At 70.2% G+C, this 115,343-nt stretch carries 98 protein-coding genes, 1 tRNA gene and 1 pseudogene (2 of these 100 cut by a window edge); 31 read left to right on the top strand and 69 right to left on the bottom strand.

Annotated elements, in window-relative coordinates; genetic code table 11:
- From fusA to GV015_RS08535, 25 genes and pseudogenes are all read right to left on the bottom strand, one after another.
- A protein-coding gene (gene fusA, locus GV015_RS08655) for an elongation factor G (protein ID WP_079705261.1) crosses the window boundary here: on the bottom strand, nt 1–2,010 show its 5' portion. Its footprint begins 105 nt before the window's first position; only the first 2,010 of its 2,115 coding nucleotides appear in the window; the start codon lies at nt 2,008–2,010; the stop codon falls past the left edge of the window.
- Nucleotides 2,011–2,097: 87 nt separating this feature from the next.
- Nucleotides 2,098–2,568, bottom strand: a complete 471-nt coding sequence (gene rpsG, locus GV015_RS08650; RefSeq protein WP_064296707.1) for a 30S ribosomal protein S7 — start codon at nt 2,566–2,568, stop codon at nt 2,098–2,100.
- Nucleotides 2,568–2,942 (bottom strand): 30S ribosomal protein S12, encoded by a 375-nt coding sequence (gene rpsL, locus GV015_RS08645; protein WP_056008169.1) that lies wholly within the window; start codon nt 2,940–2,942, stop codon nt 2,568–2,570. The genes rpsG and rpsL overlap by 1 nt, the downstream gene beginning before the upstream one ends.
- 347 nt (nt 2,943–3,289) lie before the next feature.
- Nucleotides 3,290–4,765 carry a hypothetical protein gene (locus tag GV015_RS08640; protein ID WP_159877951.1) on the bottom strand — a complete coding sequence of 492 codons (1,476 nt, stop codon included), beginning with the start codon at nt 4,763–4,765 and terminating at the stop codon, nt 3,290–3,292.
- A 120-nt stretch (nt 4,766–4,885) separates the two neighbouring features.
- On the bottom strand, nt 4,886–5,527 hold the full coding sequence (locus GV015_RS08635) for a spermidine/putrescine ABC transporter substrate-binding protein (protein WP_159877949.1): 642 nt from the start codon (nt 5,525–5,527) through the stop codon (nt 4,886–4,888).
- 37 nt (nt 5,528–5,564) lie between these two features.
- Complete coding sequence (locus GV015_RS08630; RefSeq protein ID WP_159877947.1) at nt 5,565–8,018, bottom strand: transglutaminase domain-containing protein; 2,454 nt, start codon at nt 8,016–8,018, stop codon at nt 5,565–5,567.
- The gene (locus GV015_RS08625; RefSeq protein WP_079705257.1) at nt 8,015–9,394 is read right to left on the bottom strand and encodes a DUF58 domain-containing protein; all 1,380 of its coding nucleotides are present in this window, start codon (nt 9,392–9,394) and stop codon (nt 8,015–8,017) included. The genes GV015_RS08630 and GV015_RS08625 overlap by 4 nt, the downstream gene beginning before the upstream one ends.
- On the bottom strand, nt 9,391–10,359 hold the full coding sequence (locus GV015_RS08620) for a MoxR family ATPase (RefSeq protein WP_079001701.1): 969 nt from the start codon (nt 10,357–10,359) through the stop codon (nt 9,391–9,393). Before GV015_RS08620 ends, GV015_RS08625 begins: the two co-directional genes overlap by 4 nt.
- Nucleotides 10,360–10,405: 46 nt before the next feature.
- Nucleotides 10,406–15,664, bottom strand: a complete 5,259-nt coding sequence (locus tag GV015_RS08615; protein ID WP_159877945.1) for an Ig-like domain-containing protein — start codon at nt 15,662–15,664, stop codon at nt 10,406–10,408.
- 102 nt (nt 15,665–15,766) lie between these two features.
- A complete protein-coding gene (locus GV015_RS08610; RefSeq protein ID WP_079705255.1) occupies nt 15,767–16,528 on the bottom strand; it encodes a hypothetical protein in 762 nt (253 codons plus the stop codon).
- Nucleotides 16,529–16,567: 39 nt separating this feature from the next.
- Complete coding sequence (locus GV015_RS08605; RefSeq protein ID WP_159877943.1) at nt 16,568–18,211, bottom strand: serine/threonine-protein kinase; 1,644 nt, start codon at nt 18,209–18,211, stop codon at nt 16,568–16,570.
- A gap of 1 nt (nt 18,212) precedes the next feature.
- Nucleotides 18,213–19,571 (bottom strand): FHA domain-containing protein, encoded by a 1,359-nt coding sequence (locus GV015_RS08600; RefSeq protein ID WP_159877940.1) that lies wholly within the window; start codon nt 19,569–19,571, stop codon nt 18,213–18,215.
- Between the two features lie 10 nt (nt 19,572–19,581).
- A complete protein-coding gene (locus GV015_RS08595; protein ID WP_159877938.1) occupies nt 19,582–20,403 on the bottom strand; it encodes a PP2C family serine/threonine-protein phosphatase in 822 nt (273 codons plus the stop codon).
- Nucleotides 20,400–20,912, bottom strand: coding sequence for a hypothetical protein (locus tag GV015_RS08590; RefSeq protein WP_137242169.1), 513 nt, complete (start codon nt 20,910–20,912; stop codon nt 20,400–20,402). Before GV015_RS08590 ends, GV015_RS08595 begins: the two co-directional genes overlap by 4 nt.
- A gap of 61 nt (nt 20,913–20,973) precedes the next feature.
- Nucleotides 20,974–22,623: a hypothetical protein gene (locus GV015_RS08585; protein ID WP_159877936.1), complete on the bottom strand. Its 1,650-nt coding sequence runs from the start codon at nt 22,621–22,623 to the stop codon at nt 20,974–20,976.
- Nucleotides 22,620–23,564 (bottom strand): hypothetical protein, encoded by a 945-nt coding sequence (locus GV015_RS08580; protein ID WP_159877934.1) that lies wholly within the window; start codon nt 23,562–23,564, stop codon nt 22,620–22,622. The genes GV015_RS08585 and GV015_RS08580 overlap by 4 nt, the downstream gene beginning before the upstream one ends.
- Nucleotides 23,564–24,061 (bottom strand): annotated as a pseudogene (locus tag GV015_RS08575) (hypothetical protein); the annotation flags it as partial. The gene GV015_RS08580 and the pseudogene GV015_RS08575, both read right to left, overlap by 1 nt.
- Before the next feature lie 119 nt (nt 24,062–24,180).
- Nucleotides 24,181–24,477 (bottom strand): WXG100 family type VII secretion target, encoded by a 297-nt coding sequence (locus tag GV015_RS08570; protein ID WP_056008215.1) that lies wholly within the window; start codon nt 24,475–24,477, stop codon nt 24,181–24,183.
- Between the two features lie 121 nt (nt 24,478–24,598).
- Entirely contained in the window at nt 24,599–29,119 is a 4,521-nt protein-coding gene (locus tag GV015_RS08565) for an FtsK/SpoIIIE domain-containing protein (RefSeq protein ID WP_159877932.1), read from the bottom strand.
- A 92-nt stretch (nt 29,120–29,211) separates the two neighbouring features.
- Nucleotides 29,212–29,820 carry a hypothetical protein gene (locus tag GV015_RS08560; protein ID WP_159877930.1) on the bottom strand — a complete coding sequence of 203 codons (609 nt, stop codon included), beginning with the start codon at nt 29,818–29,820 and terminating at the stop codon, nt 29,212–29,214.
- 7 nt (nt 29,821–29,827) lie between these two features.
- Nucleotides 29,828–32,221, bottom strand: coding sequence for a hypothetical protein (locus GV015_RS08555; protein WP_159877928.1), 2,394 nt, complete (start codon nt 32,219–32,221; stop codon nt 29,828–29,830).
- Nucleotides 32,221–32,499: a hypothetical protein gene (locus tag GV015_RS08550; protein ID WP_124768801.1), complete on the bottom strand. Its 279-nt coding sequence runs from the start codon at nt 32,497–32,499 to the stop codon at nt 32,221–32,223. Before GV015_RS08550 ends, GV015_RS08555 begins: the two co-directional genes overlap by 1 nt.
- Before the next feature lie 131 nt (nt 32,500–32,630).
- Nucleotides 32,631–33,953: an FHA domain-containing protein gene (locus GV015_RS08545; protein ID WP_159877926.1), complete on the bottom strand. Its 1,323-nt coding sequence runs from the start codon at nt 33,951–33,953 to the stop codon at nt 32,631–32,633.
- 129 nt (nt 33,954–34,082) lie between these two features.
- On the bottom strand, nt 34,083–34,571 hold the full coding sequence (locus tag GV015_RS08540) for a DUF6121 family protein (RefSeq protein WP_159877924.1): 489 nt from the start codon (nt 34,569–34,571) through the stop codon (nt 34,083–34,085).
- A 2-nt stretch (nt 34,572–34,573) separates the two neighbouring features.
- On the bottom strand, nt 34,574–35,608 hold the full coding sequence (locus GV015_RS08535) for a hypothetical protein (protein WP_124768798.1): 1,035 nt from the start codon (nt 35,606–35,608) through the stop codon (nt 34,574–34,576).
- A gap of 261 nt (nt 35,609–35,869) precedes the next feature.
- On the opposite strand from GV015_RS08535, the gene GV015_RS08530 reads away from it, so the two are divergent.
- Entirely contained in the window at nt 35,870–36,865 is a 996-nt protein-coding gene (locus tag GV015_RS08530) for an amidase domain-containing protein (RefSeq protein ID WP_159877922.1), read from the top strand.
- 14 nt (nt 36,866–36,879) lie between these two features.
- Here GV015_RS08530 and GV015_RS08525 read toward each other — a convergent pair whose 3' ends face one another.
- The 6 genes from GV015_RS08525 to GV015_RS08500 all read right to left on the bottom strand — a co-directional run bounded on the left by GV015_RS08525 (nt 36,880) and on the right by GV015_RS08500 (nt 47,788).
- Nucleotides 36,880–37,647: a hypothetical protein gene (locus GV015_RS08525; RefSeq protein ID WP_159877920.1), complete on the bottom strand. Its 768-nt coding sequence runs from the start codon at nt 37,645–37,647 to the stop codon at nt 36,880–36,882.
- A gap of 142 nt (nt 37,648–37,789) precedes the next feature.
- The gene (locus tag GV015_RS08520; RefSeq protein WP_079705238.1) at nt 37,790–41,671 is read right to left on the bottom strand and encodes a DNA-directed RNA polymerase subunit beta'; all 3,882 of its coding nucleotides are present in this window, start codon (nt 41,669–41,671) and stop codon (nt 37,790–37,792) included.
- 45 nt (nt 41,672–41,716) lie between these two features.
- Nucleotides 41,717–45,208, bottom strand: coding sequence for a DNA-directed RNA polymerase subunit beta (rpoB, locus tag GV015_RS08515; protein ID WP_079705237.1), 3,492 nt, complete (start codon nt 45,206–45,208; stop codon nt 41,717–41,719).
- Between the two features lie 236 nt (nt 45,209–45,444).
- Nucleotides 45,445–46,311 carry a biotin-dependent carboxyltransferase family protein gene (locus GV015_RS08510; RefSeq protein WP_159877918.1) on the bottom strand — a complete coding sequence of 289 codons (867 nt, stop codon included), beginning with the start codon at nt 46,309–46,311 and terminating at the stop codon, nt 45,445–45,447.
- On the bottom strand, nt 46,311–47,003 hold the full coding sequence (locus GV015_RS08505; protein WP_236555380.1) for an allophanate hydrolase subunit 1: 693 nt from the start codon (nt 47,001–47,003) through the stop codon (nt 46,311–46,313). The genes GV015_RS08510 and GV015_RS08505 overlap by 1 nt, the downstream gene beginning before the upstream one ends.
- Nucleotides 47,000–47,788, bottom strand: a complete 789-nt coding sequence (locus GV015_RS08500; RefSeq protein ID WP_159877916.1) for a LamB/YcsF family protein — start codon at nt 47,786–47,788, stop codon at nt 47,000–47,002. The genes GV015_RS08505 and GV015_RS08500 overlap by 4 nt, the downstream gene beginning before the upstream one ends.
- Before the next feature lie 56 nt (nt 47,789–47,844).
- Between GV015_RS08500 and GV015_RS08495 the strand changes: the two genes are divergently transcribed.
- From GV015_RS08495 to GV015_RS08475, 5 genes are all read left to right on the top strand, one after another.
- Nucleotides 47,845–48,699 (top strand): spermidine synthase, encoded by an 855-nt coding sequence (locus GV015_RS08495; protein ID WP_159877914.1) that lies wholly within the window; start codon nt 47,845–47,847, stop codon nt 48,697–48,699.
- A gap of 2 nt (nt 48,700–48,701) precedes the next feature.
- Nucleotides 48,702–49,934, top strand: coding sequence for a sorbosone dehydrogenase family protein (locus tag GV015_RS08490; protein WP_159877912.1), 1,233 nt, complete (start codon nt 48,702–48,704; stop codon nt 49,932–49,934).
- Nucleotides 49,935–50,007: 73 nt separating this feature from the next.
- Nucleotides 50,008–50,532: a SprT-like domain-containing protein gene (locus GV015_RS08485; RefSeq protein ID WP_064296385.1), complete on the top strand. Its 525-nt coding sequence runs from the start codon at nt 50,008–50,010 to the stop codon at nt 50,530–50,532.
- Nucleotides 50,529–51,095 (top strand): DUF1697 domain-containing protein, encoded by a 567-nt coding sequence (locus GV015_RS08480; RefSeq protein ID WP_201299378.1) that lies wholly within the window; start codon nt 50,529–50,531, stop codon nt 51,093–51,095. Before GV015_RS08485 ends, GV015_RS08480 begins: the two co-directional genes overlap by 4 nt.
- Before the next feature lie 100 nt (nt 51,096–51,195).
- Entirely contained in the window at nt 51,196–52,017 is an 822-nt protein-coding gene (locus tag GV015_RS08475; RefSeq protein WP_159877910.1) for a TspO/MBR family protein, read from the top strand.
- 27 nt (nt 52,018–52,044) lie between these two features.
- Here the strand turns inward: GV015_RS08475 and GV015_RS08470 are convergent, their stop codons facing one another.
- The 4 genes from GV015_RS08470 to GV015_RS08455 form a co-directional block, all read right to left on the bottom strand.
- Nucleotides 52,045–52,548 (bottom strand): DinB family protein, encoded by a 504-nt coding sequence (locus tag GV015_RS08470; protein ID WP_159877908.1) that lies wholly within the window; start codon nt 52,546–52,548, stop codon nt 52,045–52,047.
- Nucleotides 52,548–52,850, bottom strand: a complete 303-nt coding sequence (locus tag GV015_RS08465) for a DUF427 domain-containing protein (protein ID WP_124768789.1) — start codon at nt 52,848–52,850, stop codon at nt 52,548–52,550. Before GV015_RS08465 ends, GV015_RS08470 begins: the two co-directional genes overlap by 1 nt.
- A 9-nt stretch (nt 52,851–52,859) precedes the next feature.
- Nucleotides 52,860–53,510: a 2-phosphosulfolactate phosphatase gene (locus GV015_RS08460; protein ID WP_236555378.1), complete on the bottom strand. Its 651-nt coding sequence runs from the start codon at nt 53,508–53,510 to the stop codon at nt 52,860–52,862.
- Between the two features lie 196 nt (nt 53,511–53,706).
- Nucleotides 53,707–54,165 (bottom strand): EVE domain-containing protein, encoded by a 459-nt coding sequence (locus GV015_RS08455; RefSeq protein WP_159877904.1) that lies wholly within the window; start codon nt 54,163–54,165, stop codon nt 53,707–53,709.
- Between the two features lie 73 nt (nt 54,166–54,238).
- Here GV015_RS08455 and GV015_RS08450 point away from each other — a divergent pair, with 73 nt between their 5' ends.
- Nucleotides 54,239–54,766 (top strand): hypothetical protein, encoded by a 528-nt coding sequence (locus GV015_RS08450; protein ID WP_236555376.1) that lies wholly within the window; start codon nt 54,239–54,241, stop codon nt 54,764–54,766.
- 34 nt (nt 54,767–54,800) lie between these two features.
- Here GV015_RS08450 and GV015_RS08445 read toward each other — a convergent pair whose 3' ends face one another.
- The 15 genes from GV015_RS08445 to GV015_RS08375 all read right to left on the bottom strand — a co-directional run bounded on the left by GV015_RS08445 (nt 54,801) and on the right by GV015_RS08375 (nt 72,582).
- A complete protein-coding gene (locus tag GV015_RS08445) occupies nt 54,801–56,330 on the bottom strand; it encodes an aldehyde dehydrogenase (NADP(+)) (protein WP_159877900.1) in 1,530 nt (509 codons plus the stop codon).
- 26 nt (nt 56,331–56,356) lie between these two features.
- The gene (locus tag GV015_RS08440) at nt 56,357–57,358 is read right to left on the bottom strand and encodes a proline racemase family protein (protein WP_159877898.1); all 1,002 of its coding nucleotides are present in this window, start codon (nt 57,356–57,358) and stop codon (nt 56,357–56,359) included.
- 55 nt (nt 57,359–57,413) lie between these two features.
- Nucleotides 57,414–58,328 carry a dihydrodipicolinate synthase family protein gene (locus GV015_RS08435; RefSeq protein WP_064294275.1) on the bottom strand — a complete coding sequence of 305 codons (915 nt, stop codon included), beginning with the start codon at nt 58,326–58,328 and terminating at the stop codon, nt 57,414–57,416.
- A 41-nt stretch (nt 58,329–58,369) separates the two neighbouring features.
- The gene (locus tag GV015_RS08430) at nt 58,370–59,887 is read right to left on the bottom strand and encodes an FAD-dependent oxidoreductase (protein WP_159877896.1); all 1,518 of its coding nucleotides are present in this window, start codon (nt 59,885–59,887) and stop codon (nt 58,370–58,372) included.
- The gene (locus tag GV015_RS08425; RefSeq protein WP_159877894.1) at nt 59,884–60,234 is read right to left on the bottom strand and encodes a (2Fe-2S)-binding protein; all 351 of its coding nucleotides are present in this window, start codon (nt 60,232–60,234) and stop codon (nt 59,884–59,886) included. Before GV015_RS08425 ends, GV015_RS08430 begins: the two co-directional genes overlap by 4 nt.
- Nucleotides 60,234–61,430, bottom strand: coding sequence for an FAD-binding oxidoreductase (locus GV015_RS08420; protein WP_159877892.1), 1,197 nt, complete (start codon nt 61,428–61,430; stop codon nt 60,234–60,236). The genes GV015_RS08425 and GV015_RS08420 overlap by 1 nt, the downstream gene beginning before the upstream one ends.
- 118 nt (nt 61,431–61,548) lie before the next feature.
- Nucleotides 61,549–62,226 carry a GntR family transcriptional regulator gene (locus GV015_RS08415; RefSeq protein WP_064294279.1) on the bottom strand — a complete coding sequence of 226 codons (678 nt, stop codon included), beginning with the start codon at nt 62,224–62,226 and terminating at the stop codon, nt 61,549–61,551.
- 41 nt (nt 62,227–62,267) lie between these two features.
- Nucleotides 62,268–63,758 (bottom strand): aminopeptidase P family protein, encoded by a 1,491-nt coding sequence (locus GV015_RS08410; protein WP_371416549.1) that lies wholly within the window; start codon nt 63,756–63,758, stop codon nt 62,268–62,270.
- Nucleotides 63,755–65,068, bottom strand: coding sequence for an alpha/beta fold hydrolase (locus GV015_RS08405; RefSeq protein ID WP_159877890.1), 1,314 nt, complete (start codon nt 65,066–65,068; stop codon nt 63,755–63,757). The genes GV015_RS08410 and GV015_RS08405 overlap by 4 nt, the downstream gene beginning before the upstream one ends.
- Nucleotides 65,065–65,943 (bottom strand): ABC transporter ATP-binding protein, encoded by an 879-nt coding sequence (locus tag GV015_RS08400; RefSeq protein ID WP_159877888.1) that lies wholly within the window; start codon nt 65,941–65,943, stop codon nt 65,065–65,067. The genes GV015_RS08405 and GV015_RS08400 overlap by 4 nt, the downstream gene beginning before the upstream one ends.
- Entirely contained in the window at nt 65,940–66,821 is an 882-nt protein-coding gene (locus tag GV015_RS08395) for an ABC transporter ATP-binding protein (protein WP_079705219.1), read from the bottom strand. Before GV015_RS08395 ends, GV015_RS08400 begins: the two co-directional genes overlap by 4 nt.
- Entirely contained in the window at nt 66,818–67,813 is a 996-nt protein-coding gene (locus tag GV015_RS08390) for an ABC transporter permease (RefSeq protein ID WP_079705218.1), read from the bottom strand. Before GV015_RS08390 ends, GV015_RS08395 begins: the two co-directional genes overlap by 4 nt.
- Nucleotides 67,810–68,745: an ABC transporter permease gene (locus GV015_RS08385; RefSeq protein ID WP_064294392.1), complete on the bottom strand. Its 936-nt coding sequence runs from the start codon at nt 68,743–68,745 to the stop codon at nt 67,810–67,812. The genes GV015_RS08390 and GV015_RS08385 overlap by 4 nt, the downstream gene beginning before the upstream one ends.
- 45 nt (nt 68,746–68,790) lie before the next feature.
- On the bottom strand, nt 68,791–70,485 hold the full coding sequence (locus tag GV015_RS08380; RefSeq protein ID WP_159877886.1) for an ABC transporter substrate-binding protein: 1,695 nt from the start codon (nt 70,483–70,485) through the stop codon (nt 68,791–68,793).
- A gap of 78 nt (nt 70,486–70,563) precedes the next feature.
- Complete coding sequence (locus GV015_RS08375; RefSeq protein WP_159877884.1) at nt 70,564–72,582, bottom strand: glycoside hydrolase family 127 protein; 2,019 nt, start codon at nt 72,580–72,582, stop codon at nt 70,564–70,566.
- A 478-nt stretch (nt 72,583–73,060) separates the two neighbouring features.
- Here GV015_RS08375 and GV015_RS08370 point away from each other — a divergent pair, with 478 nt between their 5' ends.
- Both GV015_RS08370 and GV015_RS08365 read left to right on the top strand, forming a co-directional pair.
- The gene (locus tag GV015_RS08370) at nt 73,061–74,650 is read left to right on the top strand and encodes a DEAD/DEAH box helicase (protein WP_079705214.1); all 1,590 of its coding nucleotides are present in this window, start codon (nt 73,061–73,063) and stop codon (nt 74,648–74,650) included.
- A 109-nt stretch (nt 74,651–74,759) separates the two neighbouring features.
- On the top strand, nt 74,760–75,254 hold the full coding sequence (locus GV015_RS08365; protein WP_079705213.1) for a GNAT family N-acetyltransferase: 495 nt from the start codon (nt 74,760–74,762) through the stop codon (nt 75,252–75,254).
- A gap of 155 nt (nt 75,255–75,409) precedes the next feature.
- Here the strand turns inward: GV015_RS08365 and GV015_RS08360 are convergent, their stop codons facing one another.
- Nucleotides 75,410–75,979, bottom strand: a complete 570-nt coding sequence (locus GV015_RS08360; RefSeq protein WP_064294286.1) for an NUDIX hydrolase family protein — start codon at nt 75,977–75,979, stop codon at nt 75,410–75,412.
- Between the two features lie 152 nt (nt 75,980–76,131).
- Here GV015_RS08360 and GV015_RS08355 point away from each other — a divergent pair, with 152 nt between their 5' ends.
- Together GV015_RS08355 and GV015_RS08350 are read left to right on the top strand one after the other, a co-directional pair.
- Nucleotides 76,132–80,976 (top strand): ATP-dependent helicase, encoded by a 4,845-nt coding sequence (locus GV015_RS08355; protein ID WP_159877882.1) that lies wholly within the window; start codon nt 76,132–76,134, stop codon nt 80,974–80,976.
- Nucleotides 80,977–81,056: 80 nt separating this feature from the next.
- Nucleotides 81,057–81,830 (top strand): DNA-formamidopyrimidine glycosylase family protein, encoded by a 774-nt coding sequence (locus tag GV015_RS08350; RefSeq protein WP_138946489.1) that lies wholly within the window; start codon nt 81,057–81,059, stop codon nt 81,828–81,830.
- Nucleotides 81,831–82,062: 232 nt separating this feature from the next.
- Here GV015_RS08350 and GV015_RS08345 read toward each other — a convergent pair whose 3' ends face one another.
- Both GV015_RS08345 and GV015_RS08340 read right to left on the bottom strand, forming a co-directional pair.
- Entirely contained in the window at nt 82,063–82,755 is a 693-nt protein-coding gene (locus GV015_RS08345) for a TMEM175 family protein (protein ID WP_159877880.1), read from the bottom strand.
- Nucleotides 82,756–82,757: 2 nt separating this feature from the next.
- Nucleotides 82,758–83,660 (bottom strand): hypothetical protein, encoded by a 903-nt coding sequence (locus GV015_RS08340; protein WP_124768774.1) that lies wholly within the window; start codon nt 83,658–83,660, stop codon nt 82,758–82,760.
- A 72-nt stretch (nt 83,661–83,732) separates the two neighbouring features.
- Here GV015_RS08340 and GV015_RS08335 point away from each other — a divergent pair, with 72 nt between their 5' ends.
- Nucleotides 83,733–85,337, top strand: a complete 1,605-nt coding sequence (locus GV015_RS08335; RefSeq protein WP_201299377.1) for an AMP-binding protein — start codon at nt 83,733–83,735, stop codon at nt 85,335–85,337.
- A 103-nt stretch (nt 85,338–85,440) separates the two neighbouring features.
- Here GV015_RS08335 and GV015_RS08330 read toward each other — a convergent pair whose 3' ends face one another.
- From GV015_RS08330 to GV015_RS08315, 4 genes are all read right to left on the bottom strand, one after another.
- Nucleotides 85,441–86,430, bottom strand: coding sequence for an SDR family oxidoreductase (locus GV015_RS08330; protein ID WP_159877878.1), 990 nt, complete (start codon nt 86,428–86,430; stop codon nt 85,441–85,443).
- 112 nt (nt 86,431–86,542) lie between these two features.
- On the bottom strand, nt 86,543–86,716 hold the full coding sequence (locus GV015_RS08325; protein ID WP_159877876.1) for a hypothetical protein: 174 nt from the start codon (nt 86,714–86,716) through the stop codon (nt 86,543–86,545).
- 71 nt (nt 86,717–86,787) lie between these two features.
- Nucleotides 86,788–87,621 carry an SDR family NAD(P)-dependent oxidoreductase gene (locus tag GV015_RS08320; protein ID WP_159877874.1) on the bottom strand — a complete coding sequence of 278 codons (834 nt, stop codon included), beginning with the start codon at nt 87,619–87,621 and terminating at the stop codon, nt 86,788–86,790.
- On the bottom strand, nt 87,618–87,980 hold the full coding sequence (locus GV015_RS08315) for a hypothetical protein (RefSeq protein WP_079705204.1): 363 nt from the start codon (nt 87,978–87,980) through the stop codon (nt 87,618–87,620). Before GV015_RS08315 ends, GV015_RS08320 begins: the two co-directional genes overlap by 4 nt.
- Before the next feature lie 296 nt (nt 87,981–88,276).
- Between GV015_RS08315 and GV015_RS08310 the strand changes: the two genes are divergently transcribed.
- The 9 genes from GV015_RS08310 (at nt 88,277) to GV015_RS08270 (ending at nt 97,558) form a co-directional block, all read left to right on the top strand.
- On the top strand, nt 88,277–88,942 hold the full coding sequence (locus tag GV015_RS08310; protein WP_159877872.1) for a GtrA family protein: 666 nt from the start codon (nt 88,277–88,279) through the stop codon (nt 88,940–88,942).
- Complete coding sequence (locus tag GV015_RS08305; protein ID WP_236555375.1) at nt 88,942–90,462, top strand: glycosyltransferase family 2 protein; 1,521 nt, start codon at nt 88,942–88,944, stop codon at nt 90,460–90,462. Before GV015_RS08310 ends, GV015_RS08305 begins: the two co-directional genes overlap by 1 nt.
- Nucleotides 90,459–92,489 carry a glycosyltransferase family 39 protein gene (locus GV015_RS08300; protein WP_159877870.1) on the top strand — a complete coding sequence of 677 codons (2,031 nt, stop codon included), beginning with the start codon at nt 90,459–90,461 and terminating at the stop codon, nt 92,487–92,489. The genes GV015_RS08305 and GV015_RS08300 overlap by 4 nt, the downstream gene beginning before the upstream one ends.
- An 80-nt stretch (nt 92,490–92,569) precedes the next feature.
- Nucleotides 92,570–93,418, top strand: a complete 849-nt coding sequence (locus tag GV015_RS08295; protein WP_159877868.1) for a DUF4397 domain-containing protein — start codon at nt 92,570–92,572, stop codon at nt 93,416–93,418.
- 2 nt (nt 93,419–93,420) lie between these two features.
- The gene (locus GV015_RS08290; protein ID WP_159877866.1) at nt 93,421–94,605 is read left to right on the top strand and encodes a glycosyl hydrolase family 8; all 1,185 of its coding nucleotides are present in this window, start codon (nt 93,421–93,423) and stop codon (nt 94,603–94,605) included.
- Nucleotides 94,602–95,273: a class F sortase gene (locus GV015_RS08285; protein WP_159877864.1), complete on the top strand. Its 672-nt coding sequence runs from the start codon at nt 94,602–94,604 to the stop codon at nt 95,271–95,273. The genes GV015_RS08290 and GV015_RS08285 overlap by 4 nt, the downstream gene beginning before the upstream one ends.
- Before the next feature lie 77 nt (nt 95,274–95,350).
- Nucleotides 95,351–96,118 carry a polyprenol monophosphomannose synthase gene (locus tag GV015_RS08280; RefSeq protein WP_159877862.1) on the top strand — a complete coding sequence of 256 codons (768 nt, stop codon included), beginning with the start codon at nt 95,351–95,353 and terminating at the stop codon, nt 96,116–96,118.
- A gap of 103 nt (nt 96,119–96,221) precedes the next feature.
- Nucleotides 96,222–97,205, top strand: coding sequence for an SDR family NAD(P)-dependent oxidoreductase (locus GV015_RS08275; RefSeq protein WP_159877860.1), 984 nt, complete (start codon nt 96,222–96,224; stop codon nt 97,203–97,205).
- A gap of 113 nt (nt 97,206–97,318) precedes the next feature.
- Nucleotides 97,319–97,558, top strand: a complete 240-nt coding sequence (locus GV015_RS08270; protein ID WP_086474520.1) for a hypothetical protein — start codon at nt 97,319–97,321, stop codon at nt 97,556–97,558.
- A 395-nt stretch (nt 97,559–97,953) separates the two neighbouring features.
- On the opposite strand, the gene GV015_RS08265 is transcribed toward GV015_RS08270, so the two are convergent.
- Both GV015_RS08265 and GV015_RS08260 read right to left on the bottom strand, forming a co-directional pair.
- Nucleotides 97,954–99,690, bottom strand: coding sequence for a sodium:proton antiporter (locus GV015_RS08265; RefSeq protein WP_079705195.1), 1,737 nt, complete (start codon nt 99,688–99,690; stop codon nt 97,954–97,956).
- A gap of 62 nt (nt 99,691–99,752) precedes the next feature.
- The gene (locus GV015_RS08260; protein ID WP_159877858.1) at nt 99,753–103,376 is read right to left on the bottom strand and encodes a DEAD/DEAH box helicase; all 3,624 of its coding nucleotides are present in this window, start codon (nt 103,374–103,376) and stop codon (nt 99,753–99,755) included.
- Between the two features lie 193 nt (nt 103,377–103,569).
- On the opposite strand from GV015_RS08260, the gene GV015_RS08255 reads away from it, so the two are divergent.
- The 4 genes from GV015_RS08255 (at nt 103,570) to GV015_RS08240 (ending at nt 106,409) form a co-directional block, all read left to right on the top strand.
- Complete coding sequence (locus GV015_RS08255) at nt 103,570–105,063, top strand: SDR family NAD(P)-dependent oxidoreductase (protein ID WP_064294305.1); 1,494 nt, start codon at nt 103,570–103,572, stop codon at nt 105,061–105,063.
- A 34-nt stretch (nt 105,064–105,097) separates the two neighbouring features.
- A complete protein-coding gene (locus GV015_RS08250) occupies nt 105,098–105,349 on the top strand; it encodes a ferrous iron transport protein A (RefSeq protein ID WP_159877856.1) in 252 nt (83 codons plus the stop codon).
- A 9-nt stretch (nt 105,350–105,358) separates the two neighbouring features.
- The gene (locus tag GV015_RS08245; protein WP_159877855.1) at nt 105,359–105,664 is read left to right on the top strand and encodes a hypothetical protein; all 306 of its coding nucleotides are present in this window, start codon (nt 105,359–105,361) and stop codon (nt 105,662–105,664) included.
- 82 nt (nt 105,665–105,746) lie between these two features.
- The gene (locus GV015_RS08240) at nt 105,747–106,409 is read left to right on the top strand and encodes a pentapeptide repeat-containing protein (protein WP_159877854.1); all 663 of its coding nucleotides are present in this window, start codon (nt 105,747–105,749) and stop codon (nt 106,407–106,409) included.
- 194 nt (nt 106,410–106,603) lie between these two features.
- On the opposite strand, the gene GV015_RS08235 is transcribed toward GV015_RS08240, so the two are convergent.
- Nucleotides 106,604–107,887, bottom strand: a complete 1,284-nt coding sequence (locus GV015_RS08235) for an FAD-binding protein (protein WP_159877853.1) — start codon at nt 107,885–107,887, stop codon at nt 106,604–106,606.
- A 56-nt stretch (nt 107,888–107,943) separates the two neighbouring features.
- Nucleotides 107,944–108,294 carry a DUF6804 family protein gene (locus GV015_RS08230; RefSeq protein ID WP_159877852.1) on the bottom strand — a complete coding sequence of 117 codons (351 nt, stop codon included), beginning with the start codon at nt 108,292–108,294 and terminating at the stop codon, nt 107,944–107,946.
- Between the two features lie 71 nt (nt 108,295–108,365).
- Between GV015_RS08230 and GV015_RS08225 the strand changes: the two genes are divergently transcribed.
- Nucleotides 108,366–108,683, top strand: a complete 318-nt coding sequence (locus GV015_RS08225) for a hypothetical protein (RefSeq protein ID WP_124768759.1) — start codon at nt 108,366–108,368, stop codon at nt 108,681–108,683.
- 13 nt (nt 108,684–108,696) lie between these two features.
- Here GV015_RS08225 and GV015_RS08220 read toward each other — a convergent pair whose 3' ends face one another.
- The 4 genes from GV015_RS08220 to GV015_RS08205 are packed head-to-tail and all read right to left on the bottom strand — an operon-like array spanning nt 108,697 to nt 110,853.
- The gene (locus tag GV015_RS08220; protein ID WP_124768758.1) at nt 108,697–109,188 is read right to left on the bottom strand and encodes an SRPBCC family protein; all 492 of its coding nucleotides are present in this window, start codon (nt 109,186–109,188) and stop codon (nt 108,697–108,699) included.
- Between the two features lie 17 nt (nt 109,189–109,205).
- A complete protein-coding gene (locus GV015_RS08215; protein WP_086474529.1) occupies nt 109,206–109,469 on the bottom strand; it encodes a DUF1653 domain-containing protein in 264 nt (87 codons plus the stop codon).
- 9 nt (nt 109,470–109,478) lie between these two features.
- Nucleotides 109,479–109,847 (bottom strand): nucleotide pyrophosphohydrolase, encoded by a 369-nt coding sequence (locus GV015_RS08210; protein ID WP_236555374.1) that lies wholly within the window; start codon nt 109,845–109,847, stop codon nt 109,479–109,481.
- Nucleotides 109,848–109,887: 40 nt separating this feature from the next.
- Nucleotides 109,888–110,853 carry a nuclear transport factor 2 family protein gene (locus GV015_RS08205; RefSeq protein ID WP_159877851.1) on the bottom strand — a complete coding sequence of 322 codons (966 nt, stop codon included), beginning with the start codon at nt 110,851–110,853 and terminating at the stop codon, nt 109,888–109,890.
- A 180-nt stretch (nt 110,854–111,033) separates the two neighbouring features.
- Between GV015_RS08205 and GV015_RS08200 the strand changes: the two genes are divergently transcribed.
- The 4 genes from GV015_RS08200 (at nt 111,034) to GV015_RS19235 (ending at nt 112,167) form a co-directional block, all read left to right on the top strand.
- Nucleotides 111,034–111,294, top strand: a complete 261-nt coding sequence (locus tag GV015_RS08200) for a hypothetical protein (protein ID WP_137242223.1) — start codon at nt 111,034–111,036, stop codon at nt 111,292–111,294.
- Nucleotides 111,287–111,643: a hypothetical protein gene (locus GV015_RS08195; protein WP_159877850.1), complete on the top strand. Its 357-nt coding sequence runs from the start codon at nt 111,287–111,289 to the stop codon at nt 111,641–111,643. Before GV015_RS08200 ends, GV015_RS08195 begins: the two co-directional genes overlap by 8 nt.
- 210 nt (nt 111,644–111,853) lie before the next feature.
- Entirely contained in the window at nt 111,854–112,033 is a 180-nt protein-coding gene (locus GV015_RS08190; protein WP_159877849.1) for a hypothetical protein, read from the top strand.
- Nucleotides 112,033–112,167, top strand: coding sequence for a hypothetical protein (locus GV015_RS19235; protein ID WP_256377199.1), 135 nt, complete (start codon nt 112,033–112,035; stop codon nt 112,165–112,167). The genes GV015_RS08190 and GV015_RS19235 overlap by 1 nt, the downstream gene beginning before the upstream one ends.
- Before the next feature lie 142 nt (nt 112,168–112,309).
- Here the strand turns inward: GV015_RS19235 and GV015_RS08185 are convergent.
- Nucleotides 112,310–112,399: transfer RNA gene (locus GV015_RS08185), tRNA-Ser, on the bottom strand.
- 109 nt (nt 112,400–112,508) lie between these two features.
- On the opposite strand from GV015_RS08185, the gene radA reads away from it, so the two are divergent.
- Nucleotides 112,509–113,885 carry a DNA repair protein RadA gene (gene radA / locus GV015_RS08180; RefSeq protein ID WP_159877848.1) on the top strand — a complete coding sequence of 459 codons (1,377 nt, stop codon included), beginning with the start codon at nt 112,509–112,511 and terminating at the stop codon, nt 113,883–113,885.
- A 171-nt stretch (nt 113,886–114,056) separates the two neighbouring features.
- On the opposite strand, the gene GV015_RS08175 is transcribed toward radA, so the two are convergent.
- From GV015_RS08175 to GV015_RS08165, 3 genes are all read right to left on the bottom strand, one after another.
- Nucleotides 114,057–114,464, bottom strand: coding sequence for an SseB family protein (locus tag GV015_RS08175; protein ID WP_079705172.1), 408 nt, complete (start codon nt 114,462–114,464; stop codon nt 114,057–114,059).
- Nucleotides 114,465–114,551: 87 nt separating this feature from the next.
- Complete coding sequence (locus GV015_RS08170) at nt 114,552–115,217, bottom strand: hypothetical protein (RefSeq protein ID WP_124768751.1); 666 nt, start codon at nt 115,215–115,217, stop codon at nt 114,552–114,554.
- A gap of 110 nt (nt 115,218–115,327) precedes the next feature.
- Nucleotides 115,328–115,343 carry the final stretch of an ExeM/NucH family extracellular endonuclease gene (locus GV015_RS08165; protein ID WP_159877847.1) on the bottom strand. 4,898 nt of this gene lie beyond the right edge of the window, so 16 of the gene's 4,914 nt are visible here — the last part of the coding sequence; its start codon lies beyond the right edge, outside the window; it ends in the stop codon at nt 115,328–115,330.

Below are 115,343 nucleotides of genomic sequence, written 5' to 3'. Positions count from 1 at the left end.
CCGGAGGTCGCCGATGTAGCCGAACATCTCGGAGAGCGGCACGTTGGCACGGATGACCTTGACGCCGGTGGCGTCGTCCATGGACTGGATCTGTCCACGGCGCGAGTTGAGGTCTCCGATGACGTCGCCCATGTACTCCTCAGGAGTACGCACCTCGACCGCCATGAGCGGCTCGAGGAGGACGGGGTTGGCACGCGAGTAGGCCTCCTTGAGACCCATCGAGCCGGCGATCTTGAACGCCATCTCCGAGGAGTCGACGTCGTGCGCCGCACCATCGGTGATGATCGCCTTGACACCCACGACCGGGTAGCCCGCGAGGCCACCGACCTGCAGGGCGTCCTGGAAACCGGCGTCGATCGACGGGATGTACTCGCGCGGGATGCGACCACCGGTCACGGCGTTCACGAACTCGTAGGTCGTCTCCGGAGTGACGTCCATCGGCTCCAGATCGAACTGGATCTTCGCGAACTGACCCGAACCACCGGTCTGCTTCTTGTGCGTGTAGCCGTACTTCTCGACCTTGCGCTTGATGGTCTCGCGGTACGCGACCTGCGGCTTGCCGACGTTGGCCTCGACGTTGAACTCGCGCTTCATGCGGTCGACGAGGATGTCGAGGTGGAGCTCGCCCATGCCCTTGATGACCGTCTGGCCGGTCTCGGTGTTCTGCTCGGTGCGGAACGTCGGGTCCTCTTCGGCCAGCTTCTGGATCGCGGTGCCCAGCTTCTCCTGGTCGGCCTTGGTCTTCGGCTCGATCGCGACCTCGATGACGGGCTCCGGGAAGCTCATCGACTCGAGGACGACCTGGTTCTGCGGGTCGGACAGGGTGTCACCGGTGGTGGTGTCCTTCAGGCCGATGACCGCGTAGATGTGACCGGCGGTGACGAAGTCGACCGGGTTCTCCTTGTTGGCGTGCATCTGGAAGATCTTCCCGATGCGCTCCTTCTTGCCCTTGGTCGAGTTGATGATCTGCGCACCGGAGTCGAGACGACCCGAGTAGACGCGGACGTAGGTCAGGCGACCGAAGAACGGGTGCACCGCGACCTTGAACGCGAGCGCGGTGAAGGGCTCGGTCGAGTCGGGGTGACGCTCCACAACCTTCTCCTCGTCGCGCGCGTCGTGGGCCTCGATGGCCGGGACGTCGAGCGGGGAGGGGAGGTAGTCGATGACGGCGTCGAGCATTGGCTGGACGCCGCGGTTCTTGAACGCGGAGCCACAGAGGACCGGGTACATGGTGCTCGTGATGGTGAGGTGACGGATCGCGGCCTTGATCTCCGCGACGGTCAGCTCTTCGCCACCGAAGTACTTCTCCATGAGTGCGTCGTCGGTCTCGGCGACGGCCTCGAGGAGCGCGGTGCGGTACTCGGCCGCCTTCTCCTTGAGGTCTTCCGGGATCTCCTCGATGGCGTACTTGGCGCCCATCTCGACGTCACCCTTGGCGTCTCCGCGCCAGGTGAGCGCACGCATCTCGACGAGGTCGACGACGCCCTCGAAGTTGGACTCGGCACCGATCGGCAGCTGGATGACCAGCGGCTTCGCGCCGAGGCGGCTGATGATCGTGTCGACGGTGAAGTAGAAGTCGGCGCCGAGCTTGTCCATCTTGTTGACGAAGCAGATGCGCGGGACGTCGTACTTGTCGGCCTGACGCCAGACGGTCTCGGACTGGGGCTCGACGCCCTCCTTGCCGTCGAACACCGCGACCGCGCCGTCGAGCACGCGGAGCGAACGCTCGACCTCGACCGTGAAGTCGACGTGGCCGGGGGTGTCGATGATGTTGATCTGGTTCTTGTTCCAGAAACAGGTCGTCGCGGCGGACGTGATGGTGATGCCGCGCTCCTGCTCCTGCGCCATCCAGTCCATCGTCGACGCACCGTCGTGGGTCTCGCCGATCTTGTGGTTGACGCCCGTGTAGAACAGGATGCGCTCGGTGGTGGTGGTCTTGCCGGCATCGATGTGGGCCATGATGCCGATGTTGCGGACCTTGTTCAGGTCGGTGAGCACGTCTTGTGCCACGGGGTCCTCCGGGGATAGGTAGGGGTGAGCTGATTCACTCGGTGACGCGAGGGCGGGCGGATCGCCCGCCCTCGCATCGGGCGGCGACTACCAGCGGTAGTGCGCGAACGCCTTGTTCGACTCGGCCATCTTGTGCGTGTCTTCACGACGCTTGACAGCTGCACCGAGACCGTTCGATGCGTCGAGGATCTCGTTCTGGAGACGCTCGGTCATCGTCTTCTCGCGGCGGCCCTTCGCGTAGCTCACGAGCCAGCGCAGGGCGAGGGTGTTGGCGCGGTGAGGCTTGACCTCGACCGGCACCTGGTAGGTGGAACCACCGACGCGGCGCGAACGAACCTCGAGGGTCGGGCGGACGTTGTCGAGCGCCTTCTTGAGCGTGACGACGGCGTCGCCCTGGTTCTTGGCGGTGACGCCTTCGAGTGCGTCGTAGACGATGCGCTCAGCGAGGCCCTTCTTGCCGTCCAGCAGGATCTTGTTGACGAGCTGGCTGACGATGGGGGCGCCGTAGACGGGATCGGCGACGACGGGACGCTTCGGAGCTGGACCCTTGCGAGGCATTACTTCTTCTCCATCTTCGCGCCGTAGCGGCTGCGAGCCTGCTTGCGGTTCTTGACGGCCTGCGTGTCGAGGGCGCCACGGACGATCTTGTAACGGACACCCGGGAGGTCCTTCACACGACCACCACGGACCAGGACCAGCGAGTGCTCCTGGAGGTTGTGGCCCTCACCGGGGATGTACGCGGTGACCTCGGTGCCGTTGCGCAGCTTCACGCGGGCGACCTTGCGCATCGCCGAGTTCGGCTTCTTCGGGGTGGTGGTGTACACGCGGGTGCACACGCCGGCCTGCTGGGGGTTGCTCTTCAGGGCGGGCGCCTTGGTCTTGACGACCTTGGGGCTGCGGCCCTTCCGAACCAACTGCTGAATGGTTGGCACTACTTGCTCCTTGATGATGACTGCACGGTGACAGTGGTACTGCAGCATTCGTGGACCGGTCTCCCGGATCACGAGGTCGTATGGACCCACCGGCGCCGCGCGAGTGCGCGTCGCTTTCGTGGTGGGTATGCCGTGGGGGCGATCGGCAACCGGGACCAGCCCGGCGGGGATCAACCCGATGGTGCAAGACTGCTGTCCACTCCCCCGAGCCAGGCTCCGGAGAACGTGGACAGCACGAGAGCGCACGACAGCGCGCACACCCAAACAAGACTAGCCCGCCGACAGGCTGTGGTCAAACGACGACGGCCCCTGGGAGCATCGCTCCCAGGGGCCGTACAGCTCGGCGTCTACGGGGACGGGACGAAGGTCGCGCCCTCGTCGGTGAAGCCCTCGATCGTGCCGCCGACGACGAAGTCGACGGGGTTGATGCTGTAGCCCGGACCTGTCTGGCCGGTGGCCGGGTCGGTCAGCGTGCAGGTCATCGACATGCGTCCGACGGTCTCGGAGTCGACGGCCCAGCCGCCTCCCGCGAAGTCACCGATCGTGAAGGTCGGGCGCGTGTCGAACTTCCAGGTCACACCGGAGGGGGTGAAGCCGGTGTCGTTGCGGATCTCGAAGGGGCACCCCTCCGGGGCGAGCTCCGTCGCCGCACCGCAGCCGTCGATGTACGCGTTGACGGCCTCCTCGACGGCGGTCGTCCCGGCGTCGGTGAGGGCGACGGCGAGCGTCGCGGGTTCCGCGGCCTGACCGAAGCCCACGGCCGTCGTGGTCGTCGCCTCGGCGGTGTACCAGTCGCTCTCGCTGAGGGCGACGTCGTAGGTGCCCGGGAGGGCACGCAGCTGGTACGAACCCTCGGCGATCGGTTCGACGTCGGTGAGGTCGACGCCGCCGACCGTCGCGACCGCGTCCTCAGGGGCGACCACGTCGACCTGGACCGTGCTGAGTTCGGGAGCCTCGAGCTTCCACTTGTCGAAGAGCACGGCGTCCTTACCGACCTTGGTGAGCGTGAACTCCTGGTCGACGCTCTCGCCACCCTGAGTGAGACGGGCCTCGACGGTCGCGGTGTTCCCACTGGTCGTCGTCTTCCCGATCGTGTAGCCGGAGACCTTGCCGGACGCCGCCTTGTACGCGTCGTCGGTCAGCAGCACGTCGGCCGCCGACACCTCGGTACCGGAGAGCTTGAGCGCCTGTTCGGCGTCGCCCGACTTGAGGGCGTCGAGGTAGCTCTTGACCGTCACCTCCGGGGCGTGGAGGGCGTTGCCGACGCTGACGCCGACGATGCCACCGACGATGATGAGGAGGAGGGCGCTCCCGCCGGCGATGATGCCGGTGAGCCCCTTCTTCGAGAGCTTCTTCTTGGGCGGCTGCTGGCCGCCGCCGTACCCGCCGGCGCCCTGCGCGTAGGGCGCCTGGCCGTACTGCTCGGTGGGCTGCTGGCCGTACTGCCCCGTGGGCTGCTGGCCGTACTGACCGGTTCCCTGCTGACCGAACTGCTCGGTCGGCTGCTGGCCGTACTGCGCCGTCTGACCGTACTGACCGGTCTGCTGGCTGTACTGACCGGTCTGCTGGTCGTACTGGCCCGTCTGCTGGTTCTGCTGGCCGGACGACTGCTCACCGTACTGGCCGGACTGCTGCCCGTACTGCCCAGACGGCTGCGTCGGCGACTGCCCGTACGGCGACTGCTGTCCGTACTGACCCGTCTGCTGCTGGCCTGAGCCCGACTGCTGCGGGCCGTTGCCCTGCCACCCCTGCTGCGGGTCGGGCTGAGCGGGTGGTCGCTGCCACTGGGGCTGCTGCGGGTTCTGATCTCCGGGATCGGTCATGGTGTTGCGCCCCCAATGAGCATGGATCGTGCTGATGACAAGTGCTCGAAAGTATAGTGACGGGTGTCGGACAGCACGATGGGGAGATCTCCCCTCCTGCGTCCGGGTGAACCCCGACGGCTACCAGGGCGAGGTGGGGGAATCCAGCTCCAGCGCGAGGTCGTCGAGGAGCGCGGTGACCTGCGGTTCGACGTACCGCTCCACGGCGTCATGGATGGCGAGGCGGTGCCCGACGAGGAGTTCGCAGATGCGGCGCCCGGTCTCGTTCGCGCACTGGTCGGCGAGGGCGATCTCGGTGCGCAGCGCCTCCTTCGCGTCGTCCGACAACGGCGGGGGTGGCGGGACGGCCCTCGCCTGGGATTCGCCGAGCTCCGCGAGGGTGAAGAGGTAGGGCTGCTCGGGATCCGGGTCGGGGTCGAGCTGCAACCCGTCGAACTCCGGGTCGAGCCCCTCCCCCGGGCGGTAGGAGCGCTGCGCCTCGCGCAGGTCCGCCGCGCGCAGTTCGGCGCGGAGGACGGGGAGGTTCCGCTCGGTGTACTCCGCCACCGCGTGGTCGACGAGGGCCTTCATCCGGGTGGCCAGGCCGTGCTGCACCTGGTGCGGGACGTCGTCGACGAGGCCGGCCGCCCGGAGGATCGGCGACCCGATGCACCGGCGGCAGATCCGGGTGCGTCCACGGTGGGCGGCGGGGTGCCAGCGCGGCAGCCACCGGAGCCAGGCGTCGACGGCCTGGCTCACGCTGGTCTCGAGCGAGCGCTCCATACTCACCGAGGGTAGCGCCTCGGCGGTCGTATCGGCCTCAGCGCCGCCCGGCGGCGCGCTGGTCCCGTGCTGCTCGACGGGCGAGCGAACCGGACGGCTGCAGCCGACTCACGAGACTGCGCTTCGCGCGGTAGCGGAACCGGCTCCGCTGGCGGGCGAACCAGCCGAGCGCTCCCTGTGCCCGGGAGGCCTCGGCCTCCGACCGCTGCCACAGCTCGTCGGCCGTCGTGTCGTCCACGTCACGACCGGAGAAGACGACATCGTCGGTCGTCCCCGCGAGCACGGTGAGCGTGGTCGCGCCCTCTGGTTCCTGGGCACCGAGCATGGACGCCGTGGCCGACCGCGTGGCGGCCGGGGGCACCGTGTACCCGAGCTCGGCGTAGCGGTCGATCAGCTCGTCCCACGCACCGGCGGCGCTGCGGTCACCACTGCCCGCGCGGCGACGCTTCGTCCGCCGACGCTTCGCGCCGGAGATGGCGAGGAGCGGGATGAAGTACAGCGACACCGGGACACCCACGATCAGCGCGAGCCACCAGACCCACTCCGGGATCACGAGTCCGTCGTTCTTGTCCTTGTCGTCGCCATCGTCGATCGAGGCCTCGGTGAGGAGGCTGTCGTCGAGGTTGTCGCTGCGCGGCGGCTGACGCACCTGCGGCTGCGGCTCGGTCTTGGGCTTCGGGTCCTGGTCCTGCGGGATCTCGGTCTCATCGGGGGTCGGTGAGAACGCCACCCAGCCGTAGCCCTCGAAGGGCACCTCGACCCACGCCGTCACGTCGTCTCCGACGACCTGCACCGAACCCTGGCCCTCGGTCACCTCGGGCGCGAAGCCCATGACGACCCGCGCGGGGTAGCCGAGCGAGCGGGCCATGAGCGCGAACGCCGACGCGTACTGCTCCTCGTCGCCGACCATCGGTGTGCGGGTGAACAGCTCCGACATCCGGTCGGCACCGTGGCCGGCGCGTGACGGAGAGCTGTCCGAGGCGAGCCCGTGGCTGAGGAACCCGGTGGTGCGGAGGGTCTGCTCGATCGCGCGCAGCTGCCCCATGGGCGTCGTCTCGGTTCCGACGAACTCCGAGGCCTTCGCGACGACGATGTCGGGGATGTTCGTGACGGGCGGCAGCTCGACCGCTGCGGTCGGTGTCGTCGCGAGGGCCGTGTCGCTCGGGACGGCCTGCGTCGTGGTCCGCTCCTCGTAGTCGTCGCCCGTGCCGATGCCCGAGGTGATGACGGCCGCGCCGCTCTCGGCGTTGTAGCGGATGTCCTCGGATCGCTCGGACGCCTTACCGTCGAGGGTGAGCGCGCTCGGATATCCGACACTGGGCACCCAGATGTCGTCGTAGCCGGTGATGTCGATCGACACCCGACGGTCGCTACCGGCCGTGATGAGCTTCGGTCCGGGCAGGTGGTCGCCGACGAGTTCGAAGGCACCGGAGCCGTCGGTCGCCGTGGACGGTCCCGAGACGGTCCACAGGCGTCCGTCGTAGCTGTCCATGGCCGCCAGACGGATCCGATCCCCCGGCTTGAGGCCGGTGGCGGTGAAGAGCTTCGTCTCGGCGAGGTCCTTCGTGTACTCGCGGAACCCGGCGAGCGGGCTCGGGTACTCCAGGGGGTCGAACGGCGGGGTGACGACCTCGCGGAGGACGAACCGGGAGTCCGTGGGCGGTGAGGCGACCACGGCCGCGCCGCCGCCGACGACGACCGCGACCGCGGCGAGGACGGCCGTGCCGATGATCTTCTTGCGACGGAGGACGGCGGTGGTCGACGCCGCCGCGTTCTCGCCACGACCGGCACCCGGCCGCCACCCGAGCCAGAGGAGGGCGATCAGCGCGAACGCGATCCCGCGGACGGCCGCCAGGAAGGGCGTCTGCGTGCCGAGGAGGACGCCGAGCGCGTACAGTACGGCCGGGCCGACGAGCAGGACGGCGCAGCGCACGGCGACCTGCGGACGGCGCGGCAGCCAGCGGACGGCGAGCACGGCGGAGACCACCCCGACGAGCATCCCCGCGACGTAGGGCAGGGTCATGATGTAGGCGGGCGCGCTCAGCGGGGTCTGCAGGGTGACGAAGTCCTTCCACCCGAACACCGCCCCGATGCTGATCCCACCGAGGGTCCGCAGGTTCGGGAGGATCGCGAACGTCGCGACCGACGGCATCGCCAGGGCACTGCCGAAGACGTAGAAGACCAGGACGGTCGAGAGACCGGTCAGGAGGGCGTTCAGCCGGAGCGCGTGGGAGGCGACACCGACCCCCATACCGAGCGCGAGACCGCCGAGGCCGGCGAGGAGGAAGCCGGTGCCGCTGAGCGCCGCACCGAAGCCGAGCAGGCCGAGGGCCGCGAGGACGAAGACGACCACGAGGTCGATCCAGGAGCGGCCGGGCAACGGCCACGGCGCGACGAAGGTCGGGACGATGCCCTGGACGTCGACTTCCGCGGCCGAGCCGGCGGGAACGCGTCCGGGGCGCACGGTCGTGCGCTCGTCGACCCCGCTCACAGGGCCCTCGACATGACCTTGGCGAGGTCGCTCAGTGCCCCGACCGTCATGACGTTCATCCCGGCGACGTCCTTGATGCCGGCCCGTGCACCGCGTTCGACGCGGATGCCGAACACGTTGACGTCGGGACCGAAGAGGCGTTGGATCCCCCGGTACTCCTGTGCCTCGAGCCGCGAACCGGCGACGATGATGACGACACTCGGTGCAGGCAGACGCTTCGTGGTCTCCCGGGCGAAGGTGCGTGGGGTGTCGAAGGTGCCCTCGGCGAGCTGCAGCCTGCAGCTGTCGTCGAGGAAGGAGGTCACGGTGTGGGTCCGCAGCGCGAGCCGGTCGGTCACGACGCTGATCGGCACCTGGTCGAGGATCACCTGGGTCGCGATCGACGCGGTGAGCGACACCGCCAACTCGAACTCGTCCTCATCGTCGGCGTAGTAGCGGGAGTCGGTCGTCATCACCATGGTGAGCTGCGACCGCCGAGTCTCCTCGAACTGCCGCACCATGAGCTGGCCCGTCTTCGCGGAGGACTTCCAGTGGATGTAGCGGCGGTCATCACCGGGGACGTACCCGCGGAGCGCGTGGAAGGAGATGTCGTTGTTCGTGATGGTCTTCGTGACGAGGCCCTCGAGGTCGCGGATGAGACCGGCGGCCGTCGGGTGGAGCCGCGTGGTCTCAGGGTGCACGAAGAGCTCGACCGGTTCCGTCCAGCGCACCTCGCGGCGCAGCAGACCGAGCTGATCGCCGCGGACCGACACGGCAGGCCCGGCCGGGATGACGGCTCGCCGGTTCGTCGGGACGGCGAACAGCTCCTCGTGCTCGCCGTCCTTCGGGATCGCCGGGATGGCGAACTCCGCGAGGCCGTAGCCCACGGGGACCTCGAGGCGCGTGGGCGTCGTGGCGCGGTTGCCGGGGTTGGCGATGAGGACCTGCCCGATCGCGCGCTCCCCGACGGTGACGCGGCTGGGGTTCAAGTGGATGGAGATGCGGAAGGTCGACCGCCCGAAGAGGTACGCGACGGAGGCCAGCAACGCGGCCAGCGGCACGAAGCCGAGGAAGACGAGCTCCGCCCACCCCAGGATGAAGCCGGCGACGGTCGCGATGACGCCGATCGCGAGCACGACCCAGCCGAGGCCGCTGACGACAGCGAGCACGGGCTGCGCAGCCGACCAGACGACCCTGGCCCAGGGCACGACGACGGCACCGACGCCGTCGAGCGCGCTGCGGAACGGGTTCGGCCGTCGAGCGGGAGCCGGCGCGCCATCGATGTGCGCATCGGGACCCTCGGGCCCCGCCTCGGCAGGCGCGCCGACCGTCGCCGTGCGGACCGGCTCGGATCCGTCCGGCGCGGTGTCGGCGCGCTGCTCGAGGGTCTCGCTCATGCTGCGCGGTACGCCGGCGGAGCGATGCTGACGAGGACCCGGGCGACGACGTCCTGCGCGGTCACGCCGGCGAAGTCGGACTCGGGGTCGATGATGATACGGTGCGCGAGGACGGCCTGCGCGAGGTCGTTGACGTCGTCGGGGGTGACATACGTGCGCCCCTGCGAGATCGCCCAGGTCTTGACGGCGCGCACGAGGGCGAGCGCACCACGCATGCTCACGCCGAGCGCGACGTCCTGGTCGTCCCGCGTCGCCGCGACGACGTCGGCGACGTACTCGAGGATGCTGCCGTCGACGTGCACCTCGGTGGCGAGCTGCGCCATGGTGATGACCGCGCTGGAGGCGATGATCGGTTGGACCTTCGTCGCGCGCGCGCGGTTCGAGGCGTCGAGGAGCAGGTTCACCGAGGTCTGGCGGTCGGGGTAGCCGAGCGTGGTCTTGATGAGGAAGCGGTCGAGCTGCGCCTCGGGCAGTTTGTACGTCCCTGCCTGCTCGATCGGGTTCTGCGTCGCGATGACCATGAACGGCTTGCCGGCCTCGTAACTCGTGCCGTCGATCGTGACGATGCCCTCCTCCATCACCTCGAGGAGCGCCGACTGCGTCTTCGGCGAGGCGCGGTTGATCTCGTCCGCGAGCACGATGGAGGCGAAGATCGGTCCCTTGTGGAACTCGAAGATCCCCTTGCCCTGGTCGTAGATCGTCACACCGGTGACGTCGGACGGCAGGAGGTCGGGCGTGAACTGGATCCGCGAGCTCGTGCCGTCGAGCGTGTTCGCGAGCGCCTTGGCGAGCACGGTCTTGCCCGTGCCCGGGTAGTCCTCGAGGAGCACGTGGCCCTCCGAGAGCATGGCGGTGACGACGAGCTTGATGACGTGCTCCTTGCCGAGGATGGCCTGCTCGACGTTGCCGACGAGCTTGCCGAACGCGTCGGCGAACCAGGTGGCCTGTTCCTGCGTGACAGTCATAGAAGTGCGTGCTTTCCGTGGAAGTGGCGTATTGAGTCGAGGAAGATCATGGTCTACAGCCGGTGGAGTTGCAGCTGTCCCAGTTCTGGGCAGAAGAGGTGAAGGTACCTCCTGGACCGGTCATGGTGAACGTGAACGATCGGTTCTGGATGCCCATGATGTTCTGGGTCGTCGCACTTCCGTTGCCCGACGAATCCACAGTCACGGTCGTCGAACTGAGATTGTTCTCGTTGATTCGCGCCGTGTAGGTGCCTGCGGGCACATTCTTCCAGTTGAAGACGACCAATCGGCAGATCGAGGTGTCGGTGCAGTTGCCGTTGCCCGGCCCCGTCGCCTGTCCCGGACCCTTCGTCATCCACAGTTCAGGATCCGGAGCCTTGACACTCGTCTCGGACGGCCCGGCTTCCGGGCTGGTGCCGCCGGTACCGTTCGCCGTGACATACAGCTGATAGGTGCCCTCGCCGACGTTCTGGACACTCGCGCTCGTCCCGATCACGGTGCCCCCATCGATCTGACTCGAGCCCTTCATGACCCGCCAGGTATAGCTTTCGATCCGGCCACCATCGTCACTCGGAACGTTCCACGATGCGCTCAAGGTTGTCGGCGCCCGGCCTCCGGCAGTCAGGCTCGGATTGCGCGGGGCCGTCGGCACGCCGTATGCCGTCGCGGAGACGGGCGCGGAGCTCGCACTGTTGCCGACCGCATTGGTCGCGTAGGCACTGAAGGTGTAGTTCTGGCCGTTCGTGACGTCGAAGGAGCAGTCGTTGCCGGGGGCGCACTCACGTTTTCCGCCGTCCCAGACGACGGTGTGCGACTCGATCGGCGAACCGTTGCTCGCCGGCGAACCGCCGACCACGACGACGATCTTGCCGCTCTTCGCGCTCTTGACCGCGATCGTCGGCGGATCGGGCACGTCCTTCACGATCACCGTGATGCGACCCTGGACCTTTCGGTTGGGGTCGTTCGTCGCGTCCTGGACCGTGTAGATGACGCTGACGGTCCCGCTCTTCGACGAGCCGGGGGTCACCGTCACCGTGCTCCCGGAGAAGGTCGCCGTCGCTCCGCCGGCCGGCGCGCTCTCCACGGTGGCGTCGACGATCTTGAGGGGGGTGTCGGGGAACGGGTTGTAGTCGTTCGCGAGCACGCTGATCGACTCGGCCTTGTTCTTGCGGCCCTCTTCGACGCGGTCGTCGATGGCACGTGGGAGCGGCCTCGTCGAGGAGACGACGCGGACGTTGATCGACCCCGGGACGGAGTACTCCTTGTAGTTCACGGTGAACGTCAGCGTGGCCGAGGTGCCGGGTTGCGTCCCCTGCGGAGCGGAGATCGAGACCTGCGAACCGGAGAGGCTGCCCTGGACGCCCGCGGTCGTGCCGCCGAATCCCTGGTAGGTGAGCGCCGCGAGGATCTTCGGGTTCGGGTGGTCGCTCGACGCCCGCAGGTCGACGGTGATCGGCGCCTCACCGGCCTCGATCGTCACCGTCGGCGGGGTGAACGTCGGCGGGACGTCCTCGAGGTTCGGGTCGCCCACCGTGATCGGCAGCGTGAGCAGCTTGCTCTCGCGGCCGTCCGTGGCCTCGAAGCTCACCGAGGCGGGTCCGCGGTAGTCCTTCGCCGGGGTGAAGGTGATCGTGGCGTCGTCGACGTAGCTGGAGGTGCCGTTGCTCCGGAAGTTGACGACACTGCCCTCGGAGGCGATCGTGACGGGCTTGCCCGAGGGCGCCTCGGTGATGTCGGAGAGCTTCCAGGTGCGCGTCTCGTTGACCTTGACGATCTGCTCCGGCAACGGACTCTTCATCCGCGGTGGCTCGCCGTCGGTCGCGGCCGGCACGATGATGAACGCGGCACCGCTCAGCTGCGTGACCGGGTCCGTCAGGCGGTAGGCGATCGCCTGGCGTCGGTCGGTGAGGGTCACCCGGATGGTGCCACCGTCGCGGACCTCGCCGGAGGCGGCGTTCACTCCTTCGAGGCTCGGCTGCAGGTCGTCGATCAGCCCACCGGGGTTCTGCGCGCCGTCGAGCACGTCGATGTCGATGGTCTTCTTGCCGACGATGTCGGCGTCCTCGAGGACGTGGTCATCCGCCTCGGGGAACTGCGGCTTCGCGTCCTTCGTGACCTTGACCTGGATGTAGGCGCTGTCGATGCCACCCTTGCCGTTGGTGATCTGGTACCGGACCGTGAAGAACGCCTCCTCCTCCGGCACTTCGATGACGACACGGCTCTTGCTGACCTCGGCGGTGAGGCCGTCGTCCACCGAGAGCAGCTTCGGTTCGAGTTTGAGCTTGTACCCGTTCGGGTCGGAGTCGTTCGAGAGCACCGGCACGGACGCCACCTTGCCCGGCAGGACCTCGATGTAGTCGTCGACCGCGTTCGGCTGGCCGTCGACCTCCGGGCGTCCGATGACCCCGATCTTGATCGTGCCGACCGCGACCGCGCCGTAGGTGTCCTTGACCCGGTACTGGAAGGTGTCGGTGCCGGAGGAGTCCGGAGCCGCCTCGTAGACGAACCAGGTGCTCCCCTGATCGATGACGCGACCGAGCAACGGTGCCGAGGCGATGTCGTCGACGACGACGGAGTCACCGTTCGGGTCCAGGCCGTCGAGCGGGACGTCCACACGGACCGTCGCACCCGCGAACACGCGCGAGGTGAGCAGCTGCGGCACAGGCGGCTGGTTGTTCTTCTTGTCCTCGCCGACCACGTTGAAGGTGACCGTCGCCGTGTCGGCCTCGCCGAAGGTGTCGTACACACGGTACGTCGTCGTGTAGGTGCCCGGTTCGCTCGGCGCCTGGAAGCGGACCTCGTCGTCGTCGACGAAGGCGAGGCCGGCGGTCGGATCGTCGACGAGCTGGCGGTCGACGAGCATGACCGCCGCGTCCGGGTGGTAGTCGTTCTCGAGCACCGCGACGTTGGCGATGTCGCCCGCGCGGACGACGACGGCATCGTCGGTCGCGACCGGTGCCTGATGCTTCGGCAGCGGTGGCACCGGGACGACCGTCACGGCCGCCTGAGCCGACGAGGTGCCGTCGGACACGACGTAGGTGAACTGCAGCTGCTGCTCGATCGGCGCGGAGGAGGACACGCGGATGACCGCGCTGTCGAGGACCTCGACGGACAACGAGGTGGACTCGTCGGGAACGGAGACGGACTGCACGGCGAGCACCTGCCCACCCGGCGACTCGTCGTTCGCGAGGACCGGGATCGTGATCGTCTCGTTCGGACGCAGATAGCCTTCGTCCTTCACAGCGACCGGCGGACGCACGTCGGTCGGCTTCTCGAGGACGTCGACGCGGATGAGCCCGATGCTCGAGGCGATACCGGCGCCGAGCGTGTACTTCAGGTAGTAGGTGCCGGGCTCGTTCGAGGAAACGGTGACCGACTGCTTCTCGAGGCTCGGCGAGGACACGAGACCGCCCTGCAACGCTTCGACGCCGATGAGACCGAGCGGGGCCCCACTCGGTGACTGGTCGTTCGCCAACGGCTGGACGAGCGCGGACTCGCCGACGAAGGTCGAGACGAAGTCGGGTGTGCCGATCGGGCTCAAGGCTCCGGCGGGCTGGACATCGACCTTGAGGGTGCCCTCCGCCGAGTTGACCCCGTCGGACACGACGAACTTGACGTCGCGCGGGCCCATTTCGGGCGAGGCGTGCGTGAACGTGACGAAGCCGTCCGGGGTGAACCGGACGAGGTCGCTGGACGCCGGTGAGGCCGACTGGAGGAAGATGTCGTCGCCGTCGGGATCACGCCAGTCGGCGAGCACGTTGTAGGTGACCGTCTGCCCGGCCTCGACCGACACTGCGGCCTCGCGATGCGACGTCGGCGGCTCGTTGACCTCGGGTGGCTTGATGGCGATGCTCACGTTCGCTTCGGCCACGCCGCCTGGGCGGCCGTCGTTGACGGAGTATCGGAACGACGTCGTCCCGGCCACGAAGCCCTCGGCCGGGGTGAACTGGAGCGCGCGCCCGCCGTCGATGTACTCCAGCTTGCCGGTCTCGGCCGCGACGTCGCTCGTGTTCTGGATCGTCAGGACGTCGCCGTCGGCGTCGGAATCGTTGTCGAGCAGTGGCAGGACGGTCGCGCGACCCGGGCGGACGCCGAACGCGTCGTCGCGGGCGATGGGGGGACGGTTCTCCTCGGTGCGCTCGGCGAGCGTGTCCTCGAAGGACTGCTCGGAGGCCTTCTCATCGCCGTCCTCGCCGTCCTCCTCCTGCGGGGGCGTCACCTCGTCCCAGTTGTCGACGAGACGCATGTTCGCCTGCACGAGCCAGGAGTTGCCGGTCTGGACGTTGTTGAGGGCGATGACCGAGCGGTTGACCCGGAAGACGAGCTGCTGGCCGATGGTCTCCGGGTTGATGTCCTCGATGACGGGCTTCTTGTCGGCGCACTCGGCTGCGTAGCGGCTCGATGAGGCCCAGGCTCCGTGCATGCAGCCGTCGAGGTTGACCGGTGCCGTCACCTCGGCAGCGCTCGTCGCCGCCGTCGTGACATCGGCGTCGAGCACCTCGGGGTCGCCGCCGCCGAGCGGGACGCGGACGAGCGAGTCACCGGTGGCGATGACGGCGGCGTCGTCCGATGCCGACGGCTCCTGGATCTTCAGCGGTTTGCCCGGCAGCTCGACGACGGAGCCGTCCTGCTTCACGAGGTCGCCGGACTTCACGTCGAGGATGACGGCCTGCTCACCGGCCGCACTCAACTGGTAGTCGTCGAGCTTCGGGAGCTTCGACTCGGTCTTCGTGCCGTCGGGCAGGATGCGGTAGAGGCGCCCCTTCGCGGGTGCGACCGCGAGGATGGTGCCCGTCGAGGTGACGACCGCTTGACCGGCCTTGCCGATGGACACGATCGGCTTCGTCTCCGTGGGGTCGAAGCGGAGCTCGCCCGCGGCGTCGACGGACCAGAGCTTGCCGGTCTCCCCCGCCACGACCGAGAGTCGGTCGCCGCCGTAGTGCACCGTCGCGCCGGTCGGCAGCGAGACACGCTGGATGAGGCTCGTGAAGGCCGGGTCGATGCGCTCGAGCGAGGACAGCGCCTTGTCCTGGAGGAAGACGTCGTCACCGTCCTGCAGCACGTCGGCGTTGTTCGACGCCGTCGACACCGCACCGTCGAGTTCGGAGATCTGATCGTTGAGACGCCCCGCGAGGAGCGACTCGCCGTTGGTGACCCAGACGTCGCGGGACTCGAGGTCGACCTCCGTGACCGGGAAGCCCTGGTGGATGAGTGCGGCGGTCACCGGTACGGCGACGAGGACCGACAGGGCCGTGATGGACGCCGCCGTCTTGCGTTTGCGCAGCCAGGCACTCCAGTTGCTCACGGTCCCCCAGGTGATGTTCGGTCAAGCATCGGTCGATGCGCCACGCTGCAAACGCGGAGTCACTCTAACAAAGAAGTCCGTCATGGAAAACGGTTGCGAGCGTCAACCACGAACCGGTTGTCCCCCGCCGACGTCCGCCTGATCGGCGTGGTCGAGGAGCGGGAGGTCACTGGCGTCCACGAGTCGGGTCGAGACCGCGTACTCGACCAGCCGTGCACGACGACCGGTCGCGAGCTTCCCCGGCCCACCGCGGAGCCCCTGCACCCCGAACTTGTCGAGCTTGTCGCAGACGTTGTCGAGCTTGCGGTTGAAGGTGGTCTGGCTCCAGCCGAGGCGGGCGGCAGCGGCGGCCGACGCCGGGATCTCGCCGCGACCGGGCGACGCCTGGCGCAGGACGTCCTCCGCCAGGGCGACGATGAGGAGGCGCTGGCTGCTCGTCAGGTGGATCGGCCCGACCGTCGTGGTTCCGGCGGTGGTCGTCGAGAGCTGCGACGGACTGAAGTACTCGAGGTCCGAGGTGATCGTGAAGTCGTAGGTCGTCGTCCCGGCACTGAACAACACCTGCAGCTCGGGGAACACGATCGGGAGCCGGGCACCGGGCGCGAGCCACGCCTGCACGTTGCCGGTCGTGTCCGTCACCGTCGCGGAGAGGGTGTTCCCGATGTTCGTGAGCCACCAGAGCCCGGCATCGAAGGTGACACTGAGGAAGGTGCGATGCAGGAAGGGGTTCTCGTCGACGACGAGGTCGCCCTCGCGCCCGATCAGGAACGGCTTGCGTGCGTCCACGGCGTACTCCTCGCCGCAGAACTCGACGCGCACCGCCGTCTTCGTCGTCGCCGTGTCCGTCGCCTCGTCCGTGGTCATCGTCTGGTCCCCCTGTGGTCGGTCATCGTCTCGCTCCAGCTACTGCTGCGAGCACATCTCGAGTGGATCCGGTGAGGTGACGCCGCCTCGGACGATCACCACCTCGATGCACAGCTGCGCACCCGGAGCGCTCGGCTTCAGGTCGACCGCGTACGTCGAGGTCGGTACCTTCGGCGAGTTCTTGCCGCTGCTCGTCACCTGGTAGATGTACGAGTCGCCGTCCTGCGGATCCGGGTTGTCCCAGATGAACGTCACGACGCTGCCGTCCTCGCTGATGTTCACCCCGAACGGCTTCGGCGAGGGGACGTCGCTCAGTTGGATGGGCGCCCCGGTCGCCGCGGCCGTCGGCTTCGGGTCGGCGGCGGCGCCCTGCCAGATGATCCCGGCCGCGATACCGCCGACCGCGAGCACCGCGACGCCGCCCGCGACGAGGAGGCGGGTCAGTCGGCGACGTCTGGCCCGTCCGGCGGCGTCGGCATCGGGATCCTCCGTGGGAACTGCAGCCGCGGTCTCGAGGCGGTCGCGGCGTATCGTCTCGGAGGGCACCGAGGCCGCTCCGACGGTGATCGGCGCCGACGGCTGGATCGGTTGGACGAGCGGTCCGGCCGAGCGCACGACCGTCTCGTCTCCGATGGACGGCTGCACACTCGGCACGCCGGGTCGGGGCTGGGCCTCGACCGTCGGGACCTGCCGGACCCGCGTCTCGTCCGACGCACTGCTGGACGTGTCCGGTCGGGGGGCCTGCGACTGCGGCTGTACGAGGTTCGGGATGTCGATGGGCGTCGGCGCGTAGGCCAGCTCCATCTCGACACGCTGCAGCGCCCGCGCGAAGTCGACGGCGCTCTCGAAACGGTTGGCGCGGTCCTTCGCGAGGCCCTTCTGCAGCGTCGCGACGAGGGACGCCGGTGCGTCGTCGCGCCCGAGCGGGGTGACGGTCCCGCGCTCGATCCGGCTGATGAGGTCGGCCGCACCGTTCGACTGCCCGGGGATCTCGAACGGCGTGCGTCCGGCGAGCAGCGTGTAGACCGTCGCGGCCAGGGAGAAGACGTCGGATCGGACGTCGGGATGCGGCTCGTCCTCGAACATCTCGGGCGGTGACCAGGGGATGGAGAGACCCACCGTCTGGGTACCCGAGGCGCCTGTCGAGCCGACGTCGCCCGGCCGCCCGGGGCCGGCCGTCGACGGCACCTCGAGTTCGACGGCCTGCGAGATGCCGAAGTCGGTCAGCGCCGGCCAACCGTACGCGTTCGTGAGCACGTTGGCCGGCTTGATGTCGCGGTGGAGGATGCCGGCGGCGTGTGCGGTCGCCACCGCACTGGCCAGGCGGACGCCGGTCCGCAGCGCGTCGGCGACGGCGAACCGCCGCAGCTTCGCCTGCTCGGCGAGGCTCGGCCCCGCGCAGTACTCCATCGCGAGGTACGGTCGGCCGTCCGGGGCGACGTCCGCCGTGTAGATCGTGACGATGTACGGGTGCGCGGAGAGCTGCGCCATGAGGTTCGCCTCGGCGACGAAGGCCTCGCGGGTCTGCTCACTGAGGTGCTCGGCGAGAAGCACCTTGACGGCGACCTGACGCCGCGGCAACTGCTGCTCGTACAGGAAGACGTCGGAGAACCCACCGGCTCCGAGCTGTCGTTCGAACCGCAGCCCGGGGATGGCCGGCGGTTGCGAAGGTGAGCGGCGCACGTCAGCCCTCTCGGACGCGCAGCGCGACGCCGCCGCCGAGGTCGATGACGGTCCCGACGATCACCGGTGTCGGCTCCCCCGGTCGCAGGGACTGCGGCGCCTGACCGGGCAGGACGACCTGCGTGCCGTTCCGCGAGTGGAGGTCGGTGACGACGACCGTGCCGCCCTCGACCGCGACGCGCACGTGGCTCCGCGAGATGTCGTCTCCCGTGAGCGTGACGAGCGTCGGGACGACCGACGCCGGGACCTGCGAGACGCTCGGCGCCCGGCCGAGCACGACGGGTGAGGCGAGCGACTGGCGAGTGCCGCCGGGGAGCTCGAGGTAGGTGAGCGGCGTGGCCGACGGGGTGGTCGATCGAGCAGGCGGGGTCTCGGCCGCGCGACGCGCACGCAATGCGGCGAGATCCTCGGCGAGGATCGTGTGGCCGTCGTGGTCGCCGAGGTCCGATGGTCCGGCTGCTGCGGGTTCCGGCGCGGCGACTGCGGTGGGGGCCGCCTGCTGGTGGGCCGACGCCTCGGCCGCCGCGCGTTCGGCGTCGCCGGCCTCGTCGACCGCCGCCGCACCGACCGGACGGAGCACGGTCTGGCCGAACAGGAAGTCGTAACCCTCGTCGACGGGCTCCTCCGGGGTCGTCGGGGTCTCGTCCGGGTCGTCCTCGTCGTGGAAGAACTGGGTGTCGGAGACGGACGGCACGACGTGGAGCGGTTGAACGGGCTCGACGTGCGCAACCGGGGTCGCCTCATCGCCGTCCGCCCCGGCGTCCGCGTCGTCCGAGGTCGCCGCGGATGCAGCGGGCTCGGCGGGGGCCGGGACGGGCGGGGCCGCGAGCTGCTCCGCCGCAGTCGGCGTGCTCGTGGACGACTCGGTCGGCCGGCGCTCGTCGGTGGTCGGAGTGGCGAGGGAAGCCGTGGCCTCCTCGTCGAGGGTCGCCGTGATGGAGGTCGTCCAGACGGCTCCCGACCCGAGCGGGAGGCGCACGCCGGACGGGTTCGGCTGGTCGCTCCGGAGCGTGACGCTCACCGCGTCGGCGTGGTGTTCCTCGACCCAGGTGGTCGCGCGGGCGCCCAGGACCGTCTCGGTCCCGGCGGCGCTCGTCACGACGGCGGCCGCGAGCCCGCGCACGATGACCGTCGCGCCCGATTCGTCCCAGACGGCCGCGGCGAACGCGGGCGTGTTCGAGAGACCGCCGGCCGCGAGGCGGTCGACGATCAGCGACAGCGACGCGTCGCCCGGGAGGTCCGCGGCGAATGCGGCAGCGGCGGTGTCGTCGCCCTGGGCGTCGACCAGCACCAGTCTGCCGGGCCCCGCCACAGCGAGCCAACGGCGGACCTCGGCCGGTTCCATTTCGTACGAGTACACGGCCACTCCTCTAGCCTCGCGGCATCGTCTCTTCAAGATACCCGAGACCACCCGCGTCATCGTAGCCGGGGCCGCTGGACATCAGCGAGGTCGACACGACGTCGACGACGAGCGCGGTCACGTTGTCCCGTCCGCCGGCGGCCAGCGCGAGCTCCACGAGGCGGTCGGCGGCACCCTCGAAGCCCTGCGACAGGACCTCGGCGATCCGTTCGTCGGACAGCTCACCGGTGAGCCCGTCGGAGCAGAGGAGGAACCGCTGCCGCCCGGCGACGGGGAGGAGCCAGACGTCCGGGTCGATGCCGGCCTCGACACCGATCGCCTTCGTCACGATGTTGCGGTCGGGGTGTTCGCGCGCCTCCTCCTCCGTGATGGAACCGGCGTCGACGAGTTCCTGCACGGCCGAGTGGTCGACGGTGATCCGACGGAGTGCGCCATCGGCCCAGGTGTACACGCGAGAGTCGCCGACGTTGAACACCATCCAGTGCAGATCGGTCTGCGGCGACAGCGCCACGAGCGCGAGACCCGCGACGGTCGTGCCGATGACCCCGTTCGGCGTGGGGATGCTGCGGATGACCGCGTTGGCGGCGACGATCGTGGTCACGACCGCCTCGGTCGTCGTCGGCATGCCGATCGGGATGCCGCGTTCGAGCGCCGCCGCGACCTCACGGCTCGCGACCTCGCCGCGTTCGTGCCCGCCCATGCCGTCGGCGACCACGAAGGCGGGCGCGCCGGCGTAGAACGCGTCCTCGTTCAGGCGTCGGACCAGCCCGGTGTCGGTCCGGCCCTCGCTGCGCAGGGTGTGCGTGGACCGCGCGGTCTCGATCGTCGTCATCCCGCACCGCCCAACGCGGCGGGAAGGGTCGGTACCTCGCCCGGCCAGCTTCCGTACCTCGCGTCGAGGTCGGAGCTCGAGAGCTCCACGGAATCGCCACCGGCGTACTGCTCGGAGGCGATGTCCAACGTGGCGAGGATGGCGATCGTCGACTCGACGGTCTGTCCGGGCGCGTCGAAGGCGAATCGCACGAAGCGCCCACGGTCGACCTCGTCCTGGGAAGCGAGCTGCGCGAGGGAGTAGTCCACGAGGGCACCGGGGTCGCCGGTGAAGGCGTCGGTCGCCGAGAGCGTCGCGGTGACGTACGCCGTCGTGCCGTCCCAGGCGCGGGCGGCCCTGAAGTCGGCCCCGGGGATCTCGGCGACCGCTTCCTCGACGGCGGCCAGTGTCCGGTCCGGGGTGCGGGCCGGGGTGCGTTGCGCCGTCGGCGCTGCCGTCCCGCAGGCGGTGAGGAGCCCCAACAGGACGACCGACACGGCGCCGGATCGGACGATGGTGCTGATGCGCATGGAAGGCCTCACGGTCGGGAACGGGCTGTGGACGGGCGACCCGGTGTCGGGCCGCGGTCGATCATCTCCGCGTAGGACTGTAGTCGGTCACCTGTTGATCACCGCTGAAGAAGCCGCTCGCCGAGTCCAGGTAGGCGTCGACGCTCGGGTCTCCCGACGACGACGTCTCGTCCGCCATCATCTCGTACCGCTGCGCGTTGTGGGCACTCGCGATCCCCGGATCCTGCTGTTCCGGGTTGACGCCGCCCAGTCGCGGGGCGTCACCCTGGACCGTCGTCCAGTTGGCCGAGTCCGGGTTCCCCTGTCCGTCGAGCCGGGCGACCGGATCCTCGTTGAACTCCATCGAGAGGACCTGCACGTCGTCGGGGATGTCGAACCGTGCGATCGGCGAGCCCGCCGTGACGACGTGCGTGACGTTGTAGCCGAAGTCCGGGTCCGAGGCCAGCGACCCGGCGGTGATCCCGCCGAGGCTGAAGCCCTCGAGCATCACCGGGTCCGTCGGCGAGATGCCGGCGGCGGCCATCGCGTCCTTCACCGCCTGGCCGAGCGCCGTCTGTTCACCCTGCATGGCAGCGATGTCCGAGGTGAGGTCGTTCGAGATCGCGCCACCGTGCGGATCCCAGACCTGCGTGCTCGGGATCTGCACGATCCAGCTCGGCGGCGGTCCGGCCGACTGGATCACGCGGATGTTGCTGAGCTCGTCCTCACCCTTGTCGATGTCCGCCGAACCCTGCAGGAGGTCGCCGAGGTCGGTGACGGTTCGGTCTCGAGACACGGCGAGCGGCTGTGAGGGGTCGTCGGGATCCATGGCGAGTCCGCCCCGCCCGTCGTCGAAGAGGCCGAACCGGCCGCCACCGGTGGCGATGGCGTCGATCGCCTGCTCATAGGTGAGCGGCGGCCAGCCCTGGCCGGTCACGACCGACATGAGTCCGTTGAAGCCGGGCAACAACCCGGGGAGGAAGGTGAGGCCGGCCAGCAGGCCTGGAGCGCCGTCCGTGAGGATGTCCTCGATCCACGCGTTGTCGCCCAACCATTCGTTGGCCGCCTGACCTGCGATCGGAGCGAGTTCCTGCAGTCTCGCGAGTGCGTCCGCATACGTCGCGGCGGTCCGGTCGATGACCTCCTGCGGTGAGTAGGCGGCGATCGAGTTGGCGGTGAACAGTCCCGCGACGCCGGCCGGCGAGAGCAGCAGCCAGGGGTTGTCGCCGATCTGGTCCAGCGTCTGCTGGGCGCCCTCGACCAGCGAGTCGACACCCTCGACGACGACGTTGACACCTGCCACGGTGAGCATCCACGCCCCGCCCACCACCGCCACGCCCGCCGCTGCGACGAGGCCGACCGGCACCGCGAGGACGCCGATGACGAAGGCGACCCCGTTGTGGAGGGCGACGGTCGCCGCGGCGATCAGCTGGTCGGCGGTCTCATAGGCGACCACGGCGCCCTCGAGGAAGACGGCGGAGACGCCGGTCTCGGTCGCCACGAGGAGCAGGGAACCGGAGGCGAGGACGATGGCGCCTTCCGCAGCCGCCCCCGTCACCGGCGACAGGATCATGGATTCGAGCAGGTCGCCGTCGACCGCTTTCGCAGCGGCCGTGCCCGAACGCCCGATCAGCTCGGTCGACAACGTGGCGAGTTGCTGCGCCTGCAGTCGCATGTCGTCGAGCTTCGCGCCGACGCCTCCGGCTCCACCGGAGACCGTGATGCCGCTCATGCCCGTGCTCCCTGGATGGTCGCGGCGATCGCCAACACCTCGGCGACGATGTCCGCGCGACGGACGGCCCGGAGCGAGACCCGGGTCCCCTCGGCGACGGTGGACGGGTCCATACCCGCCGCTTCGACGTCCGGAGTGTCGACCGACACGGCGACCCAGCCGTCGGCACCACGGAGCCACGTGTCCGTCCACCGTCTCATGGGCTCCCCGCTCCGGGAGAGTGCGTCGAGCCGGAAGCCGCCGTCGATCCGCTGGGCGACGCCGCCGAGGAGCACTGCGGCCTGCGGGCTGTGGAGCTGTTCGACGACCGCGCCGACGACGTCCGGTCGGTCCTGTCGGAGCGCGAGGACGAGCGCCTCGGCGTCCGCGAGCGGGAGGACGACCACCTCGGTCGAACGACCCCGCGTGTCGGGGACGTCGTGGAGCGCGGAGAGGGGTCGCAGGAGTTGCTGCGCCAGGCCGGCGGTGTCGAAGGCGCGGATCTCGACGGCGTCCTCGTCGCGCGCGGCCGTGCCGTGGTCGGCGACGGACGCGTCCGAGTGGTCGACCCGCTGCGTCCGCAACAGCGCCAGAGCGTGCGCGCCGATCACGGAGACGGACTGGATCGCCGTCCGGTCGAGGGTCCAGCAGGAGGCGTCGACGGCCGCCGTCGCGAACTGCGGCATCGACAGGAAGGCGGCGAAATCGGGATCGACGTCAGCGGTGAGGTCGTCCGGGAGGGTGTCGTCGCCACGGGCGAGGAGTCGCCGCTCCCGGAGCCGCGCGACGGCTCGCTGCTCGCGCTCCCGGACCTCGGCGGGCTGCACGTCCGAACCCCATTCGGTGTGGAAGGCGGGTGGCAGCACGATGTGCGGGGTGCGGTGCTCCAGGACGTGGAGTTCGTCAGCGGTCAGCAGGAAGGCTGCCGCTGCCGGAGCCGGGCGGGTACGGGTCATGGGCATCAGGGGGTCCATCCTCGGCTGCGGTAGAGGTCTGCCAGGTCCAGCCAGCTGCGGTCACCGGGTGTCGGAAGCGATGGCGTGGAGGCGACGATGTCCTTGGCCTGGTGCACGAGGAAGTCCGGGACCTCCTGGCCGAAGAACTCGAACACCTTCGCGGCACCGTCCTTGACGGTCTCGACCGCGCCGGAGACGAGGTTCACCGCGTCGTTCCAGCGGTCGCCCACCCAACGCGCGGCATCTTCGATGAGCTGCTTCACGTGTTCGACGGCGGTCGCGTGCGCGTCGAGCTTGTCGGCCGCGTCGTCGAGCTGCGTCGCCGAGTTCTCGAGCGAGACCGCCCGGGTGCCGAGCTGCTCGATGAAGGTCTCCGCCGCGGTGGAGGTCCACGCGAGCTCGGCGGCCGAGCGGAGGTCTCCGGCACGGCTACGGACCTCGGTCGCGAGGGTTCGTAGCTCCGTCGCGCGGAGGCGGATCTGTTGGGTGTCGCCGTACACTGCTCGCTCCTCGTCGCGTGGTGCTGCGTCGCTGTCGCCGTGGGTCGCCTTCGCCGGAAAACCCGCGCGCCCTCACCGACACCTGGTCGGGAGGGCGCGCAGAGCGAAGCCGACGGTGGTGACTACTGACCGGCGCCGGCAGCGAGCGCTGCGTCGGTCTGCTCGAGCGTGGTCACAGCGTTGTTGAGGTAGCCCGACAGCTTGTCGAGGTGCTGGATCGTGACCGTCGCGCTCTGCGTGAAGGCCGTGTAGGTCTCGTTGAAGGTGCCGGACGCGGTGTCGGTCTGGAACCCGGAGGACACGAGGTTGTTGATGAGGGTCTGGAGGCGGTTGAGCGTGGTCTCGACCTCGCCCTTACCCGTCGTCAGGTTGACGGCGGCCTGCTTGATCTCGCTGTAGTTGACGTTGATGTTGGCCATGAGTCTTGCTCCTTCGTTGTGGTCACCGGCACCGTCGGTGCCTTCATCATGTAACCACAACGCCTCGCGGGAGCACATGGGGAGCACTCCCCATGCAGTCCCCACCCAGGGACGACGCCGCTCAGGCGACGGGGAACTCGGGCGCGATCGGCAGCTGCACGCGCGACAGTGCACCGCGGTTCGCGTAGATCCCGCGCCCCTGCGGGAAGTCCTTGCGCGCGAGCCTGGGGAAGGTCGTCCGGAGGACGAGGTCGCCCTCCATCTGCTCCGGCTGCAGCAGGATGCCCCGCCTGGCGCTCTTGATCTCGCCCATGAGCGGCCAGGACGACGACCAGCCCGACACCTCGTTCTCGGCGATCACGAGATGGTCGCTGCGTTTGATGGCCTTGATGAGCTCCACGAGCGGCGGGTCGGCGATGCCGTTGAGGTAGTCCGACAGCGTCTCGATGACGACGACCGTCCGGCCGGTCACCGTCTCGGCCGCGATCGCGGCGGACAGCGCCTTCGCCTGCTCGGCGATCGTCTCGGGGGTGACGGCCGACTCGTCGAAGCGCAGCTCCCGCAGCAGTTCCGAGCGCTTGGAGCCGAAGTAGACGAAGCGCGTCGCCGGATCGAAGCGTCGCATGGCGCCGACCAGGGATGCGACGGCGTTCGTCCGACCGCTGCCGGGAGGGCCGCCGACGAGGAACGCGCCGGACGGGTCGAACCCGATCGGTGCGAGGTCGGCGTCGCCGATGCCGAGTACGGGGCGGTCGCCGACCCGCTCGGGCAGTTCGCGCGCCTCGATCTCCTTCGGCAGTGCGCCGATCGGCGGGGCCGTGATCGTGGCTCCCGCGCGGGACATGGCCTCCGCGAGCCGGACTGTCGCGACCGACTGGTCCGAGAGCACCGGCGAACCACCGAGGATCGCGACCTGGACCTCGAGTCCGTCGACGATCGCCCGGCCGGCGGGCGACTCGGGGCCGAGGATGTCCTTCGGCACGCCGAGGAGCTGGTAGCCGGTCTCGTCCGCGAGGCGCAGCACCACGCGTCGCTGCACACCGGAGCTGATGTTCGTCGGGACGGAGCCCGGGCGGTCGGCCGAGAACGCGATGTTCACGCCGAGCTGCCGGCCGTCGGTGATGAGCTGCTGGAACAGCGTGTACCACGAGGACAGGCCGAGCGTCGTCTCGTACTCCTGCCGGAAGGACTGGAAGCCGTCGACGAGCAACAGGATGCGGCGCTCGTCGTTGCGACCCGAGACGCGGCGGTAGTCGGTGATGGAGGACGCGTTCGCCTCGGCGTACCGGACGCTGCGCTCGTCGACGATCTCCTTGATCCGGCGGAGCAGTCGGATGACGCGCTCCTGGTCGTCGCCGGGGATGATCGAGCCGACGTGCGGCAAGGCCTCCAGCATGCGGAGGCTGCCCGCGCCGAAGTCGAGGCCGTACACCTCGACCGGACCGCCACGCGGCGTGATGCCCGCCGCGGTGGCGAGGGTCCGCAGGACGGTGCTCTTGCCCGATCCGCCGGTGCCGAACACGGCGATGTGGCCGTCGACGTCAGGCCGGAAGTAGACCGGGCGCTGCTCCTGCGAGTCCGGGAGGTCGGCGACACCGATGAGCAGTTCGGCGTCGGACCGTTGACGGAGCTTGCTGAGGTCGTAGACGGGCGCCAGCTCGTCGAGCCAGGGCCGTCGCGGCGCCGGGATGGATGCGCGGTCGGCTGCGGCGATGATGCTCGCGACGAGCCGCTGCTGGTCGGTGGGGCCGAGGTCGCGCTCCTCCTCGGCGTCGGCCGCGCGGGGCTCCTCCCAGCGCGTCTCACCGCCGAACCGCAGCTCCCGGACCTCGATGTCGGAACGCTTGGGCTCGTCGCTCGTCCAGCCGCCCGCATAGCCGGACTGGAAGATGCTCAGGCGCCCTGGACCCGTCTTCGCGATGCCGCGGCCGGGGACGCCCGGGTCGAAGTGCGCCGCGTCCTTGACGCCGACCACGTCCTGGCTGTCGGACTCGTCGGCCATGCGCAGCGCGACGCGGAGGTTGGTGTTCGCGCGCAGGTTGTCCTTGATGACACCGGCGGGTCGCTGGGTCGCCATGATGAGGTGGATCCCGAGCGAGCGACCGCGCTGGGCGATGTCGACGACGCCGTCGACGAACTCCGGGACCTCGCCGACGAGCGCCGCGAACTCGTCGATGACGAGGACCAGGGCGGGTGGTGAGTCGGGGTCGCCCCGCTTCTCGAGCTCGAGGAGGTCCTTGGCCTTCTTCCGGTTGAGCAGGTGCTCGCGGAAGTGCAGCTCGGCGCGGAGGCTCGTGAGCGCCCGGCGGACGAGGTGCGGGCTGAGGTCGGTGACGAGTCCGACGCAGTGCGGGAGCGTCACGCAGTCCGCGAAGGCCGAACCGCCCTTGTAGTCGACGAAGAGGAACGAGACGCGGTCGGGGCTGTACTCGGCCGCCATCCCGAGCACCCAGGCCTGCAGGAACTCGCTCTTACCGGCACCCGTCGTCCCGCCCACGAGGGCGTGGGGGCCCTGGGCGCGGAGGTCGAGATGCATGGCGTCGACACCGCCCGATCCGACGGTCGCGCGCAGCTGGCCGGCCCGGCGGGGCTTCGGCGGGAGCCCGGGCGTGCGGTCGTGGATCGAGGAGTTCTGCCGCCAGCGGTCGACCACGGCGTCGCTCGAAGTCGTGAGCTCCGGCCCGAGCAGCGTCACCATCGACACCGACCGCGGGAGGTCGCTCGAGTCCTCGACGAGGGCGCCGGCGTCGATCACGGATGCCATACGTCGCGCGTAGTCGAGGGCCGTCACCGGGTCGACGAACTCCGGGCGGGCGTCGTCGACGGAGTAGCCGAGGCGGACCATGCCGACCGTCGCCGGCGCGTCGACGCCGGCCCCGGCCTCCGGGACCTGCAGGAAGGTGCGGCAGGCGGCGGGGAGCGAGACGACGTCGTCGGCGATCCAGATCGGGAAGACCCCCGCGTCCGCCGCGATCTCGGCGAGCTGGACGAGGCGTGCGCGGTCGACGCCGACGTCGTCGGAGATGAGCAGGACGATCGCGGGGATCGGGGACTTCGTGCCGGTGTCGTTGGAACTCTTCGTCCCGATCTCCGCGCCGCGCTCCTGGGCTGCCTGCTTCTCGGAGATGGCTCCGCGTCGGGCGTCGCCGGCCCGGGCCGCCTGCAGGCGGGTCTGGACGAGCTCCTCGATCGCGGCCAGCAGCAGGTTGCCGCTCGACACGCTGTCGGCGAGGTGGCCGACGTCGAGCGGGCTGTTCGGCGAGGACGCGTGCGGGAGCCACTTGACCCACGAGAGGGCGTTCGACCACGCGGGCGAGACGATCGCCGAGACGACGACCTCGGCCGGCGAGTGGAGGGCGGTGAGCTGGACGAGGATGCCGTTCACCGCGCCCCCGGCCGTCTGCGGTGAACCGGCGATGCCGAGCGCGCCGGCGTCGTAGAGGTTGTCGATGATCGGCACGTCGGCGACGGTCGCGTACTGGTCCTTGAGCTTCTCGAGTCGTTCCTGGAACTCCGGCAGGAAGCTGTCGCGGGCCTTCGCCGAGACCTCGTTGCGCGACGGCATCGTGCCGACGCCGAGTCGGAGGTTCAGGAAGGACCAGTGCTCGGGGCGCCTGGTCCACAGCAGCGGCCCCCGTGTGAGCGCGTGCTTGAGCGCCTCGGAGGTGGACGGTGCCTCACGCATGCGGACGTCGTGCTCGATCTCCCGCTCGGCCGCGAGCTGCTTGCCGAGGGACTCGAGCCGCTCGTCGAAGATCTTGATCTGCTGCTTGAGCTTGCGCTTGTTGCGCCCGCGACCGGTGAAGTAGTTGCCGATGAGCATGAGCGGCGTCATGGCGATGAAGATCAGTGACAGCGGATTCTTCGTGAAGAAGTACATCGCGCCACCGAGGAGCATGGGCGTGAGCATGCCGAGGAGCGGGAACGGCTGGTTCTCGCGCTCGGTCGGCGGCTCGGGAGCGGGGAAGGTCTCCCCCGCGTAGCGCTGTTCGACGCGCGGCGAGCGGTTGAAGTACACCGGCCCGGCCTTCGGGACGACACCCGCGCGGCCGACGGTCCCGGCGAAGCCGATCTCGACCTCGGTGTCGCCGATGAGCACGCGCTCCGGCTCGATGACCTTGAGTCGAGGCACGATGCCGCCGTCGACGACGATGCCGTTGGCCGCGCCGAGGTCGACGAGTTCGATCTCGCCGCCGACTTCGAGGCGTGCGTGACGCTTCGAGACGAGCGGGTCGTCGAGGACGATGTCGCAGCTCGCCTCACGTCCGATGGTCCAGCTGCCGGCGGGCAGGGTGAACTCACGGCCGGCGTCGTCGCCGGAGAGGACCCGCACGACGGCGACGGCGGGCGCCTGGCCGGTGCGCGCCGCGGAGTAGTAGACGCCCGCGTCGGCGAGCTCGATGACGGCACCCGAGCCGACCCACGCCTCGCCGATGGGGGCCTCCGGCGGGAGCGGGAGGGTCTCGGTCGAGCCCGGCAGGCGCGCGTGCAGCGTGAAGTCGGCGTTCGCGGAGTCCGGCCCCTGCGGGTCGACGCGCGCGATGGTCGACGCGACCTCCGCGATGCTCGCCGCCGCGTCCGTCGTCACGACGATGTCGGCGGACGACCCGGACGGCCTGGTCAACGTCAGCTTGATGCGCATGCAGGATCCCCTTGGAAGTGCGGGCCGCTCGACGCGACCTCGATCAGCCTAGCGACGGAAGCGGTACCGGCCTCGATCTCGGACCGGCCGGATCAGTCTCGGGTCGGCCGGACGATCCGCTCGACGTCGTCGACGGTCGACGGTTCCGGTGCGGGGTCGAACAGGGCGACGGGCGGGTCGACGGTCGAGCAGTCGAGGTCCGGGACGTTGACCGTCGACGTGACAGTCCTGGACCCGTCCTCCTGGGCGAGCCGGTACTCGATTCCGCGCGCACCGGGCACGGCCGGCGGGGTGCCGCCCTCGCTCGCCCATTGCTCGGCGACGCACCCGCGGACGGACGCTGTCGCGTCCTCCGGGACGCCGGTCACCTCGACGGGGGCGAACGGGAGTGGTCCCGGCAGGACCTCGGTGCTCCCACCGCTGGTCACCTGGTCACGGGCGGCGCTGTAGAGCCTCGACCGCAGGTCGTAGGAGGTCGTCTCCGTGAGCGACGCCAGCGAGAAGTCGTTGCGGTTCACGGCGATCGCCTGCGCCTCCAGGGATGCGCGGACGGTCTCCACCCACGGGTCGCCTTCGAGGGGACCCTCCGGTGCCGCGGACGTCCAGACGGTCGTCGGCATGGGCGCCGGTCCGTCGTCCGTCGGCGTGCAGGCCACCAGCGAGCCGAGGACCAGGGTTGCGAGGGCGACCGGACCGATCACCCGCACATCAACCCTCCGCATCCGCCTGATACGCGTCGAAGGCGTTCGAGGCGTTCGTGGCGATGGAGGCGAGGGTGCGGGTGCTCCCGGAAGCCGGGTCGATGATGTCGTCGAGCGCATCCCGGTTGTCCTGCACCCAGTCCCACCAGACCTCGGCGTCGTTCGTGGTCGGCGGGACGAGACCCTCCGGCGGCGAGAGCTCCATGAGCGTCTGGGCGACACCGATCTGCGTCGCACGCAGACGGGCGTCACCGCCGTCCTCGAGCTGGGTGAGCAGATCGTCGTGCGAGCCGGCCCAGGCGTCGCCGGCCGCGCCGGTCGCCGCGTCCGTCAACTGCCCGCGCACGTAACCGATCCCCTCGCTCGCGATTTTCTCGGCGACCGCGTCACCGAGCGTCCCGACCAGCTTGTCGAGCCCCGGGATCGGGAGCATCCCGACGCCGGTCTCGACGACACCGATGGCCGACTGGACGGCCTCGTCGTGACGCGTGGCCTCGCCGAGGTCGACACCGGCCGTGCTGCCGTCGAGCACGGACTGCAGCATGGAGACACGGGTGGCCGCGTCCACAGGGCTGTACAGGCCGAGCTCCGCTGCGCCGAGGACCGTGTTCTGGTAGTCGGTGACGACGGCGTGCAACGCTTCGGCACCGCCGCCGTTGCTCCCGGCGATCCCGAGGATCCGAGCGAGCGCCTCGGGTGAGAGGTTTGCGTAGACGCGCGGATCGCCCTCGACGCCGTACGGGTCGATCGACGTCGTGGGGTCGGAGGCACCATCCGGGTTCTGGCCCACCATCGGGTGCTCGACGAGCCCCGGGATCTGCGGCGCCAGGGCGTCGACCAGCTTGACGCTCCCCAAGTCGCTGATGTTCTCACTCGTGAAGTGCGGGTTGCCCGCGACGTAGCCCTCGGCGTCCTCGGTGGCACGCGGCTCGCCGATGAGCCGCGAGATGACGTCGTGGCTGAGGGTCGACGCACGGTCCCAGGCTTCGGGGCTGTACGCGGTGCCGTCGGTCGGCCCGCCCGGGATGGACTGGGCACCGTCCCAGAGGGCGAGGACGCCCTCGAACCCGTCGAGGCCCGAGTCCCGGCGTCCGTACCAGTACTCGATCCGGTTCGCACCCAGATCGTCCGAGGCGTACGGCTCGTCCGGATACATGGGGGCGTCACGGTACGGGTCATCCTCGGTGGAGGTCAGCCAGTCCATCGCCGCCTCGGGATACTCCCCGAGGGTGCTGAAGACGCGCGAAGTCCAGTCGCCGAGCCGGTTGACGTCGTACCCGGCCTGCTCGGCCTCGGCGAGACTCAGGAACCCGCCCGGGCCCATGATGCCCTGGCCCGGACCGTACAGGCCCTCGCTGGCGCCCGGGAACCCTCGTTCCATCTCGTCGGCGATGTTCGCCAGGCCGACCGTCGTCGACTCGCCGATCGGGCTGTCTTGCTCATCGCCGAAGAGGAACGCAAGGCTCGTCCAGCTGTCGGTACCGTGGACGGAGGCGGAGCCGTTGTACAGCTCCTGGGCGAACCCCTGCCCCACCCCGTCTGTCCAACGCTGCGACCCGACGGACAGACCACTCCGCACGGACTGCGCGAGGAGGAGGGCTGCACCGGCCTCCATCCAGCCGTTTGCTCCAGCGTCGTCGATCCGGCTGATGAGCGAGATGAGGTCCTCGCCGCCGAGAGCGAGGTTCATCTGCGCCATCACCGACGGGTCGTTGCCGTAGAGGGCGTACAGCGACTGGAGCTGCGTCGCCAGTTCGGATTCGAACGTGCCGTTGCCGAGCTCGGAGGCCATCTCGGCCATGCCCTGCGCGATCGCGGTCGGCGTGAGGTCGCCGGCCGAGGTGATGCCGATCGCGGCGAGTGCGGCCTGCTGCCGATCCCAGTTGTCGCCACCGGGCGAGGACAGCGCCGAGACGAGCGCGGCGTCGGCGGCTTCGCGTTCCTCGGACAGCGCGTCGAGGAGCCGCTGCGCGCTCGCGCGGTCGGAGACGGCCGTCTGGTGCACCTGATCGCGCTGGGCCTGCTCGAGTGGGCTGGGGCCGCCCTGGGGGTCCAGGTACTGCTGGTTCGCGGTGATGTTGGCCTGGAAGATCATCTCCGTGTAGGTCGCCGCACGCGACTTGATGCCGTCCACGGTCGTCGTGTACGTCGAGATCGCCGCACGAACCGCCGCCAGCTCCGGCACGACCGCGTCGATCTTCCCCATCGGCGTCGACAGGGAGGACACCCACGTGGTCGCGGCGTCGCCCGTCCAGATCGCGTCCGAGATCCCGCCCTGCGCGGCGAGCGCAACGGCGCGTGCATCGGTCAGGGCCGTCTCCGTCGTCTGGATGGTGGTCGCGGTGGTGCCGAGCGCACCCGAATCGATCCGCCCGGGATCATCTGCAGTCCAGTTCGCCATCAGCCCTGTGCCTCCTCCGCGATCGCCGCTTCCGTCTGCTGCCAGACGCTCACCGTCTCGCTTGCGACCCGGCCGGCCTCCACCATCGCTCCGCCGGCGAGGGAGACGTGCACGGACACCCACATCGCGAAGCTCTCCGCGGCCGTCGTCACTGCACTGCTGCAGCTGCCGGAGAAGTCGAGGGGGACGTTCTGTGGAAGCCCGGATCCGCTGGGTGTCAGTGGCGCGGCGACGGCCAGGATCTGGTCCCCGTCGACGACGAGTGGTTGCTCGCTCATCATTCCCCTTCGTAGCCCCGGCACCGGTGGTCTGCACCGCAGTACCGGACAGTGGTCCGGCGTGTACGTCGTTCAGCGTAACCGAGCGAGGACGACGCGACGATGGGGAGCACTCCCCATGCACGAAGTGGTCAGCCCGCGACCACCCGGATCGGGAACTCGCCGATCCCGATCGTCGAACCGGCCTCCACGACGTAGGCCTCGCCGGGTTGGCACACGGTGACGGCGCCGGACGCGTCCGTGATCGTCGTGCCGTTCGTGGAGTGCAGATCCGTCACGCGGAGCGACCGCCGACCGGGTACGACGACCGTGTGCGTCTTCGAGACGGACATGCGCGGGTCGACGAGTGAGCGCAGCTCGGCGTCGGGCTGTTCCGGCCGCGCCGCAGGGTTGCGGCCGAGCAGGATCGGCCCGCGGAGCGGGATGCGCTCGCCGTCGGGCAGCTCGAGCGCGAAGTCCCCCGCTCGCAGCGACGCCGAGACGACGGTGGCACCGAGATCCGCTCCCGGTGTCGGGACCACGGTGTCCGCTGCTGGCCGGACCGGTCCCGGCACGTTCGGCTCAGGCGCACCCGGGGATACCGGCGCACCGGCGAACAGTCCCGGCGGAACAGTGATCTGCAGCTCCGGCGGGACCGAGGACGTCGATGTGGCCGGAGCGCGCGTCTGAGCGGGTGCGACCGGTGGCTCACGGAACTGCGGCTCAGGAGCGGGTGGCTCGACGACGAGCGGCGTCGGTTCAGGCGCGGACCCCGCGGGAGCCCACATCGGTTCGGGAGCCGGAGCTGCGGTCCCCGGGGCCCCAGTGACCGGAGTCTCGGGCACGGCACGTTCGGGAGCCGTCACCTGGGCAGCCGGAGCCTCGAAGACCGGAGCCGGCTCGGCGGACGTCGGGGTCGATACGGCAGGGGACGGTGTCGACACATCGGCCGTCGCCGGAGTCCAGCCCGGGGCGACCGACCCGTCCGTGACCGGGACGTGTGCGGATGCACCCGTAGGAGACACTTCTGCGCTGCCCGGCGCCGCTGCTGGACGCGGAGCGAGGACGGTCCGAGCGCCGTGCACCCGCAGGGTGGCGGAGGCGTCGGGGTCGGACTCGGTCACCAGCTCGGCGAGCGCGCGCAGGAAGCTCAGGAACGGCTCCTGCCCGAGCAACGAGCGCTGACGCCGACGCTTCTGGACGCCGTGCTGCATGATGAACGTCGCGGCGGCCGTTCCCCGTGCGGACGGGGCGGTCGTGATCGCGAACGCGAGCAGCGGAGCCGGATCGTCGACCGAGACGAGCCGCAGGCGGATGTCCGCGCTCGTCCCACCGTCGATCGCGACGTAATGCCTGGTCTGCTGCGCATCCTCACCGGAGGCGGCGACCGCACGTTGGACGAGCGCGACGACGTCGTCAGCGGTCCCCGCGAGGTCGAGATCCAGACCGGTGTCGGTCAGGTCGGGTGATCTCATCGGTGGTTCCTCCCCAAGCGCCGTCGGCCGACGACGGCAACGGATCGATTATCGCCTACGCCGTCGCCCTCATGGGGAGGGTCGAGCAGCGCACCGCGCGGGCGGGCCCGGGGTGGACGTCGCATCGGCTCACCGCGCGTCGTGCTCCCACGGCCAGCGCGGGGTCGGACGCCGCCCGGTCGACGACGTGGCGACGGCGGCGGCCGCGAGGACGATGACGAGCGCCAGCACACCGACGGTGACCGAGAACGGCCCGGTCAGTGTCGTCACGGCGAAGGCGGCGGCGTCCGGTCCGTCCCGGCTGGCGATCGCGTCGAACACGCCGCCGCTCACGCCGTACGCGAGCCAGGCGAGGAGCCCTGCGAGGACCGCGGAGCCGACCGAGACGCGCAGCGGGGTGCGGCGCGTCTCACGGATGATCCCCCAGAGGACCACGATCGTTGCGACCACGACCATGAGCGGACCGGTCAGTGGGCCGGCGTCCGGGTCGGTCACGACGTCGAGGTCTGCCAGCAGGCTGATGAACCCGAAGGCGCAGACGACGAGTGCCACGTAGGTGACCGCTGCGAACGGGGCGATCCACCAGGGACCGCGTTCTCCGTCCGCGTCACCGGTCATGCTCAGCGGGCGGTCGTCGGTCCGGCTTCGAGGACGCGCTCGTACTCGGCACGCGCCTCGAGGTTCGCCTCGCGCACCTTGCGGCCGCGGGCGGCGATCCAGCCACCGAACCAGACGGGGATCTCGCGGGCGACGACGAAGGCGAGGACCGGCCCGAACGTGAAGGCGACTCCGGTGACCTCGGCGAGGATCTCGTCGATGCTGAGCGTCCAAGCGCGCTCCTGGATCAGGAACCCACCGACCCACGCGAGGAAGACGACCAGGCCGATGATGAAACCGCCGAGCACCCAGTGCACCCAGCCGGAACGGTTCACGATGGTCGCGGTCACGACCCAGGCCAGGAAGAAGCCTGCGGCGGCCATGAGGAACGGCCAGCTGGTGGCGATCTGGATGAGGTTCTCGACGAACGTACCGTCGCCTTCCAGCACCAGCTGGAGGCCCGCGACGGCCGCCGCGTAGAGGCCGGCGAAGATGATGGTGCCGAGGAGACCGATGAGGATGCCGAAGCCGCGGTTGCCGCGGACCTCCGGCTCGGAGGGTGCCTGGACGTACAGCGGGAAGGCCTGCTGCTGTTCGGTCTCGGCGGCGGTGGCGGTCTCGGTCGCGCCGGAGCGGGCGACCGGCTCGTAGGCCGCGGCGGGGTACGGGTGGGCACCGGTGTCGGCCTGCCGGGTGGCCGCCGTCGACGTCGGGGTGCCGGCGGTGTCGTCGTCGTCGAAGTCGATGTTCGAGTACGCGCGCTGCGGCGTGTGCGGCTGGTACGGACGCGTCTCGCGCACCCCGGCGTCCGAGGCCGTGTCGGCGCGGTCTGCGACCCGACGGTCGTCGACGACCGGGTCCGCGCCGACGCCGTCCGCCGTGGTGATGGTGTCCTGCTGCACGGTGTCCTCGGAGAGGATGTCCCGCTCAGCCACGGGCCGCTCGGCCGCGGGCTGCTCGGATGCGGTCGTGGGACGCGCGGAGCCAGACGCGGTCTGGGCAGCCGCCGGAGTGCTCGGGTCGGTCGGCGATCCGGGCTCGGGGTTCTGGGTGCTCATCGCGTACTCCTTCGGCGGAAGCCAGTTCAGGAGAGCCCTCACGGCACTCCGCTCGCCACGGTAGCAAGCCGGGGCACGGATGCTCGGCAACCTCGCCGGGACTCGCTCACTCCCGTCGACCCGATTCAGGTCTGATTCATATCCGGAGGAAACGGTCTCCTCAGCTCCGCGCAGTTGAGTGGGACTTCTACCAGACATCTGTCGGATCACTGCCGATCCCGCGACGCCGACCCCCCACGGCGCATCCCCCGGAAAGGCCCCATGCCCGAGCAACTCCCCCACGACCGTCACGCCGACGCCCGTTCCCCGTTCAGGCGGCTCTCCTCCCGCTACCGCGCCCTTCCCCTGCGCGGGCGACGCGTGGTCGCCGGTACCGCTGCCGGAGCCGTCCTGCTCCTCGCCACCGCGGTCATCACCCCGATCGCGCTGCAGCAGTCCGACACGACCTCCTCTACACCGGCCGCGCAGGCGGTGGACGACACGACGTCCACGGTCCCGGCCTCCACGGTCAACGCCACGGCGGTCACCGCGATCTCCGCGACGACCGGTTCCGTCGCGGGTGGCAGCACCCTCACGGTGAGCGGTGTCGACGTGGACGGCGTGACCCGCGTCGTCTTCGGTGAGCAGGAGGCCCGGATCCTGTCGGCGACGAGCACCGAGGTGACCGTCGCGGTACCGGCAGCCACCGGCTTCTCCCCCGCCGACGTCGGCATCGCCGTCTACGCGGACGAACTCCGGGTCGACGGCGACGCGCTGAGCTACAGCTACGACATCACGAGCCCCGTCGACGCGCAGATGGCCTACGTGTTCACGCACTGGAACGACTACAACCTGGCTGAATACGGCTCGCTGGTCGACACCGACTGCGCGAACTTCGCCAGCCAGAGTCTGCTGGAACGCGGGTGGACGATGGACGAGGACTGGTGGGCCGAGGGAACCGGCGACGACTTCGACTTCTCGAAGGCCTGGGTCAGCTCGACGTTCTTCATGAACTACGTCGAGGAGCACCCCGAGCTCGCCACCGCTCTCGACGACACGCAGCGCGACCAGGTCAAGGTCGGTGACATCGTGCAGTTCGACTGGGACAACAGCGGGGACCGCGACCACACGGGCATCGTGTCGAAGGTCGAGACCACCGACGCTGGCACCCAGGTGTACTACGCGGGGCACACCGACGACACCGACTACCGAACCGTCGACGAGGCGATCACCGTCATCCACCCCGGCGCCTCCGTGTACTACTGGAGTATCGCCTAGCCCGCTGTTCGGTGTCAGGCGGGGAACAGCGTCGAGACGATGGTCTGCGTCCAACCGGTGATGGCGACATTCGCCCAGCGGGTGGCCACCCAGGTGCCCTCACGCAGGAAATGGCGCTCACCGACGGTGTTCCCTGAGGGGTCGGCACGTTCCGTGAAACACATCGTCCCGCCGGTCTCCTCGGAACAGGTGAACCCGGCTTCGGACATCCTGGCCACCGCCGCCGCTTGGACGTCCCCCTCCACCTGGGCCACGTTCGTGAGGATGAAGACCTCACCGGCACCACTCGCCTTCGTGAGGTCACACGTGAGTCGGTCCGTCGGGGTGAGCAAGGCCACCAGGGCCTCGTCGTTCGACCCGAAACTCTCGGACAACAGCGGCTGCGACCAGGCGGGATTCAACTCGAGGAAACCGTCAGCGGTCAGTGACTCGATGTAGCCGGCGGGGAAGAGCTGCGTGCATTCGGTCGGACGCACCGGTGCAGCAGGGGTCTCAGCGGTGTCCGTCGTGGTCGGAGCAGGAGTGGAGCCGGCGGTCGCCGTCGCACTCGGTGTACGGGTCGAGTCGGCGGCGGGGGTGCCGCCCGGGCCGACGACCAGGAGCCCGATGACGACGATGAGCGCGATCGCCAGCACGCCGGCGAGCACGCTCAAGCCGATCACGACCGGATTGCGCTTCCGCTTGGGTGCCGGAGCTCCGTAGCGGCCGTCTGGCTGCACCGGGGTCGCGTCCGGCTCCAGCGGCTGGAACTGGCCGGTGGGCTGCTCGGGCTGATCACTCATCGGACCAGCATGTCGTGCAGAGGCCCGCCACACAACTCACCGATGCCTGGTTCGTTCGCCCAGGAATGGGCGAACGAACGACGGAGGGCCCGTCCCGATCGAGAAACGATCGGGACGGGCCCTCCGGGTGAGTCGTTCAGCCCTAGTTGTAGTTACCGGGGGTGAAGTCGTCGGAGCTGAAGCTGTCGAAGTCGACGAAGCTCAGGTCGGACTCGTTGAACGCGCCGTCCTCACCGAAGATGCGGTTCGGGTAACGCTCCGCCTTCGCCTCCTCGGTCGCCTCGACCGTCACGTTGCGGTAGCGCGCCAGGCCGGTACCGGCCGGGATGAGCTTACCGATGATGACGTTCTCCTTGAGGCCGACCAGCGGGTCGCTCTTGCCTTCCATGGCGGCCTGCGTGAGGACACGCGTGGTCTCCTGGAAGGAAGCGGCCGACAGCCACGACTCGGTCGCGAGGGACGCCTTGGTGATACCCATGACCTCCTGGCGAGCCGATGCGGTGCGACGACCCTCCGACACGGCCGAGCGGTTGAGCTCGGCGTAGCGCAGGCGGTCGACGAGCTCACCGGGCAGCAGGTCGGTGTCGCCGTGGTCGACGACGGTCACCTTCCGCAGCATCTGGCGCACGATGACCTCGATGTGCTTGTCGTGGATCGGGACACCCTGCGAGCGGTACACGCCCTGGACGCCACCGACGAGGTGCTTCTGGACCTCGCGGACGCCCTGCACGCGCAGGACCTCCTTGGGGTCGACCGCACCGACGTGGATCTTCTGACCGAGCTCGACGTGCTGTCCGTCCTCGACGAGGAGGACCGCACGCTTCAGCACCGGGTAGACGACCGGCTCGTCGCCGTTGTCGGGCGTCAGGATGACCTTACGAGCCTTGTCGTTCTCGTCGATCGTGATGCGACCGGCGGCCTCGGCGATCGGGGTCGCACCCTTGGGGGTACGAGCCTCGAACAGCTCCTGCACGCGGGGCAGACCCTGCGTGATGTCGTCCGCCGATGCCGAACCACCCGTGTGGAAGGTACGCATCGTCAGCTGGGTACCGGGCTCACCGATCGACTGGGCCGCGATGATGCCGACGGCCTCGCCGATGTCGACGAGCTTGCCCGTGGCGAGCGAGCGGCCGTAGCAGGCTGCACACACACCGACGGTCGACTCGCAGGTCAGGACCGAGCGCACCTTGATGTTCTCGACACCCGCGGAGACGAGCTTGTCGATGAGCACGTCACCGACGTCCTCGCCGGCCTCGGCGACGACCTCACCCTTCGGGTTGACCGCGGCAGCGGCCAGCGAACGGGCGAACACGGAGTTCTCCACGTTCGGGTCGCGCACGAGCTCACCCGAGCTGTCGGCATTCGCGATCGCGAGCTCGAGACCCTTGGTCGTGCCGCAGTCGTCTTCGCGGATGATGACATCCTGCGAGACGTCGACGAGACGACGCGTGAGGTATCCCGAGTCGGCGGTACGGAGCGCCGTGTCGGCCAGACCCTTACGAGCACCGTGGGTCGCGATGAAGTACTCCGCGACCGACAGGCCCTCACGGTAGGAGGAGATGATCGGGCGAGGGATGATCTCACCCTTCGGGTTGTTCACCAGGCCTCGCATACCCGCGATGTTGCGGATCTGCAGCCAGTTACCACGAGCACCCGACGACACCATGCGGTTGATGGTGTTGTCCGCCGGGAAGTTCGCGCGCATGGCCTCGGCGACCTTCTCGGTGGCCTCCGTCCAGATCTTGATGAGCTCCTGACGACGCTCGGCATCCGTGGTCAGACCCTTGTCGAACTGGCTCTGGACCTTGGCGGCCTGCTTCTCGTAGCCCTGCACGATCTCGCGCTTGTTCGGCGGGGTCAGGACGTCGCTGAGCGCAACGGTCACACCGGAACGCGTCGCCCAGTGGAAACCGGCGTCCTTGATGTTGTCGAGCGTGGCGGCGACGACCGTCTTCGGGTACCGCTCCGCGAGGTCGTTGACGATCGAGGACAGCTTGCCCTTGTCCGCCACGTCTTCCACGTAGGGGTAGTCCGCCGGCAGCGCCTCGTTGAAGAGTGCGCGACCGAGGGTCGTCTCGACGAGTGCGACACCCGAGCCCTCGTAGCCCTCGGGACCCGTGCCCTCGGCGAACGTCACGTCGGTCAGACGGATGCGCACCTTGGCGTTGAGGTCGAGCGAGCCCTGGTCCTTCGCGAGGATGGCCTCGGCGACGGACGAGAAGGCACGGCCCTCACCCTCGACACCCTCCTTGAGGGTGGTCAGGTGGTGGAGGCCGATGATCATGTCCTGCGTGGGCAGGGTGACCGGGCGACCGTCGGACGGCTTCAGGATGTTGTTCGACGCGAGCATCAGGATGCGCGCCTCGGCCTGGGCCTCGACGGAGAGCGGGAGGTGGACAGCCATCTGGTCGCCGTCGAAGTCCGCGTTGAACGCGGCACAGACGAGCGGGTGCAGCTGGATGGCCTTGCCCTCGACGAGCTGAGGCTCGAACGCCTGGATGCCGAGACGGTGCAGCGTTGGCGCACGGTTCAGCAGCACGGGACGCTCGCGGATGATCTCCTCCAGCACGTCCCAGACCTCGGGACGGCTGCGCTCGACCATGCGCTTCGCGGCCTTGATGTTCTGAGCGTGGCTCAGGTCGATCAGGCGCTTGATGACGAACGGCTTGAAGAGCTCCAGCGCCATCTGCTTGGGCAGACCACACTGGTGCAGCTTCAGCTGCGGGCCGACGATGATGACCGAACGGCCCGAGTAGTCGACGCGCTTGCCGAGCAGGTTCTGGCGGAATCGACCCTGCTTCCCCTTCAGCATGTCGCTGAGGGACTTCAGGGCACGGTTGCCGGTACCGGTGACGGGGCGACCACGACGACCGTTGTCGAACAGTGCGTCGACGGCCTCCTGCAGCATCCGCTTCTCGTTGTTGACGATGATCTCGGGAGCCCCGAGGTCGAGCAGACGACGCAGACGGTTGTTGCGGTTGATCACACGACGGTAGAGGTCGTTGAGGTCGGAGGTCGCGAAACGGCCACCGTCGAGCTGCACCATCGGGCGGAGCTCCGGCGGGATGACCGGGACCACGTCGAGGACCATCGCGGCCGGCGAGTTGCCGGTGATGAGGAACGAGTTGACCACGCGCAGACGCTTGATGGCGCGGATCTTCTTCTGACCCTTGCCCTCCGCGATCTGGTGGTGGAGCAGCTCGGACTCGGCCGCGAGGTCGAAGGACAGCAGGCGCTTCTTGACCGCCTCGGCACCCATGTAGGCCTCGAAGTACAGGCCGAAGCGGTCCTGCAGCTCGTGGAACACGGAGTCCTCGGGCTTGAGGTCGCCGACCTTGAGGTTGCGGAAGTCCTCCCAGACGCGCTCGAGGTGAGCGATCTGCTCGTCGTAGGACTTGCGGGTCTGGCTCATCTCCTTCTCGGCGGCGTCCTTGGTGCGACGCTTCTGCTCGCTCTTGGCGCCTTCCTCCTCGAGGGCGACGAGGTCGTCCTCGAGCTTCTTCAGGCGGTCTGCGATGCGCGAGTCGCGCTGGTCGCCGAGCGTCTTGATCTCGAGACGGAGCTCGTTCTCAAGGCCGGGCATGTCCTGGTGACGTGCGTCCTCGTCCACATCGATGACCATGTAGGCCGCGAAGTAGATGACCTTCTCGAGGTCCTTGGGCGCCATGTCCAGCAGGTAGCCGAGGCGCGAGGGGACACCCTTGAAGTACCAGATGTGCGTGACCGGGGCGGCGAGTTCGATGTGGCCCATGCGCTCACGGCGCACCGACGACTTCGTGACCTCGACACCGCAGCGCTCGCACACGATGCCCTTGAAGCGGACCCGCTTGTACTTGCCGCAGGCGCACTCCCAGTCGCGGGAAGGACCGAAGATCTGCTCACCGAACAGACCGTCCTTCTCGGGCTTGAGGGTGCGGTAGTTGATGGTCTCGGGCTTCTTGACCTCTCCGTGCGACCAGGCACGGATGTCGTCTGCGGTGGCCAGACCAATGCGAAGCTCGTCAAAAGTTGTGACGTCGAGCAATGTATCTCCTATGAAAGGTTTCGTCAGTCTCTACAGTGGTCAGGCTTAGATCTCGTCGATGGACGACGACTCGAACCTGGAGGAAATGTTGATCCCGAGCTCCTCGGCGGCGCGGAACGCGTCGTCGTCGGTGTCGCGCAGGCTCACCGCGGTGCCGTCGGCCGAGAGGACCTCGACGTTCAAGCACAGCGACTGCATCTCCTTGATGAGCACCTTGAAGCTCTCGGGGATACCCGGCTCCTGGATGTTCTCGCCCTTGACGATGGCCTCGTACACCTTGACGCGGCCGAGGATGTCGTCGGACTTGATGGTCAGGAGCTCCTGGAGCGCGTACGCGGCTCCATAGGCCTCGAGGGCCCAGACCTCCATCTCACCGAAGCGCTGTCCACCGAACTGAGCCTTACCACCGAGCGGCTGCTGCGTGATCATCGAGTACGGACCCGTCGAACGCGCGTGGATCTTGTCGTCCACGAGGTGGTGCAGCTTGAGGATGTACATGTAGCCGACCGAGACCGGCGCCGGGAACGGCTCGCCGGAGCGGCCGTCGAACAGACGGGCCTTTCCGGAGGAACCGATGAGGCGGTCGCCGTCGCGGGTGACGTTGGTCGAGTCGAGCAGACCGGCGATCTCCTCCTCGGAGGCGCCGTCGAACACCGGGGTCGCGACCTTGGTGTTCGGCTCGGCCGAGTGCGCGGCAGCCGGGAGCTTCTTGGCCCAGCTGGGCTTGCCCTCGACGTTCCAGCCCTGCTTCGCGATCCACCCCAGGTGGATCTCGAGGACCTGACCGAAGTTCATTCGACCGGGGATACCGAGCGGGTTGAGGATGACGTCGACCGGCGTGCCGTCCTCGAGGAACGGCATGTCCTCGACGGGCAGGATCTTCGCGATGACACCCTTGTTGCCGTGACGGCCGGCGAGCTTGTCGCCCTCGGTGATCTTGCGCTTCTGGGCGATGTAGACGACCACACGCTGGTTGACGCCCGAGCCGAGCTCGTCGTCGCCGTCCTGTGCGTCGAACACCTTGACGGCGATGATCGTGCCGGCTTCACCGTGGGGAACCTTCAGCGAGGTGTCGCGGACTTCGCGGCTCTTCTCGTTGAAGATGGCGCGGAGCAGGCGCTCCTCGGCGGAGAGCTCGGTCTCACCCTTCGGCGTGACCTTGCCGACGAGGATGTCGCCGGGGCGGACCTCGGCACCGATGCGGATGATGCCGCGCTCGTCGAGGTCCTTGAGCAGCTCCGGGCTGACGTTCGGGAGATCACGGGTGATCTCCTCCTTGCCGAGCTTGGTGTCGCGGGCGTCGACCTCGTACTCCTCGATGTGGATCGAGGAGAGGACGTCGTCCTTCACCAGGTTCTGGCTGAGGATGATCGCGTCCTCGAAGTTGTGACCCTCCCACGTCATGAAGGCGACGAGGAGGTTCTTGCCGAGCGCGAGCTCGCCGTTCTCCGTGGCGGGGCCGTCGGCGATGACCTCGCCGGCCTCGATGCGTGCACCCTCGGAGACGATGACGCGGTTGTTGTAGCTCGTGCCCTGGTTGGAGCGGTCGAACTTGCGCAGGTAGTAGGTCTGCGTGCCACCCTCGTCGAGCTGGATGGTGACGGACTCTGCCGATACCTCCTGGACGACGCCGGCCTTGTCGGCGGTGACGACGTCACCCGCGTCGATGGCTGCGTAGCCCTCCATACCGGTACCGACGAGCGGCGAGTCCGACATGAGGAGCGGGACGGCCTGACGCTGCATGTTGGCACCCATGAGTGCGCGGTTCGCGTCGTCGTGCTCGAGGAACGGGATGAGGGAGGTCGCGACCGACACCATCTGGCGCGGGGAGACGTCCATGTAGCCGATCTCCTCGGACGGGATGAGGTCGACCTCGCCGCCCTTCTTCCGGGCGAGGACGCGGTCCTCCTGGAAGTGGCCGTCGCTCTTCAGCGGAGCGTTGGCCTGCGCGACGATGTAGTTGTCCTCTTCCATCGCGGTCAGGTAGTCGATGTCCTCGGTGACCCGGCCGTCGACGACGCGACGGTACGGGGTCTCGATGAAACCGAACGAGTTGATCCGCGCGAACGATGCGAGCGAACCGATCAGGCCGATGTTCGGGCCTTCCGGGGTCTCGATCGGGCACATGCGGCCGTAGTGCGACGGGTGGACGTCTCGCACCTCGACGCCTGCACGCTCACGCGACAGACCACCGGGGCCGAGCGCCGAAAGGCGACGCTTGTGGGTCAGACCCGCGAGCGGGTTGTTCTGGTCCATGAACTGCGACAGCTGCGAGGTCCCGAAGAACTCCTTGATCGCGGCGACGACGGGGCGCACGTTGATCAGGGTCTGCGGCGTGATCGCCTCGATGTCCTGCGTGGTCATGCGCTCGCGGACGACGCGCTCCATGCGGGACAGACCGGTGCGGACCTGGTTCTGGATGAGCTCGCCGACGGCGCGGATGCGACGGTTGCCGAAGTTGTCGATGTCGTCCGTGTCGAGACGGAGGTCGACGGGCTTGCCGTTGCGGACACCCGGGAGGGTGGCCGTGCCGCGGTGCAGGGCGACGAGGTACTTGATCGTGGCGACGATGTCGTCGGTCGTCAGGACGGAGTCGCTGAGCGGCTTGTCGAGACCGAGCTTGTTGTTGATCTTGTACCGGCCGACCTTCGCGAGGTCGTAGCGCTTCGAGTTGAAGTAGAAGTTGTCGAGGAGCGCACGTGCGGCCTCGGCTGCGACCTGCTCGCCCGGACGGAGCTTGCGGTAGATGTCGCGGAGCGCGTCCTCCTTGGTGAGGATCGTGTCCTTCTCGAGGGTGAGCTCGATCGACTCGTAGCCCTTGAACTCCTCGAGGATCTCCTCGCTCGTCATGCCGAGCGCCTTGAGGAACACGGTGACGGACTGCTTGCGCTTGCGGTCGATGCGGACGCCGACCTGGTCGCGCTTGTCGATCTCGAACTCGAGCCAGGCACCGCGGCTCGGGATGACGCGAGCGGAGAAGATGTCCTTGTCGGAGGTCTTCTCCTGAGCCGACTCGAAGTACACGCCCGGGCTGCGGACGAGCTGCGAGACGACGACACGCTCGGTGCCGTTGATGATGAAGGTACCGCGCTCGGTCATGAGCGGGAAGTCGCCCATGAAGACCGTCTGGGTCTTGATCTCACCGGTGAGGTGGTTCATGAACTCGGCCTCGACGTAGAGCGGGGCCGCGTAGGTCTTGCCGCGTTCCTTGCACTCGTCGATGGAGTACTTCTCGGGCTCGAGGTACGGGTTGGCGAAGGAGAGCTGCATCGTCTCGCCGAGGTCCTCGATGGGCGAGATCTCCTCGAAGATCTCGTCGAGGCCGCTCTTCGTGGGCAGGTCCTGTCGGCCGGCCTGGGTGGCTTCTTCGACGCGTGCCTTCCACACGTCGTTGCCGACCAGCCAGTCGAAGCTCTCGGTCTGCAGAGCCAGGAGGTCTGGAACCGTGAGCGTGTCGGTGATCTTCGCGAACGAGAGGCGGGATGCTCCGCGGCCGTTCTTGGGTGAGTTGGTGGTTGCGTTGCGCGCAGCAGCCAAGGGGATAACCTCCGGAGGCCTGTTGGGGGCCGAGTTACTGGTCGTCAGTGGAGTTACTCACCAGAAAGGAACATGTGGCGGGTTGGACCCGCACACCAGCCGACCGCAATATGAAGGCATAGAGATTCTGGGAGCGCAAAGAACAACTATATGCCGGAATCTGCGGCGTGTCTACTCTTTCCTTGACGAGTTTTCGACTTTCCGGTATAACCGCCGCGTCGCCCCCGGTGTTCCCGTCAACCCGCGCCGAACCGCAGGCGCTGACCGGGCCGGAGTTGCGCCAGGAGGTCGCGGTCCGCGGCGCGCACGACCGCGATGACCGGATACCCGCCGGTGACGGGGTGGTCGGCCGACAGGATCGTCGGCAGACCGCTCGGCGGCACCTGGACCGCCCCGGCGACCATGCCCTCACTCGGCAGTTCACGACCGGGATCGAGTCGCTCGAGCGGCGTCCCGTCGAGGCGGATCCCGATGCGGTCGGCGTCGGCCGTCACGCTCCACGACTGCTCGACGAGACGCTGCAGGGAGGCGGCGTCGAACCAGTCCCGGCGGGGTCCCGGCGAGACCCGTATGAGCCGCTCCCCGGGGTCGGGCCGCGTCCAGGGGGCGATGTCGAGCGGAGGGATGCGGCGGCGCGGGGTGGGGAGGACGACGAGTCGATCGCCGCCGACGACCGGTGCCGGGCCGAGGCCGGCCAGGGTGTCGGTCGACCGCGAGCCGAGCAGTTCCGGACCGTCGAAGCCGCCCCGGACCGCGAGGACGTACCGCAGCCCGTGCGTCGCCGCACCGAGTTCGAGCCGGGAACCGGCCGCCACGCGGACGGCGTGGTGTCCGTCGACCGCTCGGCCGTCGACGGTGATCGCACCCCACGCGCCGGTCACGGCGATCCAGAGGTCGACGTCGGGGACGGCGACGAACGGGCCCAGGACGACCTCGAGCGCCGCACGGCCCTCCGGGTTGCCGACGAGACGGTTGGCGAGGCGCAGGGCACCGCGGTCGAGCGCGCCGGACGGGCTGACCCCGAGGGCCGCAGCACCCGGTCGACCCAGGTCCTGCACGGTGGTCGCCGGTCCAGCAGCCTCCACGAGCAGCGTCCCGCCCATCACGCGGGGACCTGTGCGAACCGAACCCGACCGCCGGGGACGAGGAGGGCTGGTGGATCCACTGCGTCGTCCCACAGCACGGCGTCGGTCGTCCCGATGATGCGCCACCCGCCTGGGGAGGCTCGCGGGTAGACGCCGCTGAACGTCCCGGCGAGCGCCACGGAACCGGCGGGGACGGTCGTCCGGGGCACGCTCAGGCGCGGGATCTCGAGCGGCGGGCCGATCGTCTCGTCCTCCCGCTCCGGCTCGAGGTAGGCGAACCCCGGCGCGAAGCCGCTGAAGGCGACGGTCCATGCGTGAGCGGTGTGCCAGGCGATGAGACCGTCGGCGTCCATGCCGAGCAGCGCCGCGGTCTCGGCGAGGTCCTGGCCGTCGTAGCGGACGTGGATGACGGTGTCCGACCGTCTCCCCGCCTCGTCGACAGCGCCGGTCGAGCCTCCCACGCCGGGTGCGAGCGCCCGTTCCGCGGTGGCGAGCAACCATGCTCCCACCGCGGCGAGCGCCGGGCCCCGCACGTCCGTCACGGCGAGCACGGTCCGGGCGGCCGGGACGAGGTCGACCAGCCCCGCCGGGCGCGAGGCGGCCAGGGCCCGGTGCACGAGCAGGACGTCCTCGAGCGATGCGAGTTCGAGGAGTACGGCCTCCTCCCCCATCGCTCGGAGCACGGGTCCGGTGGAGGTGTCCGCGGTCACCACGGCGCGACCAGTTCGACGCCGGCGTCCAGCAGGGCGGCCCTGACCGCCGTGGCGAGCGACACGGCCCCCGGGGTGTCGCCGTGCACGCAGAGCGAGACCGCGTCGAGTTCGACGTCGGCACCGTCGACGCTGCTGATGCGTCGGTCGAGGGCAAGGGAGACGGCCCGGCGGACCGCCGCCGTCTCATCGGTCAGCAGCGCCCCGGGCGCGTCGCGCGGGACGAGCGAACCGTCGGAGCGGTAGCCGCGGTCGACGAAGGCCTCCGCGACGAAGCGGAGTCCGGCGGCGAGGAGCTCCTGTTCGATCACGGAGCCGGGCATCCCGAGGACGGGAAGTGGTCGCCCGAGCTCCTCGGAGGCCGTGACCACCGCCCTGACGACCGCCCGCGCCTGGACCCGGTCGTGCGCGATCCGGTTGTAGAGGGCACCGTGCGGCTTCACGTAGGCGAGCCGCGCGCCGACCCCGTCGGCCTCGCCGACCTCGTCGACCGCTCGCTGCAGGGCGCAGAGCTGCTCCAGGACCTCGGCCTCGAGCACCTCGGCCGGAACGTCCTGGTCGCGGCGCCCGAAGCCCGCCTCATCCCGGTAGGACGGATGGGCGCCCAGCGACACCCCGTGGGCCGTCGAGCGGCGGACGGCGTCGCGCATGGACGCGTCGTCCCCGGCGTGGAAGCCGCAAGCGACGTTCGCGCTCGTGATCAGGGCGAACATGGCGTCGTCGTCGGCGGTCGGCACACCGCGCCAGACCTCGCCGAGGTCGCTGTTGAGGTCCACCTGCGCCACGGCCGCACCCCTTCCGCTCCGCCTCCCGCCACTGCGGGAAAGTCTAGGGTGGGGGTATGGACGAGGCACAGGTACGACTCGGCGTCAGCGGATACCTGGCCAGGATCGAGGCCGACCGCTTCGTGCCGGGCACCTATCAGCTGGTGGTCGACGGCACGCCGCAGTCGCACGTCAACCTCGATCAGCCCGAGGAGCTCTTCTTCGAGTACATCCAGCGGATCGGTCACATCGTCGACGAGATCGCCGACCCCGGTCAGCCGATCACGGCGGTGCACCTCGGTGCCGGCGCGCTCACCCTCCCCCGCTACGTGGAGGCGACGAGGCCGGGCTCGCGGCAGCAGGTCGTCGAACTCGAGCGCGAACTGATCGATCTCGTGCGCGAGCACCTCCCCTGGTCGAAGCGCGCCCAGATCCGCGTCCGATACGGCGACGCCCGCGAGATCGTCGCGAAGCTGCCGCCAGGCCTGCGGGGCACCGTCGACCTCGTCGTCGTCGACATCTTCAGCGGCGCCAACACGCCGGCCCATGTCACGAGCACGGAGTTCTACGCCTCAGCGGTCGAGCTGCTGTCGCCGACCGGCGTCATCGTCGTGAACGTCGCCGACGGCCGCGGACTCGCGTTCGCCCGCGGACAGGCCGCGACGCTCGCCGACTCCGTGTCACACGTCGCCGCCCTCGCGGAGACGCAGATCCTCAAAGGCCGCCGCTTCGGCAACGTCGTCCTCGTCGGTTCGAACACCGCCCTCCCACTCGACTTCCTGCCGAGGCTCCTCGCGGCCGGACCCCACCCCGCCAAGGCGGTGGCTGGCGCCGAGCTGCGCGCCTTCATCGCGGGGGCACAGGTCGTCACGGACACGACCGCCGTCCCCTCCCCGAACCCCGCCCAGGGCATCTTCCAGACGAAGGGCTGACCATGGCCACCACGCAGACGCCGCGACGACGGGGCCTGCGTGCGCCCGCCTCGCTCACCATCCTGCTCGCCGCCACCGCCCTGGCGCTCGTGGCGTGCACCGACGGGGAGCCACGATCACCGGGTACGGCCTCCCTCTCGCCCTCCCCCGCGCCGAGCGTGTCCGCGTCGACGCCTACATCCGCGATTCCAACCGGACCGGTCGCCCCGACCGGTGAGGCCACCACGGTCGTCGGCGGCCTCGACGCGCCCTGGTCGATGGTCCGACTCGCCTCGGGCAGCACGCTGGTGAGCCAGCGCGACGCGGGCGACGTCCTCGAGGTCGTCAGCGGCGGCGCGGTGCGGCAGGTCGGCGTGGTCCCCGGGGTGGCCGCGGGAGGCGAGGGCGGGCTGCTCGGCCTCGCCGTCCTCACGCCGGCGGGATCGGAGCCCGCGGGAACCTGGCTCTACGCCTACCTGACGACCTCGTCCGACAACCGCATCGTGCGGTTCCCGCTCACGGGAGCGGCCGGGTCGTACGCGCTCGGCGGCGTCGAGGAGGTCCTCGTCGGCATCCCCCGAGCCGGGAACCACAACGGCGGACGCATCGCGTTCGGACCGGACGGCATGCTCTACGCCACCGCGGGTGACGCCGGTGACCGCAGCCTGGCTCAGGACGTGGACAGCCTCGGCGGGAAGATCCTGCGGCTCACACCCGACGGCGCGGTGCCGGGCGACAACCCCTTCCCGGGGTCGCCCGTCTTCTCCCTCGGCCATCGCAACCCGCAGGGCATCGCGTGGGATCGCGACGGCGGCCTGTGGGCGAGCGAGTTCGGGCAGAACACCTGGGACGAGCTCAACCGGATCACCCCCGGTGGCAACTACGGCTGGCCGGTCGCCGAGGGCGTCGCCGGAGCCCAGGGCATGATCGACCCGGTCGCGCAGTGGGCCACGGAGGACGCGAGCCCGAGCGGTCTCGCGATCGTCGACGACACGATCTTCATGGCCTCGCTCCGCGGCGAGCGCCTGTACGGCATCACCGACGGCGTGCACGTCCCGGCGGGGAGCAGCGTGCTCGTGGGCGTGATCGACGCGGTGCCCTACCTCGTCGGCGAGTTCGGACGGATCCGCGACGTCGTGGCCGGCCCGCCGGGGACCGCCTGGATCCTCACGAACAACACCGACGGCCGCGGTTCGCCCGGAACCGAGGACGACCGGATCGTCGAACTCCCCCTCACCCCGCTCGCGGCCCGCTGAGGACTCACCGCCACACCTGTGGGTCATCCCGCTCCTGCGGTCCGGTGTCGGTCGCCGGGAGTACCATCCAGGCATGGCAGAACTCAGTCGGGTCACGGCGTGGGCACAGGCGCTCATCGTGCTGCACCTCGACCCGACGGTCTGGACCTTCGGCTTCGACAACGCCAAGCGACGCGCCGGCCTGTGCAACTTCACGACGAAGCGGATCACCGTCTCGCGCTATCTCGCGGCACGCTACGACGACGACGAGATCCACCAGATCCTGCTCCACGAGGTCGCGCACGCCCTCGCCGGGGCGCGCGCCGGGCACGGACCCAAGTGGCGCAAGGTCGCCGAGGAGATCGGCTACGAGGGCTCGCGGCTCCACGAGGGCCAGACGGCCGACGAACTCGCCCCGTGGGTCGGCACCTGCCCCTCGGGCCATGTCCTCTACCGGCACCGGCGCCCGAGCCGGGCGACCTCCTGCGGCAAGTGCTCGCGCTCGTGGGACGAACGCTTCCTCCTCAGCTGGGTGCACCGGGAGGTCACGCCGGCCATGCGGCGTCGGGCGGCCGCGTTCGACGGCTCCACCCCGCCCGAGCCGGGCATCGGGTCATGACCGGCGGCGCGATTCCCACCGACAGCTGGATCGCGCTCCTGCGCGGCGTCAACGTCGGCGGCGTCACGATCCGCTCCGCCGACCTCGCCGAGGTGTTCCGATCGGCCGGGTTCACGGAAGTCCGCACCGTCCTCGCAAGCGGCAACGTCGTCTTCGACGACCCAGAGCACCAGCCTCGCGAGACCGCGGACGATGCACGCGGTGCGCTGAAACGGCGCATCGAGCGGTCGCTCGCGGAGGCCTTCGGATACGAGGCGTGGATCGTGCTCACGCATCAGCGCGCACTCGCCGACGTCATCGAGGCCTATCCCTGGCCGGAGGCCGAGCAGGTCCAGCCGTACGTCATGTTCTCCTCCGAGCAGGCCTCACTCGACGCCCTGCTCGCGTTCTCGGCGGCAGCCGGGGAGCAGCCCGACCGCGTCGCATCCGGCGACGGCGTCCTCTACTGGGAGGTCCCGAAGGGGTCGAGCACCGGCACCGCCTTCGCGAAGGAGTCCTCGAAGGCCCGGTTCAAGCCGCACGTCACCACGCGCAACCTGCGGACGCTGCGCAAGCTCCTCTGAGCAGGCTGTTCCGCGGCACCGGCGCAAGCCCCCGCGAGGTGCTCCACGGTGGCGTACGCTGAATTGATCAGCTAGCTGCACAATTCTGGAGGCATGCGTCATGACCGGCACCGATTCACCCACCACCGCGGACCGCGTCCGGCAGATCGCCGTCGCCGTCAGCGCGGTCCTCGCGATCATCGGCTCCTACATCGGGTCGGGAGCCGCCGGGGGGACGCAGGTCCAGAACGCGGCGAACGGCGCGTTGAGCGCCTCGTCGACACCGATCGCACCGGACGGGCCCGCGTTCTCCATCTGGAGCGTCATCTACCTCGGGCTCGTCGCCTATGCGGTCTGGCAGTTCCTGCCCTCGCAGACGACCCGTGAGCGCCACCGTCGTCTCGGCTACTGGGTCGTGGCGAGCCTGCTGCTGAACGCGGCGTGGATCCTCGTGGTGCAGGCGGGCTTCCTGATCCTGAGCGTGTTCGTGATCATCGCCCTCCTCGGTGTCCTGGCCCGCATCTTCGTGATCGTGCTCCGGACCAAGCCGTCCAGCGTGGTCGACGCGATCATCACGGACGGCACGATGGGCCTCTACCTCGGGTGGGTGTGTGTCGCGACGGCGGCGAACATCACCGCTGCGCTCGTCGGATCCGGGATCGGGAGCGCGGACGGTCCGGCCGCCGGTGTCTGGGCGATCATCGTCCTCGCGGTCGCCGGAGCGGTCGGGATCCTGCTCGCGGTCGTCGGCCGCGGACGGATCGCCCCCATGCTGTCGCTCTGCTGGGGGCTCGCGTGGGTGGCCGTGGGCCGCTTCACCGGCGAACTGCTCTCGACCGAAGCCGGGATCGCGGCACTGATCGTCGCGGTCGTGGTGGCCGTCGTCACCGTGGTCGTCCGCGTCTCGCGGGGACGCGACCGAGCAGCGCTCGTCGGCGCCTGACGCTCCGCACGCTCGACGGCCGCGGCGCTACTCGCCGGTGCGGCCGTCGAGCTGTTCGCGGAGGACGTCGATATGTCCAAGATGCCGGGCCGTCTCCTCGATCATGTGGAGCTCGATCCACCGCAGCGTGAACCGCTGGTCGTTGCCGAGGCAGACATCGTCGAGCTGATACCGCGACGCCACCTCGCGGGACTCCGCACAGGCCGCCTCGTAGTCCGCGATGATCTCGGCCAGGCTGTCGTCGGCCGTCACGCGCCATTCGCCGTCGGGGTCCTCGTCGGTCCACCGCGCCGGGACGTCCGACTGCCCGTCCATGTCCTCGCGGAACCAGCTGCGCTCGACATCGGCGAGGTGTCGGATGACGCCCGAGACGGTCGTGATGCTCGGCAACAGTCGCTTGGCCGCGAGCTCGTCGGTGAGTCCGCGTGCCTTCCAGACGATGCTGGCGCGCTGCAGATCGAGGAAACCCTCGATCGTCTCGCGCTCGCCACCGCGCTCAGGCGGCTGCGGGCGGTCGCCCCAGTCGGCCATCAGTCGACGACCTCGACCTCGTTCCCGAAGGCGACGTAGCCGGAGAAGTCCTTGCCGACGCGGTCGAACGCGGTCGGATACGGGGTCGGGTACGACCAGGCCACATCGGGCTTGACCTCGCCGCCGTCGGTGATGCCCCAGTATTGGGCGTCGCCCTTCCACGGGCAGTGGTACTGGGTGTCGGTCTCGACGAAGCGCTCGCGGTTGAGGCTCGACGGCGGGAAGTACCAGTTGCCCTCGATCTTGATGAGCTCCGATTCGGGGGCTTCGGCGAGGACGGTGGTTCCGAGGAGTGCGCGCATGCGCCGAGACTACGCCCGGAACACGGCTCCGTCCAGGACCGGGACGACGCTTGACACGTCGACCTCGCGTGCCGCCTGGACGTGCTGTGTGGCACCCGCCTGCGCGAGCTGCTGGGCGGTGGCGGACGCGGACAGCAGGTGCCCGACGCCGTTGCGCAGGCCCTCGTACGCGGCGGCAGCGGCGGCGGCCTCCGGTGAGGTGAAGTCGATACCGCGGAGTCCCAGCGCCTCGATCACGGCACCGGCCCCGAAGAGGTCCTCGACGGCGAACCGGGTCTCGGCCGTGTCGTCGAGTTCACCGACCGCGATGACGACGATGCTCGTACGCCGTCCGAGCTCGGCCTGCTTCGCGATGATCCAGTCCGCGACCGCCGACCGGTTGCGCAGGCACCCGGCGACGACCGTCGCCCCCGCGTCGGCGAGCAGCGTGGCGATCTGCGCCGTCTCACCGCGGTCGTCCAACTCCGCGACGGCGACGGCCTCCCCGTCGCTCACGCGCTGCTCGACGGAGGTCGTCGCGTGGAGGACGTCCACGACGACCGCGACGTCCGCCGTCTCGACCCGCCCGGCTCCTGCGACGCCCCAGTCGAACCTGACCTGGTACTTGGTCTGGGCGAACGGCGGGTGGACGGGCGGCGGTGTGGCGGATGCGGTACTCACCCGTTCATCGTATCCAGGCGCACCAACCCACCCCACGAGTGTTGCGTCCCAAGACCTCCGTGGGGGTGGTCGCCAGCGCGGTGCGCTGACGCGAGCGCGGGTCATCGGACGTGAGCGCGGGCCTCCGGAGGGGCGCGCTCACGCGCCAGACCCGCGGTGACGTCAGCGCACCGCGCTGGCGCAAGGGCAGGGGGGGTCAGCGGGAGGCGTCGTCGGGGTGGGGCGGGCGCATCTCGTTGCGGATGAGCTCGAAGTCGTGACGACTGAGTTCGAGGAACCCCCGGCGGAGCTGGACACCCCAGTTCCGGGTGAAGCTCGTGAAGTCGAGGAGCGCGAGCATCGGACGGATGGGCGCCTCGACCGCGTCCGGGTACCAGTCGACACTCCGCCGCCAGGGCCGCCAATCGGCACCGTCCGGTCGCGGCACGGCCGCCTGGTAGACGGTGTCGTCGGAGACCCGCCCGATCGCGGTGAACGCCTTGAGCGGCTCGCCGTCCGGGGTGCTGACCCGCGGCGAGTAGTACACGAAGCCGTCGGACTCGCGCATCTGGTCGAGACCGCCGCGCTGCCCGTGGTTGATCTGCACGAAGCCGTGACGGACGCCGAGGACGACGTGATCCCGCTGGATCACGCCCAGCCAGTACCGGATCGCCATAGGCACAGTCTTCCCTACCGGCGCACCCCCTGCAGCCGCCGAGCCGCACATGCGACACTGAGGCATGCGCGTGATGCTGAAACTCGTCCTGGACTGTGATGTCGACGTCGCCTGGCGGGCACTCCGCTCCCCGGCCGTCCTGCGGGAGCTCTACAGCCCCGTCATGGGACTCGAGGCGCTCGACGACGACGGGTTCCCGACCATCTGGGAGCCAGGGGCGCACCGCGTCCGAGTGAAGGCCGCCGGCGCGATCCCGGTCGGCGACCAGATCATCGACCTCGAGTTCATCGAACGTCGCGACGGCACCCGCATCCTCCACGACCAGGGAGACCCGGTCAGCGGGCCGCTCAGCAAGCTCGCCGGGTGGGACCACCAGATGGCGGTCGCCCGCGACAAGCACGACCCGACGAAGACCCTGTACCGCGACCGACTCGTGATCACCGGCGCGATCGCCCCGCTCTACTGGTACCCGCTGTGGGCGACGTGGCAGTGGCGCGGTGCCCGCATCAAGGCGCTCGCGCCGAGCTGGGCCTACGACCCGCCGCTCCCCGGCGACGAGGAGGACGACGAGGTCGGCGCGACGGTCGAGGGCGCCATCTGACGCCTCGCCGTCCGGAGGCCCGGCCAGCCGTGCGTCAGCGCTGAGCCGCCTCGCCCCAGTGCGTCGACTCACCCGCGGGTGCGACCCTGCGCGGGACACCGGTGGCCGACGACCGCAGCACCTCGGGCAGGAACCGGTCCGGCATGTTCTGGAACGCGACCGGCCGCAGGAAGCGGGTGATCGCGGCCGTCCCCACCGAGGTGCTCGAGTCGTTCGTCGTCGCCGGCCACGGTCCGCCGTGCTGCATGGCGGGCGTGACGGCGACCCCGGTGGGCCAACCGCCGAACAGCACCCGGCCGGCGTGCGCCGAGAGCTGCTGGACGAGCTCCACGAGGTCGTCGCTCGTCTCGTCGGCACCGGCGTGCAGGGTGGCCGTCAGGTTGCCCTCGCAGAACTCCGGCACGAGGGGCGCGAACGCCGTACCGGCCGGGACCTCGACGAGGATCGACAACGGACCGAAGGCCTCGTCGAGCAGGGCGTCCCGACCGGCCCGCAGCGCGTCGAGCGAGACCGCGACGATCGTCGGGGTCGCCCAGCCGTCGCCGTCCTCGTCGACCCGCAGCGAACCCTCGGCGATGACCCGCACGCCGTCGGTGCCGAGGATGGTGTCTCGCCTCGCCTCGTACCCGGCCGTGATGCGGTCGTTCAGGAGTCGGTGCTCGGGAACCGCGGCAGCAGCCTCACGGATCGACTCGTCGAGCCCCGCGCCGTCCGGCAGGTAGACGAAGCCGGGCTTCGTGCACAGCTGACCCGCCGAGCCCGCGACACTCGTGACGAATCCGGTCGCGATGGCCGTCGCGGACTCGTCGAGGGCGGGCTGCGTCACGAACACGGGGTTGACGCTGCCGAGCTCGCCGAAGAACGGGATCGGAACGGGGCGGGCCGCCGCGAGGTCCGCGAGGATCCGGCCGGCCCGGAGGGAGCCCGTGAAGGAACCGGCCCGGACACGCTCGTCCTGCAGGGCGACGACGCCGGCCTCCTGGCCGATGATCGTCTGGAAAACGCCGTCAGGAGCCCCGGACGCCCGCAGCGCGGCCTCGACGATGGCCGCCGTCGCGAGCGAGAGCCGCGGGTGCCCGTCGTGCACCTTGAGGATCACCGGGCATCCGGCCGCGAGGATCGACGCGGTGTCGCCACCGGCGACGGAGAAGGCGAACGGGAAGTTGCTCGCTGCGAAGTTCACGACCGGGCCGAGCGGCACGAGGACGCGGCGGAGTTCCGGGCGTGCGCCGAGTGCGAAGTCCGGGTCGGCCTCGTCGATCCGGACATCGAGGTAGGAGCCGTCGACGATCGTCTCCGCGAAGAGCCGCAGTTGCACGGCGGTGCGACGGAGCTCGCCGCGGAGCCGCGCCTCGGCGAGCCCCGTCTCGACCATGCCGACCGGGACGAGCTCGTCCGCGTGGGCCTGCAGGGCGTCGGCGACGGCGACGAGCGCTCGCGCACGGGCGTCCGCCGGCGTCGCGGCCCACGCGGGTGCCGCCGCGGCGGCTCCCCGGAGGACCTCCTCGAGCTGCTCGGGGGTGGTATCGGCGATGGTGGCGTCGGGGGCTGGCGTGGTCGTCATGTGATCCTCCGGGATCGTGGTGCGGTTCAGAACTGGAAGCCGGTCGGGAACGGATCGGCGGGGTCGAGGAGGTAGGAGCCGATTCCGGTGACCCAGGCCCGACCGGAGATGGTCGGGATGACGGCCGGCCGGCCCGCCACCGTCGTCTCGGCGATCAGCCGACCGGTGAACCGGCTGCCGATGAAGGACTCGTTGACGAAGTCCTGGTCGAGCGGCAGCTCACCGCGGGCCCAGAGCTCGGCCATGCGCGCCGAGGTGCCGGTGCCACATGGCGAGCGGTCGAACCACCCCGGGAAGATGGCCATGGCATGCCGGGACAGCACGGCGTCGGATCCCGGCGCGATGAACTCCACGTGGTGGCAGTGGTCGAGCCCGGCGATCTCGGGGTGCACGGGCGGCGCCTGCTCGTTGATCGCCGCCATGATCCGCAGGCCCGCGTCGAGGATGTCCTGCTGGCGGTCGCGGTCGAAGGGCAGGCCGACGTCGTCGAGGTCGACCATCGCGTAGAAGTTGCCGCCGAACGCGAGGCTGTAGGGCACGGTGCCGAGGCCGGGCACCTCGATCGTGGCGTCGAGGCGGTCGACGTAGCTCGGGACGTTCTCGATCGTCACGCGGTCGGCGTGCCCGTCACTGACGTCGACCCGCGCGATCACCAGTCCGGCGGGGGTGTCGAGCCGGATCGTCGTGACCGGCTCGACCACCTCCACCATGCCGGTCTCCAGGAGGACCGTCGCGACCCCGATGGTGCCGTGCCCGCACATCGGTAGGCAGCCGGACACCTCGATGTACACGACGCCCCAGTCGCAGTCCGCGCGCGTGGACGGCTGCAGGATCGCCCCGCTCATCGCCGCGTGACCGCGAGGCTCGTTCATGAGGAAGAGCCGCAGGTCGTCGAGGTGCTCCATGAAGTGCAGGCGCTTCTCGTTCATGGTCGCGCCGGGGATCACGCCGACCCCGCCGGTGACGACGCGGGTCGGCATGCCCTCGGTGTGCGAGTCGACCGCACTGATCATGCGGGAGGACTTCATGGTGTGCCTCTCAGGACTGGTGGTCGTGGTCGGGGTGTCGCGTTGGCCGTCAGGCTCAGCGTGCCGCGAGGTAGTCGAGCGCGCGACGCGTCTGCGTCGTGACCTGCTCCGTCTGGAGCGCGTTCAGCGGACCGCGCGGCGGACGCGTCGGACCACCGTAGCTCTCGCCGGCGATGTCGATCGACAGCTTGATGGCCTGGACGAACTCCGTCTTCGAGTCCCACCCGAAGACGGGCACGAGCTCGCGGTAGAGGGTGCGGGCCTCGTCGACGCGACCGGAGGTGACGAGCGTGTACAGCTCGACGGCCTCGCGCGGGAAGGCGTTCGGGTAGCCGGCGAACCAGCCGACCGCGCCGGCGACGAGGGACTCGAAGAGGAGGTCGTCCGCCCCCGCGATGACGTCGAGGTCGGTCTTGTCCTGGATCTCGAGCACCCGACGGATGTCGGCCGAGAACTCCTTCACGGCGACGACGTGCTCGAGCTTGGCGAGCTCGACGAGCAGGTCGGGCGTGAGGTCGACCTTGGTGTCGATGGGATTGTTGTAGGCCATGATCGGCAGGCCGACCTCGTCCACGCGGCTGTAGTGCTCGATGACCTCGTCGTCGTTCGCCCGGTAGATGGTGGGTGGCAGGAGCAGGACGCCGTCCGCGCCGTCCTCCTTCGCGTACTCGGCCCACTGCTGGGCCTGGTGCCAGCCGACGCCGTGCACCCCGGCGACGACGAGGCCGCGGTCGCCGACGGTGTCGACCGCGACCTGGATGACCTTGCGACGCTCGGCGTCCGTCAGCGACGAGTACTCGCCGAGCGAGCCGTTCGGGCCGACGCCGCGGCAACCGTTCTCGATGAGCCAGTTGCAGTGCTCGGCGAAGCGGTCGTAGTCGACGGCGAGGCCTGCGGGCGCCGAGGCGTCCTCCTTGAACGCGAGGGTGGTCGCGACGATGACGCCGCCGAGGTCGAACTGCTTGGCCATGGGTGGTTCCTTTCCGAGGGAGTGGTGCGGAGACCGGTCGGTCATCCTGGGTGCTCGGCCGTCGGGGTCGACGGCGGTTCGTGGGAAGGGTGTCCCGGTGCCTGCGCGGCGAGTTCGCCGATGCGCAGCGGGGAGACGATGGGCCGGCGGTCGCTCGAGACGCCGTCGATGAGGCCGCTGCCACCGGATTCGGAGGCGACGCGGTGGAGGAGCTCCTCGACGGTGCGACCGCACATGCGGCCCTGGCAGATCCCGAGCCCGGCACGCGTGCTGAGTTTGAGCGAGCGCAGGCCGGTCGCGCAGGTGGCGGTCGCCGTCGCTCGCAGGGAGCCGTAGTCGACCTCCTCGCAGCGGCAGATGGTGGTGTCGTCGTCGAGCCAGTCGCTCCAGCCGGCGCGGATGCCGTGGGCACGTTCGAGCCGGTCGGCGAAGGCGAGGAACGTGTCGCGTCGGCTCACGGCGGCGCGGATCCCGGAGGCACCGGGGAGGCCGCCGGCCGCAGCGTGTCCCGCGATCGCGCCTTCGGCGAGCGCGGCGTCGACGCCCCCGATCCCGGTGATCTCCCCCGCCGCGAAGACGGTCGGGACGCTCGTGCGCTGCTCGGCGTCGACCTGGACGAACCGGGCTTCGGTGAGCGCGCAGCCGACCGCAACGGGCAGTTCGAGCCGCGGAGTGAACCCGTGACTGACGCACACGGCGTCCGCTTCGACCGTGCGCTCGGTCCCGGGGATCGGCGACCAGTCGGCGTCGACGGCGGCGATGGTCACGCGCTCGACCCGGTCGGTGCCGTGCGCGGCGACCACGGCGTGACCGACGCGGTACGGGATCCGGTGGCGGAGGTGGCCGCCGACGTAGCCGAGCAGTTCACCGGCCTTCCCGGTCACGCCGAGCAGCTGCCAGGGCTTGGGGAGCCAGCCCCTCGCGAGGCCGCCGACGGTCGTGGCCTCGTAGACCCCGAGCACGCGTGATCCGGTCGCGGTCAAGGAAGCGGCCACCGGCAACAGGAACGGTCCGGCACCGGCCACGACCACCCGCTGACCGACGGTGACCCGCTCGCCCTTCGCGAGCGCCTGGGCGGCACCGGCCGAGAAGACGCCGGGGAGGTCCCAGCCGGGGAACGGCAGCGTGCGGTCGTGCGCGCCGGTCGCGAGGACGAGCGCGTCCGGCCGGAGGGTGAGGGGCGCGCGGTCGGTGCCGTCCGGCGGTCCGACGAGGACGTGCAGGCGCAGGCCGGTCGCACCGGAGGTGTCGTCGGACCCGTGGTCGGCGGCGGCGCGGTCGACGTCGATCGCCCACACCTGCGCCTCGGTGATCACCGTGCAGGCGTCGTCTGCGTCGAGCGCCGCGCGCATGGAGACGAAGCGCTCGAACCCGTGGTGCAGCGAGGCCTCTGCTTCCGACGGCCGGCTGGCCGGCAGGTGCCGCCAGTACTGACCGCCGAGCTCGTCCGAGGCGTCGAGCAGCGTGACGGCGGCGCCGAGCGCCCGGGCGGCGAGCGCGGCCTGGAGGCCGGCTGGCCCTGCGCCGACGACGACGACCTCGCGCTGCCGGGCGCTCATGTCCGGTCCCCGAACGGGTCGTTCTCCGTCGTGGGTTCCGGGAGGGCGTCGTGCTGTGTCTCGATGCGGTCGCCGTCCGCGGCGCGACGCTGGCAGGCACGGACGTCCCGCTGGCCGTTCACCGTGACGATGCAGTCGAAGCAGACCCCGATGCCGCAGAAGACGCCGCGTGGGTTCCCGGATCCGCTGGTGCGGCGCCAGGCGAGGACGCCGGAGCCCAACAGGACGCCGGCGATCGTCTGGCCGCGGAGTCCGTCGACGGGCGTCCCGTCGAGGTCGATGCGCAGCGCGTCCTCCGTGCCGGGCAGGATCCGGTCGTTCGTCGCGGGCAGTCGTCTCGAGACCATCAGGCCACCTCCGCCGGCCGGTCGACGCGCAGGTGCGGGGCGAGGCCCGGGCGGTCGAGTTGGAACGGGGCGTCGTCGAGGTCGGCCGATCCGCCGAGCATGCGGGCGGCGATGAGCTCGGCCGTCGCGAGCGCCAGTCCGATGCCGGCGCCCTCGTGGCCCGTCGCGTGCCACAGGCCGTCGACGCGGTGGTCGGGGCCGATGACCGGGAGGTGGTCGGGCATGTACGGCCGGAAGCCGCCGTAGCTGCGCATGACCGAGGCGTCGCGGAGGAACGGGAAGAGGCGCAGCGACTTCGCCGCGACCTCGCGGAGCACGTCGACGTCGAGGCGCGCGTCGAACCCGATCTGCTGCCGGCTCGAACCGATGAGGACCGTGCCCGCGGCGGTGGACTCGACGACGCTCGACGTCTGGAGCGAGGCGTCGCTCGACTGCGTGGCCCCGAAGTAGTCGCCGTCGTAGACCTTGTGGTGCACGCGGTGCGGCATGCGGGTGGTGACGAGCACCATGCCGCGACGGGGACGGACCGGGACGGGCGCCCCGAGCAGGTCGCCGAGCTCGGCCGACCACGGTCCGGCGCAGACGAGGACCGCGTCGCCCGAGACGTCGCCGACGGATGTCCGGACACCCGTGAGGCGTCCGGTCGCGCTCCGAACGCCGCCCGTCACGGTGACGCCGGTGCGCACGACCGCGCCCGCCCGCCGAGCCGAGGCGAGCAGGGCCTCCGTGGCGATGACGGGCTGGACCTGTGCGTCCTCGGGATAGTGGACGGCCGCCGTGGACGAGCGGGTGATCGACGGCTCCGCCGCGAGCAGCTCGTCCTCGGTGAGGGGGCTGGCGTCGACACCGGCCGCGCGCTGGGCGGCAGCGAAGTCGAGCAGGGGCTGCGCGCCGGCCTCGGTGGTGGCGACCACGATACCGCCCTTGCGCTCGAACTCGATGCTCGGGAAGGTCGGTCCCAGTTCGGCGCTGAGTTCGGCGGTGACGACGGGCCAGAGGCGTGAGGCGTACCGCGCGAGGTCGAGTTCGGGGCCGGGCCCCTTGTCGGAGACGAGGAGGTTCCCCTCCCCCGAGCCGCTCGTGCCGCCGGCGGCCGCCGAACGGTCGAGCACGACGACCTCGGCACCGCGTCGGGCGAGGATCCGCGCGCAGGCCGCGCCGACGATGCCGGCGCCGACGACGACGATGCGGGTCACGGGCGGTCCTCTCGGTCGGTGCGGGGAAGGGCTCTCAGTAATGTGTCACACATTCACTGAACAGGCAAGCGTGCACGATCGCGGATCCTGGTCGAGGTCCGCGCACGCACGCCAGGGGCTACTCGGCGTCGGATTCGGGCTTGCCGGCCCACCAGCCGGTGGTGTGCCCGATGTGTCGGTGCATGAGCTCGCGAGCGGCGACCCCGTCACCCCGCTCGAGGGCGTCGAGGAGCTCGTGGTGCTCCACGGCCGAGCGGTCGAGCTGCTGCGAGTCGAGCATGGCGGCCAGCCCCACGAGCCGGGTGCGCCCGCGGAGGTCCGCGACGAGCTCGACGAGCAGCGGGTTGCCGAGCTTCGCCGTGAGTGCGAGGTGGAACGCCTGGTCGGCTTCGAGGTACCGGGTCAGATCGCCGTCCCGGGCACCGGCCACGATGTCGTCAGCCTGTTGCCGGAGCTCGGGGAGCGACCCGTGGTCGAAGACCTCGGCCAGGTCCGCCATCGCGGGCGGCTCGAGGAGCTGACGGATCTGCGCCGTGTTGCGGAGCGAGGCCTCGCTCACGACGGTGACGCGGAACCCCTTGTTCCGGACCGCCTCCACGAAGTCGCGCTTCTCGAGGTCGAGCATCGCTTCGCGGACCGGGGTCGCCGAGACGTTGAACTGCACCGCCAGCGTCGGTACCGAGATCATCGTCCCCGGAGCGAGCTCGCCCGAGATGATCGCCGCGGACACCGCCCGCTCCACCTGTGCGCGCAGGCTCAGCCGTTCCTCGGCCGGTCGGATCGCCGACATGCTCATCGCGACTCCCATCCTTCGTCTCCCACCACGGTCCGCTCAGGTTACTGGGCGCGCATCCACGCTTCGATGCCCGACGCGTCGATGGGCAGCGCATCCGACAGCACCTCGGCGCCGTCGGCCGTCACGAGCAGGTCGTCCTCGAGCCGGACGCCGATGCCGCGCAGTTCCGGTGGAACCGTCTCGTCGAAGGCGTGGAAGTACAGCCCCGGCTCGACCGTGAGCACCATGCCGGGCGCCATCGAGCCGCCCTGGTAGGCCCCGTAGGAGGACTTGGCGCAGTCGTGGACATCGAGGCCGAGGTGGTGACCGATGCCGCACACGAGGTACCGCCGGTGCTGTTGCCCGACCGGGCTCAGAGCCTCGTCGACGGACACCGGCAGGAGGTCCCAGTCGTGGAGCCCCTGCGCGATGACCTCCATGGCCGCGTGGTGGAAGTCGGTGAAGTCGCGGCCCGGGCGTACGGCGGCCATCCCGGCGCGGTGGGACGCCTCGACGAGGTCGTGGACGCGACGCTGCTCCGGACTGAAGGTGCCCGAGACGGGGAAGGTGCGGGTCACGTCCGCCGTGTAGAACGCACGCGTCTCCACGCCCATGTCGAGCAGGATCGCGTCCTCGGGGCGGACCGGGCCGTCGCACCGCACCCAGTGGAGCGTGGGTGCGTGCGCGCCGCTGCCGACGATGGTCGAGTAGCCGGGGCCGTTCCCCGTGGTGCGGGCGTGCCGGTCGAAGGTCCCCTGCAGCCAGCGCTCACCCCCGCCGGCGACGGCCGTCGGCAGCTCCCGGATCACGGCGGAGAACCCGCCGACGGTCGCGTCGACCGCTCGCCGCAGCTCCGCGATCTCCCACTCGTCCTTGATCATGCGCAGTTCCGAGAGCACACGGCCGAGTTCCGGCGCGACCGTCAGCGGCTCGAGCGCTCGATGCTGCGAGGTCAGTGTCCCCGCGAGGAGTGGTCGCTCGACGCCTCGGAGCGCGTCGGGCAGCGCGGCGAGCACCTCGACCCGGAGGTCGAGGACCGCCGACCAGTCGGCCGGCCCCGGCGCGGAGCCGACCCAGAGCTCACCGTGGTTGGCGTCGGCGAAGAACCCGGTCTCGCCCGGGTGCGCCGGTGCCGGGATGTACAACGTCGCGTCGTGCCCGGCGCCGCTCGGACGCAGCACGAGGACCGCGTCCTCGGCGGAGCAGCCGGTGAGCCAGAAGAAGTCGCTGTCGGGGCGGAAGTCGTAGTTCGAGTCGTTGGCACGGACGGGCGCGCGTCCGGCGGCGACGACGAGTGTCCGCCCGACGAAGGCCTCGCTCAGCCGACGACGGTGCTCGGCTGCGGCCGCGGCGATCCCGGGCTCGACCGGCGGCCTGCGGTCGGGGGTACCCCAGCCGGTGCCGAGGAACTCGCGGAACGCCGGCACCTCGGCCAGGCGGGGCAGCTTCGGGTCCGGGTTCGCCGGGCGCGGCATGGACGTGGCGGGTGCCTCCGTGGTGGCCGGCGCGAGGCCCGCCGTCTGCTCGGGTGCCTGCTGCTGCGTGTCGGTCATGCCTGCTCCTCATCCGCGCGACGGCCGCCGCGCTCGTCCACCATCGAGAACAGGCGGCGCACCACGGCGGCGTCCTGGATCCCGTCGTGCTCGTACTCGTTCGTGACCCAGGCGGTCGCCCCGCCGACGGCGTCGACCGTCTCCAACTGCAGCTGCGCGTCCACGTACATGTCGTCGAAGTACACGGCCGCGGCGAGCGGCACCGTGCTCGCCTGCAGGACAGCGGGGTCGTACAGCGGGTCCCAGTCGGTCTTGGCCGCCAGTCGCTCCACCGCGCCCTGGAAGGGTCGGAGTGAGCGGATCTCCTCGAACATCCAGGGGTAGACCATCTCCCCCGTGAACAGCAGCGGCCTGGCCGTCTCGGCGAACGCCGGCCGTGCGCCGCGCTCGGCCTGCGCCGCCCACGCGGTCGCCCCCGAGCCGGCGGCACCGTAGATGCTCTCCTGCAAGGCGATGAAGAGGGGGTTGTCGACGTAGGACGTCCTCCCCCAGACCTGCGCCAGGAAGGTGTCGCTCAAGCGGTCGCCGCTGTCGAACGCCTCGTCGAGCAGCCAGTGGAGGCGCTCGTAGCCGGGCTTCATCCCGAAGTCGATCCCGAGGTTCTGGAAGCGCCGCACGGTGAGTCGGTCGCCGTCCGGCAGGAGCACCTCCTCGGCAGCGAGTCGGTCGGCGATCCGCGCGACGGTGTCGACGTCCTGGGGGTACCGCTCGGCGAAGGCCCGGTTCTTGCGCTCGGTGCGCGGATAGGTGCGGCGGTAGACCTCAGCCGCCGACGGGTGGATGCCCGCGAGACCGCCGGTGACGTAGCAGGCGGCCAGTCCCTCCGGGGCTCGCGAGAGGTAGGTGAGGGTGAGGAACCCGCCGTAGCTCTGACCGAGCGTCGACCAGCGACGGCCACCGAAGACGGTGCGGCGCAGGTACTCGGCGTCGTCGACGATCGAGTCGGCCCGGAAGCGTTCCAGGTACTCGGCCTGTGCGGCAGCGTCACCGACGGCCGCGATGGACCGGCCGTCGATCCTGGTGCTCCGGCCGGTGCCGCGCTGGTCGAGCAGCACGAGCCGGAAGGTGCGGAGGGCCTCGGCGACCCAGCCGTCCCTCGACACCGGGCGCGGGCCTTTGCCGCCCGGTCCGCCCTGGAGGAACACGAGGACCGGGAGCTGCTCGTCGCGACGCAGAGGGTCGACAAGTTCGCGGGCGAACAGGCTGATCGTGCGGCCGTCGTCGGGGCGCCGCCAGTCGAGCGGGACGTCGACCGTGTGGTCGGTCACGTGGATCCCCGGCAGCAGGGAGGTGGTGGTGCGGTGGGTCATGCCTCTGTCCTTCCGGCGGCCGGTCCGTGCGTCCGCTCCTGTTCGAGCATGGTGGCACGCGCGGCCTCCCAGCTCGGGTCGATCGTGGGCACGGCGGCGAGCAGGGTCTTCGTGTACTCGTCCTGCGGGTGGTCGAAGATCGCCTCGCGGTCACCCTGCTCGACCACCTTGCCCCGGTGCATGACCGCGACGTCGTGCGCGATCTGCCGCACGACGGCGAGGTCGTGCGCGATGAACAGGTAGCTCAGGCCGCGCTCGGCCTGCAGGTCGCGCAGCAGGTCGATGATGCGTGCCTGCACCGACACGTCGAGCGCCGACACCGCCTCGTCGCAGATCACGAGCTTCGGGGAGACGGCGAGCGCCCGGGCGATCCCGATGCGCTGGGCCTGGCCGCCGGAGAACTGCCGCGGGTAGCGCTGGAGGTGGTCGGGGTTCAGGCCGACGCGGTCGAGCAGGTCGCGCACGAGGGCACGCTTGCCCTGCTTCGGGGTGATGCCCTGGTAGTCGAGCGGTGCCGACACGATGCGCTCGACGGTGTGCCTCGGGTTGAGGGAGGAGAACGGGTCCTGGAAGACGACCTGCACCTTCGCCCGGAACGCGGCGAGCGCCGGCCCACGCGCAGTGGTGACGTCCTCGCCGTCGAAGGTGATCGTGCCGGCGGTCGGTTCGATGAGCTTCGCGATCATCCGCGCGGTCGTCGACTTGCCGCTGCCCGACTCCCCGACGATGCCGAGCGTCTCGCCGGCGCGGACGGCGAACCCGACGTCGTCGACGGCGCGGAACTGCGTGGTGCGTGCGCGGAACGCGCCGTCGCCCCTCGTGGTGAAGTCCTTCGTGAGCCCGGTGGCCTGCAGGAGCACTGGTGCGTCGTTCATGCCTGTCCCTCTCCGGTCGTGGCGGGTGCCGTCGGCCGCTCGGTGAACGGGTCGTCGATCCGCGGGAGGGCGTCGAGGAGCGCCCGGGTGTACGCCGCCTGTGGTCGGGAGAAGATCTGTTCGGCCGTGCCCATCTCGACGGGGTCGCCGCCGCGCATGACGAGCACGTCGTCGGCGACCTGACTGACGACGGCGAGGTCGTGGGTGATGAAGATCATGCCGGCACCGGTCTCCCGTTGCAGTTCGGAGAGGAGGTCGAGGATCTGCGCCTGGACGGTGACGTCGAGCGCCGTCGTCGGTTCGTCCGCGATGAGCAGGTCGGGTTCCAGACAGAGCGCCATGGCGATCATGATGCGCTGCCGCATGCCGCCCGAGAACTGGTGCGGGTAGTGGTCGACCCGCCGGGAGGCGTCCGCGATGCGGACCCGTTCGAGGGCCTCGATCGTGACGGCCCTGGCGGCCTTCCGGGAGCCGCCGCGATGGGCGCGGTACGCCTCCTCGATCTGCAGTCCGACGGTGTAGTACGGGTTGAGCGAGGAGAGGGGGTCCTGGAAGACCATCGCGATCCGATCGCCGCGCACTCGGCGCATCTCGCGGTCGCTGCGACCGACGAGCTCGTGTCCGCTCAGCCGGACGCTGCCGGTCGTGCGCCCGCCGTTCGGGAGCAGTCCCATGATCGCGAGCGAGGTCATGGACTTGCCGGAGCCGGACTCGCCCACGATGCCGAGGGTCTGGCCGTGCTGGACCGCGAACGACGCCTTCCGCACCACGTCGATGTCGCCGGAGGTGGTCGGGAAGGTGACCGTGAGGTCGTCGACCTCGAGCAGCGCCGCCCCGGGGACGGGCAGGGAGATGGTCCTGGTGACGGTGGGGCTCATGCGCTCTTCACTCTCACTCTCGGGTCGAGGAACGTGTACACGACGTCGACCACGACGTTGCCGATGACCACGAAGAACGCGGCCAGCAGGGTGACGCCCATGATGACGGGCTGGTCGTTCTTCGCGATCGAGTCGGCGGCGAGCTTGCCGACGCCGTTCAGTCCGAACACCGTCTCGGTGATGAGGGCGCCCCCGAGGAGGCCCGCGAAGTCCATGCCGAAGAGCGTGACGACGGGGGTGAGCGCGGGCCGCAGCGCGTGGCGGCGCAGGATGAGCGGCGCGGGCAGGCCCTTCGCCCGGGCGGTCCGCATGAAGTTCTCACCGAGGGTGTCGATGACGTTCGCCCGGACGAGCCTCGCGTACATCGACGCGTAGCCGAGGGCGAGCACGATCCACGGCATGAGGTAGTTCTGGAACCACCGGACCGGGTCCTCGGCGAAGGGCACGGCCTGCGGGAACGGCAGGATCTGCAGTTGCACCACGAGGACGTACTGCAGGAGGAGCGCGAGGAAGTAGTTCGGCAGGCTGATGCCGGCGAGCGCGACCATCATCGCCCCACGGTCCCAGCCGGTCCCCTGCTTGACGGCGCTGAGCAGGCCACCGCTGACGCCGACGAGCAGCCAGAGGACCGCCGCACCGATCGCGACCGTCGCGGTCACGGGGAACCGCGCGGTGATCATGTCCATGACGGACTCGTTGGTCTGGAAGCTGAAGCCGAGGCACGGCGCCGCGCAGGAGACCGCCGAGGCGCCCTCCCCGTAGCTCCGGCCCATGACGATCCCACGGATGAACTCGAGGTACTGCTGCCAGAACGGCTGGTCGAGCCCGAGCTGCGCCCGGATCTGGTCGATGCGGTCGGGGGTGCAGGTCTTGCCGCAGATCTGCACCGCCGGGTCGGGCGACAGCAGGAAGAAGATGACGTAGGTGAAGAGGCTGATGAGCAGCAGGATGCCGATCGCCGACGCGATGCGGCGCAGGAGGTAGAGGGTCATGAGGCGGCGTCTCCCGAGTCGAGGGCCTTGCGCAGGCGGTCGCCGAGCACGGTGAAGGACAGCACCGTGAGGAACAGGAAGGTGCCGGGGATCAGGAAGTACATCGGGTCGACCGCGTACCAGCCGACCGCGGTCGCGATCATCTGGCCCCAGCTCGGCGTGGGCGGGGTGACCCCGACACCGAGGAAGGAGAGGCCCGCCTCCGTGCCGATGTAACCGGGAACGGCGAGGGTGGCCAGGACGATGATGGTGCCGCGGAGGTTCGGCAGGATCTCGCGGAAGACGATGCGGATGCCCCCGGCGCCCGACGCGCGCGCCGATTCGACGAACTCGCTCGTCCGCAGCGACATCGCCTGACCGCGCACCACCCGGGCGGTGTACGGCCAGCCGAAGAGGCTCAGCACGACGACGAGCAGGACCGGTCGGTTGCCGGCGGGCAGGGCCGACAGGAGCGCGATCATGAAGATGAGCGACGGGAACGCCATGAGGAAGTCCATGACGCGGGAGACGACCTGGTCGACCCACCCGCCGTAGAAGCCGGCGAGCATGCCGAGCACGACGCCGAGCACGGTCGTGACGATCGTCGCCGAGACGGCGATCGACAGCGACACCTGCGCACCGAAGGCGATGCGCGCGAAGATGTCGCGTCCGTTCCCGGGTTCGACCCCGAACCAGTGCTCGGCGGAGATCCCGCCGAGGTTGCCGATCGGCACGCCGCCGAGGTCGGAGTCCACCGCCGACTTGTCGAAGGTGTACGGACCCCAGCCGCTGATCGCGGTGATCAGCGGGGCGAGGATCGCGAGCAGCACGACGAGCACGATGAACGCGACGCTGAGCAGCACCGGCGGGCTGGAGCGGAGGGTGGCGATCACCCGCCGCGCGGGGGTGGGCGCGCCGACCGGCGCACCCACCTCCTCGGCGACGGTGGTCAGCTCACTGGGAACGGACGACGACATCTGCGGATACCGGCTTTCCGACTACTTGCCGGCCGAGGACAGGCCGACGGACACGTAGTCGATGCCACCGGAGTACCCGGCGTGCGAGTATGCACCGGCGACGTTGGCTCCGACGACCATGACCGTCTTCTCGAACAGCAGTGGCACCGTCGGCACGAGCTTCTGGATCTGCTCGTCGAGCGCGCCCCAAGCGGCGTTGGCCTCGTCGGTGTCGGTCATCGCGCGGATCTCGGCGATGCGCTCGTTGACGGCGGGGTCGTTCAGCTGCGCGATGTTCGAGTTGCCCTTCGGGAAGATCTGCGAGCCGTCGAAGAGCGGCGGCAGGAAGGTCGAGCCGGAGGCCCAGTCCGGGCACCAGCCGGTGATGGCGGCGTCGTTCTGCTGCGACGTCGTGCCGATGACCTCGTAGTAGGTCGAGGTGTCGATGAGGTTGAAGTTCACCGTGATGCCGGCCTTCGCGAGCGCCTGCTGCACCGCCTCGGCCTGCGCCTGCATCTTGGGCTGGCTGCGGATGTCGAGCGTGAAGGAGAAGCCGTCGGGCAGGCCCGCCTCGGCGAGGAGTTCCTTGGCCTTCTCCGGGTCACCGGCGTTGTCCTTGCTCGGGTAGAGATCGAACTCGGTGTGGCCGGCGACGGTGGGCGGCAGCATGGTGGTCGCGATGTCCGCGAGCTGCGATCCGCCCGAGGCGTCCTTCACCGACTCGCGGTCGATGGCGTAGGCGATGGCCTGGCGGACCAGCGGGTTGTCCATGTTCGGCTTGGTCGTGTTCAGACCCATGTACGTGGTGCAGCCCTGGAGACCGGCGATGGTCCGAGCCTTGAGGGCCGGCGTCTGGATCCGGGAGATGGAGGCAGCCTGGACGGACCCGGCGATCGCGTTCGCGTCGTCACCCTGGCCGGCGATCATGCGCTCGTCGATGGTCGAGGCGTCGAGGCCGAAGGTGAAGTCGAAGCCGTCCGGGTAGGCCTTGCGGACGTCGTCCGTCTTCGGGTCCCACGAGTCGTTGCGGACGAGCTTCAGCTGCGAGCCGCGCTCGTAGCTGTCGACCTTGTAGGGGCCGGAGGCGATCGGCATCTTGTCGAGGCTCGTCGTTGTCACCCGCTCGGTGTCGGCGGGGAAGGGCGTGAAGCTGTTCTGCCCGACGACGCTCGCGAAGTCGGCGAACGGCTCCTTGAGCGTGAAGACGATGGTCTGGTCGTCCGGCGTCTGGATGGACGGCAGGTCGCCCGTGATGTACGGGCCCTCGTACGAGTCCGTGCCGGCGATCGTGAGGCGGGCGTAGGGCGATCCGACGGCGATGGCCGGGTCGAAGGAGCGCTCGACGCCGAACTTCACGTCCTTGCTCGTGATCGGCGTGCCGTCCTCGAACTTGAGGTCGTCCTTGAGCGTGAACGTCCACTGGAGGCCGTCGTCGCTCACCGTGCCGAGGTCGGTCGCGAGGTCGGGGACCATCTCGGTGCCCTTGGCGCCCTCGCCCGTCGACTGCGTCGTCAACGTGCGGTAGATGAGGCGGTAGAAGTTGTTCACGCCGCCGTCGAAGCCCTGGACCGGGTCGAGGTGCGAGAAGTCCGCGTTCAGGAGGACGTCGACGGTGCCGCCCTCCACCGGGGTGCTGGACGGTCCGTCACCTCCTGAGCCGGAACCCGCGGAGGTACACCCCGCGAGGAGGAGGACGGCCGCCGCCGCGAGGGCGGGGATGGAGAATCGTTGCTTCATGACGCTCTGCTTTCGTGTCGATCGGGCGGGTCGCCCGCGGGTGGAGAGGGTGGAGCGGGGTCGGGGGACGGGAGGAGGTCAGTGGGAGCGGAACCAGACGCGCATGGCACCCGGTTCGCGGTTGCCCCAGAGGGCGTAGGGGATGAGGGTCGCGGTGGTCTGTGTCACCGAGGCCGTCGTCGCGACCTCGGCGAGCGGTGCCGTGGCGGGCTCGGCGTCGGGCGCCCCGGACAGGATCGGGTAGAGCACGGCCGGAGCGGGGGCGTCGACGGTCGCCGGGACGAGGAGCGCGACGGCGTCGATCCCCTCCCGGTCCAGGATCCGACGGTGCTCGACGACCGCGCGATCCGCGTCGGCTCCGGAGAACCGCAGGAGATCGAGGTCCGCCGTCGTGTCCTGCTGCTCGGCGCAGGAGACGATCGGTCCGCGGACGAAGGCGATCGAGCCGCGGAGGGCGTCCACGGAGGGGTGCGCGCCGTGCGCCCGGACGGGCATCGGGAGGTCGAGCTCCACGGTGTCGCCCGCACGCCACCAGCGCCGGACACGGACCCATCCGTCGACGGGTTCGAGCGGCGCGGCCGATCCACCCACGCGGATGGAGCCGCCCACGACCCACGCGGGGATGCGGATCGCGAGCTCGACCTCGTCGTCGGCGGCGGCGTCCACCGTCACGGTGACCGCTCCGTCCCACGGATACGCGGTGTCGACGGTGAAGGAGAGCCGCTCGGTCGCGATCGACGCCGCGGTGAGGTGGGCGACTTCGACACCGGCGGGGGTCGACGTCGCGAGGTGATCCTGCAGCTCCGCGGTCCAGCGCACGATGTTCGGCGGGCAACACGGGCAGCCGAACCAGCCCCGTCTGAGGAGTTCGCCGTCCGCCTCCGCCCCCGACCGCTGCAGGTGGTCGGGGCGACGCTGCAGCGGGTTGTCGTAGAAGAAGGCCATGCCGTCCGCGGAGAGGCCGGCGGCGTACGCGTTGTAGAGGACGGTCTCGACGGTGTCGAGGACGGCGGCCGACCCGGTCGCGAGGTACAGGCGCCAGCCCCACTGCATCACGGCGATCGCCGCGCACGTCTCGCTGTAGGAGCGTTCGGACGGCAACTCGTAGCGGTCGCCGATCGCCTCGTCGGAGTGTCGACTCCCGAGGCCGCCCGTGAGGTAGAGCTTCGTCTCCACCATGTCGTCCCAGAGCCGCTGCAGCGATGCGAGCAGCTCCTGGTCGCCGCGTTCGAGGGCGACGTCGGTCGCTCCGGCGGCCAGGTACGCCATGCGGACGGCGTGTCCGGTCACGGAGTCGAGCTCGCGCAGTGGGGCCGAGTCCTGGAAGTACTCGGCGGGGAAGACCCGGAGCTCGACCGTGCCGTGACCACGTCGGTCGACGAACGCGGTCGCGAGCTCGAGGTAGGACGGCACGCCGGTCTCACGGAACAGCTCGACCAGGGCCATCTCGACCTCGGGGTGCCCGCACACCTGCGGGTCGCCGTCCGGTCCGAACCGTTCGACGGCGAGGTCGGCGAACGCCCGGGCGACGATCAGCAGACGGTCGTCGCCGAGACGACGCTTCGCGGCGATCGCCGCCTGGATGAGGTGCCCGAGGTTGTACAGCTCATGGCCCCAGGCGAGGTCCTCCCAGGGTTCCTTCTCGATCTCCGGAGCCTGGAAGTAGGAGTTGAGGTACCCGTCCTCGCGCTGCGCGGCTTCGATGACGCCGACGGCCTCCTCGTAGAAGTCGCGGACATCGCCGGGTGCCGCCCCGACGATCTCGTCTTCCGCGAGCAGGTAGACGAGGCCTTCGAGGGTCTTGAACACGTCCGTGTCGAGGAACGGGTAGCGCCCGCGGAAGCGTGACGTGCCGTCCCCCGGGTCGGCGATCCGGGCGAGGTTGTCGAGGTTGCCGGCGAGGCGGAGCTGCTCGACCGAGTGCGGGACGGTGGCGTCGCGGTTCCGACGCTGCCACGCACCGAGCTCGCCAGCTCCCAGCGCGACCTGTCCGGCGCCCAGCGGGATGCGGACTCCCGCGATCGGTGCGACGGCGGCGTAACGGCCTCCCGCGTGCACCGCGGTGCTCGCTGCTCGGGCGTCTTCGTCGAAGCTCATGGGCGACAGGCCTTTCTGTACCGTGTGACACAGTACACGGATCCGGGTTTGTGATGGGTGACACATTACTCACCTGCTCCAGCGGACTGTCAAGCGCCGACGACCGATTCCAGGAGATGGAAACACAGCCGTAACGCGCCTCTCCCAGCAGACTCCTCACCGGATGCGCTACGCTGAAGGAACTTGCGTGCGATCGCGCCATCCGGTGCGGTACTCGCTTGCGTCGTAGAACGCTCCCTCTCTCCCCTGCACGGCACCCAGCGGTGCATGCCAGGGTCGATGACACTTCATACGGCGAACGGATGCGCGACCTGCGCCTTCGCCACCTCCCACCAGCGACGACGCCGACGGAAGCACGCCGTACCATCCACGTGAGTCATCACGTGCGTGGTCATCCCGGCAGTGCCCGCTACCGCACACGAGTGCGCCGGCAGCCGTCATCGAAGCTCGTGGCCGTGCCTGAAAGAGACACACACCCATGACCGAAGCAACCATCACCTTCGACGCCCTCGGCGTCCCGGCACCGCTCGTCGCCTCCCTCGCGAAGGACGGCAAGACGAGCGCGTTCCCCATCCAGATCGACACACTCCCCGACACCCTCGGCGGACGCGACGTCCTCGGCCGCGGCAAGACCGGCTCCGGCAAGACCCTGGCCTTCAGCATCCCGATGGTCGCCCGTCTCGGCGGCGCCCTCGCCGGTGGCAAGCGCCGCCCGGGTCGCCCGCTCGGACTCGTCCTCGCTCCGACGCGCGAGCTCGCCACGCAGATCGCCGCGGTCATGCAGCCGCTGGCCGACGCCTACTCGCTGAAGACCACCACGATCTTCGGCGGCGTCTCGCAGAAGCGTCAGGAAGAGGCGCTCCGCGCCGGCGTCGACATCGTCATCGCCTGCCCCGGCCGCCTCGAGGACCTCATGAAGCAGGGCTTCGTGAACCTCGACGCCGTGGAGATCACCGTCCTCGACGAGGCCGACCACATGGCCGACCTCGGCTTCCTGCCGGTCGTCACGCGCATCCTCGACAAGACGCCTCGCGGCGGGCAGCGTCTGCTGTTCTCCGCGACGCTCGACAACGGCGTGGACAAGCTCGTCCGCAAGTTCCTGCAGAACGAGGTGCTCCACTCCGTCGACGAGGCGAACTCGCCCGTCGCCGCGATGACGCACCACGTCTTCACGACCCCCTCGGTCGAGTCGAAGAAGGACCTCATCCAGGCCCTCGCCTCAGGTAGTGGCCGACGCATCCTCTTCATGCGCACGAAGCACCACGCCAAGAAGCTCGCGAAGCAGCTCACCGACTCCGGCATCCCCGCGGTCGACCTGCACGGCAACCTCTCGCAGGTGGCCCGCGACCGCAACCTCGCGGCCTTCAGCGCCGGGACCGCCAAGGTCCTCGTCGCCACCGACGTCGCCGCCCGCGGTGTGCACGTCGACGACGTCGAACTCGTCATCCACGTCGACCCGCCGACCGAGCACAAGGCGTACCTGCACCGCTCGGGCCGCACGGCTCGTGCGGGCAGCGCCGGTGACGTCGTCACCCTCGCGATCCCCGGCCAGATGGAGGACCTCAAGAAGCTCCTCCGCAAGGCCGAGATCAACGTCACCCCGCAGGCGGTCACCGCGACCTCCCCGGCGGTCCTCGAGCTCATCGGCGACGTCGCCGCCTACGTGAAGCCCGCGCCGCGCGCGGCCGTGCAGCAGCAGGGTGGTGGCGGTGGTGGTCGGTCGCAGGGTGCCAACGCGCAGCGTAAGCGTGCAGCCCGCGACGGCAACGGCCTCGGCAACGGTCACCGCGACCGCGACGGTGCCCGCGCCGGCGCGAGCCGCGACAGCGCTCCTCGCGAGGGCGGCCAGGGCGGCGGCGGTCGTCGTGGCGGTCGTCCCGCCGGCGGTAACGGTGGTCAGGGCGGACAGCGCTCCGGCGCCGGTCGCTCGGGCGGCGCCCGTGCAGGCGCCGGTGCCGCCACCGGTGGCAGCCGCACGCACTACAGCACCGGCTACGCCGCGAACTCGGGCGCTCCCGCCGAGTCCTCGCGCCCCCGGACCAACCGTCGCGCGTCCAGCGGCAACTAGCAGCGAACCGCTCGAACGAAGCGCCGTCCACCGCAGGGTGGGCGGCGCTTCGCCGTTCGCGAACCCACTCGATTTCGCGAGACGGGGGCGCTCGGGATACGGTTCCACCATGAACGCCACCGCAGTCGTCCGCCCCATCCGAGACGTCGACGCCGAGTCGCTGGGGCGCGTGCACGCCACGTGCTGGCACGAGACCTACGACCACCTCATCAGCTCGGCCACCCTCGCGAAGCTGTCACCACGCCGCATGGCCGAGCTGTGGACCCACTGGGCCGCGCAGGGACCCGAGTACACGCACTTCGCAGCGCTCGTCGACGGCGAGATCGTCGGCTTCTCGGGTTCGGGCCCGGCCCGCGACGAGGACGCACCCCGTGAGCGCGAGCTGTACTTCATCTACCTGTTGGACGCGTTCCACGGGACCGGCATCGGTCAGCAGCTGTTCGACGCCGCCATCCCCGACGGTCAGCCGTCATTCCTGTGGGTCGCCGCGGACAATCCGCGCGCGCACCGCTTCTACCAGCGCAACGGGTTCGTCCTCGACGGTGGAGCCAAGACCGAGCCCTTCCTCGGCGAGATGATCGACGAGGTCCGCTACACCCGCTGACGCATCGGTCCCTGAGCCCTTATCCGGTCCCTGAGCCGCTCCCCCGGTCCCTGAGCCTGTCGAAGGGCAGGTCCCTGAGCCGCTCCCCCGGTCCCTGAGCCTGTCGAAGGGCAGGTCCCTGAGCCGCTCCCCCGGTCCCTGAGCTTGTCGAAGGGCTAGCGCAGCCGTCCGACGGAGGCGAGGGCCGCGCGGAGGAGCGTGCCGCGGCCGCCCTCCATCTCGGCGGCGATCGCGTCGGAGGACGCCGCCTCGGGTGTCATCCACGTGAGTTCGAGCGCGTCCTGGCGGGGTTCGCAGGTGCCGGTCACGGGGACGACGTACGCAAGTGCGACGGCGTGCTGCCGGTCGTCGGAGTACGGCGAGAGGCCGGGCAATGGGAAGTACTCGGCCACCTGGAACGGCACGGGCGACGCAGGGAGCAGCGGGAACGCCATCGGACCGAGGTCCTTCTCCAGGTGGCGGAAGAGCGCGTCGCGGATCGTCTCGCCGTACATGACGCGACCGGAGACGAGCGTTCGCGTCATCTCGCCGAGCGCCGTGGCCCGGAGCAGGACGCCCACCTCGGTGACGACGCCGAAGCCGTCGACGCGGACCGGCACGGCCTCCACGTACAGCAGCGGGAGCCGGCGGCGGATCTCCTCGAGTTCGACGTCCGACAGCCAGCCCGGATTGGAATTGCCGGGGAGATCGGGTTCCGGGTTGGGATCAGGGGTACGAACGCTCATAGCTCCTTCATACCGTATGGAGCCGAGCGGCGATCCAGGCGGGCGGCGGTTCGACCGGACACCGCGCCCGACGCGCGGCGGGATCATACGGGGCCACGCGACCGCGCGCGACGCCGGTCGCGGTGTCGGTGGGGTGCAGGATGATGGAACCCATGACCGAGGTGCTCGAGCGCTTCTCCCCCGCGACGCGCGACTGGTTCGAGGGGGCCTTCGTCGCGCCCACGCCGGCGCAGGCGGGTGCCTGGGATGCGATCTCCCGCGGCGCCAACGCCCTCGTCGTCGCGCCGACCGGTTCGGGCAAGACCCTGTCCGCGTTCCTCTGGTCGATCGACCGCCTGCTCTCCGAGGCCATCGCCGAACACGCCGTGCGGCCGCGCACCGGCGTCCCGCTCACCGGCCTCGAGGCCGACGAAGCGGAGGCCGCCGCCGCCCAGCGCGAGCGCTCCCGCGGCACCCGCGTCCTCTACATCTCGCCGCTGAAGGCCCTGGGCGTCGACGTCGAGCGCAACCTCCGCACCCCGCTCGTCGGCATCGCCCAGGCGGCGCGCCGCCTCGGCACCGAACCACCCACCATCAGTGTCGGCGTCCGCTCGGGCGACACCCCGTCCGCCGACCGCCGGGCGATGGCCAAAGAGCCACCGGACATCCTCATCACCACCCCCGAGTCGCTCTTCCTCATGCTCACGAGTGCGGCACGGGAGACCCTCCGCACGGTCGACACCGTCATCATCGACGAGATCCACGCCGTCGCCTCGACGAAGCGCGGCGCGCACCTCGCGGTGTCGCTCGAGCGGCTCGACGCCATGCTCGAGAAGCCGGTGCAGCGCATCGGGCTCTCCGCCACGGTGCGCCCTGCCGAGGAGGTCGCGCGGTTCCTCGGAGGCCGCGCACCGGTCGAGATCGTGGCCCCGCCGGCCGCGAAGACCTTCGACCTGCACGTGGTCGTCCCGGTCGACGACATGACCGACCCCGACGCCGGCATGCGGACGCCCGGTGAGGCCGACGACGACGGCAGTGGCGGCGGGTTCACCGGGTACACCCCGAACAGCGACGGCGGCGGCGAAGACCGCGTCGGCAGCATCTGGCCGCACGTCGAGGAGGCGATCGTCGACCGCGTGCTCGCGCACCGCTCCACCATCGTGTTCGCCAACTCCCGTCGGCTGGCGGAGCGGCTCACGGCCCGGCTCAACGAGATCAACGAGGCCCGACTCAGCGAAACCACCCTCACGACCCCCGGTGCCGGGCGTCCACCGGCGCAGCTCATGGCCCAGAGCGGCCAGACCCGCGGATCGACGAGCGTCGCGGCCGCAGCCGCCCGGCCGGCCACCGAGGAGAGCGACGACGACATCCCCCTCCTCGCGCGCGCCCACCACGGATCCGTCTCCAAGGAGCAGCGTGCGGGCATCGAGGAGGACCTCAAGTCCGGACGCCTGCGCTGCGTGGTCGCGACCTCGAGCCTCGAGCTCGGCATCGACATGGGCGAGGTCGACCTCGTCATCCAGGTGGAGTCCCCGCCGAGCGTCGCGAGCGGACTGCAGCGGGTCGGCCGCGCCGGCCACCAGGTGGGCGAGGTCTCCCGAGGCGTCCTGTTCCCGAAGCACCGCGCCGACCTCATCAGCACCACGGTCGCGACCGAGCGGATGGAGGCCGGGCTCATCGAGGCGATCGAGGTCCCCTCGAACCCGCTCGACATCCTCGCGCAGCAGACGGTCGCTGCGGTCGCGCTCGACGAACTCGGCGTGGAGGACTGGTTCGAGACGGTCAAGCGCAGTGCCCCGTTCGCCTCCCTGCCCCGCTCGGCCTTCGAGGCGACGCTCGACCTCCTGGCCGGACGCTACCCCTCCGACGCCTTCGCCGAGCTGCGCCCGCGCATCGTCTGGGATCGCGACGCCGGGGTCCTGACCGGGCGGCCGGGGGCCCAGCGCCTCGCCGTCACGAGCGGCGGCACCATCCCCGACCGCGGGCTCTTCGGCGTCTTCATGGTCGGCGAGTCGGGCGCCGGCGCGCGCGTCGGTGAGCTCGACGAGGAGATGGTCTACGAGTCCCGCGTCGGCGACGTCTTCGCCCTCGGCGCCACGAGCTGGCGCATCCAGGAGATCACCCACGACCGCGTGCTCGTGACGCCGGCGTTCGGCCAGCCGGGCCGGCTGCCGTTCTGGAAGGGCGACGGCATCGGTCGCCCGGCCGAGCTCGGTCGCGCCATCGGCGCCTTCGTGCGCGAGCTCGACACCACCGGAACGGGCTCCACCCCACGTCTCGAAGCAGCCGGCCTCGACGAGCGGGCCATCAGCAACCTCGTCGCCTACGTCCGCGAGCAGCGCGAGGCGACGGGCGTCGTCCCCAACGACACGACCCTCGTCGTCGAACGTTCACGCGACGAACTCGGCGACTGGCGGGTCATCCTCCACTCCCCCTACGGACTCCGTGTGCATGCCCCCTGGGCGCTGGCGGTCGGTGCCCGGGTGCAGGAGCGCCTCGGGGTCGACGGCTCGGCGGTGGCGAGCGACGACGGCATCATCGTCCGCCTGCCCGACACCGAGAGCGAGCCGCCGGGAGCCGAACTCTTCGTCTTCGAACCGGAGGAGCTCGACGCCCTCGTCACGCAGGAGGTCGGCGGCTCGGCATTGTTCGCCTCGCGGTTCCGCGAGTGCGCCGCCCGTGCCCTCCTGCTCCCGAACTACTCGCCGCAGAAACGCTCGCCGCTCTGGCAGCAGCGCCAGCGGTCGGCGCAGCTCCTCGAGGTCGCGAAGCAGTACCCGACGTTCCCGATCATCCTCGAGACGCTCCGCGAGTGTCTGCAGGACGTCTACGACCTCCCGGCCCTCGACCACCTCGCCCGCGAGCTGCAGTCGCGCGCGATCCGCATCGTCGAGACCACGACCGATCAGCCCTCGCCCTACGCCCGTTCGCTCCTGTTCGGCTACGTCGGCGCGTTCATGTACGAGGGCGACAGCCCGTTGGCCGAGCGTCGGGCCGCGGCGCTCGCGGTCGACAGCACCATGCTCGGCGAACTCCTCGGTCGGGTGGAACTCCGCGAGCTTCTCGACCCCGGCGTCATCGAGCAGACCGCGCTCGAGCTGCAGCGTCTCGACCCCGAGCGTCGACTCAAGGGGGTCGAGGGCGTCGCCGACGCGCTGCGGATGCTCGGCCCGCTCACCATCGACGAGATCGCGGCCCGGACGGCCTTCGACGGCGTCACCGTCTCCGCCGACGGCGAGTCGAGTCGTGGCGACGACCCGCAAGCCTGGGCCCCCGATCCGGCTCGCTCGGCGGCCGCCGTCGCCGAACTCGAACGCTCGAAGCGCGTCATCCGCGTCCCGATCGCCGGCGAGGAGCGCTTCGCCGCGATCGAGGATGCAGGCCGACTCCGCGACGCGCTCGGCACCCCGCTGCCCATCGGCGTACCGGTCGCGTTCACCGAGCCGGTCGCCGATCCGTTGGGCGACCTCCTCGCCCGCCACGCGCGCACGCACGGGCCGTTCACGACCGGGCAGACGGCCAGGCGCTTCGGTCTCGGGACCGCGGTGGTCCAGCACACGCTCGCCCGGCTGGCCGACGCCGGCCGCGTGGTCAAGGGCGAGTTCCTCCCCGCCGGCCGGCAGCAGGTGGGCGAGGACGACGACGCCGACCGCAGCCCCACCGATGCGACGGAGTGGTGCGACGCCGGCGTGCTGCGCAAGCTCCGCATCCGTTCGCTCGCCGCGCTGCGGCACGAGGTCGAGCCGGTCGAGCAGCAGGCGTTCGCCCGGTTTCTGCCGGTGTGGCAGCACCTCGGCGGGACGCTCCGCGGCGTCGACGGCGTCGCGACGGTCATCGACCAGCTCGCCGGCGCGCCCATCCCGGCGTCGGCCTGGGAGTCGCTCATCATGCCCTCGCGCGTCGCCAACTACAGTCCCGCCATGCTCGACGAACTCACCGCGACGGGCGAGGTCGTGTGGTCGGGTAGCGGTTCGATCCCCGGCAACGACGGCTGGGTCGCGCTCCACCTCGCCGACACGGCGCCCCTCACGCTGCCCCTCGCTCCGACGCCGCACACCCCGGACGCCCTGCAGACCGAACTGCTCGCGACGCTCGGCGGGGGCGGCGCGTACTTCTTCCGGCAGCTCGCGGAGTCGGTCGGCTCGACGGACGACAAGCTCCTCGTCGACGCCCTCTGGGAGCTCGTGTGGGCCGGGCTCGTCACCAACGACACCTTCTCACCGCTCCGCACCCTGGTGGGTTCCGGCTCGGGGAACTCGGCGCACCGGGTGCAACGGCAGACCCCGCGATCGAAGCTGTACCGTGGCCGCAACCTGCAGCGTCCCTCGATGTCGACGCGGGCGAGCCAGACCCTCGGCGGCCGGTGGTCGATCCTGCCGCTGGCCGAGCAGGACGCCACCATCCGTGCCGTCGCCACGGGCGAGACCCTGCTCGAGCGGTACGGCGTCGTGACGCGCGGGTCCGTCGTCGCGGAGGGCGTGACGGGCGGCTTCGCCCTCGCCTACCGCGTGCTGAAGCAGTTCGAGGAGAACGGTCGCTGCCGTCGCGGATACTTCGTGGAACGCCTCGGCGGGGCGCAGTTCGCCTCCTCCGGCACCGTCGACCGCCTGCGCGGGTTCATCCGGACCGACGACGAGCCACCGCTCGACGCCGTCACCCTCGCCGCGACCGACCCTGCGAACCCCTACGGCGCCGCCCTCGGTTGGCCGGGCCAGGAGGTCACCGGGGTGAAGCACCGGCCGGGGCGGAAGGCGGGTGCGCTCGTCGTCCTCGTCGACGGAGCGCCGGTCTACTACCTGGAACGCGGTGGCAAGACGGCCCTCGTCTTCTCGGAGGACGACGACCAGCTCCGCGCCGGGGCGCGTTCCCTGGCGTCCACGGTGCGCGCTGGTCGCATCGAGAAGCTCGGCATCGAGCAGGTCAACGGCGCCTTCGTGCTCGGCACCCCGACGGGCCACGCCCTCCGCGACGCCGGATTCGTCGAGACGCCGCGTGGATTGCGGCTCCGGCGTGGGTGAACCGGCTCGCGGCCGTCCCGCCACGGGTTGCGCCGGACACCCTGCCGGTGGCACCGTAGCCGGAACGGACGGAGCGGTTCATGCCAGAGGGTGACACGGTCTTCCAAGCCGCGCACCGGTTGCGGCAGGCGCTCGCCGGCGAGGTCGTCACCGGCTTCGACCTGCGGGTACCCGCCTTCGCGACCGTCGACCTGCGGGGCGACGTCGTCCACGACGTCATCCCGCGTGGCAAGCACCTCCTGCACCACATCGGCGACCACACGCTCCACACGCATCTCAAGATGGAGGGGTTGTGGCACGTCTACCAGCCGGGCGAGCACTGGCGGCGGCCGGCGTGGAAGGCCCGCGCGATCGTGTCGACGCAGCACTGGGTGACGGTCGGGTTCGAACTCGGTCTCGTCGAGGTCTTCCCCTCCCGCGAGGACGAGGAGCGCTTCGGCTGGCTCGGTCCCGATCTCCTCGGTCCGGACTGGGACGAGGAGCGTGCCATCCACAACCTCGAGGCCGACGGCCGCGAGATCCACGTCGCCCTGCTCGACCAGCGCAACCTCGCGGGGCTCGGCAACGAGTACGTCAACGAGCTGTGCTTCATCCGTGGCGTCCTCCCGACGAGGCCCACCGCCGAGGTCGACCTGCCGGGCGCCGTACGCCTCGGCTACCGGCTCATCAACGCCAATCGCGACCGCCGCAACCGCGTCACGACGGGCGACACGAGGCCCGGCCGGAAGACCTGGGTGTACTCACGCGACGGTCAACGCTGCCTGCGCTGCGGCACCCGGATCCAGCGGGGCAAACTCGGTGCCGACCCCACCGCGCTCCGCGACACCTACTGGTGTCCCCACTGCCAGACCTGACCCGACCACCGGCGGCCACTGAGCCACCACCACCGGTCACTGAGCTTGTCGAAGTGCAGCCCCACCCGACGCACCCCACCCTTCGACAAGCTCAGGGAGCGGAATATGTCCACGAACCAGAAGGTCACCGGTCCCCGAGAGCCACCACCACCGGTCCCCGAGAGCCACCACCACCGGTCACTGAGCTTGTCGAAGTGCAGCCCCACCCGACTCACCCCACCCTTCGACAAGCTCAGGGACCGGAAGGTTCCCCGGTCCCTGAGCCTGTCGAAGGGGCGACCCGGTGCCGCCTCCCGCCGACCCACGACAGCGGGATCGACAGCAGCAGGAGGAAGAGAGCCTGAGTGCCCACGCCCGGCACCAGGGCCGCGAGCACGAAGGCGAGGAGCATGAGTGCCGTCGGCGCCCACACGAGCCACCACGGGCGCTGCGGCATCGCCGCCGCCTCCTCGCTGAGCAGACCGTCGCGCACGATCACCATCTGCTGCAGCCGGACGGCCACCATCGAGACGAGCATGGTCGCGATGTAGAGCATCGCGGCACCGCGGTCCGATCCGGCCGCGTCGACGATGAGGACCGTCGGGAGCGGCAGGAACACGATGCCCGCCAGCCAGATGAAGTTCAACGACACGAGCCGCCGTGAATAGCTCACGGTGCGTTCGAACAGTCGGTGGTGGTCGCGCCAGAAGCTGGCGATGACGACGAAGCTCAGGGCCGCCGCCGCGAGCCCGGAGGCGTTCTCGCCCAGGAACTCGGAGACCGGGCCGCCGCCCGACTCCTGGGCCACGTCGACGAGCGGCAGGATGATGAGGGTGATCGCGATGGCGACGACCGCGTCGCTGAAGTTGACGACGCGGTCCAGGCCGCGTTCCGTCGTGACGCCGCGTCCGCGGCCAGCCGTCCGACCCTCCCCGTCTCCCGCCATGGTCAGCTCACGTCGGCGTCGTCGGTCGCGGTCCCCTGCACCATGGCGACCCAGCGGGCCAGGAAGGCCGCGCCCGCCTCGTCGTGGATGAGCGTCGGGTGGGTCAGCACCGGGTAGGGCTTCTCGGGCACGCCGTCGGCGGGGCGGACGTCCACGTGCGCGACCTCGAACCCGTGCTCGAACAACCAGTCAGCCATCGCGTAGTCGCTCCGGGAGTCGCCGACCGTGCGCCAGGCGAGCGGGAGCGCACCGCCGTCGGCCTCGAGGAGTTCGAGCGCGCGCTCGGCGCCGAGGTCCTTGCCGAGCCGGACCGACTCGATGTCGGTGGAGATGATCGTGGGGTCGATGCGGTACTGCACGAGCCCGGCGTCGTCCGGGTAACGGCCGGGGGCGTGCTCGACCCCGAACCCGCGACGGGCGAGCTCGGCCCGGGCATCGTCGTCGAAGTGCTTCCGCACGACCGCGTAGTCCGCTGCCGGCACCTCGACGTGCTGCTCGACCGAGACCATCGCTCGCTTGGTGTGGTCGAAGAACACCGTCTCGGCGTACCGCTCGTCGACGAGGCGCTCGATGACGTCGCCGTACCCCTCCGGCATGGCGACGTCCTGATCGAGGCTCAGCTCGTCGACCCCCGCCGCCGAGAACCCGAACCACACGGCGCCCTTCTCGCAGATACCGTAGAGCCGGACGTCGTCCGCGAGCCCGGCGGCCAGGAGCGGTGGGACCACCACCTCGCGGAGGAACGCGTCGCTCCGCCCGGTGTTGAAGGCGATCGGGACCCCGGCGTTCGCGAGCGTCGCGAGGTCCTGCGCGATGCTCGGGAGGTTGATCGTCCGAGTGATCGGACTGGCGATGGGGCCGTCGACGTCGAGCAGGAGACCGAGGATGGGGCGGGACGCGTTCACGGGTTCAGCCTAACGAGCACCCGGCGTGGATAGACTCACTCCACCATCACCGGTGTTCGAAGGAGATCACTCGTGTTCACCAGCCCGCATCCCGACGTCGAGATCCCCGACCTGAGCGTCTACGACACCTTGTTCGGCGGCATCGCCCCGAGCGACCTCGACCGCATCGCCCTCCGCGACGGCACGACCGGCGCCGAGACGAGCTACCGACAGCTCATCGGCCAGATCAACGCCCTCGCCGGCGCCCTCGCGGCGGCCGGCATCGGGGTCGGCGACGTCGTCGCCCTCCACGCGCCGAACGTCCCCGCCTTCGCGACCGTGTTCCACGGCATCCTGCGCGCGGGCGCGACGGCGACGACGGTGAACGGCCTCTACAACGCCGAGGAGATCGAGGCGCAGCTGCGCGACGCCGGCGCGACGATGCTGTTCACCGTCTCCCCACTGCTCCCCCAGGCCTGGGCTGCGGCGAGCGCCTGCGGCATCCCCTCCGACCGCGTCGTCGTCCTCGACGGTGCGGAGGGGCACGCGTCGCTGAGCGACCTCCTCCTGCGCCGCCTCCCCGCACCGGACGTCTCGTTCGACCCGGCCACACACGTGGCGGTGCTGCCCTACTCCTCCGGCACGACGGGTCGGCCGAAGGGCGTGATGCTCTCGCACCGGAACCTCGTCGCGAACGTGCAGCAGTCCATCCCGCAGCTCGGCATGGTCGCCGACGACCGGATCCTCGCGGTCCTGCCGTTCTTCCACATCTACGGCATGACGGTGCTCCTCAACCTCGCGCTGTCGCGGCGCGCCTCGCTCGTGACCATGCCGCGGTTCGACCTGGCGGAGTTCCTCCGGATCATCCAGGACTTCCGCTGCAGCTACGTGTTCATCGCCCCGCCGATCGCGGTGGCGCTCGCGAAGCACCCGCTCGTCGACGAGTTCGACCTCTCGAGCGTCCACACGATCTTCTCCGGCGCCGCGCCCCTGGACGCGACGCTCGGGCGGGCGGTCGAGGAGCGTCTCGGCTGTCGGATGCGACAGGGCTACGGCATGACCGAACTCAGCCCGGTCAGCCACGCGATCGCGTTCCAGGCCGAGGGGGCGTCCCTCGACAGCGTCGGCACGACCCTCCCGAACATGCAGTGCCGGATCGTCGATCCGGAGACCGGCGCCGAGGTGGACTACCCGGCCGAGGGCTCGGACGAGGAGAGCGCGGCGGGCGAGCTGCTCTGCGCCGGGCCGAACGTCATGCTCGGGTACCTCGGCAACGAGGAGGCCACTCGCGAGACCCTCGAGGACGACGGCTTCCTCCACACCGGCGACATCGCGACCGTCCGCGGCGACGGCACCGTGCGCATCATCGAGCGGTTGAAGGAGCTCATCAAGTACCACGGCTATCAGGTGGCCCCGGCGGAGCTCGAGGCGCTGCTGCTCGGCCACCCGGCGATCGCCGACGCGGCCGTCATCGGGGTGCTCGACGACGAGGGCCAAGAGGTGCCGAAAGCGTTCGTGGTCCTGCAACCGGGCCAGGACGTCACCGCCGAGGCGCTCATGGCGTGGGTCACGGAGCGCGTCGCCCCGCACAAGAAGATCCGGCGCGTGGCGTTCGTCGACGCCATCCCGAAATCCGCCTCGGGCAAGATCCTCCGGAAGGACCTCCGGGCCGCGGAGGCCACCCCCGCCGGTTCCTGAGCTGCGCCGCACTGAGCCTGTCGAAGTGTCGAAGGGCGCCCTTCGACAAGCTCAGGGACCGAAGGCCGCTCGGGACCGAAGGCCGGTCAGGATCGAGGGCAGGTCAGTGACCGACGGCGGCGACCATCCGGTCGAAGGCCGCGTCGAGCTCCGGCTCGGCCGGCTGCCAGTGCGGGTTCGCGTCGTGGAACGCGACCATCTCCACCGCGCCGTCCCAGAACGGGATGGCGGGCCGGAACTCCGGGACGAGACTGCGGATGCGGGTGTTGTCGAAGACCATCGGGAACGCCTTATCGCCGAGGAGCGTCGGCCCGAGCGGTGGGTGGACCTCCGCGATGACGTCGGACGGCACGTGCACGATGTCGGCCTCCACGCCGGCCGCCTCCGCGATCCACCGGGTGATGTCGTTCCAGCTCGGTGCGTGATCGCCCGTGATGTGGAAGGCCTCCCCGAGCACGTCGCGGCGACCCAGCAGGCCGACGAACCCGACCGCGAAGTCCTCGGTGTGGGTGATGGTCCAGAGGGTCGTCCCGTCGCCGTGGACGACCACCGGCTTGCCCGCGCGCATGCGGTCGAGGTCGGTGCGCCGTCCCATCGTGGGGATGAGCGTCCGGTCGTAGGTGTGTGACGGGCGCACGATCGTGGCCGGGAACCCCTGCTCGCGGTAGGCGTGGACGAGGACGTCCTCGCAGGAGATCTTGTCGCGCGCGTACTGGGAGAACGGGTTCCGGAGCGGCGTCGACTCCACGACGGGCAGGCGCTGTGGCGGCTTCTGGTAGGCCGACGCGGAGCTGATGAACACGTACTGGCCGATCCGACCGGCGAAGCGGTCGATGTCCGCCTGCACCTGCGGTGGCGTGAACGCGGTGAACTGCGCCACGACGTCGAACTCGCGCGAGCCGAGCGTCTCGGTCACCGCGTCGGTGTCGCGCACGTCCGCGCGGAGGAGCTCGACCTCCTCGGGGAGGGGGCGGACGTGGGACAGGCCGCGGTTCAGGACGGTGACGTCATGGCCGAGCGACACCGCTCTGGCGACCGACGCCGAGGAGATGATGCCGCTGCCGCCGATGAACAGGATGCGCTTCGTCGTCATTGCTCCATCCTCGCGCACCGCCGCCCGACTCGCCCAGGCCTGGACAGGATAGGGAGGTCCCTTCTGGCACTTCGACAAGCTCAGTGACCGGGAGAGGTCTACCCGGACTGGGTCAGCGCTTGCGCTTGACGAACGCCATGGCACCGACGACGAGGGCGAGCAGCACCCCGGAGACGAGTCCCCACACGACCGGTGCCTCGGGTCCGAGGACCAGGAGCATCAGCAGCGCGGCGAGCGCGAGGACCCCGGCGACGACGAGCGCCGTCGTCCACTCGTTCCATCGCATTCCACCAGCCTAGGCTCCCGTCACCACCAAACGGCGACGCGGGAGCCACTGAGACGGGCCGACGGGACCGCTCAGCGGTGCTCGGCGAGCAGCTCCTCGGTCCGTTCCCAGAGCCCGCGGGCCAGGGCGACGTCGTCGGCGAGCTTGTTGGTGCGTGCGGGCTTCCGCTTCACGAAGTAGCCGCCCGAGGTCCAGTCGAGGCCCGGCTGACTCTCGGCGAGCCAGAAGAGGGTGTCGGCGCCCTCCTCGGGGGTGTTCAGCAGGCGACGACCGAGCGGGTTCGCATACAGGAACCGCATCGCGCCGTCGGGCGCGCTGGAGAAGTTCGTCGAGATGACCCCCGGGTGGAACGCCGCGGCGGACAGTCCGCGCGGGCCGTACCGGCGGTCGAGCTCCTTCGTGAAGAGGATCTGCGCCAGCTTCGCGTTGCCATAGGCACGCGTGGGCGAGTAGGAGCGTTCAGCGTCCAGGTCGTCGAGGTCGAGCTTCCCGAACAGGCGGTTGGCGACGCTCGAGGTGTTGATGACCGTCGCCTCGGACTCGACGAGGCGGTCCAGCAGGAGGTGGGTGAGGAGCGCGGGTGCCAGGTAGTTGATCTGGAACGTCTGTTCGTGGCCGTCGGCCGTGACCCGGCGGTCGGCGCCGAAGATCCCGCCGGCGTTGTTGGCGAGGACGTCGATCCGCGGGTACCGCTCGAGGAGCTGTTCGGCGAGGAGCCGCACCTGCGCCAGTTCGGCGAAGTCGGAGATGAACGAGGCAGCCCCGATCCGCTGCGCGACGGCCGCGGTCTTCTCCGGGGACCGCCCGACCACCACGACCTGCTCGCCCGCGTCCGTCAACGCCTTCGCGGCCGCAGCACCGATGCCGTCGCTGGCGCCGGTGAGGACGATCACCCGGTCGCTCACGCGGAGGACTTCCGGGGGCGGGGTTCGCTGACGTTGGTCGGGCGCGCCCGCTGGTCGATGTCGGGGACCTCACGTCCGATGGCGAGGTCGCCGGTCTTGTTGGCATCCTGCATCATCGACTCGAGCCAGCTGCGGTTGAGCTCCGGACGCTCCTCCTGGTCGAACTCGAACTGCAACGAGATCGACGGGTGCACCCAGATCGTCACGCGTCCGCCACCGGTCTCGAGCGAACGCGGCCAGGAGATCGTGAAGGACTCGTTGCGCCGCAGCTTCATGACCGCGATCGACTTCACGTGCGCGAGCATCCGGTCGTCGAGTTCGAGTTCTCGCGATGAACTCCCGTAGATCAGCTTTCCCACCAGATGTCTCCCTCTGTGCCGGTCGTCTCGCGCACCCTCGAATCAGGGCATCACGACGCCCGAGCACACCGGGCGTTGCCCCCATCGTAGGCGACCGAAGGATCGCCGTCGTGCCGGTTGACGGGCGGGCGGAGGCCCAGTTCAGGGGGCCGCGGTGTTGTCCCCCGTGCCCTCGCGAGTACGTCAACTTCCGCGGAAAATCAAGGGATTTCAACCCTGTTTCGTGAACCTGGCAAAGCCCTGGGCGGCGGCGGAATCGACCAAACCGCGGTTCGCGCTGCCCCCGAACGGCGTGCATGACCGTGAAGCCCGAATCTTCCGTCGTGCACCCGAGCCAGCCGTCCGTCCCCGAACGATCCGTCGCTCCGGGAACGCGTCCCCGCCGTGCACGCCAGCCGTTGCGTCTCCCCAAGCTCGTCTCCCAGCTGGTCACCTTCGGCCTCGTCGGTGGCACCGCGTTCGTCGTGGACGTCGGCGTGTACAACCTCCTCCGGTTCACCGTGCTCGACGACAAGCCGATCGGCGCCAAGGTGATCTCCGTCGCCGTCGCCACGATCGTCGCGTGGCTCGGCAACCGGGCGCTGACGTTCCGGACCGAGCACCGCCGCGCGGTGTGGAAGGAGGGCGCCCTCTTCGCGCTCATGAACGTCCTGGGCCTCGGGATCGCCGCGGGGTGTCTCTTCGTCTCGCACTACGTCCTCGGCTACACCACGCCGCTCGCAGACAACATCGCGGGCAACGGCGTCGGACTCGTCCTCGGCATGGTGTTCCGCTTCCTCGCCTACCGCTTCGTCGTCTTCCGACCCGCCGAGTCGGCGACCGATCGCCGTCGGAGCACGACGCCGCAGGAAACTTCCGTTTCGAGCCCGGCCGCATCGGCACCCGCCGCCGCACCGCGCACCACGACCCCTCGTCGATCCGCACCGACCCACGCACTGCCGACCTCTGGAGGCCTATCCTGATGGCACCCGCACTCGCACCGCTGCTCGGAGCGCTCGCGCTCATCCCCGCCCGCCCGTTCGCCGCCGCGGACGAGCCCGCTCCCCTGCTGACCCCGCAGCCCGCGGCACCCACGGAACCGCTGCCGAACCGCGGCACCCTGGTGGACCCGGCGTCGGCGGCCGACCCCGGCTCCTGGAGCATCGGTGAGTGGCTCGGCTACGGCACCATGCTGCTGTTCGCCGCCGCGCTGACGATCATCGCCGTCACCACGCTCTACTGGATGCTCCACGCCTGGCGGTCGACCGGCCACCTGAAGAACACGGGGTTCGCCGCGGTCCCGCTGCCCGCCAAGCACTCCTTCACTCTGCTCGTCCCCGGTCGGCATGAGGAGGAGGTCATGGGTCAGACCCTCGACCGCCTCGCCGAACAGGACCACCCCGACTTCGAGATCATCGCGATCGTGGGCCACGACGACCCGGGGACCGAGCGCGTCGTCCGGGAGGCCGCCGCCCGGCACCCCGACCTCATCAAAGTAGTCGTCGACGACAGCGTGCCGAAGAACAAGCCCAAGGCCCTCAACCGGGCGCTGCAGATCGCTCGTGGCGACGTCGTGGGCGTGTTCGACGCCGAGGACGAGGTGCATCCGCGCCTGCTCACGCTCGTGGACTCCCGCTTCACCGAGAGCGGCGCCGACGTCGTCCAGGGCGGCGTGCAGCTCATGAACTTCCAGTCGAGCTGGTGGTCGCTCCGGAACGTGCTCGAGTACTACTTCTGGTTCCGGTCGCGCCTGCACTTCCACGCGAACTCCCGCTTCATCCCGCTCGGCGGCAACACGGTGTTCGTGAAGAAGACCTGGCTCGACTGGTCGGAAGGCTGGGACGACGGCTGCCTCGCCGAGGACTGCGAGCTCGGCGTCCGACTCTCGAGCGCCGGCGCGACGGTCGTCGTGGCCTACAGCCCGGAGGTCGTCACCCGCGAGGAGACGCCGGGCACCCTGCAGTCGCTCTACAAGCAGCGCACGCGCTGGAACCAGGGGTTCCTGCAGGTCCTGAAGAAGGGCGAATGGCGCAAGCTGCCGACGTTCCGTCAGCGCATGTTCGCCCGCTACCTGCTGTCGATGCCGTTCCTCCAGGCGGCGACCGGCCTCCTCATCCCCGTCTCGGTCCTGCTGGTGCTGTTCGCGAAGGTCCCCGCGCCGATCGCGCTCCTCACCTTCATCCCGCTCGCGCCGACGATCGTCACCCTCGCGGTGGAGGCCTCCGGGCTCGGTGAGTTCGGCCGCCTCTACGGCCAGAAGGTCCGCCTCCGCGACTACGCCCGGCTGATCCTCGGCACCTTCCCGTACCAGATCTTCCTCGGCCTGGCCGCCGTCCGTTCCGTCTTCCGCGAGTGGAAGGGCGACCACTCCTGGGAGAAGACGGAGCACACCGGCGCCCACCGCAGCGAGGAGGTCGCCGAGGCCACCGAGGCCGCTCCCGTCTCCGTCGACCTGCCCAACCGCGCACCCGAGCTCGTCCTCCAGAACGGAGCAACCCGATGACCGGCATCCTCGAACGACCGGCCGCCCCCGGCCGACCAGAGCTCCACCTGGAGAGCGACCGCCTCGGCTGGCTCACCTCAGGGCCACCGGCACAGCGAGGCCCCGGCGTCGTGCGCCGCTGGCTCTCGCGCCACGGTCGCACCCTGGCGTTCCTCCTGCCCGTGCTCGCCATCGCCGCCGTCGTGCAGGCCATGAACCTGGGCGGATCCCCGCAGCGCATCGACGACGAGGGCACCTACACCGCCCAGGCGTGGAGCGTGCTGAAGCTCGGCGAACTCGCCCACTACACCTACTGGTACGACCACCCACCGCTCGGCTGGCTGCAGATCGCGGCCTACACGGGGCTGACCGGCGCGTTCGACCGCTACGACATCGCCGTGGTCGCGGCACGTGAGGCCATGCTGGTCGCGACGCTCATCGCCGTCGTGCTCGTGTGGGTCCTCGCCCGCCGCCTGCACCTCAGCCGGGCCATGGCCGCCGTCGCCGCACTCGTGTTCGCTATCTCGCCGCTCGCCGTGCAGTTCCACCGCACCGTCTACCTCGACAACGTCGCGGTGCCCTGGCTCCTCGGTGCCTTCATCCTCGCGACGAGCCGCAAGCACCAGCTCGTCGGCTTCGCGGGTTCCGCAGCCGCATTCGGCATCGCCGTGCTGAGCAAGGAGACCTTCCTACTCGCCCTGCCGTTCCTCGCCTGGACGATGTGGCGGGCCGCTCGGAAGGAGACCCGCCGGTACACGCTGCCGGTCGCCGCGACGATCGTCGTCGTCATCGGCTTCACGTACGTGCTCTTCGCCGCCATCAAGGGCGAGCTCATTCCCGGCCCTGACCGGGTGAGCCTCCTCGGCGGCGTCTTCTTCCAGCTCGGATCCCGCGTCGCGAGCGGGTCGCTGTTCGACCCGGAGAGCCTGTCGGCGAAGACCCTCGGCATGTGGTGGCAGTTGGACGCGGCCCTCCTCGTCGCCGGAGCGGTGGCCGCCGTCGCCGGGCTCTTCATCTCGCGACTGCGTGTCATCGCCGCGATGACCGTCTTCCTCGGCCTCTTCATGCTGCGCCCAGGCGGCTACCTGCCGGTGCCGTACGTCATCATGCTGCTGCCGTTCATGACGATCCTCATCATGGGCGTGACCGGCGCGGCCATCCGACAGTTCCGTCGCCGCTCGACCGTCGAGGCCGGTGCACCGCGCCGTCGTCTTCTCGGCGGACGCGCGGCCGGAGCCGTCTGGGTCGCCGCCGTGCTCGCGGCAGCCGTCGTCGCCGTCCCGAACACGGCGACCCAGCTCCGCGGCTTCCTCCTCGCCGACCTCGACAAGCCGGTCCGGCAGGCTCAGCAGTGGGTCCAGACCAATGTGCCGAAGGAGTCCCGCGTGATCGTCGACGACGCGATGTGGGTCGACCTCGTCGAGAGCGGCTTCGATCGCGACAACGTCATCTGGTACTACAAGATGGACACCGACTCCGCCGTCCAGGCTCAGTCGCCCAACGGCTGGCGCGACGCCGACTACATCGTCACGACCGACTCGATGCGGACCTTCCCGACCACCTTCCCCGAGGTGAAGGGTGCGATCGACAACTCCGAGCTCGTCGCGACCTTCGGCTCCGGGACGCAGGCCGTCGAGGTCCGCCGCATCGACGCCGACGGTCTCGACGCAGCAGCCGAGCAGGCTGCCGGACGAACGGCGGCTCGGGCGGCGCTCGGCGCGCAGCTCCTGCTGAACCCCTCGCTCAGCGTCTCGGCGGAGGCCGCGCAGACCGTGAGCGACGGCCAGCTCGACTCCCGCGCCCTGCTCGCCCTCGGACAGGTGCTCGCCACCACGCCGGTCCGGATCGAGAGCACCCCGGTGCTCGACGGTGAGACAGGCGACGTGCGACGGACGATGGTGCTCCGCACCGGCACCGCGGCGGGCGACAGTCGTCTGGCCGACTCCATCCGCTCGATCCAGGGCGACTACGCGGCCGACCGTGTCGAGCAGACGGCGGCCGGCGTGCGGGTCACCTACTCGGTCGTCGAACCCGACGTCGTCCGCTGACCACCGTCCCGAGCACCGGCTCGAGCCGGACGCCAGAACCACCCGAACCCCCGAACCACCCGAAGAACAGGAGTTCCACCATGCGAACCACCACCACGAGGCGACTCGCCCTCAGCGGCCTCGCCGCCGTCGCGACGGCAGCACTCATCGGCTTCGGCACCACCGCCGCGAGCGCCGCCACTACCGATGCCGCCGGCACCGGCTGGATCCGCGTCGGGCACCTCTCGGCCGACACCAAGACCGTCGACGTGAAGCTGTCGGCGCTCTCCGGCGGCGCGACCGTGTTCGAACTCGACGACGTCGCCTACGGCCAGGTCTCCCCCTACACCGACCTCGCCGCCGGCACCTACGTGGTGTCGATGGTGCCCGCCGGGGCTCCCGACAGCACGAAGCCGGTCATCAGCACCAACGTGACCATCACGGCCGGGGAAGCGGCCACCGTCGCCGCCTACGGTCCCAACAAGGACCTGCAGACGAAGGTGTTCGAGGACGACCTCACCGGTCCGGCCGAGGGTGCGGCGCGCATCCGGCTGATCCAGGCGTCGACCGATGTGAAGAGCGTCGACGTCAGCACCTCGACCGGCATGCCCATTGCGAAGGGCGCCACCACCGGCACAGCGACCGACTACGCGAGCGTCCCCGCCGGCCCGTGGGATCTCGAGCTGACCGGCGGCAAGCAGGCGGCCGAAGCCTCCGTGAACCTCGCGCCCGGCACGGTGAGCACGCTCTTCGTGCTCGACAACGCCGCAGGTGGCGTCACCCTCATGCCCGTCCTCGACAGCTCAGCGGCGGGTGACGCTCCCGAGGGTCCGGTGGAGACCGGTGGCGGTGGACTCGCCAAGGAGTCGTCGACGCTGCGGGGTGTCCTCGACGACCTCGACGCGAAGCTCGCCAGGCTCGTGCGCGACCTCGGGACGGCGGTGAGCTGACCATGAGCGCCAAGAAGACGATCGGCATCGCCGCGACCGCGGTCGCCGCGGTCACCGCGACCGCCGTGATCGCCTCCCTGGCGACCGGGTTCCCGGCGAACCTCCTCCAGGGTCCGACAGCTGCGTCTCCCGGCTCCGCCGACACTGACGGACAGCCTGGCCCGACCTCGACGGTCACGGACCGGACCACCACCGAGGCCGCCGACGCGTTCCTCGCCGACTGGGTCGACGATGGCCGCGTCGTGCGCCGGGACCAGGGTGACGACACGGTCAGCGAAGGGCAGGCCTACGGACTGCTCGTCGCGGCCGGGGTCGGGGACGAGCAGTCCTTCACCGAGATCTGGGACTGGACCGAGCAGCACCTGCAGCGCCCCGACGGACTGCTCGCCTGGCGATGGAGCGACGGCGAGGTCGTCGACGACGAACCCGCCAGCGATGCGGACCTCGACGCCGCCCGCGCCCTCGTCATCGCCGGTACCCGCTTCGACGAGCCGCGGTTCACCGAGGCCGGCGTCACGCTTGCCGGTGTGATCGCGGACCGCATGACCGCCGAGACCGCCGCGGGCCGGATCCTCCTGCCCGGTGTCTGGGCCGCAGCGACCGAGCCCTACGCGTACAACCCGTCCTACGCCTCCCCCGTCGCCTTCTCGGTGCTGGGTGCGGCGACGGGTGACCCGCGGTGGGCCGAACTGCAGGCGGGTTCCGCAGCGGTCACCACCACCCTGCTCGACGAGAGCCCGCTGCCGCCGGACTGGGCCCAGGTGCACGCCGACGGCTCCGTCGATGCCATGCCCGGCGCGGCAGGGACCGGGCAGAGCGTCCGCTACGGCTACGACGCGGCCCGGCTCCCGATCCGCTACGCCGAGTCCTGCGACACCGCCGACCAGGCGACGGCCGCCCGCCTCGCCTCGACCCTCGCGCGGTCGAAGGAGCTGCGGGCGGAGACCGACCTCGGCGGATCACCGCTGACCTCGGACGTGCACCCGCTCGCCCTCCAGGCCCGAGCGGCCGCGCGTGCCGCCGTGGGCAACCTGCCGGAGTCGGCGGACGACCTCCGAGCCGCCGACGAACTCGCGCAGGAGGTGCCGAGTTACTTCGGCGCCGCCTGGGCAGCCCTCGCGCCCATGATGCTCACGACCGGTGAGCTGGACGGGTGCCCGCCGCTCACCGAAGGAGCCACCTCATGATCCGCGCACACCGCCGGACGATCGGCACGCTCGCCGCGGCCGGAGCACTCCTCACGGCGCTCGCCCTCTCGGGCTGCGCCACGACGCACGCCGGGCAGACGCCGACCTCGCCGAACGCCGCCGACGGGCCCATCACCTCCTCGGAGGCGACCGACCGTGGCGCCGCCGGTGCGAAGCAGGACCCGGTCGCCCAGGCGCCGGCCGCCGATGTCAGCGCGCTGAGCGTGAGCCGGGTGCAGATCCCGTCGATCGGGGTCGACGCGGCGGTCGAACCGCTCGAGCGCGATGCGTCCGGTGTCCTCCTGCCGCCGGTCGAGTGGGAGGACGCCGGGTGGTACCGCGCCGGCGTCCTGCCCGGTCAGGTGGGGCCCGCGGTCATCGCCGGTCACCTCGACACGACCCTCCGTGAGGCGGTGTTCGTCCACCTCAAGCAGCTCGTGGCGGGCGACCAGGTGACGGTCACGATGTCCGACGGCTCGACCGCCACCTACGCGGTGGACCGCGCCATCGACGTCGAGAAGAAGACCTTCCCCACCGAGGAGGTCTACGGGCCGACGCCCGACGCGCAGCTCCGGCTCATCACCTGCAACGGACCCTTCGACGACGCCGCGGACACCTACGCGAACAACTACGTCGTCTTCGCATCGCTCGTCGGCACGACCCCGTAGCGCCGCTCCCCACCCCTGGCTCCTGTCGAGGGGCCGCCCCGCTCCGAACCACTCCCAACGACCCGAAAGGAACCGACGTGAACCGCTCACTCGTCGTCATCCCCACCTACAACGAACTCGACAACCTGCAGCCGATCGTGAACCGCACGCTCGCCGTCGCCGGGGTCGACATCCTCGTCGTGGACGACTCCTCCCCCGACGGCACCGGGTTCCTCGCCGATCAGCTCGCCGCGCAGCACCCGCAGGTGCACGTGTTCCACCGAGCTGTGAAGGACGGACTCGGCGGGGCGTACCTCGCGGGCTTCGCCTGGGCGCTCGCCCGCGGCTACGAGGTCATCGTCGAGATGGACGCGGACGGCTCCCACCACCCCGAGGACCTGCCCCGCCTGATCGGACTCCTCGACGACCACGACCTCGCGCTCGGCTCGCGCTGGGTCCCGGGTGGCGTCGTCGAGAACTGGCCCGCGCATCGGCTCGCGCTGAGTCGCGGCGGCAACCTCTACACGAGACTCGCCCTCGGGATCGGTGTCGCCGACGCGACCGGCGGGTTCCGCGCGTTCCGCAGCGAGGCGCTGCGCCGGATCGACCTCGCCGACGTCGCGTCGCAGGGGTACTGCTTCCAGGTCGACCTCCTCTGGCGGGCGCTGCAGCGCGGGCTCCGGGTCGTGGAGACGCCCATCGTCTTCACCGAACGGGTGTCTGGCGAGTCGAAGATGAGCGGCGGCATCGTCTCCGAGTCGCTCAAGAAGGTCACGATGTGGGGCGTGCGTCGCCGCCTGCAGGAGGTCCGTGCGCTGCTGCACGGCCACCCGCTCCCATCCGTGCGTGTGCTGTCCACCCGCTGAGACCAGGTGGTGCGGGCGACGACGACCACGGGCCGACGAGGGCTGCACATCTTCCCAGGTCCTTCCGGTTCCGCCGCCCTCCCCGGAGTCGTAGCGTGAGGGCATGACCAATCGCACGCGCACCCCGCAGCACCCCATCGGTTCCGGCTTCGGCCACTCGAGCACCGCGGCGGAGGTGCTCGAGGGCATCGACCTCACCGGCAAGCTCGCCATCGTCACCGGCGGCTACTCCGGTATCGGCCGCGAGGCCGTCCGTGCCCTGGTCGGCGCGGGTGCCCACGTCATCGTCCCGGCACGGCGCCCGGAGACCGCTCGCGAGGAACTCGCCGGCATCGACGGTGTGGAGGTCGACGAGCTCGACCTGGCCGACCTCGCGAGCGTCGAGGCGTTCGCCGACCGCTTCCTCGCCACGGGCCGGGGCATCGACCTCGTCATCACGAACGCGGGCGTCATGGCGGCTCCCGAGACGCGTGTCGGTCCCGGCTGGGAACTCCAGTTCGCGACGAACCACCTCGGCCACTTCGCCCTCGTCAACCGCCTCTGGCCCGCCATCATCAAGGGCGGTTCATCGCGGGTCGTCGCGTTGTCCTCCAGCGGCCACAAGCGCTCGGGGATCCGCTGGGACGACGTCCAGTTCGAGCACGGCTACGACAAGTGGGAGGCCTACGGGCAGGCGAAGACCGCCAACGCGCTCTTCGCCCTCCAGCTCGACACGCTCGGTGCCGAGGAGGGCGTCCGCGCGTTCTCCGTCCACCCCGGTGGCATCCTCACGCCGCTGCAGCGGCACCTGCCCCGCGAGGAGATGATGGCGCTCGGCTGGGTCGACGCCGACGGCAACCTCCTCGTCTCGGGGTTCAAGTCGCCCGAGCAGGGTGCCGCAACGGAGGTCTGGGCCGCGACCTCGCCGTCGCTCGACGGCCTCGGCGGGGTGTTCTGCGAGGACTGCGACATCGCCGGCCCGGCCGAGACCGCGGTCTCCCCGGCCTCCGGTGTCGCCGACCACGCGACCGATCCGGAGGAGGCGGCCCGCCTCTGGGCGCTCTCCGCCGAACTCACCGGGGTCGACGCCTTCGCCGCCCGCGACTGATCGGCCGGCGCCACCCCTTGCAGCCACCCGCCCACGGACCTACCGTGAGAGCGGATCAGCGCGACGATGCGCGAGACGGAGACCGCCCAGGCGGATCTCGGAAGGAGCACCCCATGAGTGACCAGAACGCCGACATCAACAACCCGGGCCCACACGACGAGGCCGTCGACGACGCGGCGGCCGAGCGCGTGGCCTCCACGACGAACCCCGGCCCGCACGTCGCCGCCGACGACCCCGCGGCGAGCGGCGAGGCCGACATCACGAACCCCGGCTCGGAGACCGAACGCGACGCTGCGGCCGAGCGCGAGGCGGAGCGCGTCGCGAACATCACCAACCCCGGCCCAAGTTCCTGACCGCAACGACCCTTTCTCAGGAGTTCGCCGGCGCGTCGGTCCGTTTCCCGGGCGGCGCGCCGGAGGACTCCTGAGAAAGGTCAAGCAGCTTCAGCGGTCGGCGCGAGGCGGAGTGCGTCGCCGACATCACCAACCCCCGGCCCAAGTTCCTGACCGCAACGACCCTTTCTCAGGAGTTCGTCGGCGTGTCGATCCGTCTGTCGGGCGGCGCACCGGAGGACTCCTGAGAAAGGTCACCCAGCTCTAGTGGTCGGCGCGAGGCGGAGTGCGTCGCCGACATCACCAACCCCGGCCCAAGTTTCTGACCGCAACGACCCTTTCTCAGGAGTTCGCCGGCGCGTCGATCCGCCCACCGGGCGGCGCACCGGAGGACTCCTGAGAAAGGTCACCCAGCTCTAGTGGTCGGCACGAGGCGGCCGCAGGCGCGTCTCCTCGATGTCGAGCATCGTCTGCGCCTCGGCGAGGATGCGCGACGGGTACGCACCGCGCGCCCGCGCGTCGAGGAGCCGCTCGCGCTCGGCCTGCACGACGGCGAGGCGCAGCTGGCGGTAGAGCCGGTGCGGTGTCTCGGCGTGCGTCTCACTCGGCGAGACCGACTCGCGCGAGCGTTCCCAGGCGGCTTCGGCCCGCAGGAACGTCGACTGCCGGACGCGTTCGAGCAGATCGGGGTCGATCTCCTCCTCGATGCCGACCGCCGACGCCGGATCCTCCAGCACACTGATGCCCGCGTAGCTGATCTCGTCGAGCAGGGTCGCGAGCTGTCGACGGTCCTCGGACTCGTCGATCCCCTGCACCTTGAGCAGCCGGATGAGCCACGGCAGCGTGCCGCCCTGGACGACGAGCGTCACGACGGCGACCGTGAAGGCGATGAGGACGAGCTGCTCGCGGTACGGGGTGCTCTGCGGCAGTGACTGTGCGGCGGCGAGCGTCACGACGCCGCGCATGCCAGACCAGCTGAGGATGACGCCACCCCGCCAGTCGATCTGCTCCAGCCGCAGCTGCTCGAGGTCGGCGCGCTGCCGCTCGTAGGCGCGCTCCCGACGCCGCCGTCGATGCCATCGGCGGTTCTGTCTCGGGAACCGTTCCGAGTACCCCATCGACAGCCACCGTTGCAGGGTCTGCCGCTCAGCCCAGCGTTCTCGTGCACGGAGCCCGAGCACCAGCGGGCCCACCCACAGGAACCGCAGCGCGATGAGCGCGGCCGTCGCGACGAGACCGATCCCGATGGACTCCTCGACGGACAGGATCTCGGCGTCGACGGCGCCGATCAGCGTCCGGATCTCGAGTCCGATGAGGAGGAACACGGCGTTCTCGAGCAGGAACTGGATGGTCCGCCAGTTGATGCGGTCGCTGATCCGCGCCTGCGCCGAGAACGCGGCCGAACTCGCGTGGCCCGTGTACAGGCCGGCGATGACGACGGCCAGCACGCCGGACCCACCGAGCGCCTCGGTCGGCATGAACGCCACGAACGGGACGGCGATGGAGATCGCGGTGTCGAGGACGGAGTCGTTGAGCTTCGACCGCAGCCAGACGGTGACGTATCCGGCGATGAAGCCGACGATGATCGCCAGGACGACCGCGTAGACGAAGTCGCCGACCGTCGCCCACGGCGTGAGCATGCCGCCGGCCGCCGCAGCGCTCGCCGATCGGAGGAGCACGAGCGCAGTCGCGTCGTTCACGAGCCCCTCGCCCTCGAGCACCGTCAGGAGGCGGGGCGGGAGGCCGAGACGGCGTCCGATGGACGTCGCCGCGACCGCGTCGGGCGGGCTGATGATCGCGCCGAGGGCGATGGCGGCGGCGAGGTTGAGGTCGGGCAGGAGGCTGAAGAGGAGGAAGCCGGCACCGAACGCGGTGACGATGACGAGCACGACGGACAGGCTCGTGATGGTGGCGAGGTTGCGGCGGAAGTCCATGATCGGGACGCTGATCGCCGCGGCGTAGAGGATGGGTGGCAGGACGACGTCGAGCACGAGTTCCGGCTCGACCTCGATCTCCGGGACGCCCGGGAGGTACGAGAGCCCGACACCGACGATCACGAGGATGATCGGTGCGGCGACGCCGAGCTTGCGGGAGAAGGCCGCGACGGCGACGATCACCGCGATGCCGACGACCGCATACACCCCGAGTTCCATAGCGATCAGGCTATCGGTCGCTCGACCGACCCCATCCCGACGGGCGTCGTGGGTCCCGGAGCCTACTCGAGCAGGCCCCGGATGTCCTCCGCGGTGAGCGCCTGGCTGAAGACCGCGTCGTCGTCGAGGACCGCGGCGAAGAGCTCCGACTTCTTCGCCTGGAGCGCCATCACCTTCTCCTCGATCGTGTCGGCGGCGACCAGTCGGTAGACCATGACGTTCTCCGTCTGGCCGATGCGGTGCGTGCGGTCGATGGCCTGCGCCTCTGCGGCCGGGTTCCACCACGGGTCGAGCAGGAAGACGTAGTCCGCTTCGGTCAGGTTGAGGCCGAACCCGCCGGCCTTCAGGCTGATGAGGAACACAGGGGCGTCACCGGTGCGGAAGCGGTCGATGACCTCTCCCCGACGACGGGTGGACCCGTCGAGGTACTCGTACGCGATGCCCTGCTCCTCGAGCCGACGAGCGGCGGTGCCGAGGAAGCTCGTGAACTGGCTGAAGATGAGCGCCCGGTGCCCCTCGGCGACGACGTCGTCGAGCTGTTCGAGGAGTGCGTCGAGCTTGCTCGAGGGGATGCCCGCGTGCTCCTCAGGGTCGATGAGGCTCGCGTCGAGGCTGAGCATGCGGAGGAGGGTGAGCGAGCGGAACACGATGAACCGGTTGCGGTCGAGGTCGTCGACGAGTCCGAGGAGCTTCTGCCGTTCGCGTTGGAGGACGAGGTCGTAGAGCTTGCGGTGGGCCGGTGCGAGCTCGATGCGCAGCACCTGTTCCTGCTTCGGCGGCAGTTCGGGCGCGACCATCTCCTTCGTCCGGCGCATGAGCAGCGGTCGGATGCGTCGGCGCAGGGTCTGCAGCCGACTGGAGTCGAGCCCCTTGCCGATCGGCTTGACGTAGTGCTCGGTGAAGCGTGGCGCTGACGCGAACAGGCCCGGCGCGACGATCGACAGCAGCGACCACAGCTCCATGAGGGTGTTCTCGATGGGCGTGCCGGTGATCGCGAGCTTGAACGGTGCTCTGAGGTCGACCGCGCACTCGTGCAGCTTGGCGCGGTGGTTCTTCACGAACTGCGCCTCGTCGAGGATGAGCCCCGACCACTCGACCGCCTGGTACGCCGCTGCGTCGAGCCGGAACAGCGCATAGCTCGTGACCACGATGTCGGCGCCCGCCGCGAGGTCCGCGATCGACGCGCTGCCCTTCGCCTGCGTGGCCGTGATGCTGCGGACGACGAGGCCGGGCACGAAGCGCGTGGCCTCGGCGACCCAGTTGGAGACGACCGACGTCGGGGCGACCACGAGGAACGGTGGTGCCGTGGTCCCGGTCGTCTCGCGCGCGTGGGCGACGAGGGCGAGGGTCTGCAGCGTCTTGCCGAGGCCCATGTCGTCGGCCAGGATGCCGCCGAGTCCGTGCTGCCAGAGGAACGCGAGCCAGCGGAAGCCCTCGACCTGGTAGGGCCGGAGGTCGGCATGGAGTCCCGACGGCAAGGGGGTGTCGGGGACCGCTTCGATCGCGTTGAGTCCGGCTGCAGCCTCGCGCCAGGAGACGGCCTGCTCGGTCTCGTCGGCGAGGTCTTCGAAGTCGGCCCAGAGGCTCGCCTGATAGCGACTGATGCTCGGCTTCGTCTCCCACTCCTTGAGCGCGGCCGCCTCGGTGAGCAGTTCGCGCAGGCGGTCGAAGGCGGGGTGCTCGAGCGAGAGGTAGGTGTGGTCGACCATGAGCAGCTTCGTGCGCCCCTTCGAGAGGGCCTTGAAGAGGGGCTCGAAGGGGACGCTGTACTCGCCGATGTGGATGACGATCCCGAGGTCGAACCAGTCGCGCTGCTCCGTCTCCACCGTGGTGACCGAGATGTGAGGTGTGCCGGTGAGCTCCCGGTACTCTGGGCGGTCGCCGGACACCTCGACGAGGACGTCGTCGAGCGATTCGAGGACGGGCAGGGTGCGCTCGGTGACGAGTGCCGCGTCGAACTCCGTCAGTACCTGCGGCCTGGGCGGCCAGACGCCCGGGGTCGTGAGCTCGTCGAACGAGCCGGCGGCGAGCGCGCGGCGTTCCGGTTCCGCTGCGGCGGCGATGGCGGCACCGACCCGGTCGAGGATGGCCCGTTCCGCGCGTTCGTCGCGGAGGACCTCCGCTGCGGCAGTGCCGGTGGCGGCGTCGGTCGGCGCGCCGTTCGGCACCGTGGACACGAGTGGTCGCCCTGCGGCGAGCGCCGGGGTGCCGCCACCGATCGGGACGCGCTGCGCCGGGGCGTACTGCCAGAACCAGGCGAGGCGAAGGGTCTGCTTCGGTTCGAACGAGGCCGCGAGCACGAGCACCGGTGGCACGATCTTGGGGAGGGCGACGGTGCCGTCCGTCGAACTCAGCGAGATGCTGCGGCGGAGTCGTGGGACGTAGTGCTCGAGGAACTCCGCCACCTCGGCTTCGGGGACCACGACGGGCTCGCCTGGCCCGAGGAGTCCGCGGGCCTCGTCCGTCAGCGGTTCGGCGAGCGGTGCGAGCACGATCGCCTGCTGGGGTTCGAGCGTGTAGTGGTAGAGCCCGTGGTCGCCGAGGGCTCCGCTCGTGGCGGCGTCGACGTCGGTGCCGTCGATCGTCACGACGGATCGGAGGACCACGCCCTCGTCGTCGTGCGCGGCGTCCAGCCGGATGGCGGCTGTGGTGCCGAGGGTGACCGTGCCCTTGCGCGTGCCGACGAGTTCGATCCCGAGTTGGGCCGCCTCCTCGAACAGATGCCAGAGGACGGGGCTGCCGAAGTCGTCGAGGACGAGCCAGTCCGAGTCACCGGCGCCGGCGTAGGCACCGGCCGGCGGACGGGTGGCACGCAGGAGCGCCTGGAACTGCGTGAACCACTGCTGGTGCGCCGGATCGAGCGACAGCCGGTGGCCCTGGTGCGTGAACGAGGTCCACGAGATCGTCGACTTCACGAAGCCGCCGCCGGCCTTCCTGACCACGGGTCGGACGGCGATCCGGCGGGGATGCCGCGGCTCGGGCGGGCCGTCGGCCGTGCGGGAGGTCGGTCCGCGCCAGCGTTCGGCGGTGCGCGGGATGCTCTCGCGGACCTCGAACTGCAGGCCCATGGCCGTCGGCGCCGTGGCGCGACCGGCGTCGCCCGCGAGGGAGTCGAGTCGGTTCCGCCAGCTGGGCGGCGCCGTCGGCGTCTGCGGGCTCGGGTTCCACCGCGCTGCTCGCCGTTCCGCCTCCGGACGCCAGGCGTCAGGGAGGTCGTCGAGCTCGTCGAGGGCGTACATCGGCTGGTGCTCGGCCGGTTCGTCGAGCGCGGGGTCGTTGATGGGCGCGGTCCAACGCCGGTCGGAACGCCAGGACGCCTCCTTCCCCGAAGGCGGCCGTTGTGGGGCCACCCACCGGTCGGAGCGACCTTCGGCCCGGAGGTGGGCCGCGTTGCTGTGCAGCAGGGTGGCGACGATGTGCTTGCAGTCGCCGCGCAAGGGGCACGAGCAGGCGCTTCCTTCGATCCGAGCGAACCCGCCGGTGTCGTCGCCGAGGTCGATGATGCAGGCGTACGGGACGTCGGTGGAGCCTTCGACGATCCCGTGGAGCCGACGCTTGTCGGGGTCCCAGTCGGCGGCGGTGACCCGGCCGTCCCTCGCGTAGACCCGGCCGCGGTCGAACGCCACCCGCCCGACGAGCCGGACGAGGTCGGCCACGTCGACCAGTGGTGCGGGCTCGGGAGTCATCGCCCCATGGTCTCACGCACGACGGACACCCTTCCCTCGGGCCAGCGCGGTGCGCTGACGCGAGCGCGGGTCTCCGACGTGAGCGCGCCCCTCCGGAGGGGCGCGCTCACGCCTGTGGGTCGCGGTCGGTCCAGCGCCCCGCGCTGACCACAGCACCGACCGAGGCACGTCCGGCGGCTCGTAGAATGAAGCAATGACCTCTCTCCCCCACGACGAGCCTGCGAACCACGCTCCCGGCGACGACGCGGGCATCGATCCCACCGATCTCGAGGTCACGCTGCGCGTCCTCCAGACCATGGCGACGATGGACGAGGAGCACCCCGACTACCTCCAGGTGCGCCGTGCCACCGCCAAGATGTTCAAGGCGGTCAAGAAGGAGCGCCGACTCGACCGTCGGGCCCGGATCGCCGACGCCGACCGCGCCGTGATCGCCGCCACCGCGACGGGCGCCCCCGACCGCATCGACGACGAGACGCGGGGCATCCCGCTCGCCACCACCACGACGGCCCCGACCGCCGGCGAACTGCTGGTGCCGCGCAACTGCTACATCTGCAAGCAGCCGTACACGACGGTCGACGCCTTCTACCACCAGCTCTGCCCGCAGTGCGCGGCGATGAGCCACGCGAAGCGCGACGCCCGCACCGACCTCACCGGCAAGCGCGCCCTCCTCACCGGCGGCCGCGCGAAGATCGGCATGTACATCGCGCTGCGACTCCTGCGCGACGGCGCACACACCACCATCACGACGCGGTTCCCACGCGACGCCGTCCGACGCTTCAGCGCGCTCCCCGACAGCGCCGACTGGCTGCACCGCCTGCGCGTCGTCGGCATCGACCTCCGCGACCCGGCCCAGGTCATCGCCCTCGCGGACTCCGTGGCTGAGCAGGGTCCGCTCGACATCCTCATCAACAACGCCGCGCAGACGGTCCGCCGCACGAAGGGCGCGTACCAGCCGCTCGTCGACGCAGAGCTCGCCCCGCTGCCCGACGGCCCGCTGCCCGAGCTCGTCACCTTCGGCCACACGAACGACGCACACCCGCTGTCGCTCGCGGCGTCGGTGTCCGCGCACCCGATCCTCGCCGCTGCGGCCGCCAAGGCCGACGCCCTCACCGAGGCGGCCATGACGGCCGGGTCGTCCTCGCTCGAACGCCTCGCCGCCGGCACCGCGATCGACGCCGGTGGACTCGTGCCCGACGTCGACCACAGCAACAGCTGGGTGCAGAACGTCGACCAGGTCGAGCCCATCGAGATGCTCGAGGTCCAGCTGGCGAACGCCACCGCCCCGTTCATCCTCATCAGTCGCCTGCGTGCCTCGATGGCCGCATCCGACTTCCCGCGCACCTACGTGGTCAACGTCTCCGCGATGGAGGGCGTCTTCGGTCGCGGGTACAAGGGCCCGGGCCACCCGCACACGAACATGGCGAAGGCCGCGCTGAACATGCTCACCCGGACGAGCGCGCGGGAGATGTTCGAGACCGACGGCATCCTCATGACGAGCGTCGACACCGGCTGGATCACCGACGAGCGCCCACACCCGACCAAGGTGCGACTGGCGGAGGAGGGCTTCCACGCCCCGCTCGACCTCGTCGACGGCGCGGCGCGGGTGTACGACCCGATCGTCCGCGGCGAGGCCGGCGAGAACCTCTTCGGCGTCTTCCTCAAGGACTACCGCCCGAGCTCCTGGTGAGCTTCGACTCGCGGTCGTGGTCGAGGACCGGGCGATGATCGGTCCGGCGGCCGTCCGCTTCCTCCGGGAGGCACCGCTCGGTTCGCGGGTCGTCGTGCGCTTCGCGCTGCCCGAGGGCGCCGAGGCGGGTGCGACCGACGCCCTCGGCGAGCTCGTCGAGCGGTCGGCGACGGGCTGCACGGTCGAGACCAAGCGCGGACCGGTCGTGATCGCCGATGCCGACGTCATCGCGGCGAAGCCCGTCCCGCCGGCACCGGCACCACGGGAACGCCGCCGCTCGCCCTAGGCTGGGCCGATGAGCAGCGAAGTCACCCAGGACCCGTCGCCGACGCAGCATCGCGTCGAAGTGACTCTCCGACGTCCCTGGTACGGCGCTTTCCAGCGTCCGACGGTGGTGTTCGACGGGCGCGGCCAGCCGGCGCAGTGGGGTACGGGGAGCTGGCAGGTCGGCGGGACGGACGTCTCCTTCGAGGTCTTCCTCTTCAACCGGGTCTGGCGGTACGGCGCAGCCCGGACCACCTTGACCGCCGGCGTCGACACGTCGCTGATCTACCGCGCCCCGCTCCTGCCGTTCCTCCCCGGTCGGTTCACAGCGAGCTGAGCGGTGGCTCGGAAGCCCGTCGGCGGCCGCCCCTAGGCTGGCCGGATCACCCCTTCACGCACGGGCATCGGGAGAACACGGCATGGCGAAACGCACCGGAACGACGGCACCACGGCTCGACCCCGTCCGTCTCATCGGATTGACCGACGGCGACGAGGGAGCCCTCGACGCGCACGACAGCATCGAAGGCCTGCGGTTCGCCGACCTCGACCTGTCGCATCGTGACCTTTCGGGCATCACGATCTCCGAGTCCTTGCTCGCGGGCATTCGAGCCGACCAGACCGACTTCCGGGCGGCGTCGTTCCTCGACTCGCGGCTCGAGCGGTGGGACGCGCCCATCCTCCTCGCCCCTCGGGTTCGGCTGCGCGACGTCGAGCTGGAGGGCTCACGGGTGGGTTCCGCCGACTGCTACGACGCGAACTGGCAGTCCGTGCGGATCACCGGGTGCAAGCTCGGGTTCGTCAACCTGCGGGGTGCTGTGCTGCAGGACGTCCTGTTCGAGGACTGCACGATCGACGAACTCGACCTCGCCGATGCGACGGCCACCCGGGTGCGGTTCGTCGACTGCACCCTCAACAGTCTCGACGTCACGCGGGCGAGGCTCACCGACGTCGACCTCCGGACACTCGAGCTGCGGCGCATCGCCGGCATCGAGCACCTTCGGGGTGCGACGATGACCCCGTTCCAGGTCGGCGAGCTCGCGGCGATGTTCGCCGAGCAGTTCGGCATCCGAGTCGAGGACTGACCTCTCGGGTTGCGCCAGCGCGGTGCGCTGACGTCACCGCGGGTCTGACGCGTGAGCGCGGGTCTCCGGAGACCCGCGCCCACGCCTGTGCCCCGCGCCCACGCCCCCGCGCTCACGCCAGCGCACCGCGCTGGCGCCCGATGACCCGCGCTCACGCCAGCGCACCGCGCTGCCGCCCGAGCCACCGGCACCCGCTACCGGGGCAGACGAACCCCGATGCGCTCCAGGTGTGCGTTCGAGAAGGTGCCGGCCGGGTCCAACTCTTCGAAGAGGTCCCGCGCGTCGGCGAGCCGCGGCACGACCTCGGCGATGCGCTCGGCCGTCAGCAGGTTGAGCTTGCCCCAGTGCGGGCGGGCACCGAAGGGCGCGAGCGCCTCCTCGATCGCGGGCAGCACCGCCCGGACCTCCTCGGGCAGGTTGCGCCACGTAAAGTGCACGGCGAGCATCTCCCGGTGGTACGCACCGCTCAGCCAGAGCTTGTCGGGCGCTGCCGTCCGCAGTTCGGTCACGAGCAGCAGCGGAGCGATGCGGTCGCCGAGCGCACGCAGGGCCGTGATCGCGGCGGGTCCGTCGGCGCGGTCGATGAAGTACTCGGTCTGGATCTCATCGCCGTTGCTCGGCGTCGACTCGAGCCGGAAGTGCGGCAGCCGTTCCCACCAGTCGCCGGGGACACCGCCCTGCAGGGTGAGGTTGTCGGGGTCCGTCTCGACGAGGTTGCCGGCGGTCAGGGAGTCCCGCTGCACGCCGAGCCACGACTCCGGGACCACGGGCAGCTCGTCGTCACCGGCGACCAGGCGGGTCTTCCACCAGATCTGCTCGACGGTGTCGCCGAGCCAGTTCGTGAAGATGCTGACGCTGTAGGCACCACCGGTGACACCCTCGAAGTCGGCGAGGACGGCGTCCCACGGGACGTCGCGGTAGACGTCCTGACGCACGCGGTAGGCGGGCTGCACATCGACCGTCACGCGCACCACGATGCCGTACGCGCCGAGCCCGACGACGAGTCCGTCGAAACCGGGGTCCCCACGACGGACGTGGACGAGCTCGCCCGTGGCGTCGACGTACTCGAGGCCGCTCACCGCTGAGGACAGGATGCCGTTGTCGTTGCCGGATCCGTGGGTGCCGGTCGCGATCGCGCCGCCGATGGAGATGTGCGGGAGCGAGCCCATGTTGTGGAAGGCGAGGCCCTGTTCGGCGAGCCAGGCGGCGGCGATCCCGTAGCGGGTCCCGGCTCCGATCGTCACCGAGCCGGCGGCCTCGTCGAACACCGGGTCGGCGGGGATGTCGAGCACCGTGATGAGCGTGCCGTCGGAGTCGGCGAGGTCGGTGAACGAGTGTCGGGTGCCGAGGGCGCGGACGCGCGTGCCCGTCCTGGCGGCCTCCGCGACGAGTGCGCGGACCTCGTCGATCGACGTGGCGTTCACGATCCGCGGCGCTGCGAAGGTGTGCGTGCCGGCCCAGTTGCGTTCAAGCGTCATGAGCGCAAGCTTGCCAGAGCCGGGGCGACCCGCAGGCGTTCCCGAAACATTTCCGGTCAGGCGGGCGGGGCGGCGTGCTTGTTCTCGAGCAGGATGCCGACCGAGACGAGCACGACCGCGCCGAGGAACTGCGCGATGATCCAAGGGATGCCGCTGAACGGGAGCGGGAGGACCGGGTTCCACACGATCGCGATGAGCAGCGTCGGGATCATCCAGAGCGGCTGCTTGGCCTGCCAGGCGAACACGGCCATGATGAGCGCGAGGATGCTCACCACGAACAGCACGATCGTGAAGGCGTCGAGTTCGAGCAGTGCGAGCCCGAGCATGAGCGCGACCGCACCCATGATGCCCGGGATGAGCGCCGGGCGAAGGGCGAAGGGTGCGGGTGCGGGGGTCGGACTCGGCATCCCACGAGTTTACGTGGAGCGGCGGGGCGTCGCCGAGCGGTGCGGCGGGGCCGATGCGGCACAATCACTGCATGGGGGTTCTCATCTACGGTGCCGGAAGTCACTACGACTTCGACGACCGCGTGCTCGCTCACCTCAGGGCGGCGATCGGCAACAAGCTGCGTCGTCGGGAGTCCTTCTTCGTCGAATGGACCAAGGGGGCTGTGGACGGCGGCGGGCGGGTGAGTCTCTGGATCACGAGCGACGTCCCGTTGCAGTTCCGGTTCGCGCAGCCGGAGCCGTCGGTCAACCAGGCGTGGGTGCGCGCCCTGCTCGACTCCTCCTACACGCCGGGCGGCATGATGCTGACGCCAGAACCCAGCACTGCGACCGATCCGGAGACGGCGTGAGAGGAGGGCTTGCTCAGCGCTGCTCCACCAGCGCGGCGAGTTGCTCCGTGACGATCCCCCAGCCGGCGTGGAAGCCGAGTTCGAGGTGTTCGTCGCGCTGGGCGACCCCGCTGTGGAGCGCGGTCGCTCGGTAGCGGGTGCCGTCGGGGTGGTCAGCGAGGTCGATCACGGCGGTGATGAACGGCTGCTCGGCTGGCCGCCAGCCTGCGGTCAGCGCCGTCGTCCAGACGAGACGCTGCTCCGGAACGACCTCCAGCACGCATCCGGTGATCTGCGGCACGAAGTCGACGCCGTCCTCGCTGAACTCGGTGCGGAAGGACCCGCCGGGTCGCAACTCGAACTCGACGACCCGACACACCGCCGGCGACGGCACCCACCACTGCCCGAGCGTCGCGGGGTCGGTCCACGCCGCCCAGACGGCCGATCGCGGCGCGTGGATGATGCGCTCGACCAACAGGTCGCGCTCGTCGGCCGGTTCGGGTTGGGTGTGATCGGTGTCGCTCATGCGGTGCTCCTCCGTGGTCAGTCGGCGTCGTCCTCGACGCGGGCGAAGCGCGGTCCCTCGTAGCCGTCGCGCGAGACGGGCTCGACGAACATCGCGAGCGGTCGCACCCACGACGTCGGCGGGGTCGTGGTCGTCCGGTAGAAGACGTACGGCTCCTCGGTCTCGCTGTGGCGTCCGACGCCGATGACCTCGTAGCGCGCACCCTTGAAGTGCCGGTAGGTGCCAGGCTCGACGCCGAAGGACTCGCCGTCGTCGGTGCTGGCCGTGCTGTCGTCGCTCATGTCGCGATTCTAGCCAGCGGGCGTCGCGGAGTCAGTGCTCGCTTCGTCGGCCCGGAGGTCGGACACGTGCCGCACCAAGTCCTGCATCTGACGGGGGAACGCCTCGTCGATGTCGATGCCGAACCGGTCGGCGAGCACGAGACACGACCAGATGGCATCACACAGTTCGTGCTCGAGCTGTTCGAGTCCGATGCCGTCGATGCGACGCGTCCCTTCGAGCGTCATCACGATCTTGGCGAGGTCACCGACGTCGCCGACGAAGCCGAGGGCGACCTCCTGGTTCGTCCACGGGCGTCCGATCCGCTTCGTGCTGAGATCGTCGTAGGCGGCGGCGACCTCCATCGCGTGGGCGTTCAGCGTTGCGAAGTCCTGAGTCATCCCCAGAGCCTAATGAGCGCGCAGCTTGGAGGCCCGACAATCACCCGGCGGTCGGTACCACGTCCCAGTGCTCGCGGATGAGCTTGTCGTCGACCCGGAAGATGTCCGCCGCCAGAACGGGGTCGTCGGCCTTCGCGCCGACGCTCTGCGAGAACGTCCACACGAGGTCGCCGTCGCTCAGCGAGATGACCGACTCCTGCGGCGGGAAGGTCGCGGAACCCGAGAAGAAGGACTTGAGCGCCGCCGTTCCGTTCGGTGCGACCGGGTTGTGCTGGAGGTAGGCGGGGTCGAACGCTTTGTCGAGGATCGAGATGTCCTGGTCGCGGAACAGCGTGTTGTACGCGCTCACCGCGAACGTCCGGTTCTGCTCCTCCTGCGACTCCGACGGCGCGACCGCGGGCTTCGCCGGGTTGTAGAGGTCGCTGAACATTGTGTTGGTGTTCCCGCTCGCCGGCGTCCCGGTCGCGATCGGCTGATCGAACGCCCAGCGCTCGACGACGGCGCCGTCCCGCACCCGGAACAGGTCGACAGCGGCTTCGCCCGTCCGTTCGTCGGCCGGGTCGGAGGCGACCTGGTAGTGCACGGCGACGAGGTCGCCGTCGGCGGCGGTGTGCTTGACGACCGCCTGCGCCCCGGGGACCCGCGTCCGGTCGGCGGTGAACTCGGCGAGGACGCCGCTCGGACCGGACTTCTGCCCGGAACCGTGCGCGACGGCGTCGGCCGCGACGAGCTTGTCGGTCGTGGCCACCGCTTTCGAGGAGGCGGGGTCGGGGAAGGCGTCGGTGTAGAGCTTGAGCACGGCGGCGAGGTTCTTCTGCTCGGTCTTCGAGTCGCTGCGGTCGCCCGTCGAGCCGCCGTCGGCGCTTCCCTTCCGTGCCGTCGAGACCGAGGACGACGGATCGGGCACGGCTGCCGAGGTGGCCTGGCACCCCGCGAGCAGTGAGACGCCGGCGAGGACGGCGGCGGTGCGGACGAGGGGGACGACGAGGGCGCGTGATCTGGTCATGGAATCACTGTGCGACGGCGTTCTGAACCTCAGGTGAGGTGTCCCTGGGCTTCGCTGGGAATCGGTCTTTTTCAGTTCGACAGCGATGGAGACTTCCCACAGTCTCCTCTCGCAGCTCGCATCCGTTCGATCCGTTCTCTACCCTGGGTGCAACGACCGTGACATCCGGGGGGGTGCATCGTGGGCCTGATTCAAGACGTGGGTGGCGGGCTGCTGCTCGCGCTCGGACTCCTGCTCGCCGGGCTCGTGCTCTTCCTCGTCCTCGCGCTAGGCACCCAGTACGTGCGGATGCGCCGCCGACGGCCGCAGGGCAAGGTGGCGCGCGCCGACGCCGAGCTCCGAGCGCAGTTGCTTGATGAGGGCTTCACCACGAGCGAGGCCGCGGATGCGATCCGGTCCAGCGATCCTGCCCTGGACTCGGAGAAAACTCACCATGACTGAGTCATGGCTCCTGGTCCTGATCCCCATCTGCAGCGTCCTCGCGATCTGGTCGGCACTGCAATTCCTAGCGGGAAGCAAACGGGTCAGCGTCGGGGTCCTCGTCACCATCGTCTGTGTCTACCTGCTCGGGGCCCTCATCGTGCTGTTCGGTGGGCCGTTTCTGGCGCAGATCGACCCTTCATCGGATGAACTGACGGCTCCCTCCATCGACGGAGGTCTCGTGATGGCGTACCTCGGCCTGGTCGCTGGCGCACCGGCTGTCTTCACAGCACTCGTGCTCCTTGCCGGGTACTGGGCTCTGGCACGGCTCTCACAGAGGACCGCTGGGGTTTCGGGTGGGCAGATGTAGCGCGACTCGTAACGCCCCGACGGCGAGACGACCGCGAACTGCTATTCGCGACCTTGGCTGTTGGTATCGTCGCGGGCCCGCCGTTACGGGCGGCACATCGACGAAAGCCCCTCCATCCCAGCGGCCTCACAACCGTCGGAAATCGGAAACGCTCGAAGCGCGTCTCAGGTGTGCACAACCTCGCTCGCCGCGCGTGGCTAAGCTCACCCCATGTCTTACGAGTTCTGGTACATATCCCTGCCGTCGGGGCAACGGTTCAGGGGTGAGTCGGAGGAAGATGCGGCGAACCGTGAACTATCTGAACTCGTTGACCGTGGGTGGGAGCCGGTGAACGCGACCCGTCCGGGAGCGATTGGACCGATCGGGTTCCTGCTGCGGAAGGAGAAGTGATGAACGATCGCACGCCGCCGGGTGTTCCGAAGGAGAAAGCGAGCCGTCCAGCGAAGATCGTCGCGTGGGTTGCCGTGATCGTGTTGGTGGCAATCGTCGTGTGGATTGCGGTGAACACGGCAGGTTTGGTGTGACATGTCGAGTCGCTAGGAGCAGCACTACCCCGCCGCGCTGCAAGATCTCGGGAGCAGGTCGTCACACACGGAACGTGCGGCCTCGAAAGAGAAGAAGCCCCCTCCGTCCCGGTGTTGCTCGGGGATGGAGGGGGCTTTTTCGTGGCGGTACCGGTGGGATTTGAACCCACGGTGCTCTTTCAAGCACACAACTTTTCGAGAGTTGCACCTTCGGCCGCTCGGACACGGTACCGGGGTCGAGTGTAATAGAAGACGAGCGCCGACGCGAATTGAGCGATGCCGGTCATCCACAGGCGGCGCGGAGGGCCGGCGGTGTCGGCGGCCGCGCTTAGGCTGGCCGCATGGCCAAGGCACCCTCCCCCGCATTCCGCTGCACTGAATGCGGCTGGACCACCGCCAAATGGGCCGGCCGCTGCGGCGAATGCCAGCAGTGGGGCACGGTCGTCGAAGCGTCGGCTCCCACCGGCGTCCTCGGCAAGCTGACGCCGATCCGCGCCTCCGACGAACGCGCCGCACGTCCCATCTCGGAGGCCCGCGCCGACGAGGCACCGCGCTGGTCGAGCGGCATCGCGGAGTTCGACCGGGTGCTCGGCGGCGGCATCGTCCCCGGCGCCGCGATCCTCCTCTCCGGCGAGCCGGGCGTCGGCAAGTCGACCCTGCTCCTCGAGGTCGCGTCCCGAGCGGCGAAGACCGGCGCCCGCGTCCTCTACGTCAGCGCCGAGGAATCGGTCGGCCAGGTCCGCCTCCGCGCGGAACGCACGGGGGCCCTCCACGACGACCTCTACCTCGCCTCCGAGACCGACCTCGCCACCATCCTCGGCCACATCGACCAGGTGCAGCCCAAGCTCCTCATCGTCGACTCCGTCCAGACCGTGTCCTCCTCGCAGTCCGACGGCCTCGCCGGACAACCCGGCCAGGTCCGCGAGGTCTCAGCCGTCCTCACCCGTATCGCCAAGGAACGCGACCTCCCGGTCCTCCTCGTCGGCCACGTCACGAAAGACGGCTCGATCGCCGGCCCCCGGCTCCTCGAGCACCTCGTCGACGTCGTCTGCCAGTTCGAGGGCGACCGCCACACCGCGCTCCGCTTCCTCCGCGCACAGAAGAACCGCTTCGGCGCCACCGACGAGGTCGGCTGCTTCGAGATGGCCGGCGACGGCATCGCCGAGGTCCCCGACCCGAGCGCCCTCTTCCTCAGCCAGAACGAACCCGTGGCCGGCACCTGCGTCACCATCGTCATGGAGGGCCGCCGCGCCCTGCCCGTCGAAGTCCAGGCGCTCATCAACAAGACGCAGGCACCGAACCCCCGCCGGGTCACCAATGGCGTCGACCCCTCACGTGTCGCGATGATCCTCGCCGTGCTGCACGGCCGCTACTCCTACGACCTCACCGACCACGACGTCTACATCTCGACCGTCGGCGGCGTGAAGATCAGCGAACCGGCAGCCGACCTCGCGATCGCCCTCGCCCTCGTCTCCGTCATCCGCGACCTCGCCCTCCCCCGCGACCTCGCGGCCTACGGTGAGATCAGCCTCAGCGGCGAAGTGCGCCCGGTGAGCGTGGCGAAGCAGCGCGGCTCGGAGGGCAACCGACTCGGCTACAAGCTGCTGCTCAACTCCGACGTCAGCAACGACCTCAAGTCGGTGCTGGGCATCGCGAAGACCGCAGCCGAGGCCGCACGGCCCGCCCGACGCGAACGCGAGCTCGACGCGGCCTTCTGAGCGCGCCCGCGCACCTGCTCCACGAACCAGGCCCGGGGGCGTACTGCTCACAACTCCTGCGGGCTGGTCCCGCAGGGCCCCAGAACGGGACCTGCCGGGGTTCGGAGGACGACGTGCAGGAGTTGTGAACCGCGGACGACGCAGAGAGCGGGACTTGCGGTCGGGGTTGGGCTATTCGGCGGCCGGCGCCTCGAGCTCGAGGACCCGCAGCAGTTCCTCCGGCGAAGCCTGCAGCGAGTGCGGACCGGCGACGTCGAAGAGCACCGTCTCGATGTCGTCGCCGTAGGTGCGGAGGAAGCTCGCCAGCCAGGTGCCGTCGTGCAGGCCGACGTAGGGCGGCAGAGCGGCCGGCTTGTTCTTCGCATCGGAGAAGAGGAGCAGCGCGAGCCTCGCGGTCTCGGGCTGACGGAACATCCAGACCTCACCGGTCTCGGTCGGCTTGTCGGGGTTACCCGGCTTCATGAGCGGGACGACGAACCGCCCGTTCCGCAGGGCGAGGGCCACGGCAACCATGTCGCCGGCGGCGAGGGCCGCGGCCAGGGGCTCGGAACGGAACTCGGGTCGCTTCTGCTTCGCCATGCGTCCATTGTCGCAGGCTGGTGCGGGGCTGCGGGTTGTGCACTTCGACAGGCTCAGTGACCGGGGCGGCTCGGCGAGCAGGTTCCGTCAGTTGAGCAGGAACTGCGCGCTGTCGGCGGAGGCGAAGCCGCCGATCGAGGTGTTCAGGTGGTACGAGGCGCCACCGGCGGGCACCGGGTCGCGCGGCTGATCGCAGGTGTCGGGCGCCGACCGCGTGCGGTCCCAGGTGATCGGCGGGTTCGACGAGACCGTCTTCCCCGGCTCGAGGAGCACCTGCTGGTCGCTCGGTGCCGTCTGGCAGTCGGTCGACGTCCAGTAGGGCTCCTCACCGCTCGACACCGTGAAGACCTGCTGACTCGTGCCGGCGTTCATCGTGCACGCGGCCGAACCGGTGTTCGTCACGCTCAGCGAGAGCTGCGGGAGTTCGTCCGCCGCGAAGCTCGTCCCGTTCACGACGGCCTCGACTCGGATCTGGTCGGCCGTGCACGCGGCCGCCGAACCGGGGTCGGTGGTCGCGGCCTCATCGATCGGTGCGGTCGTCGACGCTTCCGGCGCGGCCGTCGGCGCAGGGGTCGCGGTGGGCGTCGGGGTCGGCGTCGCGGCCGTGTTCTCGGTGCCCGGACCCGATGCGAGACGGACGATGAGCACGATGACCAGGACGATGACGGCGAGCAGGACGCCGAACACGATCAACCTGCGTCGCCAGTAGACGGCGGGCCGCTCCGGTCCGCGGGGATTCGTGAGGCTCGACATGCTCACAGATTAAGTGCAGCGGCGCGGAAACGCCCGATGCCCCGCCGTCGGTGCGGACCGTGGTCCGACCGACGACGAGGCATCGGGATGGTGCTGAGTGGTGCGAGCGCCTAGAGCTGCTGCGCC

This window comes from Plantibacter sp. T3 (assembly GCF_902506515.1).
Lineage (GTDB): Bacteria > Actinomycetota > Actinomycetes > Actinomycetales > Microbacteriaceae > Plantibacter > Plantibacter auratus.
This window is presented reverse-complemented; position numbering and strand designations above follow the sequence as displayed.

Coding starts and splice junctions, on each gene's coding strand:
- GV015_RS08425 (WP_159877894.1), bottom strand. CDS start 60,234: ATGGTCTCGAGACGACTGCCCGCGACGAACGACCGGATCCTGCCCGGC.
- GV015_RS08380 (WP_159877886.1), bottom strand. CDS start 70,485: ATGAAGCAACGATTCTCCATCCCCGCCCTCGCGGCGGCGGCCGTCCTC.
- GV015_RS08375 (WP_159877884.1), bottom strand. CDS start 72,582: ATGAGCTTCGACGAAGACGCCCGAGCAGCGAGCACCGCGGTGCACGCG.
- GV015_RS08545 (WP_159877926.1), bottom strand. CDS start 33,953: ATGAGATCACCCGACCTGACCGACACCGGTCTGGATCTCGACCTCGCG.
- GV015_RS08485 (WP_064296385.1), top strand. CDS start 50,008: ATGGCAGAACTCAGTCGGGTCACGGCGTGGGCACAGGCGCTCATCGTG.
- GV015_RS08580 (WP_159877934.1), bottom strand. CDS start 23,564: ATGCCCATGACCCGTACCCGCCCGGCTCCGGCAGCGGCAGCCTTCCTG.
- GV015_RS08610 (WP_079705255.1), bottom strand. CDS start 16,528: ATGACCACGGACGAGGCGACGGACACGGCGACGACGAAGACGGCGGTG.
- GV015_RS08530 (WP_159877922.1), top strand. CDS start 35,870: ATGCCCGAGCAACTCCCCCACGACCGTCACGCCGACGCCCGTTCCCCG.
- rpsG (WP_064296707.1), bottom strand. CDS start 2,568: ATGCCTCGCAAGGGTCCAGCTCCGAAGCGTCCCGTCGTCGCCGATCCC.
- radA (WP_159877848.1), top strand. CDS start 112,509: ATGGCCAAGGCACCCTCCCCCGCATTCCGCTGCACTGAATGCGGCTGG.
- GV015_RS08405 (WP_159877890.1), bottom strand. CDS start 65,068: ATGACCCACCGCACCACCACCTCCCTGCTGCCGGGGATCCACGTGACC.
- GV015_RS19235 (WP_256377199.1), top strand. CDS start 112,033: ATGAACGATCGCACGCCGCCGGGTGTTCCGAAGGAGAAAGCGAGCCGT.
- GV015_RS08290 (WP_159877866.1), top strand. CDS start 93,421: ATGAGCGCCAAGAAGACGATCGGCATCGCCGCGACCGCGGTCGCCGCG.
- GV015_RS08555 (WP_159877928.1), bottom strand. CDS start 32,221: ATGGCGAACTGGACTGCAGATGATCCCGGGCGGATCGATTCGGGTGCG.
- GV015_RS08275 (WP_159877860.1), top strand. CDS start 96,222: ATGACCAATCGCACGCGCACCCCGCAGCACCCCATCGGTTCCGGCTTC.
- GV015_RS08470 (WP_159877908.1), bottom strand. CDS start 52,548: ATGGCCGACTGGGGCGACCGCCCGCAGCCGCCTGAGCGCGGTGGCGAG.
- GV015_RS08480 (WP_201299378.1), top strand. CDS start 50,529: ATGACCGGCGGCGCGATTCCCACCGACAGCTGGATCGCGCTCCTGCGC.
- GV015_RS08395 (WP_079705219.1), bottom strand. CDS start 66,821: ATGAGCCCCACCGTCACCAGGACCATCTCCCTGCCCGTCCCCGGGGCG.
- GV015_RS08540 (WP_159877924.1), bottom strand. CDS start 34,571: ATGACCGGTGACGCGGACGGAGAACGCGGTCCCTGGTGGATCGCCCCG.
- GV015_RS08430 (WP_159877896.1), bottom strand. CDS start 59,887: ATGAGCGCCCGGCAGCGCGAGGTCGTCGTCGTCGGCGCAGGGCCAGCC.
- GV015_RS08350 (WP_138946489.1), top strand. CDS start 81,057: ATGCCAGAGGGTGACACGGTCTTCCAAGCCGCGCACCGGTTGCGGCAG.
- GV015_RS08590 (WP_137242169.1), bottom strand. CDS start 20,912: ATGCGCATCAGCACCATCGTCCGATCCGGCGCCGTGTCGGTCGTCCTG.
- GV015_RS08205 (WP_159877851.1), bottom strand. CDS start 110,853: ATGACCAGATCACGCGCCCTCGTCGTCCCCCTCGTCCGCACCGCCGCC.
- GV015_RS08525 (WP_159877920.1), bottom strand. CDS start 37,647: ATGAGTGATCAGCCCGAGCAGCCCACCGGCCAGTTCCAGCCGCTGGAG.
- GV015_RS08260 (WP_159877858.1), bottom strand. CDS start 103,376: ATGACTCCCGAGCCCGCACCACTGGTCGACGTGGCCGACCTCGTCCGG.
- GV015_RS08365 (WP_079705213.1), top strand. CDS start 74,760: ATGAACGCCACCGCAGTCGTCCGCCCCATCCGAGACGTCGACGCCGAG.
- GV015_RS08495 (WP_159877914.1), top strand. CDS start 47,845: ATGGACGAGGCACAGGTACGACTCGGCGTCAGCGGATACCTGGCCAGG.
- GV015_RS08285 (WP_159877864.1), top strand. CDS start 94,602: ATGATCCGCGCACACCGCCGGACGATCGGCACGCTCGCCGCGGCCGGA.
- GV015_RS08465 (WP_124768789.1), bottom strand. CDS start 52,850: ATGCGCGCACTCCTCGGAACCACCGTCCTCGCCGAAGCCCCCGAATCG.
- GV015_RS08490 (WP_159877912.1), top strand. CDS start 48,702: ATGGCCACCACGCAGACGCCGCGACGACGGGGCCTGCGTGCGCCCGCC.
- GV015_RS08445 (WP_159877900.1), bottom strand. CDS start 56,330: ATGACGACCACGCCAGCCCCCGACGCCACCATCGCCGATACCACCCCC.
- GV015_RS08440 (WP_159877898.1), bottom strand. CDS start 57,358: ATGAAGTCCTCCCGCATGATCAGTGCGGTCGACTCGCACACCGAGGGC.
- GV015_RS08265 (WP_079705195.1), bottom strand. CDS start 99,690: ATGGAACTCGGGGTGTATGCGGTCGTCGGCATCGCGGTGATCGTCGCC.
- GV015_RS08225 (WP_124768759.1), top strand. CDS start 108,366: ATGGGGGTTCTCATCTACGGTGCCGGAAGTCACTACGACTTCGACGAC.
- GV015_RS08330 (WP_159877878.1), bottom strand. CDS start 86,430: ATGACGACGAAGCGCATCCTGTTCATCGGCGGCAGCGGCATCATCTCC.
- GV015_RS08240 (WP_159877854.1), top strand. CDS start 105,747: ATGGCGAAACGCACCGGAACGACGGCACCACGGCTCGACCCCGTCCGT.
- GV015_RS08250 (WP_159877856.1), top strand. CDS start 105,098: ATGATCGGTCCGGCGGCCGTCCGCTTCCTCCGGGAGGCACCGCTCGGT.
- GV015_RS08635 (WP_159877949.1), bottom strand. CDS start 5,527: ATGGAGCGCTCGCTCGAGACCAGCGTGAGCCAGGCCGTCGACGCCTGG.
- GV015_RS08235 (WP_159877853.1), bottom strand. CDS start 107,887: ATGACGCTTGAACGCAACTGGGCCGGCACGCACACCTTCGCAGCGCCG.
- GV015_RS08195 (WP_159877850.1), top strand. CDS start 111,287: ATGACTGAGTCATGGCTCCTGGTCCTGATCCCCATCTGCAGCGTCCTC.
- GV015_RS08510 (WP_159877918.1), bottom strand. CDS start 46,311: ATGGGCGGGACGCTGCTCGTGGAGGCTGCTGGACCGGCGACCACCGTG.
- GV015_RS08230 (WP_159877852.1), bottom strand. CDS start 108,294: ATGCCGAGTCCGACCCCCGCACCCGCACCCTTCGCCCTTCGCCCGGCG.
- GV015_RS08305 (WP_236555375.1), top strand. CDS start 88,942: ATGGCACCCGCACTCGCACCGCTGCTCGGAGCGCTCGCGCTCATCCCC.
- GV015_RS08620 (WP_079001701.1), bottom strand. CDS start 10,359: ATGACTGTCACGCAGGAACAGGCCACCTGGTTCGCCGACGCGTTCGGC.
- GV015_RS08475 (WP_159877910.1), top strand. CDS start 51,196: ATGACCGGCACCGATTCACCCACCACCGCGGACCGCGTCCGGCAGATC.
- GV015_RS08450 (WP_236555376.1), top strand. CDS start 54,239: ATGCTGAAACTCGTCCTGGACTGTGATGTCGACGTCGCCTGGCGGGCA.
- GV015_RS08210 (WP_236555374.1), bottom strand. CDS start 109,847: ATGACTCAGGACTTCGCAACGCTGAACGCCCACGCGATGGAGGTCGCC.
- GV015_RS08190 (WP_159877849.1), top strand. CDS start 111,854: ATGTCTTACGAGTTCTGGTACATATCCCTGCCGTCGGGGCAACGGTTC.
- GV015_RS08595 (WP_159877938.1), bottom strand. CDS start 20,403: ATGACGACGATCGAGACCGCGCGGTCCACGCACACCCTGCGCAGCGAG.
- GV015_RS08345 (WP_159877880.1), bottom strand. CDS start 82,755: ATGGCGGGAGACGGGGAGGGTCGGACGGCTGGCCGCGGACGCGGCGTC.
- GV015_RS08215 (WP_086474529.1), bottom strand. CDS start 109,469: ATGAGCGACGACAGCACGGCCAGCACCGACGACGGCGAGTCCTTCGGC.
- GV015_RS08295 (WP_159877868.1), top strand. CDS start 92,570: ATGCGAACCACCACCACGAGGCGACTCGCCCTCAGCGGCCTCGCCGCC.
- GV015_RS08550 (WP_124768801.1), bottom strand. CDS start 32,499: ATGAGCGAGCAACCACTCGTCGTCGACGGGGACCAGATCCTGGCCGTC.
- GV015_RS08310 (WP_159877872.1), top strand. CDS start 88,277: ATGACCGTGAAGCCCGAATCTTCCGTCGTGCACCCGAGCCAGCCGTCC.
- GV015_RS08300 (WP_159877870.1), top strand. CDS start 90,459: ATGACCGGCATCCTCGAACGACCGGCCGCCCCCGGCCGACCAGAGCTC.
- GV015_RS08270 (WP_086474520.1), top strand. CDS start 97,319: ATGAGTGACCAGAACGCCGACATCAACAACCCGGGCCCACACGACGAG.
- GV015_RS08625 (WP_079705257.1), bottom strand. CDS start 9,394: ATGAGCGAGACCCTCGAGCAGCGCGCCGACACCGCGCCGGACGGATCC.
- GV015_RS08415 (WP_064294279.1), bottom strand. CDS start 62,226: ATGAGCATGTCGGCGATCCGACCGGCCGAGGAACGGCTGAGCCTGCGC.
- GV015_RS08535 (WP_124768798.1), bottom strand. CDS start 35,608: ATGAGCACCCAGAACCCCGAGCCCGGATCGCCGACCGACCCGAGCACT.
- GV015_RS08360 (WP_064294286.1), bottom strand. CDS start 75,979: ATGAGCGTTCGTACCCCTGATCCCAACCCGGAACCCGATCTCCCCGGC.
- GV015_RS08220 (WP_124768758.1), bottom strand. CDS start 109,188: ATGAGCGACACCGATCACACCCAACCCGAACCGGCCGACGAGCGCGAC.
- GV015_RS08435 (WP_064294275.1), bottom strand. CDS start 58,328: ATGGCCAAGCAGTTCGACCTCGGCGGCGTCATCGTCGCGACCACCCTC.
- GV015_RS08355 (WP_159877882.1), top strand. CDS start 76,132: ATGACCGAGGTGCTCGAGCGCTTCTCCCCCGCGACGCGCGACTGGTTC.
- GV015_RS08170 (WP_124768751.1), bottom strand. CDS start 115,217: ATGTCGAGCCTCACGAATCCCCGCGGACCGGAGCGGCCCGCCGTCTAC.
- GV015_RS08565 (WP_159877932.1), bottom strand. CDS start 29,119: ATGCGCATCAAGCTGACGTTGACCAGGCCGTCCGGGTCGTCCGCCGAC.
- GV015_RS08640 (WP_159877951.1), bottom strand. CDS start 4,765: ATGACCGATCCCGGAGATCAGAACCCGCAGCAGCCCCAGTGGCAGCGA.
- GV015_RS08370 (WP_079705214.1), top strand. CDS start 73,061: ATGACCGAAGCAACCATCACCTTCGACGCCCTCGGCGTCCCGGCACCG.
- GV015_RS08410 (WP_371416549.1), bottom strand. CDS start 63,758: ATGACCGACACGCAGCAGCAGGCACCCGAGCAGACGGCGGGCCTCGCG.
- GV015_RS08390 (WP_079705218.1), bottom strand. CDS start 67,813: ATGACCCTCTACCTCCTGCGCCGCATCGCGTCGGCGATCGGCATCCTG.
- GV015_RS08400 (WP_159877888.1), bottom strand. CDS start 65,943: ATGAACGACGCACCAGTGCTCCTGCAGGCCACCGGGCTCACGAAGGAC.
- GV015_RS08455 (WP_159877904.1), bottom strand. CDS start 54,165: ATGGCGATCCGGTACTGGCTGGGCGTGATCCAGCGGGATCACGTCGTC.
- GV015_RS08255 (WP_064294305.1), top strand. CDS start 103,570: ATGACCTCTCTCCCCCACGACGAGCCTGCGAACCACGCTCCCGGCGAC.
- GV015_RS08585 (WP_159877936.1), bottom strand. CDS start 22,623: ATGAGCGGCATCACGGTCTCCGGTGGAGCCGGAGGCGTCGGCGCGAAG.
- GV015_RS08175 (WP_079705172.1), bottom strand. CDS start 114,464: ATGGCGAAGCAGAAGCGACCCGAGTTCCGTTCCGAGCCCCTGGCCGCG.
- GV015_RS08570 (WP_056008215.1), bottom strand. CDS start 24,477: ATGGCCAACATCAACGTCAACTACAGCGAGATCAAGCAGGCCGCCGTC.
- GV015_RS08245 (WP_159877855.1), top strand. CDS start 105,359: ATGAGCAGCGAAGTCACCCAGGACCCGTCGCCGACGCAGCATCGCGTC.
- GV015_RS08325 (WP_159877876.1), bottom strand. CDS start 86,716: ATGCGATGGAACGAGTGGACGACGGCGCTCGTCGTCGCCGGGGTCCTC.